The 105,235-nt window shown below is 36.7% G+C and carries 105 protein-coding genes and 12 tRNA genes (1 of these 117 only partly in view); 105 read left to right on the top strand and 12 right to left on the bottom strand.

Annotation, left to right across the window (positions count from 1 at the left end; genetic code table 11):
- Positions 1–65: 65 nt before the first annotated feature.
- From J3U50_RS03245 to J3U50_RS03185, 13 genes are all read left to right on the top strand, one after another.
- Positions 66–140: transfer RNA gene (locus J3U50_RS03245), tRNA-Asp, on the top strand.
- A 7-nt stretch (positions 141–147) separates the two neighbouring features.
- Positions 148–220: transfer RNA gene (locus tag J3U50_RS03240), tRNA-Phe, on the top strand.
- Between the two features lie 32 nt (positions 221–252).
- Positions 253–323, top strand: a tRNA-Gly gene (locus J3U50_RS03235).
- Between the two features lie 7 nt (positions 324–330).
- Positions 331–405 (top strand) — tRNA-Ile (locus tag J3U50_RS03230).
- 2 nt (positions 406–407) lie between these two features.
- Positions 408–495: transfer RNA gene (locus J3U50_RS03225), tRNA-Ser, on the top strand.
- Positions 496–508: 13 nt separating this feature from the next.
- A tRNA-Glu gene (locus tag J3U50_RS03220) sits at positions 509–581 on the top strand.
- Positions 582–603: 22 nt separating this feature from the next.
- Positions 604–680 (top strand) — tRNA-Ser (locus tag J3U50_RS03215).
- 12 nt (positions 681–692) lie between these two features.
- Positions 693–766 (top strand) — tRNA-Met (locus J3U50_RS03210).
- Positions 767–770: 4 nt separating this feature from the next.
- Positions 771–845: transfer RNA gene (locus J3U50_RS03205), tRNA-Asp, on the top strand.
- 55 nt (positions 846–900) lie between these two features.
- Positions 901–973, top strand: a tRNA-Glu gene (locus J3U50_RS03200).
- Between the two features lie 6 nt (positions 974–979).
- A tRNA-Ser gene (locus tag J3U50_RS03195) sits at positions 980–1,056 on the top strand.
- A gap of 93 nt (positions 1,057–1,149) precedes the next feature.
- Entirely contained in the window at positions 1,150–1,581 is a 432-nt protein-coding gene (locus J3U50_RS03190) for a CopY/TcrY family copper transport repressor (RefSeq protein WP_301945549.1), read from the top strand.
- A gap of 347 nt (positions 1,582–1,928) precedes the next feature.
- Complete coding sequence (locus tag J3U50_RS03185) at positions 1,929–4,025, top strand: heavy metal translocating P-type ATPase (protein WP_302467392.1); 2,097 nt, start codon at positions 1,929–1,931, stop codon at positions 4,023–4,025.
- A 40-nt stretch (positions 4,026–4,065) separates the two neighbouring features.
- Here J3U50_RS03185 and J3U50_RS03180 read toward each other — a convergent pair whose 3' ends face one another.
- On the bottom strand, positions 4,066–4,518 hold the full coding sequence (locus J3U50_RS03180; protein WP_054608279.1) for a hypothetical protein: 453 nt from the start codon (positions 4,516–4,518) through the stop codon (positions 4,066–4,068).
- Between the two features lie 92 nt (positions 4,519–4,610).
- Here J3U50_RS03180 and J3U50_RS03175 point away from each other — a divergent pair, with 92 nt between their 5' ends.
- The 4 genes from J3U50_RS03175 to pepF are packed head-to-tail and all read left to right on the top strand — an operon-like array spanning position 4,611 to position 9,482.
- Complete coding sequence (locus tag J3U50_RS03175) at positions 4,611–5,372, top strand: MBL fold metallo-hydrolase (protein ID WP_301945548.1); 762 nt, start codon at positions 4,611–4,613, stop codon at positions 5,370–5,372.
- A 60-nt stretch (positions 5,373–5,432) separates the two neighbouring features.
- Positions 5,433–6,497: an adaptor protein MecA gene (locus J3U50_RS03170; protein WP_301945547.1), complete on the top strand. Its 1,065-nt coding sequence runs from the start codon at positions 5,433–5,435 to the stop codon at positions 6,495–6,497.
- Positions 6,490–7,644, top strand: coding sequence for a competence protein CoiA (locus J3U50_RS03165; protein ID WP_301945546.1), 1,155 nt, complete (start codon positions 6,490–6,492; stop codon positions 7,642–7,644). The genes J3U50_RS03170 and J3U50_RS03165 overlap by 8 nt, the downstream gene beginning before the upstream one ends.
- Positions 7,645–7,682: 38 nt before the next feature.
- On the top strand, positions 7,683–9,482 hold the full coding sequence (pepF, locus tag J3U50_RS03160) for an oligoendopeptidase F (RefSeq protein ID WP_054608275.1): 1,800 nt from the start codon (positions 7,683–7,685) through the stop codon (positions 9,480–9,482).
- Positions 9,483–9,520: 38 nt separating this feature from the next.
- Here pepF and J3U50_RS03155 read toward each other — a convergent pair whose 3' ends face one another.
- Entirely contained in the window at positions 9,521–10,162 is a 642-nt protein-coding gene (locus J3U50_RS03155; RefSeq protein ID WP_051592213.1) for a DsbA family protein, read from the bottom strand.
- 179 nt (positions 10,163–10,341) lie between these two features.
- Between J3U50_RS03155 and J3U50_RS03150 the strand changes: the two genes are divergently transcribed.
- The 6 genes from J3U50_RS03150 to J3U50_RS03125 all read left to right on the top strand — a co-directional run bounded on the left by J3U50_RS03150 (position 10,342) and on the right by J3U50_RS03125 (position 16,532).
- On the top strand, positions 10,342–10,974 hold the full coding sequence (locus tag J3U50_RS03150) for a GTP pyrophosphokinase family protein (protein WP_053791884.1): 633 nt from the start codon (positions 10,342–10,344) through the stop codon (positions 10,972–10,974).
- A 2-nt stretch (positions 10,975–10,976) separates the two neighbouring features.
- Positions 10,977–11,786, top strand: coding sequence for an NAD kinase (locus J3U50_RS03145; RefSeq protein ID WP_054608274.1), 810 nt, complete (start codon positions 10,977–10,979; stop codon positions 11,784–11,786).
- Positions 11,779–12,666: an RluA family pseudouridine synthase gene (locus J3U50_RS03140; RefSeq protein WP_301945545.1), complete on the top strand. Its 888-nt coding sequence runs from the start codon at positions 11,779–11,781 to the stop codon at positions 12,664–12,666. The genes J3U50_RS03145 and J3U50_RS03140 overlap by 8 nt, the downstream gene beginning before the upstream one ends.
- 95 nt (positions 12,667–12,761) lie before the next feature.
- On the top strand, positions 12,762–13,613 hold the full coding sequence (locus J3U50_RS03135) for a methyltransferase domain-containing protein (RefSeq protein ID WP_301945544.1): 852 nt from the start codon (positions 12,762–12,764) through the stop codon (positions 13,611–13,613).
- 14 nt (positions 13,614–13,627) lie between these two features.
- Complete coding sequence (locus J3U50_RS03130) at positions 13,628–14,140, top strand: tRNA (cytidine(34)-2'-O)-methyltransferase (protein WP_054608271.1); 513 nt, start codon at positions 13,628–13,630, stop codon at positions 14,138–14,140.
- A 19-nt stretch (positions 14,141–14,159) separates the two neighbouring features.
- Positions 14,160–16,532: a DNA translocase FtsK gene (locus J3U50_RS03125; protein WP_301945543.1), complete on the top strand. Its 2,373-nt coding sequence runs from the start codon at positions 14,160–14,162 to the stop codon at positions 16,530–16,532.
- 39 nt (positions 16,533–16,571) lie between these two features.
- On the opposite strand, the gene J3U50_RS03120 is transcribed toward J3U50_RS03125, so the two are convergent.
- The gene (locus J3U50_RS03120) at positions 16,572–16,691 is read right to left on the bottom strand and encodes a DUF4044 domain-containing protein (protein ID WP_080695541.1); all 120 of its coding nucleotides are present in this window, start codon (positions 16,689–16,691) and stop codon (positions 16,572–16,574) included.
- A gap of 116 nt (positions 16,692–16,807) precedes the next feature.
- On the opposite strand from J3U50_RS03120, the gene J3U50_RS07330 reads away from it, so the two are divergent.
- From J3U50_RS07330 to arcD, 28 genes are all read left to right on the top strand, one after another.
- Positions 16,808–17,158, top strand: a complete 351-nt coding sequence (locus J3U50_RS07330) for a DUF3397 family protein (RefSeq protein ID WP_081006903.1) — start codon at positions 16,808–16,810, stop codon at positions 17,156–17,158.
- A gap of 172 nt (positions 17,159–17,330) precedes the next feature.
- Complete coding sequence (gene mraZ, locus J3U50_RS03115) at positions 17,331–17,756, top strand: division/cell wall cluster transcriptional repressor MraZ (RefSeq protein ID WP_034531808.1); 426 nt, start codon at positions 17,331–17,333, stop codon at positions 17,754–17,756.
- 18 nt (positions 17,757–17,774) lie between these two features.
- Positions 17,775–18,722 (top strand): 16S rRNA (cytosine(1402)-N(4))-methyltransferase RsmH, encoded by a 948-nt coding sequence (gene rsmH, locus J3U50_RS03110; RefSeq protein WP_301945542.1) that lies wholly within the window; start codon positions 17,775–17,777, stop codon positions 18,720–18,722.
- A 20-nt stretch (positions 18,723–18,742) separates the two neighbouring features.
- Complete coding sequence (locus tag J3U50_RS03105; protein WP_041152401.1) at positions 18,743–19,120, top strand: hypothetical protein; 378 nt, start codon at positions 18,743–18,745, stop codon at positions 19,118–19,120.
- Between the two features lie 98 nt (positions 19,121–19,218).
- Entirely contained in the window at positions 19,219–21,270 is a 2,052-nt protein-coding gene (locus tag J3U50_RS03100; RefSeq protein ID WP_237756984.1) for a penicillin-binding transpeptidase domain-containing protein, read from the top strand.
- A 21-nt stretch (positions 21,271–21,291) separates the two neighbouring features.
- Positions 21,292–22,248: a phospho-N-acetylmuramoyl-pentapeptide-transferase gene (mraY, locus tag J3U50_RS03095; RefSeq protein ID WP_054608290.1), complete on the top strand. Its 957-nt coding sequence runs from the start codon at positions 21,292–21,294 to the stop codon at positions 22,246–22,248.
- 23 nt (positions 22,249–22,271) lie between these two features.
- Positions 22,272–23,651 carry a UDP-N-acetylmuramoyl-L-alanine--D-glutamate ligase gene (murD, locus tag J3U50_RS03090; RefSeq protein ID WP_301945541.1) on the top strand — a complete coding sequence of 460 codons (1,380 nt, stop codon included), beginning with the start codon at positions 22,272–22,274 and terminating at the stop codon, positions 23,649–23,651.
- The gene (murG, locus tag J3U50_RS03085) at positions 23,651–24,742 is read left to right on the top strand and encodes an undecaprenyldiphospho-muramoylpentapeptide beta-N-acetylglucosaminyltransferase (RefSeq protein WP_054608266.1); all 1,092 of its coding nucleotides are present in this window, start codon (positions 23,651–23,653) and stop codon (positions 24,740–24,742) included. Before murD ends, murG begins: the two co-directional genes overlap by 1 nt.
- Positions 24,743–24,757: 15 nt before the next feature.
- A complete protein-coding gene (locus J3U50_RS03080; protein ID WP_301945540.1) occupies positions 24,758–25,645 on the top strand; it encodes a cell division protein FtsQ/DivIB in 888 nt (295 codons plus the stop codon).
- Positions 25,646–25,754: 109 nt separating this feature from the next.
- A complete protein-coding gene (gene ftsA / locus J3U50_RS03075) occupies positions 25,755–27,116 on the top strand; it encodes a cell division protein FtsA (protein WP_054608264.1) in 1,362 nt (453 codons plus the stop codon).
- A 29-nt stretch (positions 27,117–27,145) separates the two neighbouring features.
- Entirely contained in the window at positions 27,146–28,378 is a 1,233-nt protein-coding gene (gene ftsZ, locus J3U50_RS03070; protein ID WP_053791875.1) for a cell division protein FtsZ, read from the top strand.
- Between the two features lie 38 nt (positions 28,379–28,416).
- Positions 28,417–28,821: a cell division protein SepF gene (locus J3U50_RS03065; RefSeq protein WP_034534475.1), complete on the top strand. Its 405-nt coding sequence runs from the start codon at positions 28,417–28,419 to the stop codon at positions 28,819–28,821.
- Between the two features lies 1 nt (position 28,822).
- Positions 28,823–29,605, top strand: coding sequence for an RNA-binding protein (locus tag J3U50_RS03060; protein WP_054608263.1), 783 nt, complete (start codon positions 28,823–28,825; stop codon positions 29,603–29,605).
- A gap of 17 nt (positions 29,606–29,622) precedes the next feature.
- Positions 29,623–30,264: a DivIVA domain-containing protein gene (locus tag J3U50_RS03055; RefSeq protein ID WP_053791873.1), complete on the top strand. Its 642-nt coding sequence runs from the start codon at positions 29,623–29,625 to the stop codon at positions 30,262–30,264.
- A gap of 232 nt (positions 30,265–30,496) precedes the next feature.
- The gene (gene ileS / locus J3U50_RS03050; RefSeq protein WP_301945539.1) at positions 30,497–33,295 is read left to right on the top strand and encodes an isoleucine--tRNA ligase; all 2,799 of its coding nucleotides are present in this window, start codon (positions 30,497–30,499) and stop codon (positions 33,293–33,295) included.
- A gap of 51 nt (positions 33,296–33,346) precedes the next feature.
- Positions 33,347–33,550, top strand: a complete 204-nt coding sequence (locus tag J3U50_RS03045) for a cold-shock protein (RefSeq protein ID WP_034531780.1) — start codon at positions 33,347–33,349, stop codon at positions 33,548–33,550.
- A gap of 66 nt (positions 33,551–33,616) precedes the next feature.
- A complete protein-coding gene (locus J3U50_RS03040) occupies positions 33,617–34,171 on the top strand; it encodes an NUDIX hydrolase (protein ID WP_034534468.1) in 555 nt (184 codons plus the stop codon).
- A 22-nt stretch (positions 34,172–34,193) separates the two neighbouring features.
- The gene (locus tag J3U50_RS03035; RefSeq protein WP_054608261.1) at positions 34,194–34,445 is read left to right on the top strand and encodes a hypothetical protein; all 252 of its coding nucleotides are present in this window, start codon (positions 34,194–34,196) and stop codon (positions 34,443–34,445) included.
- A gap of 10 nt (positions 34,446–34,455) precedes the next feature.
- On the top strand, positions 34,456–35,148 hold the full coding sequence (locus J3U50_RS03030) for a 5'-methylthioadenosine/adenosylhomocysteine nucleosidase (RefSeq protein ID WP_041152394.1): 693 nt from the start codon (positions 34,456–34,458) through the stop codon (positions 35,146–35,148).
- 17 nt (positions 35,149–35,165) lie between these two features.
- On the top strand, positions 35,166–36,320 hold the full coding sequence (locus J3U50_RS03025; protein ID WP_301945538.1) for a cysteine desulfurase family protein: 1,155 nt from the start codon (positions 35,166–35,168) through the stop codon (positions 36,318–36,320).
- 1 nt (position 36,321) lies between these two features.
- Positions 36,322–36,660 carry a DUF1831 domain-containing protein gene (locus J3U50_RS03020; protein WP_053791868.1) on the top strand — a complete coding sequence of 113 codons (339 nt, stop codon included), beginning with the start codon at positions 36,322–36,324 and terminating at the stop codon, positions 36,658–36,660.
- Between the two features lie 140 nt (positions 36,661–36,800).
- Positions 36,801–37,928 (top strand): tRNA 2-thiouridine(34) synthase MnmA, encoded by a 1,128-nt coding sequence (gene mnmA / locus J3U50_RS03015; RefSeq protein WP_041152391.1) that lies wholly within the window; start codon positions 36,801–36,803, stop codon positions 37,926–37,928.
- 105 nt (positions 37,929–38,033) lie between these two features.
- Positions 38,034–38,690, top strand: a complete 657-nt coding sequence (locus J3U50_RS03010; protein ID WP_081006902.1) for a histidine phosphatase family protein — start codon at positions 38,034–38,036, stop codon at positions 38,688–38,690.
- Between the two features lie 16 nt (positions 38,691–38,706).
- Positions 38,707–39,420, top strand: a complete 714-nt coding sequence (locus J3U50_RS03005) for a lipopolysaccharide assembly protein LapB (RefSeq protein WP_301945537.1) — start codon at positions 38,707–38,709, stop codon at positions 39,418–39,420.
- A gap of 13 nt (positions 39,421–39,433) precedes the next feature.
- Positions 39,434–42,004 (top strand): ATP-dependent RecD-like DNA helicase, encoded by a 2,571-nt coding sequence (locus J3U50_RS03000; protein WP_301945536.1) that lies wholly within the window; start codon positions 39,434–39,436, stop codon positions 42,002–42,004.
- Between the two features lie 68 nt (positions 42,005–42,072).
- Positions 42,073–43,029 carry a ribose-phosphate pyrophosphokinase gene (locus tag J3U50_RS02995; RefSeq protein WP_301945535.1) on the top strand — a complete coding sequence of 319 codons (957 nt, stop codon included), beginning with the start codon at positions 42,073–42,075 and terminating at the stop codon, positions 43,027–43,029.
- A 109-nt stretch (positions 43,030–43,138) separates the two neighbouring features.
- Positions 43,139–44,125 carry an aldo/keto reductase gene (locus tag J3U50_RS02990; RefSeq protein WP_054608255.1) on the top strand — a complete coding sequence of 329 codons (987 nt, stop codon included), beginning with the start codon at positions 43,139–43,141 and terminating at the stop codon, positions 44,123–44,125.
- Positions 44,126–44,238: 113 nt separating this feature from the next.
- Positions 44,239–45,666, top strand: a complete 1,428-nt coding sequence (arcD, locus tag J3U50_RS02985; protein ID WP_301945534.1) for an arginine-ornithine antiporter — start codon at positions 44,239–44,241, stop codon at positions 45,664–45,666.
- 28 nt (positions 45,667–45,694) lie between these two features.
- Here arcD and J3U50_RS02980 read toward each other — a convergent pair whose 3' ends face one another.
- From J3U50_RS02980 to J3U50_RS02970, 3 genes are all read right to left on the bottom strand, one after another.
- Positions 45,695–46,603 (bottom strand): diacylglycerol kinase family protein, encoded by a 909-nt coding sequence (locus tag J3U50_RS02980; protein ID WP_301945533.1) that lies wholly within the window; start codon positions 46,601–46,603, stop codon positions 45,695–45,697.
- Between the two features lie 76 nt (positions 46,604–46,679).
- The gene (locus J3U50_RS02975) at positions 46,680–48,362 is read right to left on the bottom strand and encodes a ribonuclease J (protein ID WP_034531767.1); all 1,683 of its coding nucleotides are present in this window, start codon (positions 48,360–48,362) and stop codon (positions 46,680–46,682) included.
- A gap of 2 nt (positions 48,363–48,364) precedes the next feature.
- Entirely contained in the window at positions 48,365–48,580 is a 216-nt protein-coding gene (locus J3U50_RS02970; RefSeq protein ID WP_301945532.1) for a DNA-directed RNA polymerase subunit epsilon, read from the bottom strand.
- Between the two features lie 344 nt (positions 48,581–48,924).
- Here J3U50_RS02970 and J3U50_RS02965 point away from each other — a divergent pair, with 344 nt between their 5' ends.
- On the top strand, positions 48,925–49,188 hold the full coding sequence (locus tag J3U50_RS02965) for a hypothetical protein (RefSeq protein ID WP_301945531.1): 264 nt from the start codon (positions 48,925–48,927) through the stop codon (positions 49,186–49,188).
- Positions 49,189–49,219: 31 nt separating this feature from the next.
- Here the strand turns inward: J3U50_RS02965 and def are convergent, their stop codons facing one another.
- Positions 49,220–49,783, bottom strand: coding sequence for a peptide deformylase (def, locus tag J3U50_RS02960; protein ID WP_034531763.1), 564 nt, complete (start codon positions 49,781–49,783; stop codon positions 49,220–49,222).
- Positions 49,784–49,921: 138 nt separating this feature from the next.
- Here def and J3U50_RS02955 point away from each other — a divergent pair, with 138 nt between their 5' ends.
- The 13 genes from J3U50_RS02955 to holA all read left to right on the top strand — a co-directional run bounded on the left by J3U50_RS02955 (position 49,922) and on the right by holA (position 62,129).
- Positions 49,922–50,839, top strand: coding sequence for a hypothetical protein (locus J3U50_RS02955; protein ID WP_054608251.1), 918 nt, complete (start codon positions 49,922–49,924; stop codon positions 50,837–50,839).
- 8 nt (positions 50,840–50,847) lie between these two features.
- On the top strand, positions 50,848–51,123 hold the full coding sequence (locus J3U50_RS02950) for a UPF0223 family protein (protein WP_301945530.1): 276 nt from the start codon (positions 50,848–50,850) through the stop codon (positions 51,121–51,123).
- A gap of 21 nt (positions 51,124–51,144) precedes the next feature.
- A complete protein-coding gene (locus J3U50_RS02945; RefSeq protein ID WP_301945529.1) occupies positions 51,145–51,936 on the top strand; it encodes an inositol monophosphatase family protein in 792 nt (263 codons plus the stop codon).
- Positions 51,937–52,045: 109 nt separating this feature from the next.
- Positions 52,046–53,884, top strand: a complete 1,839-nt coding sequence (gene typA / locus J3U50_RS02940) for a translational GTPase TypA (RefSeq protein WP_034531758.1) — start codon at positions 52,046–52,048, stop codon at positions 53,882–53,884.
- A 192-nt stretch (positions 53,885–54,076) separates the two neighbouring features.
- Positions 54,077–55,231, top strand: a complete 1,155-nt coding sequence (locus J3U50_RS02935; RefSeq protein WP_301945528.1) for an FtsW/RodA/SpoVE family cell cycle protein — start codon at positions 54,077–54,079, stop codon at positions 55,229–55,231.
- Positions 55,232–55,246: 15 nt separating this feature from the next.
- Complete coding sequence (locus tag J3U50_RS02930; protein WP_034531756.1) at positions 55,247–55,525, top strand: YlbG family protein; 279 nt, start codon at positions 55,247–55,249, stop codon at positions 55,523–55,525.
- Between the two features lie 13 nt (positions 55,526–55,538).
- Entirely contained in the window at positions 55,539–56,096 is a 558-nt protein-coding gene (gene rsmD, locus J3U50_RS02925) for a 16S rRNA (guanine(966)-N(2))-methyltransferase RsmD (RefSeq protein ID WP_301945527.1), read from the top strand.
- A 2-nt stretch (positions 56,097–56,098) separates the two neighbouring features.
- A complete protein-coding gene (gene coaD, locus J3U50_RS02920; RefSeq protein WP_301945526.1) occupies positions 56,099–56,575 on the top strand; it encodes a pantetheine-phosphate adenylyltransferase in 477 nt (158 codons plus the stop codon).
- A complete protein-coding gene (locus J3U50_RS02915; RefSeq protein WP_301945525.1) occupies positions 56,575–57,624 on the top strand; it encodes a SepM family pheromone-processing serine protease in 1,050 nt (349 codons plus the stop codon). Before coaD ends, J3U50_RS02915 begins: the two co-directional genes overlap by 1 nt.
- Before the next feature lie 64 nt (positions 57,625–57,688).
- Positions 57,689–58,354, top strand: a complete 666-nt coding sequence (locus J3U50_RS02910; protein WP_301945524.1) for a ComEA family DNA-binding protein — start codon at positions 57,689–57,691, stop codon at positions 58,352–58,354.
- 47 nt (positions 58,355–58,401) lie between these two features.
- Positions 58,402–58,881 (top strand): ComE operon protein 2, encoded by a 480-nt coding sequence (locus tag J3U50_RS02905; RefSeq protein ID WP_301945523.1) that lies wholly within the window; start codon positions 58,402–58,404, stop codon positions 58,879–58,881.
- A gap of 171 nt (positions 58,882–59,052) precedes the next feature.
- Entirely contained in the window at positions 59,053–61,098 is a 2,046-nt protein-coding gene (locus J3U50_RS02900) for a DNA internalization-related competence protein ComEC/Rec2 (protein ID WP_301945522.1), read from the top strand.
- A gap of 2 nt (positions 61,099–61,100) precedes the next feature.
- Entirely contained in the window at positions 61,101–62,129 is a 1,029-nt protein-coding gene (gene holA, locus J3U50_RS02895; RefSeq protein WP_057198098.1) for a DNA polymerase III subunit delta, read from the top strand.
- A gap of 72 nt (positions 62,130–62,201) precedes the next feature.
- On the opposite strand, the gene rpsT is transcribed toward holA, so the two are convergent.
- Positions 62,202–62,450 carry a 30S ribosomal protein S20 gene (gene rpsT / locus J3U50_RS02890; RefSeq protein ID WP_034531745.1) on the bottom strand — a complete coding sequence of 83 codons (249 nt, stop codon included), beginning with the start codon at positions 62,448–62,450 and terminating at the stop codon, positions 62,202–62,204.
- Positions 62,451–62,725: 275 nt separating this feature from the next.
- On the opposite strand from rpsT, the gene rpsO reads away from it, so the two are divergent.
- The 8 genes from rpsO (at position 62,726) to J3U50_RS02850 (ending at position 71,043) form a co-directional block, all read left to right on the top strand.
- Positions 62,726–62,995, top strand: a complete 270-nt coding sequence (gene rpsO / locus J3U50_RS02885; RefSeq protein ID WP_034531743.1) for a 30S ribosomal protein S15 — start codon at positions 62,726–62,728, stop codon at positions 62,993–62,995.
- 181 nt (positions 62,996–63,176) lie between these two features.
- Positions 63,177–64,868, top strand: a complete 1,692-nt coding sequence (locus J3U50_RS02880) for a ribonuclease J (RefSeq protein ID WP_301945521.1) — start codon at positions 63,177–63,179, stop codon at positions 64,866–64,868.
- A gap of 28 nt (positions 64,869–64,896) precedes the next feature.
- Complete coding sequence (locus J3U50_RS02875; RefSeq protein WP_301945520.1) at positions 64,897–65,811, top strand: hypothetical protein; 915 nt, start codon at positions 64,897–64,899, stop codon at positions 65,809–65,811.
- Between the two features lie 188 nt (positions 65,812–65,999).
- Positions 66,000–67,187 carry an elongation factor Tu gene (tuf, locus tag J3U50_RS02870; RefSeq protein ID WP_053791852.1) on the top strand — a complete coding sequence of 396 codons (1,188 nt, stop codon included), beginning with the start codon at positions 66,000–66,002 and terminating at the stop codon, positions 67,185–67,187.
- Positions 67,188–67,354: 167 nt separating this feature from the next.
- The gene (gene tig, locus J3U50_RS02865; protein ID WP_034531735.1) at positions 67,355–68,659 is read left to right on the top strand and encodes a trigger factor; all 1,305 of its coding nucleotides are present in this window, start codon (positions 67,355–67,357) and stop codon (positions 68,657–68,659) included.
- A gap of 140 nt (positions 68,660–68,799) precedes the next feature.
- Positions 68,800–70,035, top strand: a complete 1,236-nt coding sequence (clpX, locus tag J3U50_RS02860) for an ATP-dependent Clp protease ATP-binding subunit ClpX (RefSeq protein WP_301945519.1) — start codon at positions 68,800–68,802, stop codon at positions 70,033–70,035.
- Between the two features lie 144 nt (positions 70,036–70,179).
- Entirely contained in the window at positions 70,180–70,770 is a 591-nt protein-coding gene (gene yihA, locus J3U50_RS02855) for a ribosome biogenesis GTP-binding protein YihA/YsxC (RefSeq protein WP_034531730.1), read from the top strand.
- Positions 70,771–71,043, top strand: a complete 273-nt coding sequence (locus J3U50_RS02850) for a nucleoside triphosphate pyrophosphohydrolase family protein (protein ID WP_034531728.1) — start codon at positions 70,771–70,773, stop codon at positions 71,041–71,043.
- Positions 71,044–71,083: 40 nt separating this feature from the next.
- Here J3U50_RS02850 and J3U50_RS02845 read toward each other — a convergent pair whose 3' ends face one another.
- Positions 71,084–71,224, bottom strand: a complete 141-nt coding sequence (locus J3U50_RS02845; RefSeq protein WP_167540463.1) for an SPJ_0845 family protein — start codon at positions 71,222–71,224, stop codon at positions 71,084–71,086.
- Positions 71,225–71,311: 87 nt separating this feature from the next.
- Here J3U50_RS02845 and uvrC point away from each other — a divergent pair, with 87 nt between their 5' ends.
- The 6 genes from uvrC (at position 71,312) to J3U50_RS02815 (ending at position 78,464) form a co-directional block, all read left to right on the top strand.
- A complete protein-coding gene (uvrC, locus tag J3U50_RS02840; protein ID WP_054608241.1) occupies positions 71,312–73,099 on the top strand; it encodes an excinuclease ABC subunit UvrC in 1,788 nt (595 codons plus the stop codon).
- 70 nt (positions 73,100–73,169) lie between these two features.
- The gene (gene obgE / locus J3U50_RS02835; RefSeq protein ID WP_041152372.1) at positions 73,170–74,462 is read left to right on the top strand and encodes a GTPase ObgE; all 1,293 of its coding nucleotides are present in this window, start codon (positions 73,170–73,172) and stop codon (positions 74,460–74,462) included.
- Positions 74,463–74,549: 87 nt separating this feature from the next.
- Positions 74,550–75,485, top strand: a complete 936-nt coding sequence (rnz, locus tag J3U50_RS02830) for a ribonuclease Z (RefSeq protein WP_054608240.1) — start codon at positions 74,550–74,552, stop codon at positions 75,483–75,485.
- An 18-nt stretch (positions 75,486–75,503) separates the two neighbouring features.
- Positions 75,504–77,807 carry a single-stranded-DNA-specific exonuclease RecJ gene (gene recJ / locus J3U50_RS02825; RefSeq protein ID WP_301945518.1) on the top strand — a complete coding sequence of 768 codons (2,304 nt, stop codon included), beginning with the start codon at positions 75,504–75,506 and terminating at the stop codon, positions 77,805–77,807.
- Between the two features lie 20 nt (positions 77,808–77,827).
- Positions 77,828–78,346, top strand: a complete 519-nt coding sequence (locus J3U50_RS02820) for an adenine phosphoribosyltransferase (RefSeq protein ID WP_034531719.1) — start codon at positions 77,828–77,830, stop codon at positions 78,344–78,346.
- Between the two features lie 31 nt (positions 78,347–78,377).
- Positions 78,378–78,464, top strand: a tRNA-Ser gene (locus J3U50_RS02815).
- 276 nt (positions 78,465–78,740) lie between these two features.
- Here the strand turns inward: J3U50_RS02815 and J3U50_RS02810 are convergent.
- Positions 78,741–79,097 (bottom strand): hypothetical protein, encoded by a 357-nt coding sequence (locus J3U50_RS02810; protein WP_054608238.1) that lies wholly within the window; start codon positions 79,095–79,097, stop codon positions 78,741–78,743.
- A 235-nt stretch (positions 79,098–79,332) separates the two neighbouring features.
- On the opposite strand from J3U50_RS02810, the gene J3U50_RS02805 reads away from it, so the two are divergent.
- The 3 genes from J3U50_RS02805 to J3U50_RS02795 all read left to right on the top strand — a co-directional run bounded on the left by J3U50_RS02805 (position 79,333) and on the right by J3U50_RS02795 (position 82,198).
- Positions 79,333–80,478, top strand: a complete 1,146-nt coding sequence (locus J3U50_RS02805) for a family 20 glycosylhydrolase (RefSeq protein ID WP_301945517.1) — start codon at positions 79,333–79,335, stop codon at positions 80,476–80,478.
- Positions 80,479–80,581: 103 nt separating this feature from the next.
- The gene (locus tag J3U50_RS02800) at positions 80,582–81,748 is read left to right on the top strand and encodes a hydroxymethylglutaryl-CoA synthase (RefSeq protein ID WP_054608236.1); all 1,167 of its coding nucleotides are present in this window, start codon (positions 80,582–80,584) and stop codon (positions 81,746–81,748) included.
- A 9-nt stretch (positions 81,749–81,757) separates the two neighbouring features.
- Complete coding sequence (locus J3U50_RS02795; RefSeq protein ID WP_041152366.1) at positions 81,758–82,198, top strand: nucleoside 2-deoxyribosyltransferase; 441 nt, start codon at positions 81,758–81,760, stop codon at positions 82,196–82,198.
- On the opposite strand, the gene lexA is transcribed toward J3U50_RS02795, so the two are convergent.
- Complete coding sequence (lexA, locus tag J3U50_RS02790) at positions 82,195–82,830, bottom strand: transcriptional repressor LexA (protein ID WP_290047316.1); 636 nt, start codon at positions 82,828–82,830, stop codon at positions 82,195–82,197. The genes J3U50_RS02795 and lexA overlap by 4 nt on opposite strands.
- An 86-nt stretch (positions 82,831–82,916) precedes the next feature.
- Here lexA and J3U50_RS02785 point away from each other — a divergent pair, with 86 nt between their 5' ends.
- Together J3U50_RS02785 and J3U50_RS02780 are read left to right on the top strand one after the other, a co-directional pair.
- The gene (locus J3U50_RS02785) at positions 82,917–83,174 is read left to right on the top strand and encodes a DUF896 domain-containing protein (RefSeq protein ID WP_034531709.1); all 258 of its coding nucleotides are present in this window, start codon (positions 82,917–82,919) and stop codon (positions 83,172–83,174) included.
- A 70-nt stretch (positions 83,175–83,244) separates the two neighbouring features.
- Complete coding sequence (locus J3U50_RS02780) at positions 83,245–83,463, top strand: YneF family protein (RefSeq protein WP_034531707.1); 219 nt, start codon at positions 83,245–83,247, stop codon at positions 83,461–83,463.
- A gap of 42 nt (positions 83,464–83,505) precedes the next feature.
- On the opposite strand, the gene J3U50_RS02775 is transcribed toward J3U50_RS02780, so the two are convergent.
- A complete protein-coding gene (locus J3U50_RS02775; RefSeq protein ID WP_034531706.1) occupies positions 83,506–84,129 on the bottom strand; it encodes a 1-acyl-sn-glycerol-3-phosphate acyltransferase in 624 nt (207 codons plus the stop codon).
- An 86-nt stretch (positions 84,130–84,215) separates the two neighbouring features.
- Here J3U50_RS02775 and J3U50_RS02770 point away from each other — a divergent pair, with 86 nt between their 5' ends.
- The 21 genes from J3U50_RS02770 to ribF form a co-directional block, all read left to right on the top strand.
- Positions 84,216–84,968 carry a tRNA1(Val) (adenine(37)-N6)-methyltransferase gene (locus tag J3U50_RS02770; RefSeq protein WP_301945516.1) on the top strand — a complete coding sequence of 251 codons (753 nt, stop codon included), beginning with the start codon at positions 84,216–84,218 and terminating at the stop codon, positions 84,966–84,968.
- On the top strand, positions 84,958–85,242 hold the full coding sequence (locus J3U50_RS02765; protein ID WP_034533997.1) for a GIY-YIG nuclease family protein: 285 nt from the start codon (positions 84,958–84,960) through the stop codon (positions 85,240–85,242). The genes J3U50_RS02770 and J3U50_RS02765 overlap by 11 nt, the downstream gene beginning before the upstream one ends.
- A gap of 59 nt (positions 85,243–85,301) precedes the next feature.
- Complete coding sequence (locus J3U50_RS02760; protein WP_041152363.1) at positions 85,302–86,300, top strand: D-2-hydroxyacid dehydrogenase; 999 nt, start codon at positions 85,302–85,304, stop codon at positions 86,298–86,300.
- Between the two features lie 159 nt (positions 86,301–86,459).
- On the top strand, positions 86,460–87,206 hold the full coding sequence (gene rpsB / locus J3U50_RS02755; RefSeq protein ID WP_034533994.1) for a 30S ribosomal protein S2: 747 nt from the start codon (positions 86,460–86,462) through the stop codon (positions 87,204–87,206).
- A gap of 113 nt (positions 87,207–87,319) precedes the next feature.
- Positions 87,320–88,195 carry a translation elongation factor Ts gene (gene tsf / locus J3U50_RS02750; protein WP_053791839.1) on the top strand — a complete coding sequence of 292 codons (876 nt, stop codon included), beginning with the start codon at positions 87,320–87,322 and terminating at the stop codon, positions 88,193–88,195.
- Positions 88,196–88,328: 133 nt separating this feature from the next.
- The gene (gene pyrH / locus J3U50_RS02745) at positions 88,329–89,051 is read left to right on the top strand and encodes a UMP kinase (protein ID WP_041152361.1); all 723 of its coding nucleotides are present in this window, start codon (positions 88,329–88,331) and stop codon (positions 89,049–89,051) included.
- Between the two features lie 3 nt (positions 89,052–89,054).
- On the top strand, positions 89,055–89,618 hold the full coding sequence (frr, locus tag J3U50_RS02740; RefSeq protein ID WP_041152360.1) for a ribosome recycling factor: 564 nt from the start codon (positions 89,055–89,057) through the stop codon (positions 89,616–89,618).
- Between the two features lie 22 nt (positions 89,619–89,640).
- Positions 89,641–90,039 (top strand): hypothetical protein, encoded by a 399-nt coding sequence (locus J3U50_RS02735; protein WP_034531688.1) that lies wholly within the window; start codon positions 89,641–89,643, stop codon positions 90,037–90,039.
- Between the two features lie 68 nt (positions 90,040–90,107).
- A complete protein-coding gene (locus tag J3U50_RS02730; RefSeq protein WP_301945515.1) occupies positions 90,108–90,866 on the top strand; it encodes an isoprenyl transferase in 759 nt (252 codons plus the stop codon).
- A 15-nt stretch (positions 90,867–90,881) separates the two neighbouring features.
- Positions 90,882–91,670 (top strand): phosphatidate cytidylyltransferase, encoded by a 789-nt coding sequence (locus tag J3U50_RS02725; protein WP_053791837.1) that lies wholly within the window; start codon positions 90,882–90,884, stop codon positions 91,668–91,670.
- A gap of 19 nt (positions 91,671–91,689) precedes the next feature.
- Positions 91,690–92,961: an RIP metalloprotease RseP gene (gene rseP, locus J3U50_RS02720; RefSeq protein ID WP_301945514.1), complete on the top strand. Its 1,272-nt coding sequence runs from the start codon at positions 91,690–91,692 to the stop codon at positions 92,959–92,961.
- Positions 92,962–92,983: 22 nt separating this feature from the next.
- The gene (locus tag J3U50_RS02715) at positions 92,984–94,693 is read left to right on the top strand and encodes a proline--tRNA ligase (protein WP_054608230.1); all 1,710 of its coding nucleotides are present in this window, start codon (positions 92,984–92,986) and stop codon (positions 94,691–94,693) included.
- A gap of 59 nt (positions 94,694–94,752) precedes the next feature.
- Positions 94,753–99,078, top strand: a complete 4,326-nt coding sequence (locus J3U50_RS02710; RefSeq protein WP_301945513.1) for a PolC-type DNA polymerase III — start codon at positions 94,753–94,755, stop codon at positions 99,076–99,078.
- A 115-nt stretch (positions 99,079–99,193) separates the two neighbouring features.
- A complete protein-coding gene (gene rimP / locus J3U50_RS02705; protein WP_034531677.1) occupies positions 99,194–99,667 on the top strand; it encodes a ribosome maturation factor RimP in 474 nt (157 codons plus the stop codon).
- 19 nt (positions 99,668–99,686) lie between these two features.
- A complete protein-coding gene (nusA, locus tag J3U50_RS02700; RefSeq protein ID WP_053792782.1) occupies positions 99,687–100,775 on the top strand; it encodes a transcription termination factor NusA in 1,089 nt (362 codons plus the stop codon).
- A 26-nt stretch (positions 100,776–100,801) separates the two neighbouring features.
- A complete protein-coding gene (locus J3U50_RS02695) occupies positions 100,802–101,101 on the top strand; it encodes a YlxR family protein (protein ID WP_034531674.1) in 300 nt (99 codons plus the stop codon).
- Positions 101,091–101,393, top strand: coding sequence for a ribosomal L7Ae/L30e/S12e/Gadd45 family protein (locus J3U50_RS02690; protein ID WP_034531672.1), 303 nt, complete (start codon positions 101,091–101,093; stop codon positions 101,391–101,393). The genes J3U50_RS02695 and J3U50_RS02690 overlap by 11 nt, the downstream gene beginning before the upstream one ends.
- A gap of 20 nt (positions 101,394–101,413) precedes the next feature.
- A complete protein-coding gene (gene infB, locus J3U50_RS02685; protein ID WP_034533983.1) occupies positions 101,414–103,654 on the top strand; it encodes a translation initiation factor IF-2 in 2,241 nt (746 codons plus the stop codon).
- A gap of 14 nt (positions 103,655–103,668) precedes the next feature.
- Complete coding sequence (gene rbfA / locus J3U50_RS02680; RefSeq protein WP_041152352.1) at positions 103,669–104,022, top strand: 30S ribosome-binding factor RbfA; 354 nt, start codon at positions 103,669–103,671, stop codon at positions 104,020–104,022.
- 115 nt (positions 104,023–104,137) lie between these two features.
- Entirely contained in the window at positions 104,138–105,049 is a 912-nt protein-coding gene (gene truB / locus J3U50_RS02675; protein WP_301945512.1) for a tRNA pseudouridine(55) synthase TruB, read from the top strand.
- Between the two features lie 17 nt (positions 105,050–105,066).
- Positions 105,067–105,235, top strand: partial view of a riboflavin biosynthesis protein RibF gene (ribF, locus tag J3U50_RS02670; protein ID WP_054608224.1) — the 5' portion only. The gene runs 770 nt beyond the window's last position; only the first 169 of its 939 coding nucleotides appear in the window; the start codon lies at positions 105,067–105,069; its stop codon lies beyond the right edge, outside the window.

Raw genomic sequence — 105,235 nt, 5'->3', positions numbered from 1 at the left:
AGTCTGGTAGCTCGTCGGGCTCATAACCCGGAGGTCGTTGGTTCAAATCCGGCTCCCGCAATTTTGGTTCGTTGGTCTAGTTGGTTTAGGACGCCTGCCTGTCACGCAGGAGGTCACGAGTTCGAGTCTCGTACGAACCGTTTATATGGCTCGGTAGCTCAGTTGGTAGAGCAACGGATTGAAGCTCCGTGTGTCGGCAGTTCGATTCTGTCCCGCGCCATTTAACTAAATATATGTTATACTTTATATTATGCGGGTATAGTTTAGTGGTAAAACCATAGCCTTCCAAGCTATTGTCGCGAGTTCGATTCTCGTTACCCGCTTTTATATGGGCCTATAGCTCAGTTGGTTTAGAGCGCACGCCTGATAAGCGTGAGGTCGGAGGTTCGAGTCCCCCTAGGCCCATTGGAGAAGTACTCAAGTGGCTGAAGAGGCGCCCCTGCTAAGGGTGTAGGTCGGGTTACCGGCGCGAGAGTTCGAATCTCTCCTTCTCCGTTAGTTTTTGACTGACCCGTTGGTCAAGTGGTTTAAGACACTGCCCTTTCACGGCAGTAACATGGGTTCGAATCCCGTACGGGTCATTAAAATATTTCTTTTATATANACCCAAGTGGCTGAAGGGGGCGGTCTTGAAAACCGCTAGGTGGGTCAAACCACGCGAGAGTTCGAATCTCTCATTCTCCTTTATATTATCGCGGGATAGAGCAGTCTGGTAGCTCGTCGGGCTCATAACCCGGAGGTCGTTGGTTCAAATCCGGCTCCCGCAATTTTGGTTCGTTGGTCTAGTCGGTTTAGGACGCCTGCCTGTCACGCAGGAGGTCACGAGTTCGAGTCTCGTACGAACCGTAAATGAGATCGTCCTTGATGGATAATCTTTTTTTATTGTCATAATATTTATTATGACCCGTTGGTCAAGTGGTTTAAGACACTGCCCTTTCACGGCAGTAACATGGGTTCGAATCCCGTACGGGTCATCATTNACCCAAGTGGCTGAAGGGGGCGGTCTTGAAAACCGCTAGGTGGGTCAAACCACGCGAGAGTTCGAATCTCTCATTCTCCTTAACGTAGGAAACAAAGGATTGCATTAAATTGCAATCCTTTTTATTTGACTTCTTTCGTCTACAATTGTAGACTATAAAATGTTAAATAAATGAGTGGGGTGATACAGCTTTTGGAAAAGACTGATATTACGAAATCTGAATGGGAAGTAATGAGAATTGTTTGGACACTAGGAGAGACAACTAGTAGTCAATTGATTGATATCCTATCCAAGAAAATGGACTGGAGTTCATCAACAATCAAAACATTATTATCCCGTTTATGTGATAAAGAATTCTTAGGGATTAAGAAGGATGGTAGGAAAAATATTTATTATTCTGCCATTAAGGAACAAGCAGCATATGATATGTCTGTTAAGAGAGTATTTGAGTCAATGTGTTGTATGCATTATGGAGAGACTCTTCATGACGTTATCGAAAGCATTGAGCTAAGTAAAAGTGATATCGATTCGATCATCGATGTCTTAAAGAAAAAGAGAGATACAGCACCCGAAGAGGTTCATTGTAAGTGCTTGGAAGAATAATCTATTTGGAGATGAGATAAATGTGCGGAAAAAAGCATGATATGAATGACGAAGAAAAACACAATGGAGAAATGGCTTGCTGCAAGCACCATGATCACAGCAACTCAGATCATAAGTGTGATTTGCATCATGATGACATGAAAATGGAGGGTCATTCCCATTCTGACCATGAAAACATGAGTTGTTGCAGCCATGGTGGGGAACATGACCATTCTCATGGAGACCATCATTGCGATATGCACCACATGAATCATGATATGGGTAACATGGACAATGAACACATGGGACATGACATGAATCACATGGACCACGAACATATGCACCATATGGATCACGATATGAGTCACATGAATCACGAACACATGGACCATGATATGAACCACATGGATCACAGCCACATGGGCCACGATATGGGTCACATGAGCATGAGTGGCATGGGCTGCGGTATGGACATGGGCCATGGTGGCATGGACCACGGTAGCATGGGTCACATGCATATGGGAAACCTAAAATTGAAGTTTTGGATTTCATTGATTCTAACAATTCCAATTATTATCATGTCACCAATGATGGGAATGAAGATGCCTTTCCAAGTGACATTTCCTGGCTCTGATTTTGTTGTTCTAGTATTAGGAACTATCTTATTCATCTATGGTGGATACCCATTTTTCACTTCATGTATCAGTGAAATGAAGAGTAAAAAGCCGGGTATGATGTCACTAATTACAATGGGGATTTCTGTTGCTTATGTATACAGTGTTTATGCAGTGATTGCTAACGACATTTTAAAGGTAACACCAATGGTAAATGATTTCTTCTGGGAATTATCAACATTGATTGTCATCATGTTATTAGGTCACTGGATTGAAATGAATTCCGTAATGAATGCTGGTTCTGCTTTAAACAAACTAGCTGAATTATTACCTGACAATGCTCATTTAGTTCAATCAGATGGTCAAACTAAAGACGTATCAGTTCATGAATTATCAGAAGGTCAAACCATCTTAATTAAATCAGGTGAAAAAGTGCCCGCTGATGGAACAATTGTTGATGGTAGTACTGCTTTAAACGAATCATTAATTACTGGTGAATCAAGAGACGTGCAAAAGGGTGTCGATGATTCTGTAATTGGTGGATCAATTAACGGTAGTGGAACTATCAAGGTTAAGATTACTGGTACCGGTGAAAGTGGTTACTTATCAAAGGTTATGAACATGGTAAGTGAAGCACAAGCATCAAAATCAGAAGCAGAAGATTTAGCTAACAAAGTTGCCGGATACCTATTTTACGCTGCATTGATTGTTGCTGTCATCGCGTTTGTAACTTGGAGCATCTTAGATGGTGTTGCATACGCAATTCCAATTACTGTCAGTGTATTAATCATTGCTTGTCCACACGCCTTAGGTCTAGCTATTCCTTTAATCATTTCAAGAATGACTTCAATTTCTGCCACTCATGGATTATTGATTAGAAACAAGACCGCACTAGAAGGTATTAAACAAATTAGATACGCTTTAATGGATAAAACAGGTACTTTAACTCAAGGTGATTTCAAGGTTAATGCCTACGATAGTTTAGATTCAAACATCGACAAGAAGGATGTAATTAAGATTGCTGCGGCGATCGAAGCATCATCAAGTCATCCACTTGCGCAAGGAATTGTTCAAGCATTCAAGGATTTAAACGAATCGCCACTTCAGGCTGAAAACGTTGAAGAAATTGCTGGTTCAGGGATTAAGGGAACCGTTGATGGTAAGGAATACCAAGTTGTTTCAAGTTCATACTTAGACAAGAATGGTATTGATTACGATCAAAAGACTGCTGACAAGTATCTACAACAAGGTAACTCATTGAGTTATGTCGTCGAAAATGGCAAAGTTGTTGGATACATTGCTGAAGGTGATTCAATCAAGCCTGGTGCAAAGGACATGATTGATTTCTTAAACAGTCAAAACATTATCCCAGTTATGCTAACCGGTGATAACCAACAAGCTGCTGATAAGGTAGCAAGCATTTTAGGAATTAAGGAAGTTAACGCTCAATTAGTTCCTGAAGACAAACAAAAACTAGTTACTAAGTACCAAGAACAAGGTAAAGTTATGTTTATCGGTGATGGTGTCAATGATGCCCCTAGTCTTACTAAGGCTGATTTAGGTGTTGCCATCGGTTCAGGTACTGACGTTGCCATCGAATCCGCTGACGTTGTCTTAGTAAACAGTGATCCAGCAGATGTGATTAACTTGGTTAAACTTGCAAAACACGCTCGTACCAAGATGATTCAAAACCTATGGTGGGGTGCTGGATACAACATCATCGCATTACCACTTGCAGCCGGAGCACTTTCTTCAATTGGTATTATCATTGGACCAATGTTAGGTGCCGTGATTATGTCACTAAGTACAGTGATTGTTGCAATTAATGCTATGACATTAAAAATTAAGTAAATAAAAAAAGCACTTGGATTAATTCCAAAGTGCTTTTTTATTATGCTCGTTTATAGTTTAATGACATTTCTGCTAGGTTCAAAAAGTCATTTCTCTTCTTCCAATTATTGAAGTCAAAGTAATTATGCCAAGTTGTCATTAAAACTGTTCTCTTACGGTTAACCGTTTCCTTTAAGATGACGAATGAAACCATGTTATCTAACTTCGAATCATTATCCATCTTTTCGATGCTGGCATCGAAGATTTTTTGGTCATCTTCTGATAGGTTGAAGTATGAATAATTTACGAACTCAAACTTTTCAGTAAAGTTATGATTCTTCAACACATCGAATGTAATTGGGTTTTTGAAAATATTATGATTCCCGGAAAAATCGACGATTTGATACTGATCGTCACCGTTTTTAAATAAACTTAATTTTACATTGGGATGTTGTTTTCTGATTTTGTTTAAAATTTGATTGCTACCAAATGTCATGCTGATTTGATTTTCCATTTTTACGCCTCCAAGATGATAAAAAAGATTTTACAAATCACATCTATATATTTACACTAAAGATAAATAAAAACAAGTAGAAGGTATGCAAAATGAAGGTTACTGTATTAGGATATTATGGTGGTTATCCAGATAATGGAATCGCCACAAGCGGATATTTAATTCAAACTGAAAAATTCAATCTATTATTGGACTGTGGAAGTGGGGTGCTATTGGAATTAGAAAAGCACTTAAACCCATACAACCTAGACGCGGTCTTATTATCTCACTACCACAGTGATCATATTGCGGACGTTGGGGTTTTACAACACTACTGGCAACTAGCACCTAATAAGCTAAAGGAAGGCCCTCTATCAATTTATGGCCACACTGAAGATGAAGAACATTTCGATGCTTTGAACTGGTTCGACGATACGGTTGCTAAACCATACCATGAAGATGATGTTTTAACCTTAGGTGACTTGGAAATTACATTTAAGAAAACACAACATCCTGTCGTTACATTTGCGATTAAGATTAAAGACAAGGCAACAAATCAAGTACTAGTTTACACAGGGGACACTAGATACTTTGAAGACTTAGCATCATTTTGTGAAGGTGCTGACTTATTAATGACCGACACTAATTTCTATGATGACAAGGAAGGTCAAAAATGGCACATGACTTCTGAAGAAACCGGTAAATTAGCATTGGATGCTAAGGTTAACAACGTTTTAATCAGTCATTTACCACAATATGGTGACTTGGATGATTTAAAGAAACAAACTGAGATGGCAACAAATAATTCAGTAAACGTAATCTTACCAAAAACAGGGATGGTAATTGATTTAAAAGACGTTAAATCATTGAACTAACCGTTGATAATAGGTTAAAATGTAGTTATTAAATAACGAACGTGAGAAGAGGTGTCGATAATGAGAATGGAAAAAATTAATTCTGGAACAATCAAAGTAACAATCACTAATCAAGAATTAGATGAACGCGGAATTGATTTATTATCACTTTTAGGTGATGAAGATGGCATTGAATCTTTCTTATACTCAATCTTGGACGAAATCGATGTAGATGATGAATTCAAGAGTACAGGGGCAGTATCTTTCCAAGTATTGCCAAACAGTACAGGGTTAGACATGTTTATTAAGAATAAGAATGTTTTTGATAACCAAAACCAAATCAATAATAATGATGATGAACAAGTAGAAGATGATAACGTCGACGATGAAATCGAAGACGACGAAAATGACAATGAAACCTATGATGGACCTGGCTCTGAAATGTTTACCGACACTGGTGAAGACAGAACCGACGAACAAAGAGCACAACTACCAAGTATGGGACACTTTAAGGACTATACTGATACCAAGAGTTTGTACTCATTGATTCGAGCCAAGGAAATGCTTGGTAAAATCCTAGACTTCAAGAGCGAAGATCACAAATATGATGACAAAACAAAAGAATTCATTGATAACATTCAATTGAATCTTTCAACTATGATTGATGCGCTTGAAAGAAGTGATGACTATGCTCATTACAAGCTAATGATGATTGCGACAATTAACCAAGCTAGAAGCGAACGTCAAGACTTGGATTCAACAAGCAAGCGTTCCAATAGTGACCCATTCAAGGATATGGTAAAAAATGCTAAGCAACCAAGCTTAGGCCACTTTAATCCACAACTTGAAAAATGGGAAATGATTCTAAAGGTTAGCGACTTCGACAATGTTGTTAAACTAGCCGATGCAATTCATGGCATTCAAGATGTTGATTCAACATTGTACAAGGTCGGTTCATTCTACGTGGTTCAATTAACTACCACTAGAACTGAGAACGAAGTCGACTTCAAGCACTTTACTAGTGCTGTGAGTGAAGCCGTTGAATATGGAAACCAAATCAACGCTGTAGATTTCAAGCACTACAACGACAAGAAAGTAATAATGGATCATCAAGCAATGACCCAAGTGAATAAATACTTTGGCTAATAAAAAGACTGGCAAATATGCCAGTCTTTTTTCGTATCTAATTTATTGGGTGATGAAAATGTTAATGGCATCTGATAAAGAAAAGTTAGTCAGTGCGAGTGCAGCTAAAGATAATCAAAAGTACTACTGTCCAATCTGCAAAGAAGAGTTAATTTTAAAACGCGGCAACATTAATGCGCCACACTTTGCGCACTTTAAGAATAGTCAGTGTGTGATTGCGATGGAAGACGGCGAGAGCAATGAACATTTAATGGGCAAAGAACAGCTCCTGAATTTTATTGATAAAAGAAATACACATGTGGAAAAGTATTTGCCCGAAATCAATCAACGTCCCGATTTGATGTATCAAAAACTAGCGTTTGAGTTTCAATGCAGCCCGATTTCACGGAAACGATTGGAAGAACGCATCATGGGATACCATAAACTACATATGAAATCACTATGGATATTGGGGAGTAATTACAGAAAACGGTTTGGCAGCGATAGTGTGAATAAGTTTTATTACTATATCGATTCAATTGGTTTTACCATCTTTTTCTGGTTGATAAACGAACGCAAAATCGAGGTACGTTACAACTGTCAGTATGTGTGTGGAAAACTACGATACCAAAGAGTCACGTTTGCTCGGTTGGATGAATTATTGAGGTTTATTCACAATCCCGGCATCATCGTTCAGTACAAAAGTAATATGCATGGCATGATTAGTCAGTTAACCAGGATTGAAAATCAACTCTTTTATCGGAATCAACAGATGCTAAAGTGGCAAAACGTTTGTTATAACCAGCATCATAATATTTCTGGATCGCCAATTATCTGTGATATTAAACAGGTGACCAGTCCAATCATGGGGAAGAACTTTTTGATATGGAAAATATTGATTGTTGCTGGCATCAAGGAACGCGCGAAATTAAGGGATGTGTTTGCGTTTGCAAATCAAATGGTCGGATTACAAACGAATTATCCACTTGTGCATAACGCCACTCAATATATTAAAGATGAGTTTAAATTGTTGATAATGCAGTTGATAACTAAACGAAAAATTCAAATTAAAAATGGTAGAGTCCACATAATCGACGAAATTAAGTGGTTTGACGATTACTATCAAAAATTAAATGAGCTAAGTACGCAAAATAACACTATTTTTTGATAAGATGGAGATAGCATATTTCAAAAGGCGGTGTTTTTATGAGTGAAGTAAAACAATTACCAAAGAGATCAGAAGTACCAGAAAAATTAACCTGGGACTTAACAACTATCTATAAGACAGATAATGACTTTGAAGCTGATTTCAAAGAATGCGTCAAAGAAGTCGAAGCTGTTGAAAAGTTAAAGATTGATCATTTTGATGCCAAAACACTTTTAAGTGATTTAAAAGCAATCGAAAAACTAGAACGTAAAGTTGAAAAATTATATGTGTACTCATCGTTGAAGAGTGATGCTGATACATCAAATTCAGAATACCAAAGCATGAATGCAAGATGTGCTGATTTAGCATCTAAAGCATCATCTGCACTAGCGTGGTTTGAACCGGCGGTTTTAAACATCAGTGAAGATGATCTAAAGAAGATGATAGCTGAAGAATCAGAACTAGCAGATTACACACACTACTTTGATGAACTATTCAGCCAAAAGGACCATATCTTAGATGCTGAACATGAAAAAATTCTATCAAGTTTAGGTAACATCTTTGATACCCCTTCAAACGTCTATGGTGTAATGACCAATTCCGACTTGAAGTTCCCAATTGTATCAGACGAAGACGGTAACAAGGTTGAACTATCAAACGGGGTCTACAGTAAGTTACTTGAATCCACAGACAGAAGTGTTCGTAAGGAAGCATTCCAACAGTTATACACAGTTTATAACCAATTCAAGAACACTTTAGCATCAACACTTTCTGGTGAAGTGAAGGTTCATAACTTTAGAGCTTCAATGCGTCACTTTAGCTCAGCTAAGGAAGCTGCATTGAGCAATAACCATATCGATGAAAAGGTATACCAACAACTAATTGATACTGTTAATAAGTACCTACCTTTATTACATCGCTACGTTAAACTAAGAAAGAAGCTACTTTCTTTAGATGAAATGCACATGTATGACTTATACACACCTTTATTTGGTAATTCACCAATCTCATACAACTTTGATGAAGCCAAGGAAGAATCAATTAAGGCATTATCAATCCTTGGGGATGATTACATTGATCATATCAAGGAAGAATTTAACAATCGTTGGATTGATGTAGTTGAAAACAAGGGGAAGAGAAGTGGGGCATACTCATCAGGAGTATACGACACTAACCCATACATCTTATTAAACTGGCAAGATAACCTTGATAACTTGTTTACACTTGTTCACGAATCAGGTCACAGTATGCACAGTTACTACACAACCCATAACCAACCATTCCAATATGGTGATTACTCAATCTTCTTAGCCGAAATCGCATCAACAACTAACGAAAATATCTTAACCGATTATCTTTTGAAGAATACCGATGATGTTGAAGTTAAAAAGTACGTATTAAATCACTTCCTAGATGGTTTCAAAGGAACTATATTCAGACAAACCCAATTTGCTGAATTTGAAGACTTTGCTCACCAACAAGAACAAGCGGGGAACCCACTAACAGCTAAGATGCTAAGTGATTTCTACTACAAGTTAAACCAACGCTATTATGGTGACGGAGTGGTATCTGATCCAGAAATCGCATACGAATGGGCCAGAATTCCGCACTTCTACATGAATTACTATGTATATCAATATGCTACTGGTTTTGCAGCCGCCATTGATTTATCAGATGGCATCTGTAAAAACGACCAAGAAGCAATTGATAAGTACATCGGTTACCTAAAATCAGGTAGTTCTGATTATCCATTAAACGTAATGAAAAAAGCTGGTATCGACATGACTAATGCTGATTACCTAGAAAATGCATTCAAGGTCTTTGAAGAAAGATTAAATGAATTAGAATCATTAATTTAATAACAAAAAAGCTTCCAACTTTTCGTTGGAAGCTTTTTTTATTTTAGAACACGAAGGTGTTTCATTTTAGTTTCTTTTAGACTGCTTTCGCTTAATGCATCCTTTAAGTATTCGGGAGTTAAGTTTTTATCACAGCAGGCATTGAATAATGTTGAATATTCAATGTCATCAGTTAAAATACCATCATCGTTTCCTTCACAGTTGAAGATAACAGCTGAAGCTGGTTTTTCAATCTTCATGTTTTGGACCAAATCTTGGTCTTTTTTGATTGATTTCTTAGCAAGGTTTGAACGACGATCTTCCTTAAACATTTCAACATCTAGACCGCATTTCTTAGCAATTTCAATTGCCATTTCGTCTGAGTAGATGTAACCTTCAGTCAATAGTTTATCCTGAATCGCTGTTAAGAACTTACGTCCTTTTTTCATACCTTGGAATAAGGCAGCCTTATAATCTAAGACAACGTTTCTGTATAAGGCAGAAAGTTCTTCAGAAGATAATCGCTTTTTAAGTTGATTATTTGAGTTGCAGAAGTCGGTTTGGACAACCTTTAGATTGTAAATCGGAATGAACTGCAACTTAAATTTTGAATCAACGTCTTCAGAAATCTGTAAAACGGTATTTTCTGAATTCCTGCATGCTTTACACAATGGATCTATAAACAGAAATAGTTCAAACACTTTTATCCCTCCATTAAGATTTTTGTTTCGTTCTATGAATTCCATTAAATAGAATACCAAATACACCGGTAAATACAACCATTTCGCTCATAAACGGTAAAAAATTGTTTGCTTTTTTACTTCTTGAATAGTGTGGTAAAATAATGTAGTAAATTAGGTTTAACAAGGAGGTTAGCCTAGTGATAAAAAACTGGAGTGACTTTTTATTTCCATACGAACAAGCCGTAGGTGAATTAAAGGTCAAATTAAGAGGAATTCGTAAAGAATTCATTCAATCGGATAAAAGAAGTCCGATTGAGTTTGTTACTGGTCGAGTCAAACCAATCGACAGTATTAAAGAAAAAATGAAACGCCGCTATGTATCAGAAGATCGTTTATCTCAAGATATGGAAGATATTGCGGGACTTAGAATTATGTGTCCATTTGTCGATGACATTTACGTTGTTGTCGATATTCTTAGAAGAAGAAGCGATATTAATATCTTGGAAGAACGTGATTATGTTAATCGTGAAAAAGCTAGTGGATATCGTTCATACCATATTGTTTTTGAGTATCCAATCGAATTAGTCGGTGGAGAAAAGAAAATTTTAGCCGAAATTCAGGTAAGAACACTTGCCATGAATTTCTGGGCAACAGTAGAACATTCCCTAAATTATAAGTACAATGGTGAATTCCCAGAAGAATTGAAGAAGCGTCTTCAACAATCTGCGGAAACAGCATTCAAGTTGGATGAAGGGATGTCTGAAATCAGAGATGAGTTAATTGAAACTCAAGAAGATGGAACCAAAAATGAACATAATAGGGATGAATAGTTATGAAGGTTGCAATTTATAGTAACGACGGATTTACATCCAAAGAGGTTGCTACACAATTAAAAGAAAAAATTGATGCGTCTGAAAAACTTGAATACGATGGATTAAATCCGCAAATTGTGATTTCCGTTGGGGGAGACGGAACACTTTTGTCAGCTTTTCATCATTATCGCGATGCAATTAGCAAGATTCGCTTTGTGGGAATCCATACTGGCCACCTTGGTTTTTACACCGACTGGCGTGACTATGAAGTAAAAGAACTAGTCGACAGTTTGGAAGATGATAATGGTCAAAGTGTTAGCTATCCATTGCTATCAATCAAGGTTCAATACACCGATGGTGGACCAGACGATAGTTTCGTTGCGCTAAATGAATCTACCTTAAAACGCATTAACGGAACAATGGTTACCGATATTTACATCAAGGGTGAATTTTTTGAAAAGTTTAGAGGGGATGGACTTTGTGTCTCCACACCAACCGGGTCTACCGCTTATAACAAGTCAGTTGGTGGGGCAATCATTAATCCTCAACTAAACGCCATTCAAGTATCTGAAATGGCATCAATCAATAACCGTGTCTTTAGAACATTGGGTTCACCTGTAATTGTGCCACCTGATGAAACAATCACAATTGTTCCTGATTCACCAAAGCACAACATTTTAACATGTGACCAGTTATTGATTTCTGATCGTCCAATTAAATCAATTTCATATTCCATCTGTAACGATAGAATTTACTTCGCTCAATATCGTCACACCCATTTCTGGAAACGTGTAAGCAATTCATTCATCGGAGTTCACGAGGATGACTAGTTTCACCTGGTCCAATCAACAGGACAGTCCCATCCGATTAAGAACGTTCTTACGCCAAAATGGTATTTCGCGTACACTATTGAAACAGATTAAATTCGAAGGCGGCAAAATTGTAGTCAACGGAACCGAAGAGAAGGTCAATTATATGTTGGCTCAAGGCGACGAGGTAACCATCACGTTACCACCCGAACCAGCTAACGATATTATTGCGGTATCAAATCTACCAATCAATATTTTGTATGAAGATGATCACTTCTTGGTTGTTGATAAACCAGCTCACGTGGCATGTCTACCATCTCATTTATATAAAAATGATACGATTGCTAATCGAGTGAAGGGATACTTTCTAAGACATGATTACGACAATCAAAAGATTCATATCGTGAATCGATTAGACATGGACACCAGCGGGATTATCATTTTCGCCAAGCATCACTTTGCGCATTCTGTATTAGATAAGCAAATGCAACACCATCAAATTGAAAAGATGTATGTTGCAATTGTGGAAAATCCATTGAATGATAAGCATCTAGAAATTAACCTACCGATTGATCGAAAACCCGGTTCGTTTATTAAAAGATGTGTGATGGATGGTGGAAAATCTTCCAAGACGGAGGCATGGGTGGTACAAAATACACCTAGTCATTCATTGGTGAATATTAAGCTACATTCGGGACGAACCCATCAAATCAGGGTTCATTTCGAGGCAATCGGCCACCCATTAATTGGGGATTGGCTTTACAATCCTGACAACCATGAATTGGATCGTCAGGCACTACATTGCTACAAAATGAAATTTTATAATCCGTTTACACAACAAGACGTAGTCTGTGAATCAAAAATTCCTACGGACATGTCGTCAATTATTCAAGGCTTCTAATATCTTGATATTAGGGTCTTTTTTTAGTTCCTGTAAATGAAGACTTTACGAATATGATATACTTATATATTGAATTGGATAAGGATGATTTAGATATGAAAAAAATCGAAATTGCAAAGCAATTTTTAAAACAAAATATCGATTTATTTAGATGCCAAGTATGTAAAGAATCATTTATTAAGCAAGTTGATAATTCAATCGTTTGTCCTAACAACCACTCATTGGATATTTCCAAAAAGGGAACTATTCAATTTATTAACCATAAGGTGAATACAGAATATGATGGGGATATGTTAGAATCAAGACGAAGAATTATGCAGGCTGGTTTCTTCGATGGCATTTTACACAAGATTAATGAACTAATCGATGCCGGGCATAAGAACATCGTTGACATCGGTAGTGGTGAAGGAACACCGCTAAGACGTTTGGAAGACTTAAGAAAGAACGTGGATAGTGCAATTGGTTTTGACATTTCTAAACCAGGGGTCAACCTATCAACCAGTGAATTAAGCGACCAAATGTTTTTCTGTGTTGCTGATTTGGCGAACCTTCCATTTAATGATCAAAGTATTGATATTATTATGGATTTATTTTCCCCATCAGCTTACAAGGAATTTAATCGAATTATTGCACCAAAGGGTCACTTGATTAAGATAGTGCCAAACTCACATTACCTATATGAATTAAGACAAAAACTTTATGGTAATGATAGCGAAAATAGTAGCTATGATAACCAAAAGGTTGTCGATTTATTTATGGAGCATTATCCAAATGCGAAGAAATACGATGTGAAATACACCGTTGAGTTACCAAAAGAGTTAACTCACGATTTAATGATTATGACACCACTTCATTGGGGCCATAATGCGAAAGATTTAACACAAGCAGAGGTTGAATCACTAACATCAATCACGGTTGATGTATCAATATTAGATAATCAGTTTTAAAGCGAGGAAAAATTATGACTAACCATATTGTTTTATTTGAACCATTAATGCCAGCTAACACTGGTAACATTGCAAGAACATGTGCCGGTACCGACACTGTTTTGGACTTAATTAAACCACTAGGATTCTCAGTTGATGATAAGCATCTAAAAAGAGCGGGATTAGACTACTGGGACAAGGTTGATATTAACTATCACGAAAGCCTACCAGCATTCATGAACACACTAGGCGAAAAGGACAAACTTTACTTAGTATCTAAGTTTGCTAACCACGACTACACAGATCGTGATTACACAAACGATGACTACAACTATTACTTCATGTTTGGTAAGGAAACCACCGGATTACCTGAAATGTTCATGCGTGATAATGAAGAAAAGGCAATCAGAATTCCACAAGACGATACTCACATTCGTGCGTTGAACCTATCAAACACATGTGCCATCGTTATTTACGAAGCATTAAGACAACAATCATTTCCGAACCTTGAAAGAACACACAAATACGAATACGACAAACTAAAATAAATGATAAGGGGTAATCAATTTGGCAAAGAGAAAAACAAGCGCGCGTAAAAAGAAAAAAACAACCACCAATGCCAAATTATTTAATATCGATAGCAAGTATCAAAATCATATTATTGGATTTATTATGATTTTGGTTAGTGCATTCAGTCTATTTAAATTGGGCTTTTTAGGAATCACTTTTGATAATATCGTTAGATTCTTTATCGGAGATAGTAGTCCATTTGGATTGTTGATTGCATTAGTTGTTGGTTTTATTTACCTAATTAAGGGGCCTAAGCTTGAATACAATAAGCGTTGGATAATTGGTGGAACCATCTTTTACCTTGGTTTAACACTGTTCTTATCAGCATTATTGTTTTCAAACAGTAGCGACAATGCCTTTATATCAAAGACACTATCTTTAATTAGCCAAGATTTCATTCATCTAACCGATGCTTCATCAGTTGGTGGTGGAATGATTGGGGCATGCTTATTAGTAGTATTTGATTTCTTGGTTTCAATTTTGGGCTCAGAAATTCTATCAATCATTATGATGATTGTCGGATTAATCGTATTCTTTAACGTTCCAATGAACAAAGTCATGGATAACGTTAGAAAGTACTCTGAAGAATCATCACAAAAGATTGGTTCTGCGATTGAAGAACGTAAGCAACGCCGTTTAGAAGAAAAAGAGGCTAACCAAGAAGACGATGAACCGAGTGAAGACGTTAATTCAATGTCTAGGGTTCAAAGAAGAAAGACCCCAGCTGCTTCCGAGGAAAAGCCTAAGATTAAGCTTTCAGGTTGGATGGATAACGAACCTGAAAAACCAGAGGTAAAGAGTAAGCCAGAAGCTAATCTGGATCGTTCCGACTTCAAGTCAGCAGATGACTACAATCAAGATACAAGAAATAAACCAAAGCTATCTGAAATTATCAACGGACACACCGAAAATGATAGTAAGGGAATCGATATTAAGGATATAGATGATTCAAACTATCAATTGCCACCAATTGGTTTATTATCCGATGTGGCTAGAAGTGACCAAAAAGATGAATTTAAAAATATCGACCACAATACAACCGTATTGAAGAAGACATTGAACAGTTTTGGTGTTGATGCCGAAATTAAGAATGTTAACTTGGGACCTTCAGTTACCGAATATGAATTACACCCATCAATTGGTGTTAAGGTTAGCAAGATTGTTAACCTAGCAGACGACTTGGCCTTGGCATTAGCAGCTAAGGATATTCGTATTGAAGCACCAATTCCTGGTAAATCATTAATCGGGATTGAAGTACCAAACAAGAAGGTCGCAATGGTGTCATTTAAGGATGTTGTCAAAACATCACAACAATCCAAGCATGGATTATTGACAGTGCCATTGGGAAGAAACGTTAGTGGGGAGGTTATTACAACCGACCTAACTAAGTTGCCTCATCTATTAATCGCTGGTTCAACCGGTAGTGGTAAGTCCGTTGCCATCAACGGAATCATTACTAGCATTTTAATGAATGCTAAACCAAGTGAAGTTAAGATGATGCTAATTGATCCTAAGAAGGTTGAATTAGGAATTTACAATGGGATTCCACACTTGTTATCACCAGTTGTTTCAGAACCTAAGAAGGCGGCAAGAGCCCTTAACAAGGTTGTTGCAGAAATGGAGCACAGATATGACTTGTTTGCTAAGCATAATCAAAGAAAGATTAGTACTTTTAATGAATATGTAAAAGGGATGACCGAAGAAGAACGTGGAGATTTAAAACCACTTCCATACATCGTAGTTGTTGTTGATGAATTGGCTGACTTGATGATGACTGTTTCAAATGACGTTGAAGGTGCCATCATTAGATTGGCTCAAATGGGACGTGCTGCTGGAATTCACATGATTTTGGCAACCCAACGTCCATCAGTTGACGTTATTACCGGTCTAATTAAGTCTAACGTGCCATCTAGAATTGCTTTTGCCGTTTCAAGTGGGATTGATTCTAGAACCATCCTAGATACTAATGGTGCCGAAAAACTATTAGGTCGTGGTGATATGTTATATCTACCAATCGATAAGAATAAGCCAAGCCGTGTGCAAGGTGCATTTATATCTGATCAAGATGTTGAAAATGTGGTAGATTATATTAAAGAACAACAACCTGCCGAATATGACGACGATATGATTGTTACGGATGAAGAAATCAAGGTCGACGAAGAAAACGAAGACCAAGACGACTTATTCGATGATGCATTAGCATTTGTTGTAAAAGAACAAAAGGCAAGTACATCATTATTACAACGTAACTTTAGAATTGGTTATAATCGTGCAGCTAGAATTATTGATGACTTAGAACAACGTGGTTACATTGGCCCTCAGGAAGGAAGTAAACCAAGAGAGGTTTATAAACAACCTGATAATGACTAAAAAAATGGAACCCATCATTTTGATAGGTTCCATTTTTTATTAGTTTTCAAATAGTTGGAAGGCAGCACCTAGTACTAAACCACCAACAGTTGAGATAATCATTAACCAAACAAAGATCATGGTAATGATTTGAAATCTAGATTTCTTTTTCTTAGCCATTATTAACACCACTTTCCGCAATTAATAATATATTTTAAAGTTTACAGTTCATCAGCGAATAATGCAAACTAATTCATATTGAGGTGATTGTTATTTCTCCGTTTGGATTTTTGACCATGGTATTAGTTCAGGTGGTATTCTTATTCCTATTTTCCTTACTGTTCAATATCGTCAAAAAAATTATTAGCAAACTTTATAAGATTTCGATTAGAGCGAGTGATTTCTTTCCAATTATCATGAGCTATTATATCTACCAATTATCATTGGATAAACACGATCAATCGTTCTTACCATATGTATGGTTAGGACTTGTTATCATTGGGATTACATACGCAATCTACTACTTGTTTACACGTAGTAATGCCAAAGTGGGGATTTTTTACAAATTCTTGTGGAGATTTTCAGTAATTTACTTTTTTGTGGTCTGGTCCTCCACCATTTTGATAATTGCAGCAAAAACGCTTTAAAACCTTGAGCTACCAACGTTGGTAGCTCTTTTTTCATTGTCTAAAATTAGTGGATTTTAATCTAAATGTGGTGAAAATTAGTACATATTGGAAGAAATTTAATAATAAGGTGGTACGAAGTGGTGGATAGTGGTAAAATCAAGGTAATATAAATTGGAAGGAGTGAAGAAGCGTGTTAATGGGTGAATATGAACATTCAATAGATTCAAAAGGGCGCTTGATCATTCCTTCCAAGATTAGATCAGAAATAGGTGCTAACTTCATCATCACACGTGGACTTGATGGATGTTTATTCGGATATCCTATGGATGAATGGAAAAAGGTTCAAGAAAAGATTAACCAACTTCCTGTAAGCAAGAAGTCAGCAAGATACTTTTCACGTTTTCTATTCTCAGCCGCCGACGAAAGTAAGGTTGATAGCCAAGGAAGAATTAACATTCCAGATACTTTGATTAACTACGCTGGTATCGAAAAGAAATGTGTGATTGTGGGGGTTTCCACAAGAATTGAAATCTGGAGCAAGGAAAAGTGGGACGAATTCTCAGCTACTGCTGGTGAAGAGTTTGACGACATTGCTGAAGACTTAATTGATTTTTAGAAAAGAAGGTGACTAATTATGACGGAATTTCATCATGAAACTGTACTACTTAAAGAAGCAGTTGACGGATTAAATATTAAACCCGATGGTATTTACATTGACTGTACCCTCGGTGGGGGAGGCCACAGTGCCCGAATTTTGTCACAATTAACATCTGGTCATCTTTATTCATTCGATCAAGATGAAGTGGCAATCGAATATAACAAAACTAACCTCAAGCAATACATAGATGAAGATAAGGTTACCTTTGTTAGAAGCAACTTTAGATACATTCAAGAAGAAATGAACAAATTAGGAATTCAATCTGTTGATGGAATTCTGTATGACTTAGGAGTTTCATCTCCACAGTTTGATGACGCAAGCAGAGGTTTTAGTTATCAACATGATGCACGATTAGATATGCGAATGGATCAGAGAAATCCATTAGACGCATGGAAAATCGTCAATGAATGGCCATACGAAAAATTAGTGAAGATTTTCTTCCGTTATGGAGAAGAAAAATTTTCTAAGCAAGTTGCAAGAGCGATTGAAAGGAACCGAGAAAACCATTCAATCGACACAACCGAACAACTTGTTGATGTCATTAAGGAAGGTATTCCAGCCGCGGCAAGACGTCACGGTGGTCATCCTGCCAAGAAAGTCTTTCAGGCATTGAGAATTGCCGTGAACGACGAACTGGGTGCTTTGGAAGAATCATTGGAAAAGGCAATCGATTTAATTGATGTAAACGGAAGAGTGAGCGTCATTACTTTCCAATCATTAGAAGATCGATTAGTTAAGACGATGTTTAAGGAAAAGACCACGATTGAAGATTTACCAAGTGGTTTACCAATCATTCCAGATAACATGAAACCAGACTACAAACTAATTAATAGAAAACCAATACTACCGAGTGATGACGAATTGAGAGATAATCATCGTTCGCATAGTGCAAAATTGAGAGTTATTGAGAGAATTAATAAATAATAGAGAGAAGAGTTAATCTGATGGCACAAAATAATCTAGCTAATAGCGTATACGCTACCCCTGGTTATTACTCCGCAGGGGAACAACAAAAACAACAAAATCCAGAAGTAAAATCAAATGTAAGACTTGGATTGTCAAAATTTGAAAAAACTGTTGTAATATTAGGATGTTCACTTGTATTCTTTTTAATGGTTGGTCTAGTTGGTGAAAAGATTGCACTAGGTAACCACGCCACAGAACTTCAAGTAACAACTAATTTATTAGGCAAGGTTAAAGATGATAACAGTACACTAAAGCAAGAAGTAAGTGAACTTCAAAGCGGAAATCGTCTACAAAAAATTGCTAAACAAGCCGATTTATCTTTGTCCAATAAAAACGTAAGGAATGTTAGCAAATGAATAAATTAAATAATCGGAACAAACAAAAAAAACGCCGAGAAAACCGTAGCCGCTATGGACAATTTTTACTATTGCTATGTCTAGGCGTTTTTTTGTGTATGGTATTGAGATTTACATATGTATCAGTATTTAAAAACGTTGGTGGATACAACTTAAGCGAAATGGCGAAGAGTTTGTACACTCAAAGCAACGTGATTTCTGCTAAACGTGGAACTATTTACGATGCGAACGGTCAACCGCTTGCTGAAGATACTAACGTTTATACAATGTATGCCATCTTGAATAAGAAACAAGTTGGTTTGGATAACAAGCCAATGTACATCACTGATAAGGAAAAAGCTGCCAAAGCAATTTCTTCAGTGTTACCAATTTCTTATAAGCAAGCATTAAAGGATCTAAATCCTAGTACCAATGCATTTCAAGTTGAATTTGGTTCAGCCGGTACTAATATTTCATTAACTCAAAAGCAAAAACTAGATTCATACCACATCTCAGGTTTGAACTTCTTACAACAACCATCAAGACTATATCCAAACGGTGTCTTTGCTTCTCACATCATTGGATATGCGTCTGCTAACTCAAACTCTAGCGATAGTAAAGTTTCACTAACTGGTCAAATGGGAATCGAAAAGGTATATAACGAATTATTGACTGGGAAGAACGGATACAAGACCACTCAACTAAACAACGCAGGTGTTGAAGTTGATAATGGTGAAAGTGTTAATAAGCCAGCTAAGAATGGTGACGACGTCTACACTACTTTAGACTATCGTCTTCAATCATTACTAGAAACTGAAATGACCAGTGTTTACAACCAAGTTCATCCAAAGACAATGAATGCCGTCTTGATGAACGCCAAAACTGGTGACATTTTAGCTGCTACTCAACGTCCTACATTTAACGCTACTACTAAGCAGGGACTAAGTAGCATCTGGCGTAACACATTGATTCAAGATTCATACGAACCTGGTTCAACAATGAAGATTTTCACTGTTGCATCCTCAATTAACAGTGGTCACTATAACGGAAATGCCACATATCATTCTGGTAAATACCTAGTTGATGGTAAGGTTGTTCCTGACTGGAATACTAGCGGTTGGGGTGACATTACCTATAACAAAGGTTTCGCATTATCAAGTAACGTTGCCATGGCCCACCTTGAACAACAAATGGGTGCCAAGACTTGGCGAAACTACATGAACCGTTTCCAATTCTTTACTTCAACTAACTTAGGTTTCCCTGGCGAAGAAACTGGAAGCGTTCAATTTAACTACCCAATCGAACAAGCTAATACAGCGTTTGGACAAGGTATCCAAGTTAATGCAATGCAAATGATGAGGGCATTAACTTCAATCGCTAACGGTGGTACAATGTTACAACCAAGACTTGTTACAAAGATTGTGGATCCAAAGACCAAGAAGGTTATTAAATCATATCCAAAGAAGGTAGTTGGTCATCCAATTACCGCAAGTACAGCAAAACAAGTTATTCAACATATGGAAGATGTTGTTTATAAATCATACGGTATTGGTGGAGCATACAAGATTCCAGGATACAAGATTGCCGCAAAGACTGGTACTGCCCAAGTCAGTGATGGTAAGTCTGGATACGAATCTGGTGACGACAGTTACCTATACTCAGTTGCCGGAATTGCACCAGCAAATAATCCAAAATACATCTTATATATAACAATGAAACAACCTCATTTAACTGGAACTAAGACAGCTTCACAATTAATGGCCGAAATCTTTAACCCAGTAATGAGATTAGCATTGGAAGAAAACGTAAATGCTGAAAATGAAAATAGTCTAAAGGTTCCAAGCATTACTGGAAAATCAACCAGTGAAGCTAAGGCAGAACTAAAAGCTGCCGGTTTGAAATACTCAATTATTGGTGACGGGGATAAAGTATTAGATCAATCAATTGATGCCAACGAAAAAGTTTCAAAGAATCGATTGGTAATCGTTCAAACCAATGGTAGTAAGACTATGGCTAACCTAAAGGGCTGGTCTAGATATGATGTTGCGACATACTGTCGAATGGCTGGTATTGGTGCCGAACTTGACGGTGACGGTTATGCCTATAAGCAATCCGTCAAACCAGGGGCAAGTCTAGACGGTGGAACCAAGGTAACCATAAAATTTAAATAGGGGATTGAAATCAGGATGTTTATGAATATTGTTTTACCAATCATAATTAGTTTTTTAATTACATTAATCTTTATGCCATCTCTAATTGGCTACTTCAGAAGAAAGCATGAAGGCCAAATGATTAGAGAAGAAGGACCAAAGTGGCATGAAAAGAAATCAGGAACACCTACAATGGGTGGTCTTCTTTTCATCATCGCAATCATTATTGCTTCACTAATTAGTGGTGGGGTTGCTCACATGATGAACCCAACACTACTAATCCTATTGTTCATCCTAGTATTGTATGGATTATTAGGAATGTGGGACGATAGTATCAAGCTATTTAGACGTCAAAATGAAGGTCTAAAAGCATGGCAAAAACTAGCGGGTCAAATTGTGGGTGGACTAATCTTCACTTTTGTTTATGCACACCACTTCCCACTAGCATTAAAGATTCCATTTATGGGTGATTTACACCTTGGTTGGTTCTACGCAATTTTCATCATCTTCTACCTAACTGGTTTCTCAAACGCAGTTAACTTAACTGATGGTTTAGATGGTTTAGTTAGTGGATTATCAATCATTGCCTTCTTAGCTTATGCAGTTGTTGCGTTAGTTCAACACCAAATGGATGTTGCAATCTTTTGTTTAGCTGTAGTTGGTGCATTATGTGCATTTATGGTATTCAACCACAAGCCAGCTAAGATTTTCATGGGAGACATGGGATCATTAGCACTTGGAGGTTCGTTAGCTGCCGTATCAATTCTGGTTCATCATGAACTTTCATTAATTTGGATTGGTTTCATGTTTGTATTGGAAACATTGAGTGTAATGATTCAAGTTACATCATTCAAACTTACTGGTAAGAGAGTGTTCTTAATGTCACCAATCCATCACCATTTTGAAATGTTAGGTTGGTCAGAATGGAAGATTGATATTGTCTTCTGGGCTGCAGGTGCTATTTTGGCAATTACCGGAGTTTTATCAATTATTTTATAATAATATTTTTGGGAGCATGAATTATGAAAAATATTGACGATTATCAAAATAAAAACATACTAGTTTTAGGTGCGGGAATGAGTGGAATCAATGCATCTAAGCTATTAAAGCAATTAAACGCTAACGTTTGGTTAAATGACGCTAATCCTTTGAAATCGGACGCAAAAGAAGAGTTAGAAAAAATTGGCGTTGAGGTAATTGATGCTAAACAAAGTCCAAAGATTTTAGATGATTACAATTTTGATTTAATTGTCAAGAACCCTGGAATATTTTACGATAATGAATTAATTAAAGAAGCAATTAAAAGAAATATTCCAATCACAGTTGAAGTTGAAATTGCCAGTCAAGTCAGTGAAGCACCAATTGTTGGTGTAACTGGTAGTAATGGTAAAACAACCGTTTCAACTATGATTAATGACATCCTAAACGAAGAAAGAACTACTGGATATTCATACGTAGCCGGAAACATTGGTGTTCCAGCAAGTACTATTACCACAAAGGCAACTAAGGATGATGACATTGTCTTAGAATTATCTAGTTTTATGCTAGTTGGCATTAAGACATTGCATCCACATATTGCCGTTTTAAACAACGTTTTCTCAAATCATCTTGACTACCATAAGACTAGAGAAAACTACGTTAACGCTAAAATGCGCATTACCGAAAATCAAGATGAAAATGACTTTTTCGTTGTGAACTTTGATAATGAAGAATGGCGTGAATTAAGCAAACGTAGTAAGGCTAAGGTGGTTCCTTTCTCATACGAAGCAGTAAGCACAGACGGTGCATACGTGAAAGACGAACAAATCTTCTTTAAAGATGAATTCGTTATGAACGTTGATGAAATTAGAGTTCCTGGTCAACAAAACGTGCAAAACGCTTTAGCAGCAATTGCTGTTGCCAAGATTATGGGCAAGAGTAACTCCGCAATCAAGAAGGCACTAAGTACATTTGGTGGTGTCAGACACCGTGTCCAATACGTATTAACTGCCGATGGTAGAAAGTTCTACAATGACTCAAAGGCTACAGACATTGAAGCAACTCAAGTGGCTTTGAGAAGTTTTAAAGATAACGTTGTTCTAATTGCCGGTGGATTAGATCGTGGTTACACTTTCGAAAAACTGGAAAATGATTTCGCCGACCATGTTAAGGCAATTACCTTATTTGGTGAAACTAAGGACTTGTTAGCAGACACTGCTAAGAAGGCCGGTGTTAAAAACATCAAGATTGTTAATAACATGAAGGAAGCTGTGGATGAAGCATGGGCAATGAGTGAAGAAGGCGACATTGTTCTATTGTCTCCAGCTAATGCTAGTTGGGATCAATATGATACCTTTGAACAAAGAGGGGACGAATTCATCCAACTAGTAGAACAAAAAACAGGTAGAAAGGAAGAAAACTAATGAGACTAATGATTTCAGGTGGAGGAACTGGTGGCCACATCTATCCTGCACTAGCATTAATTGAAGAACTTCGCAGAGTTGATCCTGATGCTGAAGTTTTATACGTTGGATCAACTAGAGGCTTGGAAAAGGATATCGTTCCAAAGCACAACATCGCTTTCGAAGAATTAGAAATCCAAGGCTTCAAACGTTCTCTTTCTTTATACAACGTAAAAACTGTTAGTTTGTTTTTAAAGAGTCTACATAAATCAAAAAAGTTAATTAAAAAATTTAAACCGGATATCGTGATTGGAACTGGTGGATACGTTTCTGGAGCCGTTGTTTACGCTGCTTCACAAATGAATATTCCAACAATGATTCACGAACAAAACAGTGTGGTTGGTTTAACTAACCGTTTCCTAAGCAAACACGTTGATAAGATTGCAGTTGGATTCGAAGATGCCATCAGCCAATTTCCAAAGGAAAAGACTGTTTATACTGGTAACCCACGTGCCCAACAAGTGGCAAACTTAAAATCTGATTTTTCTTGGGAACAATACGGATTAAAAAACGATGTTCCAACCCTTTTAATCTTTGGTGGTAGCCAAGGTGCATTGAAGATTAACAAAGTTGTTTGCGAAAGCATTCGTCAATACAACGAAAAGAATTACCAAGTTGTGTTCGTTACCGGTAAGAAGCGTTACGATGACGTTATGGAACAACTAAAAGGACAAACAATTAACGATAATGTGGTAATTAAGGATTACATTGCTGATATGCCAAACGTTTTACCGAAGGTTGATGCAATCGTTGGTAGAGCAGGGGCTACTAGTTTAGCCGAAATTACAGCTCTTGGAATCCCATCAGTATTAATTCCAAGTCCATACGTTACTGCTGATCATCAAACCAAGAATGCATTGAGTTTGGTGAAGAACGATGCCGCTTTAATCATTACTGAAAATGATTTAAATGCGAAGACATTAATTGAAAATTCTGACTTTATCATGAACGATAAGGAAAAGAGAAATGAAATGGCTGAAAACTCAAGAAAAATGGGTTGTCGTGATGCCGCAAGTCGTCTGTTGGAAGTTGCAAAATCAATTTGCCGTTAATGGAGGAACTTTACTATGAAGTCTAAATTATTTTCCTCAAAAAAATCCTCGAATAGGGCTTCAAGAATATCCGATGATTTTGTTGAATTGCATAAGCAAAAGATAAAAAATAAAATGAAATCTTCCTCATATATCATCATTCCGTTAGTTGTATTATTACTAATCTTGATTTACTTGGTTTCGCCAATGAGTCGAATTAGTAGTATTAGCGTTAATGGAAATGGATATATCTCTCAAAAAGATATTAAGAGAGAACTTCAGTTAGATGAAGGGGACAGTATTTTTAAAGTTATTGGTCATAAAAATAAAATTAACCAAAGGGTTATTAATGATGATCATCGCGTTAAATCGTTAGATTTTAAATTTACGGGATTTAATCATCTTTCTGTTTCAGTTTCACCATATAAAGAAATTGGTTATGAAACTCGTGGCAACAAGCAGTATCTAATATTAGAAAACGGAAAGGTTACTAATATTGCTGTAAAGAATCCTAATGATTCTAAGATGCCTTATATAGTGAAATTTAATAATCAGTCATTATTGAAATCAATGATTGAAAAGTATGTAAGGCTACCTAAGGACATCAGAGACAACATTCGTGTCATTTCATACTCACCAACCAAGGTGTACCCAGATGAATTACACGTTTATATGCGAGATGGTAATCGCGTTATTATCTTGATGCACGATTTTAATGATAAGATGGGCTTCTATCGCTCAATCGCCACTCAATTAAAAACAAAAAGTGTTATTAATTTAGAGGTTGGTGCTTACTCATTTCCAATCAATGATGATAAGAAAAGTAGCAATACAACCACTAAAGCATCTACAAAAACTAAGCTAAAAGAAACGCTGAATAAGGATGCTAAGAAAACAACAACTACAACTAAAAAAAGAAACTAATAATGGTTCTTTAGAGTTGTCTACTCTTGTGTTAAAATTAACTTATAACTAACTTAAATATAAACTAGAGTATCTAAGAATAATTATGCTTAATTGGAGGTTCCCTTAGATAATGAATTCAGAAATGTATGTTGGATTGGATATTGGAACTACGTCAATTAAGGTGATTGTTGCCGAAAAAGTAAAAGGCCAAATGAACGTTTTAGGTTTAGGAAACGAACGCTCTGAAGGTGTTAGCCGAGGCATCATCGTCGATATTGACAAGGCTTCTGAATCAATTAGAAGAGCTGTTAACCAGGCAGAAGAAAAAGCTGGTATTCAAATTCATGATGTGATTGTTGGTATTCCTGCCAACCAATTAAAGATTGAACCATGCAGCGGTATGGTGGCTATCTCAGATCAATCAAGAGAAATTTCAGATGAAGACGTTAAAAACGTTACTGTATCTGCAATGATTAAAAACCTACCACCAGAAAGAGAAATTATGGATACCTTAGCTGATGAATTCATCGTTGATGGATTTGACGGCATAAAGGACCCAAGAGGTATGGTCGGTGTAAGACTTGAAATGAAGGGTCGTATCATCACTGGACCAAAGACTATTATCCATAATATTAGAAAAGCGGTTCAAAGAGCTGGATTAAATCCATCTTCAATCATCAATATGCCATTAGCACAAGGCATGACTATTTTAGATGATGGAGAACAAGACTTTGGAACTGTTCTAATCGATTTAGGTGGTGGCCAAACAACTGCTTCTGTTGTTCATGATCATCAACTAAAATTCACTACTGTAGATAGTGAAGGTGGAGAATACATCACTAAAGACATTTCTGTTGTGCTTAACACTTCATTAGAAAGTGCCGAAAAAGTTAAACGCGATTACGGTTACGCTGATGAAATTGAAGCATCAGAAAGCAATGAATTTCCAATTGAAGTTGTTGGTCAAAGCCAACCAGTCAGAATTTCTGAAAAATACCTAGCAGAAATCATTCAAGCTAGAGTAGACCAAATCTTTACTAGAATGTACAAGAGTTTAAGCAGTATCTCTGCTTTAAACCTACCTGGAGGTATTGTTCTAACTGGTGGAGTTGCAGCATTGCCTGGAATCTCAGAATTAGCAGCCGATAGATTTGATACTAACGTTAGAGTCTACATTCCAGATCAAATGGGATTAAGACACCCATCATTTTCACTTCCATTGTCACTAGTAACGTATCGTGCTAACATGAGTGAAATTCAAGTGTTAGTAAGATCATCACTAGAAGGCAAAACTGTAGTGAACAACACTCAATCCAATGATGATTTCATTGGTAACGATTATGGCGATGATGTAATCGATAACTCATCTGAATACATTCAACAAGATAATCGACCACAACAACCAAGTAAACCTAAAAAGTCTGGTTCAAAACTAGCTAAAAGCACTAAGGGAAGACTTAAACGCTTTTACCAAGACTTTTTCGAATAAAATAACAGAAGTACACGGAGGAAGTTAAAATGGAATTTTCATTAGATTCTACTGAAAACCAAGGCGCAAAAATTAAAGTTATTGGTGTAGGTGGCGGTGGTAGTAACGCCGTTAACCGTATGATTGCTGAAGATGTTAAAGGTGTTGAATTTATTGTTGCAAATACCGATGTTCAAGCATTAAACACATCAAAAGCTGAAACAAAAATCCAATTAGGACCTAAATTAACTAGAGGTTTAGGTGCAGGTTCAGATCCAGAAGTAGGAACTAAGGCCGCTGAAGAAAGTGAAGAAGCTATCTCAGAAGCACTTCAAGGTGCAGATATGGTATTCGTAACTGCCGGAATGGGTGGTGGTACTGGTAACGGTGCTGCTCCAATCGTTGCCAAGATTGCTAAGGACTCAGGTGCTTTAACTGTTGGTGTTGTTACTAGACCATTTACTTTTGAAGGACCAAGAAGATCTAAATATGCTGCAGAAGGTGTTTCAGCATTAAAGGAAAACGTTGATACTTTAATCGTAATTGCCAACAACCGTCTATTAGAAATGGTTGATAAGAAGACACCTATGATGGAAGCTTTCCAAGAAGCTGACAACGTATTAAGACAAGGTGTTCAAGGTATTTCTGACTTAATTACTAGTCCTGGATACGTTAACTTGGACTTTGCTGATGTTAAGACTGTTATGCAAAACACTGGTTCAGCACTTATGGGTGTTGGTACTGCTACAGGTGAAAACAGAACTGCAGAAGCAACCAAGAAGGCTATTTCTTCACCATTGTTAGAAGTTTCAATCGATGGTGCAAAACAAGTATTATTAAACATCACTGGTGGCCCAGACATGTCACTATTTGAAGCTCAAGATGCTTCAGACATCGTTGCACAAGCTGCAACTAGCGATGTAAACATTATCTTTGGTACTTCAATTGATGAAGACCTAGGCGACGAAATCAAGGTTACTGTTATTGCTACAGGAATCGAAACTAGTCCAGAAGAACTACTAAACGGCCAAGCACGTCCATCAAGAGTTTCAGAAACTCCTGGTAAGGTAGTTAGCCCAAGACATCACAAGGAAGACCAAGGTAACGTTAGAACTAACGACGAAAACACAGATAGCGACAAGCCATCTGACACACGTTTTGAAAACGTACAAAAGAAAGAATTTGATCCATTTGATGCTAACAACTCAAGTGACAATCAAAAGGAAGATAAATCAAGTGATGACGATTTACCTCCATTCTTTAAATTCCGTCGTAAGAACTAATCACTTTTTCTAGATTTCTTTGAAGGGAATGAATTGAAATGACAGCTAAGTTTAGTTTTAGTAAATTCTTCGGAACTGATTACGATCAAGACGAAGACTTTTACGAAGAAGATAACTCCCAAGTGGAGAACAATGATAAGGTAGTTTCAATTAGCAAAAACTCAAGTCAAAGTCGCAACAGCAAAATTTCCGTCTTTGAACCTAAGATTTATGCTGATGTAAAAACAATTGCGCAAAAATTAATTGATAACAATGCTGTAATCATTAATTTTGATGCTGCTAGCGATGAAGCAACTAGAAGAATTATTGATTTCTTAAACGGAGTTGTTTTCACTATTGATGGAAATATTGAGAGAATTTCTGAATTAGTCTTTCTTTTCACTCCACACAACTACTATGTAGACGGGGAAATCAGAAAAGAAATGAATGAACGTTTAAGATAAAATGGATAAAAATATTGAACAGCATTTTAGAAAAGAAGAAGTTCCGTTCATCGATTCTTGTGCAGATTTAATTGATGAGTCAATTAATCAATATCGTCCAATCCTAACTAAGTTTTTAAATCCTAGACAGGTTTATATTTTAACGACTTTAGTTAACCGCCAGAGTGACTTATCGGTCGCCTTTTTCGGGGGATATCCAAACTCAGAAATGAAACGTGGCTTGATATATCCAGAATACTTCGAACCATCTGAAGATGATTATCAAGTTAAGTTGTTTGAAATTAGATATCCAGTAAAGTTCTCAAAATTACGTCACAGTAAGATATTGGGAACTTTATTAGGTTCGGGTGTTGAGAGATCAACGATTGGCGATATTTTAACCGACGGAACAAGATGGCAATTCCTATGCACAAGAGAAATTGCTGACTTCTTAAAAATGCAAATTAGCTCAATTGGTAAAACCAAGGTTTCACTGATTGAAACAGAATTTTCTGACGTCATTACGCCGGAAAATGAATGGAGAGATGAGTCAACAACTCTATCATCATTTAGAATGGATAATTTAATTTCGGAAGGATTTAACATATCCAGAAATGATGCCAAAGAGTTAGTTAGTCATCAAAAGGTTCACCTTAACTGGGCGGTAAACAGTCGACCGGATTACGAAATTACAACACACGATGTTGTATCAGTTAGAAGATTCGGTCGCATTCGTTTAAAGCGTCAGGAAGGTCAAACCAAAAAAGGTAAATATAGAGCCATTATTTCTGTATTAAAAAAATAGGTTGGAGGAGAGATACAATGGTACTTAGCCCACAAGATATTCATAATAAAGAGTTTTCTGTAAAAATGAGAGGTTACAATATTGACGAGGTAAATGAATTCTTAGATCGTATTATCAAGGATTACCAATTAACTTTATCCGAAAATATCGATATGAAGAACCGTTTGAAACAAACTGAAGATGAACTAAAATACTTTAATGGTATGAAGGATTCATTGAATCAATCAATTATCATTGCACAAAATGCTGCTGATAAGGTTAAAGTTGAAGCTCAAAACGAAGCCAACAACGTAACTGAACAATCAAGAAAACAAGCTGATGAAATTTTGAATGATGCTAGCGTTAAGGCTAAAGACATCGTTGAAAATATCTCAAACCAATCTAAAGCACTACTTATTGCAAATGATGATTTAAGAAAGACAACTGAATCATTCAGAGAAAAAATCAGAACTTTACTTGAAAGCCAAATGCAATTTGTTAACAGCCCAGAATGGGATCAAATGATTTCCGGAATTGACGGTAACTTCGACAAGGTTAACGAACAAATTAATAACCTTGACAATTTTAAGGAAACAGTTGTACAATCTGAAGGTAAAGAAATGCCAGCAGATGCAACTATTAAGATTTATCCTGATGGCTCATTCAAAGCAATTGAATAACTTGAGATAGAGAATAGAAAGCTTAGAATTCGATACAATATAGCGAGCTGACAAATGGTGGAAGGTCAGTTGTAAATCATTCTATGCAGATCACCTCTGGCTAATCTCTTTTAATGTAGTAAATAAAGATGGGATATTATTTTTAATATTCTAATTTGGGTGGTACCGCGGAAGACTTCGTCCCTTGTGATGAAGTCTTCTTTTTTTATAATTAGAAAAGGGAGTGTGTGTTATGCGTGTAAAAGATACTTTGAACCTAGGTAAGACCAAGTTTAAGATGCGTGGAAATTTACCTGTTAAAGAAGTTGAAAGACAAAAAGCATGGGAAGACAATCACGTCTACCAAATGAGACAAAAACTAAACGAAGGAAAACCATCATTTGTTCTTCATGATGGACCTCCATATGCTAATGGTGACATTCATATGGGACACGCTTTAAACAAGATTTCAAAGGACTTTATCGTAAGATACAAGTCAATGAACGGATTTAGAGCACCTTACGTTCCAGGTTGGGATACTCATGGTTTACCAATCGAACAAAAGCTTACTCAAGCTGGATATGACAGAAAGAAAATGGATACTAACGAATTCAGAAAACTTTGTCATGAATATGCTTTGAAGCAAGTTGATCGTCAAAGAGAAGGTTTCAAACGTCTAGGTGTTACTGGTGAATGGGACAACCCATACCTAACTCTAAAGCCTGAATTTGAAGCTGCTGAAATTCGTGTATTCGGTAAGATGGCTGAAAAGGGTCTAATCTACCGTGGTAAGAAACCAGTTATCTGGTCATGGTCTTCAGAATCAGCTCTAGCTGAAGCCGAAGTGGAATACCACGATATCGAATCACCTTCAGCTTTCTACGCTGAAAAGGTTGTCGATGGTAAAGGTGTTTTAGACGAAGATAACACATACATGGTTGTATGGACTACTACTCCATGGACCATTCCTGCTTCAATGGGTATCACAATTGATGCAGGTTTCGACTACGCAGTTGTTAAACCAGCTAACGATGATCGTAAGTTTGTTTTAGCTGCAGAATTAGTTGAAAAAGATGCCGAATTATTCGGTTGGGAAGACTACGAAATCGTAAAGACTGTAAGAGGTCAAGAACTAGAAGGTGTATTAGCTCAACATCCATTTATGGACAGACAACTATTAACCATGCTAGGTGATTTCGTTACTATCGATACTGGTACTGGTTTGGTTCATACTGCTCCTGGATTTGGGGAAGATGACTACTACGTAGGTAAATCATATGGCTTAGATATCTTTGTTGATGTTGATGCACAAGGTTACCTAACTAAGGAAGCTGGTCCAGATTTCGAAGGTGTCTTCTACGATGATGCAAATGAAATTTCATTAAACAAGTTAAAAGAAAAGAACTTATTATTGAAGTACCAACCAATCACTCATAGTTACCCATTTGACTGGAGAACTAAGAAGCCGGTTATTTACCGTGCTACTGATCAATGGTTTGCTTCTGTTGATAAGATTAGAGATGACATTCTAAATGCCATTGAAGACGTTCAATTCAAACCTGAATGGGGTAAGAAACGTCTATACAACATGATTAAAGATCGTGGTGACTGGGTAATCTCAAGACAACGTGTTTGGGGTGTTCCACTACCAATCTTCTACGGTGAAGATGGTACTCCAATCATCACCAAAGAAACTACTGACCACGTTGCAGACTTATTTGCAAAACATGGTTCAGACATTTGGTTCGAAAAAGAAGCTAAGGACCTATTACCAGAAGGCTTCACTAGTGAACATTCACCAAATGGTAAGTTTACTAAGGAAAACGACATCATGGATGTATGGTTTGATTCAGGTTCATCACACCAAGGTGTTTGTGCCGAACGTGATTACCTAACATACCCTGCAGACCTATACCTAGAAGGTTCTGACCAATACCGTGGATGGTTCAACTCAAGTTTAATTACTAGTGTTGCATTTAGCGGTAAGGCTCCATACAAGCAATTATTATCACAAGGATTCACTCTTGATGGTGAAGGCCACAAGATGAGTAAATCACTTGGTAACACAATTGCTCCTGATGAAGTTATTAAGAAGATGGGTGCAGAAATCGTTCGTCTATGGGTAACTTCCGTAGATACTTCTGCCGATGTTCGTGTATCAATGGAAAACTTTGTTAAGATTTCTGATTCATATAAGAAGATTAGAAATACCATGAGATATATGCTTGCCAACACTTCTGACTTTGATCCTAAGGAAAATGGTGTTGATTTTGCAGACATGAAGTCAGCTGACCAATACATGATGGTTAAGTTAAACAACTTTGTCAAAGACATTAAGGAAGACTACGATAACTTTGACTTCCTAAGTCTAAACCGTCGTCTACTTTCATTCATCAATGCTGATCTTTCAGCTTTCTACCTAGACTTCGCTAAGGATATCCTATACATCTACGCCGAAGATAGTGCAGAAAGAAGATCAATGCAAACAGTTCTATACAATGCAGCTGTTGCAATTACTAAATTAATTACACCAATTCTTCCTCACACTGCTGAAGAAATCTGGCCATTCCTATCTGAAAAAGAAGAATTCGTTCAACTATCAGAAATGCCAGAACCAATGGACTTACCAGGTGCAGATGAACTTTCATCAAACTGGCACAAGTTCATGGAAGTCAGAGATGACGTATTGAAGGCATTGGAAGAAGCTAGAAATAACAAGCTAATTGGTAAGGCTTCAGAAGCTAAACTATCATTATTTGTAAATGATGAAGTTAAATCATTACTAGATAGCCTACACACAAATGTTGGTCAAATCTTGATGGTTTCACAACTAGAAGTTAAAGATTTAGCTGATGCTCCAAGTGATGCACAAAGCTTTAACAACGGTGTTTCAATCGTTGTTGAACATGCTGAAGGTGACACTTGTGAACGTTGCCGTCTAATCTCTACAGATGTTGGTTCTGATGCAGATTATCCACAATTCTGTGCACGTTGTGCTAAGATTGTTCGTGATAACTTCCCAGAAACAGCTACTGAAGGATTCGAAGAATAATCGATAAAAAACTGGGACTATCCCAGTTTTTTATTTTTAAGGAGAAATAATATGATTAAAGGTAAAGTAAATAATTTTAACCCGGATCACGATTTTGGTTTTCTAAAGGGTGAAGACAAGAACAAGGTCTTCTTCCATGGTTCAGCGGTCGAAAACAAGACTAGAAATGAAATTGAAATTGGTCAACAAGTGGAATACCAAATTGCACAAGGCATGAAGGGACCACAAGCTGTCAAAATTCGTGTAATTGATTAGTCAGTCCATTGAAAAAATAATTAAATATATATAGAATGAATATATAACTAAAAAAGGGCTGATATTATGGATTTAGAGGAAAAGGTACTAGGTGTTGAGCCTAAGTACGATGGCGCAATTATCAATGTTGAAAAACAAACAGTTGAATTGCCAAATGGTGAAACATCAACTAGAGATGTTGTTCATCATTCCAATGCCGTTGGTATTTTAGTCTTAACTAAGAACAACAAGATGTTATTAGAAACCCAATGGAGAGCTCCTGTTGCTAAAGAAACAATCGAGATTCCTGCCGGTAAAGTTGATAGTAGAGACCATGGAACTGCCTTGGATACTGTGGTTCGTGAGTTGAACGAAGAAACTAGATACAAGGCTAATAACATCAAACGAATCACCGGATTTTATTCAAGTGTCGGTTTTTGTGACGAATACATGGACCTATACTTGGCAACTGATTTAGAACCAGTTGAAGATGAATTACCAAGAGATCAAGGTGAATACTTGAGAATTAAGGAATACTCACTTGATGAAGCCATGGCAATGATTGAAAGTGGCGAAATCGAGGATGCTAAGACAATTACTGCTATTTATTATTGGAAGTTACATGATAAGATTGGTCTTTAATTAATAAAGGAGCAAGTCCAATATGATAACTAGAAAAGAGTATCAAGATAGTCAAAAAAGAAATTCTATTGACGATGATTTTATAAAAAGAGACGAACCAGTTGAGCAACCTTCATTGAAGAGAATTAGACCCGAAGAAAAAAAGGGCAAGGCTCATGCAATGACAACCGAACAAAAGACAAAACGTTTAGGTAGAAGACTTAACTGGGCTATTGCATTTTTAATTCTTGCAATCATTGTCGTTTACTTAATACTAATCTACGTTAATCCTTAAGGAGATATTTATGAAATTTGGAATTTTATGTGCAATGGACGAAGAAATCAAATCATTGCTAGATAATTTAGACAACACTAAGAAAGTAGACATCAAAGAAATGACTTTCTACGAAGGTAACATTTCTGGACAAGAAGTTGTTCTTGTTCGTTCAGGAATTGGTAAAGTTGAAGCAGGTTTAACAACTGCTCAATTAATTACTAGCTTTGATGTTGATATCGTTATCAACTCAGGTTCTGCTGGTGGAATTGGCCAAGGCCTAGCTGTCGGTGATGTTGTTGTTTCAACTGAAACTGCATACCACGACGTTGATGCTAGAGCTGCTGGATACGAATACGGCCAATTACCAGGTCAACCAGCAAGATTCAAAGCTTCAGAAAAATGGGTAAAAGAAATTACTGAAGCTTCTAAGGAAGTTGGTTTAAACGTTCAAAAGGGATTAATCGTTACAGGTGATCAATTCGTTGCCGACCAAGCAGTAATTGATAACATTCTAAAGAACTTCCCAGACGCACTTTCATGTGAAATGGAAGGGGCAGCTGTGGGACAAGTTGCTAACCAATTTGATATCCCATACGTTGTAGTTAGAGCCATGTCAGATAACGCCAATGGTGACGCTGATCGTAGCTTTGACGAATTCATCATTGATGCAGGTAAGAAATCTGCTCAAATGTTATTAGACTTATTCGCAAATCAAAAATAGAAGGGGTTTAGGTATACTTGACTGAAATCTACTTAGATAATGCCGCTACCACTCCAATGGATAAAAACGTTTTGGATGACATGTACGATAAGATGCAAAACGTTTACGGTAACGCTTCTACCTTGTACAGCATCGGTAGAAAGGCTCATACCGTATTGGAAGATAGTAGAGACATTATCGCCAACAGTATTAATGCGAAGCCAGACGAAATTATTTTTACAAGTGGTGGTAGTGAAAGTGATAATACCGCAATTCTTCAAACTGCTGAAGCAAGAAAGAATTTAGGAAACCATATTATTACAACTGCCATTGAACACGAAGCAGTGTTAAAGCCACTTGCTTATCTTGAAGAACAAGGTTTTAGAGTAACTTATCTACCAGTCGATGAAACTGGGATAATTAGTTTAGACGACTTCAAGGATGCATTAGACGATGATACCATCTTGGTAACCATCATGACTGCTAACAATGAGGTTGGTTCTCACATGCCAATTCACGAAATTGGTGAAATTTTAAAGGACCATCAGGCATGGTTCCACACCGATGCCGTCCAAGCTTATGGATTGTTAGATATTGATGTAAATGAGGACCACATTGATTTACTATCAACATCTGCTCATAAGATTAATGGTCCTAAGATGACTGGTTTCTTATACAGACGAACTGGGGTAGATTTTCCAAGTTTTGTAAAAGGTGGAGACCAAGAAAAGAAGCGTCGTGCCGGAACAGAAAACATTCCTGCAATCTCCGGATTTGCGACCGCGGTTTCTCAAATTACACCTGAATTAAAGCACGAACTACACGATCGTTATTATGGATTCAAACACCAAATCATTGATGCTTTAAATGATAATGATATTGATTTCGTTGTTAACGGAACTGTCGAAGACAACCCGGTCCAACATGTATTTAACATTTGGATTAAGGGCATTGCTTCAGACATCATTTTGGCTAATTTGGACTTGGAAGGAATTGCGATTTCAGCTGGTTCAGCATGTACAGCTGGAAACATTGAACCATCACACGTTTTGATGGCAATGTTTGGTAATGATACCAATCGTTCATCTCAATCAATTCGAATTAGTTTCGGTAAATTCACAACAGATTCAGAAATCGACGCCTTTACCACTGCATTAGTAAAGGTAATTAAGAGAATAAAGAAGGTTGACTAATATGGCTTTTGAAACAGCAAATCAATTACAAGGTGATTCTAAAACATACGCAGTTAGTCCTGAAATCAAAAAATTCACACTATCTGACATGGGTTTTGTAAAGACTAATGCTGGTAACTTTCAATTTGAAAGAACATTAGATCCTGAAGATCCTTACAATGGTATCAAGCTAAAGATTGTTTTTAAGAGTGATTTAAAAACATTCAAGATGAGCACCATCACCGCAAATGGTTTAAATAAGGTTAATATTTTTACCAACAAAAATGCTGATGCATTAGTTGAACAATTCAATTTCTTGATGGATAACTTTGTGGAAAGAAAAGTTTTCGTGAGAAAATAATTAAAAAGAGGGCTATTAAGCCCTCTTTTTTGCATCTTCATTGCAATTGGTGCATTAAATGGGTTATTATACTTTTTATGGAATATACGACCTTCAAATCGTAGATTCTAAGAATCTAAAAGAAATGATGGTGATTTTAAATGGCAGACAATAGTAATACCCGTGTTGTTGTTGGAATGTCAGGTGGGGTGGATTCATCCGTTACCGCCTACCTTTTGAAGCAACAAGGATATGACGTTGTAGGTGTATTTATGAAGAACTGGGACGATACTGACGAAAACGGTGTTTGTACCGCAACAGAAGACTACAAGGACGTAGCCAAAGTTGCCTCAGAAATCGGAATACCTTACTACTCTGTTAATTTTGAAAAAGAATATTGGGATCGCGTTTTCACTTATTTCTTGAATGAATACAAAAAAGGTAGAACTCCAGATCCCGATGTTATTTGTAACAAGGAAATTAAGTTCAGAGCGTTCTTAGACTACGCCTTAGATTTAGGTGCAGACTACATCGCTACTGGTCACTATGCTCGTTTGCAACGTGATGCAGATGGTCACAACCACTTGCTTCGTGGAAGCGACGACAACAAGGACCAAACTTATTTCTTAAGTCAATTATCCGCAGAACAATTAGACCGCGTTATGTTCCCGCTAGGTGACATGCCAAAGCCTAAAGTTCGTGAAATTGCAAAAGAAGCTGGTCTAGCCACTGCTGAAAAGAAGGATTCAATGGGAATCTGTTTCATCGGTGAAAAGAACTTCAAGTCATTCTTAAGTAACTACTTACCAGCAACTCCTGGTAAGATGATGACTTTTGATGGTGAAGTAAAGGGTAACCATGATGGCCTAATGTATTACACAATTGGTCAACGTAAGGGATTAGGAATCGGTGGAGACGGTAAAGATAACCGCCCATGGTTCGTAGTTGGAAAAGACCTTTCAAAGAACATCTTGTATGTTGGTAAGGGCTATGAAAACAAGCACCTATACGCAGATTACCTAGAAGCTTCAGATATTTTCTGGATTAATGACATTGCTGATCGTGGCAACGACTTCCGTTGTACAGCTCAATTCAGATATCGTCAAAAAGACGTTGGCGTAACTGTTCATCTAAACGATGATGGTAAGTCATTACGTGTTGATTTTGATGATCCTGCAAGAGCTGTTACACCGGGACAAGCCGTTGTGTTCTACGATGGTGATGAATGTCTAGGTTCAGCAATTATCGATGCAGCATACCAAGACGATAAAGAATTACAATACATTTAAAACCAAAAGATGCTTGTTTAATAAGCATCTTTTTTTATATAAACTTTGAATTTATCCGCATAAATTGAGATAATATATATAAATCAAAATGAACGAGGGATAAAAGTGAAACTTTACTTTGTAAGACATGGAAAAACTGAATGGAATCTAGAAAGTAGATATCAAGGTGCCGGAGGAGACTCCGAATTGTTGCCGGAAAGCTATAAACAAATGGATCAATTAGGTGAGTACCTAAAAGATGTTAAGTTTAGTCATGCTTATTCCAGTCCAATTAAGCGTGCGCGCATTACCGCTTACCGCGTTATCCAACACTTCCATCGCAAACCTCAATTGAGCCTATGGAACCGATTTGAAGAGTTTCATTTAGGTAAGATGGAAGGCCAAAAGTTTGACGATGTTAAAAAACAATTTCCGCAAAGTTTTGACAATTTCAGAAATCATCCAGAAAAATACGATGCCGACGAAATTGGTGGAGAGAGTTTTAATGACGTAATTAGCAGAATGCAGTATGCTATTAAACGTGTTGTAAATGAAAACGATAATGAAGATAACGTGATTATTTTCAGCCACGGTGCTGCCTTAAACGCACTAATCAATTCACTTTTGGGTGTTGAGATTAAGGATTTAAGAAAACGTGGTGGACTAGCTAACACTAGTACAACCATTCTAGAAACAACCGATGGCGGAAAGTCATTTGAACTAGTAAGTTGGAATAATACTGAATATCTTACAAAGAAAACTGATAAAACTGACGTAATTTAATATGTAGGTGATTAAAATGGATCAAAAGTCTGAAGAAATTAAAGAAAAGCAACAAGCTGTTGAAAAGAAACGCGAAGAACAACAAAAAAAAGCCGATGAAACTCTTCATAAATTAGTTGAAGATATCGATAATCATCCAGATGATTACCGTACCTACTACGACTTAGGAAGTTTTTTAGTTCAATTACATAACTACACCCAAGCCGAAGAACTAATGATGAAAGCCTTAGGTTTATTCGCTGACAGAAGTAAGAAGGCCAAAGAAACTTTGGTATACGGACTAGGTAATGTTTACTATGCAGCCGGAGAATACGATAAGGCGATTGAACAATTTAACAACCTATCTGACGGTGATATGAAGACTGATGCTTACATCATGTTGGCACAAAGCTACATGGCTAAGGAAGATTACAAAAAAGCGGTCGTATTCGCGCTAACCGCACAAGGTTTTAGAAGACAAGACCCAGAAATAAACTACCTATTAGCAAGTAGTTTATTGGCGTTGGGAAACTTTAGTGAAGCTGCAGAATTCTACGATAAGGTCCTACAAGCTAAACCAAAGGATGGTAAGGCTAATTTTGACCGTGGAATCGTCGCAATGGTATTGGAAGAAGATTTTAACCAATACTTTGAAATCGCTAAACGAGAAGATCCTAAGTACTTTGATAAGGGTCAAAAACGTCTAGCAGATATCGAAAAGTTTATTCAAGTAAAAAATGGTAAAAAATAAGGGGAGATAAGCCGTGGCAGAATCAATGAATTTGTTCTCAGTAGACGACAATGACGAACATATTGAAGACAATCAAGAGCTATTTATAAAAGGTAAAGTTGCGGCTACTTTCTTTGAAAGTCCCGATAGCTTCTTTAAGGTGCTATTGGTAAAAATTTCTGAAACAAATATTTCAGATTGGCATGAAGATGAAATTGTAATTACTGGTAATTTTGCGGATATCGCTGAAGAAAGCGAATATCAATTTTATGGTGAATTAGTCGACCATCCCAAGTATGGAAAGCAATTCAAATCAGATAACTATCAGAGCACTGTTCCAACTTCAAAAGAGGGACTAGTGGAATACTTATCTGGTGACAATTTTCCGGGAGTTGGTAAGCAAACCGCAAAAAGAATGGTGGATGCTTTGGGCACCAATCTAATTTCAGACGTGTTGGAGAACAACTCATTATTGGATCGAGCTGGATTATCCGACAAACAAAAATCAACTGTGCTAGAAACATTAAACAAGAACAATGGGATGGAACAGGTGATTATTGGATTAAACAGTTATGGGTTCGGAAGCAGTCTATCTTCTGCAATCTATAACAAGTACAAGGGTGACACCTTAAAGATAATCCAGGAAAACCCATACAAGTTGGTTGAAGATATCGACGGTGTTGGTTTTAAAAAGGCCGACGATATTGCCAAACAAATGGGGATGTCTGCAAACAATCCTGGAAGAATTCGTGCGGGGCTAATTTCAGCCCTTAAGACGCTTTCTTTACGTAATGGGGATACTTACACTCAAACTGGTCCAATCCTCGAAGAAACGCTAAAATTATTGAATAACGGTAATGCTGAACCAGTTAGTGGTGAAGACTTATCCGCTCAATTTTTAGAGCTAGCAAAGAACCAAAAGATTGTTGGTGAAGAAGACCGTGTTTACTTAAAGGAATTATATGATGATGAATGGCGCATTGCCGAACACATCAGTCGAATTATCAAGAATCCGGTCGTTAAGAAATTTGATGACGAGACAATTGATAAGAAGATTCGTTTAATCGAAAAGAAACTAAATATTAGCTATGACGAATCACAAACCAATGCGTTAAAACAAGCCATCAAGTCACAAATGTTCCTATTAACTGGTGGTCCCGGAACTGGGAAGACCACTATCATCAAGGGAATCATTTACTTGTACGCTTATTTAAATGACTTATCCTTGGATATTAACAAGTACAAGGAACGTGAATTTCCAATTCTTTTAGCAGCACCAACCGGTCGAGCTGCGAAGAGAATGCAGGAAACCACAGGAATTCCCGCCAGTACTATTCACCGTTTACTTGGATTAAACGGTTATGAAGATAGTGATGAAGGTACCCAAGACATCGAGGGTGGCTTGTTAATCGTTGATGAAATGTCGATGGTTGATACCTTCTTATTCAGAGCGTTAGTACGCGCTATTCCAAACCAAATGAAGGTTGTCTTTGTTGGTGATAAGGACCAATTGCCATCAGTTGGACCAGGTCAGGTCTTCACTGATTTATTGAATTCAAAGAGAATTGATAGCATGCAATTGACCACCATTTACCGTCAAGATAGCAACTCAACCATCATTCCGTTAGCTCACAGTATTCAACAAGGAAAACTACCTGATGACTTTAATGATAAGCAATCAGACCGTAGTTTTATTCCTTGTAATGCTAATCAAATGAGTTCGGTAATTGAACAAATTGTTAAACGTGCTAAACAAAAGGGATTCAGTGCAACAGACATTCAGGTCTTATCACCAATGTATCGTGGTAACGCAGGAGTTAATCATTTAAACGAAGTTATTCAACAAATCATGAATCCTAACAACACCGATAACCAGGTCGAATATCGTGGCATTCATTACCGTTTGGGCGACAAGATTTTACAACTGGTAAATAGTCCAGAGGATAATGTTTTCAATGGTGATATTGGTCAAATTATTGATATTGAAAAGGGTAGTAAGCAAAGCCAAGATAAGATTACGGTCGCCTTTGATCAAAGCGAAGTAACTTATCAACGTAAAGATTGGATTCAAATCACATTGGCCTACTGTACAACCATCCATAAGGCTCAAGGTAGCGAATTTAAGATGGTCATCTTGCCAATTGTTCCTCAATTTACCAAGATGTTGAAGAAGAACTTGTTGTACACAGCGATTACCCGTGCCAGTGATACCTTGATTATGATTGGGGATTACAATTCATTCCTATCATGTGCTCAAAGTGAATCTGACAACAGAAATACTAGTTTGATGCAACGCATTCAATCATTGTTGGATGGTGAAGTCAAACCAGTGACAACATCTGTCAACGACCAAAGCAGCATCGTTAAAGAAGTTGCTGAAGAAAAGAAGGCAGAAACACCTGTTGATAATAAACCGGTGGAAGCACCTAAAGATGATGCAGTTTCAGATACTACGCAAAACAATGTGGCAACTGATGAAGATGAGGAATCACCTTTTGACGAGGCAACATTCGATGATAAACCAAAATCATATCGCTTAACTAAGGACATGATTTTATTGAACCAGGTTGATCCGATGATTGGGATGCACGGAATCAAACCATAATTGTTATATCAATTTACAGTTTTTGTGGTAAAATTTAAGCATTAAAAGAACTCGAGAGGAGCACTTTCATGGTGGAGTCAATGGATAATAAAAATATGAAAATCTTTTCCTTAAGTTCTAACAGACCGTTAGCAGAAAAGATTGCCCAAACTTGTGGACTTAAGCTTGGTGAAGCAACAATTAATCGTTTTAGTGATGGCGAAATTCAAATCAAAATTGATGAAAGTATCCGTGGGGATGCCGTATACATCATTCAATCACTAAGTGAACCAATTAACGCGAATATCATGGAATTATTCATCATGATTGATGCTGTTAGAAGAACTAGTGCAAAATCTATTAATGTGATTATTCCATATTATGGTTATGCTAGACACTCTGCTAAGAAGCGTGAAAGAAAGGCAATCATTGCCAAGTTAATCGCACGTGTATTAGAAAGAGCTGGAATTGACCGTGTGTTAACTCTTGATTTACATGCCGCTCAAATCCAAGGTTTCTTCAACAAACCAGTTGATAATCTAAAGGCTGATAAGTTAATGGCTAAGCACATGTTAGAAAACTACGATTTAGATAACGCCGTTGTCGTTTCACCGGATCATGGTGGAGTGGGAAGAGCCAGAGGTTTTGCAGGATTAATCGATGCACCAATTGCAATTATTGATAACAGAGATCCTGAAAATGATGCGCACATTCCAACATTCATCATTGGTGATGTTAAGGACAAGGTGGCCATTGTGGCTGATGACATGATTGATACTGCTTCACGTGCGGTAAAAGCAGCAAACGTTTTAGCCAAGAATGGTGCTTCAGCAGTATATCTTGTTACTACACACGGTATCTTTGCTGGGGATGCAATTAGACGTATCGAAGAATCACCAATTAAAAAGGTGATTGTATCCGATTCAGTTTACATCAGTGACGAAAAGAAAATTGATAAATTAGACATCGTGTCTGTAGCAGATTTAATGGGTAAGGCAATTTTACGTATTCATAACAACAAATCTGTTGGTAAATTATTTAGATAGAAAGTTCACCCGTGATTGGGTGGGCTTTTTTGTTTACTTGTTTTCTTGCTTTGAAGGACAATAATATTTAAAATATAGATGTAGTATTATGAAAATTGAGGTGTTTAAAATGTATAAAGCTTCAGATGAACGATACGATAATATGAAAATCAGAAGAGCCGGAAACTCCGGTTTACAATTACCCGCATTATCATTTGGAATGTGGCATAGCTTCGGTGACGACGCCAACTTTAAGGACAGTCGCGAAGTAATGCTAAATGCTTTTGATAAAGGAATCTTTAGTTATGATTTAGCAAATAACTACGGACCTGGTTCAGGAGCAGCTGAAAGAATGTTTGGTCAAGTCTACAAGAATGACTTGAAGCCATATCGTGATGAACTAGTGATTACTACTAAGGCTGGTTACCACATGTGGCCTGGACCATACGGTTCATTCTCAGCTAGAAAGACTTTGATTGCCGCATTGGACAGATCACTAGAAAGAATGGGTCTAGACTACGTAGATATTTACTACAGTCACCGTTTTGACCCAAACACTAGTCTAGAAGAAACTGCCGAAGCATTGGACAGTACTGTTAGATCTGGTAAAGCGTTATATGTTGGTATCTCTAACTACAATGGTGAACAAACCCGCGAAATCATTAAGTACTTCAAGGAATTACACACACCATTCGTTGTTAACCAAGCATCATACAACATGTTAAACCGTTCTGCTGAAACAGACGGCACTATCGATGCGTTAAAAGAAAATAACGACGGTTTAGTTGCTTACGGTCCATTGGCTGAAGGAATCCTAACTGATAAGTATCTAAATGGATTACCTGATGACTTGAAACTTCACTTTACTAACAGTTTCATGATGGAAAATAAGGATGAAGTTGTAAACCGTTTAAACCAATTAAATGAGTTGGCTAAGAACAGAGACCAAACACTAGCTCAAATGAGTTTAGCTTGGTTATTACACGACCCAGTGGTAACAAGTGTTGTTACTGGTGCATCTGATCCTAAGCATTTAGATTCAAACCTAAAGGCTTTAGATAACCTAGACTTCACCGAAGATGAATTAACACGTATCAACGAAATTTTGAAAAAATAAATTAAAAAAAGAGGAGCAGTCGTAAAAGACTGCTCCTTTTTTATATGACAAACATGGTTTAAATGCGTTATAATAGTAAATTGTTTTCAATCGTTTAAAAAAGGAGAGATAGAATGAAGGATTCCGCTAAAAAGCTGAATTTAACGGAACTAATTGGTTTAGTTATTGGTTCAATCATTGGTGGAGGAATCTTCAACCTTATGCACGACATGGCATCACAAGCTGGTGTTGGGTCAGTGATAGTTGGTTGGATTATCACAGCCATTGGGATGCTTTGTTTAGCATTCACATTTCAAAATTTAACTAACAAACGACCAGATTTACAAGCTGGAATTTACAGTTTCGCAGATGCTGGATTTGGTCACTATATCGGTTTTAACTCTGCATGGGGATACTGGTTATCAGTTTGGTTAGGAAACATTAGTTACGCAACTCTATTGATGAGTTCACTAACTTACTTCTTCCCAATCTTTGATAACGGCCATAATTTAGTATCATTTATTGCTGCTACCATTATTCTATGGGGTGGCCACTTCCTTGTGTTAAGGGGAATTCATTCAGCATCATTTATTAACACAATTATTACTATTATCAAGTTGATTCCAATCTTCTTGTTTATCGTTATTATGATTACTGCATTCAAACTAAATGTATTTACTAGCGACTTCTGGTTAATGCATGGTAAACCATTTAACTTCTCAGATATGTTGGGACAAGTTAAGAGTACAATGCTAGTTACTGTCTTCGTATTCTCAGGTATCGAAGGGGCGGTAATCTTCTCAGGATACGCTAAGAAACGAAAAGACATTGGTAGAGCAACAGTTCTTGGAATTGTTGCCGTAACCATGATTTACATGTTGGTAACATTACTTTCATTTGGTGTTATGCACCAAGCTCAATTATCACAATTGGGTCAACCAGCCATGGCAGATTTATTACAACACGTCATGGGTAAGTGGGGTGCCATCATCGTAAACATTGGATTAATCATTGCCGTATTGGGTGCATGGTTATCATGGACAATGTTTGCTGCGGAAGTTCCATACGAAGCTGCAAAGGTTGGATCATTTCCAAAATTCTTTGCTAAGGAAAACAAGAACGGAACCCCAGTTAATTCACTAATCTTTACTAACGTATTGGTTGAATTATTCATGGTTTCATTCTTCCTAGCATCAAGTGCTTACAACTTGTTCCTATCAATTTCAAGTTCAGCGGTATTAATTCCTTATGCGTTCTCAGCATTATACCAAGTTAAGTATTCTTACCTTGATAAGGGTGCTAGCGACCGTAGACGCAATTTAATTCTTGGAATTATCGCCAGCGCATATTCCATTTGGTTGATTTATGCAGCTGGATTAAACTACATTCTATTGACCACTATCTTGTTTGCGGCAGGGCTACCAGCTTATTGCTACCTACAAAAGGTCGATAATAAAAAAGAGCGTATTTTTACCAAATTAGAAAAATTATTAGCGATTGCATTGGTTATTTTAGCCATCATCGCTATTTACGAACTAGTTACTGGTGGAATTACCATATAAAAAAAGAGTGATTAATATCACTCTTTTTTTAGTATATAAATGGATATTTTGTTTTACGGTATTCGATATCGTAAAAGCGGCTTCCCAATGTTTCACCATCGGCATGAGCGTATTCCAAAGATGGAATTTCAACATGAATGTTATCGCTTCTAATTCTAAAAGCAGACTTAACTTTTAATTCACGTTTGAATAACACACGCATGATTACGTAGCATAGTTGGAAAATGTTTTTTCTAGTTAAGACTAGTAATTCAATGTCATTATCATTGTCATGATTTAAAGCAGTCACCATGAATGCCTTTTTAATCTTATGTTTTTCACCGTTAGCCTTAATATCTACAGGGAATGTGCTTAAGTTGTAGATAGTAGGGAAGATTGAAAGGTAGTATTCGATTCTGGTCTTTAAGTTGATCTTATGTGAAATGAAATTGTTTTTTAGATTGAAGACGTTGGCATCTAAACCAATTCCCAAATTGTTTAAGAAGATACCACGTTGTTTTTTAATGTGTTCATCGAACAAACAAATTTCATGATTTTCAACATGATGATTTTTGATTTGTTCAATGAAGTTATTATTCATGTTATGTTGTTGCTTCATGTGGGTGTAGAAGTTATTGTTAGCTCCGGTTGGAATAATCAATACGGGTACGTTTGGAATTGATTCATTCTTTGATTGAGCAGCATGAATGCCTTCGATGGTTTCATGAACTGTTCCATCTCCACCAATCACAATAATGGCCTTAGGTAATGAGTCACTTCTAAATGATGTAACTAAATAATGCGAAATAATGGATACGCAGTGAAGAGGGCGTCTAGTAATTTTTAGACGGTACTTAATATCGTTTGCGTCCAATTGCTTTTTAATTTCGGGCCATTGATGTTTAGCTCTTCTTTTATTAGCCACTGGATTGAAGATGACTAAATAATCAGTGTTCAACTTAAATACTCCTTTCTATGTAAAAATAAAAACGAATTCAATTAAGAATTCGTTTTTAATAAGCATCAATTTGAAATTATTTTTTATTCATAATTAACATTGGTAAAATCAAAGGATGTCTTTCGGTCTTATTATATAAGAATTCTTGTAAATCATCGATGATAGCGTTTCTGATGCTTGATTCGTTGGCATTCTTGTTACGCATAGCACGACGAATAGTTCTAAATACTAATCGTCTTCCTTCGTCTAGTAATTGACCAGACTCTCTCATATATACGAAACCTCTGGATAGTAAGTCAGGACCAGATTGAATTTCTTGATCTTTTAGGTTAATTGTAGCGACTACCACAACTAGTCCTTCTTCAGATAATAGTTGACGGTCACGTAAAACAACGTTTCCGATATCACCAATTCCGTTACCATCAATGTAAACATCTCCGGCAGCGAAGTGACCAGCAATTCTAGCTGAATCCTTAGTTAGTGCTAAGACATCACCATTCTTCATAATGAAACTGTTTTCCATTGGAACACCACATTGTTCCGCTAGTTCAGTATGAATTTTTAACATTCTGAATTCACCGTGAATAGGCATGAAGTATTTTGGTTTCATTAAACTAAGCATAAGCTTTTGTTCTTCTTGTCCACCGTGACCAGATGTATGGATCTTGTTAATCTTACCATGAATAACTTTAGCACCAGCTTCTTCCAATTCGTTGATAACACGGTTAACACTAACCTTGTTACCAGGAATTGGGTTACTTGAGAATACTACAGTATCATTTGGTTGGATTGCGATTTGTCTATGAGTACCATTAGCAATTCTGGAAAGGGCAGCCATAGTTTCACCTTGAGAACCTGTACATAAGATAAGGGTCTTTTCGGCTGGAAGAGATTGTAATTCTGAAGCGTCAACGAATGTACCATCAGGAACGTTTAAGTATCCTAATTCTTGTCCATTAACAATTGCAGCTTCCATACTTCTTCCGAAAACAGCAATCTTTCTACCATGTCTTAGAGCAGCGTCACAAGCTGTCTTAATTCTTGAAATATTTGATGCGAAAGTCGCAAAGATGATTCTTCCAGTTTCTTCATCAAAGATGTGTTCAACTGCAGAACCAATCCAACTTTCTGACTTAGTCCAAACAGGTCGTTCAGCGTTTGTGCTATCCGACATTAGACATAGGACACCTTCGCGTCCCAATCTTGCCATTTCTTGTAAATCAGGCGGCTGTCTCGTAACAGGGGTCAAATCAAACTTGTAATCCCCGGTTTCGACAATCACTCCAGAAGGGGTATGAACCGCGATTCCCAAAGTGTCAGGAATTGAGTGGGTTGTACGGAAGAATGAAACTTTTGTCTTGTTAAACTTTAAGACGGTTTGTGGATTAATTTCATGAATTTCAGTACTTCTCAATAATCCATGTTCTTCTAACTTGTTCTTGATTAATGCTGACGCCAATGGACCAGCGTAAATGGGAACATTTAAATCGCGGATTAGGTATGGAACACCACCGATATGATCTTCATGTCCGTGGGTGATAACTAATGCTTTGATTTTGTCCTTGTTTTTTACTAGGTATTGATAATCAGGGATAACGTAGTCGACCCCTAATAAATCATCCTCTGGGAATTTAATCCCTGCATCGATTAAGATGATTTCATCTTGAAATTGAACACCGTAAGTGTTTTTTCCAATTTCACCAAGTCCACCAACGCCATAAATAGCTGTTTCGTTATTTTTGACGTTTAGTTTGTTCATAATTATTTAAACTCCGTAATTTTAAAATCTGGGCTCTTTTGTTCGTAAGCCAAGTGATTACCTTCAAGAGGTTCAATAAATTCAATGTTGTGATCAGTGTTCTTGTCAACAAGTTCTCTTGCTTCAATTTCTGTATCACAGTCTAGATAAAGTGATTTTGTGAATTCTCTCTTAGGATTAGCCTTAGTATCTTCTTGGTATAAAACTTTAAATATCATAAAAATTAAAATCTCCTTCTATGTTTTTTTTACCGATCGATTGTGTAATACACATCTAATTGTTTTTAATTTTATCATATTAATAATGATAAGTATAGTAACCAATAATTTGATAAAATGATAGAATAAAATCAGATAATATTTACAAGGAGGCGATGATTTTGCCACTTTTTGTAGAAATTGTAATTGGCTTTATTGTCGCTGTTATAGCGTACAATTTGATCCATTATTTCTTCATTACACGACCAATTGACAAAGGTCACAATCAAACATTAAAAATATTAAATGGATTAGTTAATAACCTCTTAGAAAAGGGAAAAAATGAAATTATAGAAGTTCATGATTTGTCCAATATTTGGGGAAGAAACATCTACGCGTTCGAATATGTGATTTCTAAGTGCCAAACTGACGAATTAAACGATGAACTAATCAATCAAATTAAAGAATCAATTAACGAAGCAAATCAATCGAAAAGGTTTAACCATGAAGTGGTGTTAACCGATTCGTTTGTGAGGGACAATCAAGTCCACGTCGATTTAGCATACCTATTAAATGCAGCGACGTATGAGTACGTGTTAGATATGCGCCAATTAAATAAGGTAAATTAAAAGACCTAACAGAATGTTAGGTCTTTTTTGATTATTCGATGAACAAGTCATTGTCCACTTTTGAGAATGGGTTTTCTTTATCAACGTGATCGTAGAATAGAGTTCCGTGTAAGTGATCAATTTCGTGTTGGCAAACAATCGCAGGATAGTTTTTAAGTCTAACTGTGTGTTCAGTACCTTCAACGTCTTGATACTTAAGGGTAATTCTAGCAGCACGGTGAATGAAGCCGGGGACGTCTTCGTCAACTGATAGACAGCCTTCACCTTCAGTGATAGCACATCTTTGAACTGAGCTTGATAGGATGACAGGGTTGATAATGACATCCTTAAAGATTGGTTCGCCTTCACCTTCAAAGTCGTTTGGCACTAGTACAGCAGCCATCATTTCTGATACACCAACTTGAGGTGCAGCTAGACCAACTCCAGCTCTTAATTTATATTTGGCACAAAGTTCAGGATCTTGACTTACTTCAAGATATTCCATCATGTCTTCAGCTAATTTTTTATCTTCCGCGCTAAGTGGGAATTTAACTTGTTTAGCTTGTTGTCTTAATACTTTATTTCCATCGCGAACGATGTCTTTCATTAGTATCACTTAAATGACCTCCCAAAAAGTTTATTATTGTATTATAACATAATAACGGAAATTATATGATACTAATATGATACATAAGAGTTGCTTATTTTTAGAAAATGGTATAATTACAGATACTAAATTAAACGGAGGCTCATTATGAAAACTAATTTGGTAGTTGATGGAGAGCAGCGAAGAATTGAATCACTAATCGAATTCATGATTTTAGTGGATTATCCAGTTAACCTAACTATCGCAAATTTAAAGATGAATGATTTTATCAATCAACTTCAATCCAATTTGCTATGTGAACATTTTGAAGTCAAATTAGCGGATGACAAAATGGATTATCATGACTTTGACGGGTACATGTACCTATATGATTTTCCAAAGGAAACAGTTGAAGAAAAAAGCGAAGTTACTTCATTCTTATCACCTTACTTAGATCACTTTAGAAAGTCACTAAATCAAGTTATTAAGGAAGGGTTTAGCGGAAAGATTATTGTTAATGGTTTTCATGATGAAGTCTTCGCATACTTTGCAACCAAGTTTTCCGGTAAAGAAAATAACAAGGTTGTATCAACAGGGATGCTAGCAAAGACATTACTATTAAAACACGCACTACGTCGTTACTTTGATATCAGTTTATCCGATATTAACGTCAGTGTATTAGGTAGTGAATCCAAGAACTTAATCTCATGGAGTCGGGCATACATTGGTCAATCCCCAATCTTGGCCTACCTAGCCAACCCTAACAATATGTTTAGTACTGAAATTTTCGCCAAAGCAGAAGAGATTATTAATAAATCCGACACACCTTGTGACGAAGTAATCCAAGCAAAGGCAATTGGAGTAATCTTGGATGCCTTTTACATGGGTAACTCATGTTTAGCAAGTGTCGGACACGTTAGTCAAATAGATGGTAAAATAGCAGTGACAAGTGAACCAATCATGTTGAACCAAACCGGATTGGTTCCAACTGTAGAATTAGTATTATCTGACAAAGAAAAACAAGCTTTCGATGATGCCAAACAATATACTAATGAAATAATTGATGAAATTTTAGAAAGTAAGTAGGAATGATTATGAATAACTATTCTTATCCAATTTTTCCTGATTGGTCCAAAGAAGAATTAATGGACATGATGGCCTTATATAATGCTGTGGAAAGTGCATACGAAGACGCCAATGGTGTTAATGCTGAAAAGGTAGTCAAGCTATACAACCGTTTTAGAGAGATTAATCCAGCTAAGATTGAACAAAAGCAAATCGACCGTGATTTTCAAAGCATCTCCGATTACAGCATTTATAGGACCTTTCAAGCAGCCACTAAGGCTAAGACTAAAAACATAAGAATGTAATTTGTTTTAAGGAAGATATGTATGAATGATTTATGGTTAAAAAACGCAGACGAGGCAATTCAGTCTTGGTTTAAAGAAATTCGTGAATTTACCGTTAGTTCACTTAATCAGATTCATGATGTTTCCACTAAGTCTAGTCGAACTGATTTGGTTACCGATGTCGATAAATCAAACGAACAGTTCTTTATCAAAAAGATTAGGGAATTTGATCCAGAGGCTCACATCCTAGGTGAAGAGGGCTTTGGGGATGATGTTACCAATCTAGATGGCCACGTATGGATAGTTGATCCCATCGATGGAACAATGAACTTTGTAAAGCAACACAATCATTTTGCGATAATGTTGGCTTTATACATCGATGGCAAAGAAGAACTCGGCTATATTTTAGATGTTATGAATGACAAACTTTATCACAATTGGGATGGTAAAGTTTATGAAAATGATACCGAAATTAATCCACCAGAAGATATTTCATTATCAGAAGGATTAATGGGATTGAGCGGACCATTATTAATAAACAATGAGAAAAACATGCAAGCAATCTCTAAAGCTAGTGAAGGTGCCAGAATATATGGTAGTGCCGGCATCCAGATTATTGCCGTCTTGAAGGGAGAACTAGTGGGATATATTTCCACTTTAAAGCCATGGGACATAGCAGCTGGAAAAGTGCTTTGTGATACGCTTGGTATTAAGGTGTCTGATATTGACGGAAATATAATTGATGTGGTATCATCAGACATTGTATTGGTAGCGACGAAGATTGCACAAAAGGACATACTTAATATTGTTAAGTACAGTTCTGACTGTGACTGATGTCACAGTTTTTTTATGCAAATTTAATTATTTAATGTAATAAACTTGGTCCGAGTTGCTAAGTATTAAAGAAACAAATATTTATGCTTCGAAGGGAAGGAAACTAATAATGAAGACAAGAGACGATATTAGAAATATTGCTATTATTGCCCACGTTGACCACGGTAAGACAACTTTGGTTAACGAATTACTAAAGCAATCAGATACTTTAGACGAACACGTTCAAATTGATGATCGTGCCATGGATACTAACGATATTGAAAAGGAACGTGGTATCACAATCCTTTCAAAGAATACTGCCGTTAGATACCAAGACAAACAAATTAACATCTTGGATACACCAGGACATGCCGACTTCGGTGGAGAAGTTGAACGTATCATGCGAATGGTTGATGGTGTTCTACTAGTTGTTGATGCTTTTGAAGGAACTATGCCACAAACTCGTTTCGTTTTAAAGAAAGCTTTAGACCAACACCTAACTCCAGTTGTTGTTATTAACAAGGTTGACCGTCCAGGTTCACGTCCTAGTGAAGTAGTTGATGAAGTATTAGACCTATTCATCGAATTAGGTGCTGATGATGAACAACTAGACTTCCCTGTTATCTACACTTCAGCTATGAACGGTACTTCAAGTTACGATGAAGACCTATCAACTCAAGAACACACTATGAAGCCTGTATTTGACACTATCATCAAGGCTATTCCTGCTCCTATCGACAACTCAGACGAACCATTACAATTCCAAGTTGCTATGCTTGATTATGATGACTTCGTTGGTCGTATCGGTATTGGTCGTGTATTTAGAGGTACTATCAAGGTTGGGGATAACGTTACTGTTATGAAGCTTGATGGTTCAACTCAAAACTTCCGTGTTACAAAGCTTATGGGATTCTTTGGTCTAAAGAAATTAGATATCAACGAAGCTAAAGCTGGTGACTTAATCGCCGTTTCAGGTATGGAAGAAATCAACGTTGGTGAATCTGTTGTAGATCCATCAAACCAAGAAGCTCTACCAATCCTAAGAATTGACGAACCAACTCTACAAATGACTTTCGGTACAAACACTTCACCATTTGCTGGTAAAGAAGGTAAGTTTGTTACTGCTCGTCAACTACAAGACCGTCTAGAAAGAGAATTACACACTGATGTTTCTCTACGTGTTGAAGAAACTGACCAACCAGGTTCATGGACTGTATCTGGTCGTGGTGAACTTCACTTATCAATCTTAATTGAAAACTTAAGACGTGAAGGTTACGAACTACAAGTTTCTCGTCCACAAGTTATTATTAGAGAAGTGGATGGTCAACAATGTGAACCATTCGAATCAGTTCAAATCGATACTCCTGACGAATACTCAGGTACTATCATCCAAACATTATCTGAAAGAAAAGGTAACATGCAAAACATGGAAAGTGTTGGAAACGGCCAAACTCGTTTGACATTCCTTGCACCTTCTCGTGGTTTAATCGGTTACTCAACTGAATTCCTATCAATCACTCGTGGTTACGGTATCATGAACCACACATTCGATAGTTACCAACCAGTTATCAAGAACTGGAACCCAGGTAGAAGAAACGGTGCCTTAGTTTCAATTAACGAAGGTAAGACTACTACTTACGCTACTATGGGTATTGAAGACCGTGGTACTATCTTCGTAGATCCAGGTACTGAAGTATACGAAGGTATGATCGTTGGTAAGAACAGTCGTGACAACGATATCTCAGTTAACATCACTAAGGGTAAGCAAATGACTAACGTTCGTGCTTCTGCTAAGGATGAAACTGCTAAGATTAAGGAACCACAACACTTAACTCTAGAAGAATCACTAGAATTCTTGAACGAAGATGAACTTTGTGAAGTAACTCCAGAAAACGTTCGTCTAAGAAAAGAAATTCTAAACACTAACGAACGTGAAAAGCAAGCTAAGCGCAAGCGTCACAACAGCTAATACTTTAGTGTTTAATAAAAAGGATGGACATTTTGTCCATCCTTTTTTGTTGTCTTTAAAATACTAAAGCAAATAGTGTAGATATGCTATAATGTTAGTTATATTAAAAGGTTACGTTGGAGATGTAAAAATATGATACGCAAAATCGCCGAGTATTGGCACAAGTGGCATATATCAGAGCACTGGAAAAGAATGAAATTTAATATTAATGCAATGGACTACTACATATTCGTTCCATTTCTACTACTATCTGTAATTGGAATAATTATGGTCTATTCAGCAAGTTCAAACGTTGCAACGCAAATTGGTGGGACACCTACTGGATACTTAATCAAACAAAGTATGTTTGTGGTAGTCAGTTTAGTGATTATTATGATTTGTTTGGCGGGGAATAATCAATTCGTCAGAAAAGCTAAGTTTTTAGGAATCTTCTTTGTCGTATTGTTTATTGCCTTGATCTTGTTAAAGGCATTTGGACATTCAGTTAACGGTTCTGCCGGATGGATTCCAATCGGTCCTTTACATGTGCAACCAGCCGAAGTTGCCAAGGTATATATTATCTTGAGAATGGCTCAATTTTTGTCTTCTCGAGAAGAAGGAATCATTAACGGTGAAAAATCAAGAACACATGTCCAAGTTTTTTCGATTTTTGTTATGTTGTTCTTAGTTTTTATCCAGCCCGACTTGGGTGGTACCGTTATTAACTTAGCAATTATGTTTGCAATCCTATTTGGATCCGGAGTTAATTGGCGAGGTGCAACATTACTTACATCTGCTGGATTATTATTCGGATGGATATCACTAAAAATCTTATCCTTTGTATTTAAAGACGGAACAAGTATTTACCAAATCCAACGTATCACCGCTTACAGTAATCCGTTTAAATACGCCAACGGAATTGGACAACAATTGGTTAATTCTTACTACGCATTAAGTAATGGTGGAATCTTTGGTGTTGGTTTAGGAAACAGTATTCAAAAGACTGGGTACCTACCTGAACCAAATACCGACTTTATCATGGCGATTATCGCCGAAGAATTAGGACTAATTGGGGTATTGTTCATCCTATTCCTATTACTTACAATTATTGTTAGAGCATTCCAACTAGGTATTCGTTCCAACGATACATACGATACTTTAATTTGTTATGGTGTTGGAACATACATGTTAGTTCAAGCATACTTCAACGTCGGTGGGGTAATTGGTTTACTACCAATCACCGGGGTTACTTTCCCATTCATTAGTTATGGGGGATCTAGTATGTTAACCTTAGCATTGTGTATTGGAATGATTTTGGTAATTAGTGCAAAACAAAAAACTCAAAAAACTAGAAGAATCCGTTATTAAAGTGGAGGGAATTTTTTGACAGATACAATCGAAAACAGAAAAAGCCTAATTGTTTATGTTTATTCAACTAAACAAGTCAGACAATTGAAAAAATATGGCTTAATATATTATGTCTCACAAAAAATGCACTACGTGGTTATGTATGTAAATGCTGATAACTACGATTGGATTAAAGAAAAAATTAGTAGTTTAAAAATTGTGAAGAAAATTGAAGAAACACCTTACGAACAACTTTCCAGTGAACTATCACTTGAAGGGGACTTCGAAGATGTTGACGATGATGAAGATTATTAAGGAGTTTGGATAAATGAGAGTTGTTTCAGGTAAATTTGGTAGTCGAAGCCTTAAACCTGTGCCAGGTAGTAAGACAAGACCAACAACCGATAAAGTGAAAGAATCCTTATTCAATATGATTGGCCCATTTTTCAATGGTGGGTCATTTTTAGATTTATACGCAGGTTCTGGTTCGGTCGCAATCGAGGCTGTATCTAGAGGGATTGATAGTGCGGTATTGGTAGACCACCAATATCTAGCCATCAAGACAATCAAAGAAAACGTTATGATGACCAAGGAAATGGATGCCTTTAGAATTTACAAGATGGATTCAGACATGGCATTAAATCGTTTTGCTGATCAAAATGATAAGTTTGACTACATTTTCTTGGATCCACCATACAAAGACCAAAAGATGGTCGACCAACTACATATCATTAAGGAAAAAGAATTGCTTAATGAGGATGGAATTGTCATTTGCGAAACCGATGATAACGTTGTTTTAAAAGACGATGTAGAAGGTTATGACATGGTCAAACAAAAGAAGTATGGAATTACCATTATTTCTATTTACAGAATAAAGAGGGGATAGTTATGACAAAAGCAATCTTCCCGGGAAGCTTCGACCCGTTGACTAAGGGACATCTGGACTTAATTAAGCGCGCAAGTAAGATGTTTGATGAGGTCGTCGTTACTGTGGCCAAGAATACCAGTAAAAATGGTGTCTTTAGTTATGATGAAAGAATGAGTTTAATTAAACCCAACATTGAAGGAATTGAAAATGTCTCAGTTACTTCTGCTGACGGATTAACAGTTGATCTTGCCAAACAGGTAGGCGCAATCGTAATTGTCAGGGGACTTCGTAACTCCAGTGACTTTAATGCCGAAAGCTCAATTGCTTCAATGAACTACAACTTGGATAACACAATCGAATCAGTCTTTTTGATTACACGTCCTGAGTTTCAATCTGTTTCATCTAGTTTAATTAAGGAAATTGCTCATTTTGGCGGAGATATTACTCCCTATGTACCACAAAACGTTGCTACGGCATTGAAAGAGAAGTTAAGTTAATGTTTAAAAATAACAGACGGAATAAATTAATCGCACTCTTTGTGGCAATTGCTGCACTTGCGATTTTTGTTAATATTCCATTTCTACCAAAGTATATTGAAAGTCCCGGAACAGCCCCTAATTTAAAACCAGTTGTTTCAATCAAGGGACACAGTGATAAGTTCAAAGGTAAATTCATGTTTACCACGGTGAGTGAATCACAAGCATCAATTGCATCATACGTTGTTGCTAAGTTCAATCCACACCAAACAATTGAAAGCATTAGCGATGTAACTGGTAACCAAGATCAACAAAGTTACATCAATCTGCAAAATGTTTACATGGAAAGTGCAATCAATAACGCAATTTATAATGCCTTTCACTACGCCAAAAAAGATGTTTATTTGAAATATCGTGGTATCTACGTGCTGGCAGTTGATAGTAAGTCTAACTTCTACAATCAAATTAAAGCTGGTGACTCCATTGTTTCTTTGAACGGGCATAAGTTTAAGAGCTCTGCGCAGTTTAGAGACTATGTAAAATCCAAGAAGATTGGTTCAAAGATGACCTTAACGATTTACCGTAATAAGAAGAAAATTCAAATTACCAGAAAACTGTATAAGCTAGCTGGTACCAACCAAGCTGGAATTGGGATTATTTTATCTGATGACAATCAGGTTTCTACCAAGATTCCAATTGATGTTAACCCAGGTGAAGTTGGTGGCCCATCTGCCGGATTGATGTTCTCACTTCAAATCTATGGGCAACTAACTCAACAAAACATTAGACACTCGCAAAATATTGCGGGGACTGGAACCATTGATGAAAATGGGAACGTTGGTGAAATTGGCGGAATCGATAAGAAGATTATCGCGGCCAGAGATGCTGGCGCTAAGTATTTCTTAGCACCATACGTTAAACCAACCAAAGAAGTGCTTAAGTATGAAGATCAACATATGACCAATTACCAACTTGCTGTTAAAACAGCGAAGAAGTATGCACCAAACATGAAAGTTATTCCGGTAACTTCATTCAGTGATGCTTTAAATGCATTGAAGAAAATAAAATAAAAGGAATGTAATTGAATAAATTACATTCCTTTTTTCGTATTTAAGTTTTAGAAAGGAGGAAACGGTGAATAAGATATTAGATTTTTCAACGCAGATAAAAGAAATAATTGATGAACATGCATATAAAATTTTGATTGGTCTATTACTAATCGCTTTTAGTTTAGGGTTAGTTATTATTTTAATCATGAATCAAAACAGCAATGACGCTAACAACGTAGCGACTGATTATTCGGAACAAAGTAGCGTCGGGGCTTCATCCTCGTCTTCTCAAAGCCAAAGTAGTGCTTCGGAAGAACTATATATTGATGTTAAGGGTGAGGTTAAGCATCCGGGCGTCTACCAAATCCCATCCAACAGCCGTGTTACCGACGTCATCAAGGAAGCGGGCGGCTTTAAGGCGGATGCCGATGAACAAAACGTTAACCTAGCCAAGGTATTAAACGACCAAGATGTCGTCGTTGTTAATAAAAAGAGTGCGGCTGGTAGTTCATCGTTTGCTAGTTCGAATAATACGACCACCAGCAGTTCTGCAAATAACGTCAAAGTTAATTTGAATACTGCAGATTTAAATGAACTTCAAAAACTCGATCGCGTGGGTGAAAAGAAAGCGCAAAAGATAATTGATTATCGAAACCAACACAATGGTTTTCACTCAATCGACGAAATCAAACAGGTCAGTGGATTCGGGGATAAGACATTTGAAAGATTAAAAGATTCTTTAGAAGTGTAATCTTTGCTATACTATGAATAGTAGTAAAAGAGGGAGAGTAATTAATTATGACTAAACACAGAATTCCATGGGATCAATATTTCATGCTACAAGCTGTTTTACTTTCAACACGTGGCACCTGTAACCGCCTTTCTGTTGGAGCAACCATCGTAAGAGATAAACGTATTATTGCCGGTGGTTATAACGGATCAGTTACAGGGGATGAACACTGTATTGATGTTGGGTGTTACATGCGAGACGGCCATTGCTTAAGAACAATTCATGCAGAAATGAACGCCATTTCTCAATGTGCCAAATTCGGTGAATCAACCGATGGTTCAGAAATCTATGTAACTGATTTCCCATGTCTTTCTTGTACCAAAGTATTATTACAAGCGGGAATCAAAAAGATTAACTACCTAAGAAACTACCACAATGATGAATATGCATTGTCATTAATTAAACAAAACAACGTCGAATTGAACCAAGTAATCTTGGATGAAGAAACAATCAAACAAATCGAATTTAGCTCTTATTTACCAAAATAAATTAATAATTTATATATTTTTCCATCGATTTCGATTGGAATATTAAGCATTATTTTCTTTGGTGATTTAAAGCTCGGTCTACTGCTTTTTTGTCTATGGATGATTCGGATCATTCGATTAAAAAACGCATTAGTAATAAAAATAACCACCGTCATGGTGGTTATTTTTTGTTTGGCTTGCTGGTATAGATATAAACAAAATCAAGCTAATCAAATTCAAGGACAACAAACGGTAACGCAAAGCGTTTTAATTTATCCAGATAATATTAAGTACAGTGACGACTCGTTTTATAGTATCGGCACTATTACTGATACCGGTAAACAGATAATGGTCTACGGTAATGACGCAAAGAGGGTAAAGCAATATTTAAGGCCAATTGCCATGAATGTGTCTGGAGTCGTCCAGCCATTTGATGAGGCTAGAAACTTTAACCAGTTTGGTGCCAAAGAATACTACGAGAGTATGGGTATCTACAGTCGATTGACCGTTAAGCAGTTAAATAGTGTAGAAGAACAACATCGGTTTTCAATCATTGATATTCTTCATTATTTACGGATGAAGATGTTGAAATACACGAACCAATTACCGCATCCATTGAACCTCTATGCCAGCAGTCTGCTTCTAGGCGTCATGGACAATTCATTCAACGATGAACTATCAGGCGTAAAGACATTGGGGCTCATTCACTTATTTAGTATTTCCGGGTTGCATGTCTTTTACATCGTGAACCTTTTGAAAATGATACTGGGACTATTCCGTGTGACCAGGGAGAAGGTTCGGTGGGTGACCTTGATATTTCTGCCAACGTACTTCGTCATTGCTGGATCATCGATTGGATTGATGCGGTCAATATTAACGGTTGAAATTGGCATTATTGCATTAATGATAAAGAAGCGATTGACCGGTTTGGATGTCTTTTCGATTACCTTGATGGTCAATTTAATAATTGAGCCGGAGATGTTGTTACAGTTTGGTTCACAACTAAGTTACGCTCTGGCATTCGGCTTGATTTATACGAATAAAATGAAGCCGCTCAAGCAAACGGTGATGATGAACTTAGTCAGTTTACCCTTTATTATCTACAAGCTATTTCAGTGGCACGCACTGACGATGCTAGCCAATTATCTGGTGATACCAATATTTTCGGCGTTAATTATGCCAATGATATTAATCGCGGTCATTACGTACCCAATTTCTGGATGGTTTAGTTCAGTGGTGGCGTTGATATTGAATAGCTTTGATAATGCAGTCAATTGGCTGGGGGCTTTACCAGGGCAGATTAATTTTGGTAAACCCAATCTGTATGTGGCAACGCTTCTTCTAATAATGACACTGTTGGTAATCGACAGGGTCAGTTTTAAAAGAGTGTCGATGCTACTATGTATGTATCTAATCACGTTTATGTATATCCACTATCCACTGCAGGGTGAGGTATCCTTTTTCGATGTTGGCCAGGGTGACAGTATCCTAATTCGTGAGCCGTTTAACCGTTCAATCACTATGATTGATACAGGTGGTAAGTTACAATTTGGTCGCAGGCAAAACAATAAGGTAAATTATCAAGCAGAAAAAACGTCGATTAATTATTTGAAAAGTATCGGTATCAGCCATCTTGATAATCTAGTATTGAGTCATCAGGATGCTGATCACACGGGGGATGTTCCCGCAATCTTAGCGGATTTAAAGGTCGACCGGATTATTGTCGGGGATGGCTTGCAGAATAATCCATCGATAATGAGAAAAATCCGTCCTTATTTGAATAAAACAAAGTTAGTGTTAATTAAAGCTAACCAAAAGTTACCTGATTTTCCGTTTAACATTTATCATCCCTTTGTAAGTGGCCTCGGTAAAAACGAGGACTCGGTCGTCTTGGGCACAATCCAAGGAAATCGCAGTTGGTTGTTTATGGGTGATCTACCATCAAGTGGTGAGAGTGACCTTATGCAAAAATATCCGATGCTAAAAGCGGATTATTTAAAATTAGGGCATCATGGTAGTGATACCTCCAGCAGTGATGCTTTTTTAAAATTCATTCATCCCAAAATTTCAATTATCTCCGCCGGTAGGAACAACCGTTATCACCATCCAAGTGTTGCAACGCTTGAAAGATTAAAGGATAATAATTTAGCATACGTGAACACACAAAAACAGGGTATGATATCATATAAATATGGATTATTAGGAAATCACTGGATATTTAAATTGCAAGGGGAATAGTAATGAAAGTAAACGAACTATTAACACAAATTAAAAACAACAATATTAACCCAATATATCTAGTGTTAGGTAAAGAAGACTATTTAATTAATGAAATTAAAAAACACTTCGTGGAATTAATTCCGGAAGAAGAAAGAACCATGAACTTCGCTAGCTATGACATGGAAAGTCAAAACATTGCCACTGCCGTGGGTGATGCTGAAAGTTTGCCATTCTTTGGTGAAAAGAGATTGGTTGTTGTAAACAATCCGTACTTTTTAACCGGTGAACGTAGCAAGTCGACCTTAGATCATGACATCGATAGCTTTATTGAATACGTTAACCACCCAGTTGATAGTACGGTCATGGTCATCATGGCACCATACGGCAAGCTAGATTCTAGAAAAAAGGTTACTAAGCAATTAAAAAACAACGCAGAGGTAATCGATTTAACTAAACTAGATGATCGTGCCATCCAATCATACGTTGCTAACAACATTAAGAGTAATGGTTACACGGTAGAAGGGGATGCCCTTCAAGAATTACTAGGAAGAGTATCTAACGATTTATCATCCGCAATGAACGAACTTCCTAAGTTATTCCTATACTGTCAAAAGGATAAGGTCATTACTAAAAACAGTATCGATAGTTTGGTTGCCAAGTCATTGGACCAAAACGTTTTTGACTTAATTGACTACGTAATGAAAAAGGATTCCAAAAACGCCATCGATTTATACCGTAACCTAATCGTAGAGGATCAAGAACCATTACAAATTAATGCAGTCTTGTTATCACAGTTTCGACTATTACTACAGGTGAATGTGTTAAGTCGTAAGGGATACAGTCAGGGAAACATTGCAGAAAAGCTAAAGGTGCATCCATTTAGAGTAAAACTGGCAATGCAAAATGTGCGTAAGTATCAATTTAGTAGTTTGAGGGATGCTTATTTAGGATTAGTTGATGTTGAAGAAAAACTCAAATCAACACCTGAATCACCAGAACTACTATTTCAAATGTTCACTTTAAAATTTGTCGATAATCAAATTGGATAAACAAAAAAGGACATCTCAAACGAGATGTCCTTTTTTAGGAATAAAAAAAGCTCAGTTAAAACTGAGTTCTTTTTACTTGTTTAACTTAGCTAGACGTGATTTGTTACGTGCAGCAGTGTTAGCTTTGATTAAGCCCTTTGACTTAGCATGGTCTAATGCACTAACAGCGTTGTTGAATAGTTCTTCACGGTTGTCAGCGTTAGCATCAGCTTTTTCAAACTTCTTAACAGCAGTTCTCATCTTGCTTAGTTGAGATGCGTTACGTTTGTTTGCTTTTTCATTAGTTTTTACACGTTCGATAGCAGATTTAATAACAGGCATGAAATTCACCTCCAAAAAAGTCGAATTTTATTTAAAATCCTTAAATTTCAACGACTTTTATTATACAAAAGACAACTTAAAAAAGCAATAGAATTATATAATTCGGATTTCTCCGATCACATTAATAAGGATATTACCTTGCTATTTTCAGGTAATCATAGTAGTATGATTAACGTAGTTTAAAACTACAGTACCGATACTTAGTTTTGTCGCTGCTCTCATCTGGCGCTTTACTCAGTATCTGGTATATTTACTTTTGAAAGGTGGGAAACACAATGGCTCTAACACAAGCTGAAAAGAACGACATCATCAAGAAGTATGCTAGACATGATGGTGACACTGGTTCTGCTGAAGTACAAATTGCTGTACTAACTGCTGACATTAACGAAATTAATGGTCACATGAAAGAACACAAGAAGGATTTCCATTCACAACGTGGTTTGTTGAAGAAAATCGGTCACCGTCGTAACTTACTAAGATACTTACGTAACACAGATGTTCAACGTTACCGTGATTTAATCAAGAGTTTAGGTCTACGTCGTTAATATTTTTAAAATGGAACTGCTCTATGAGTGGTTCCATTTTTTTATACATACATATATGCACTTATCAGTTATTATTCAATTTAAAAGTATGATACACTATAGATAGTTAAATGAGATCGTATTGAAAATAATTATTTTATTTCATAATAAAAAATATACATAAAATTATATGAGGTGAATCATGAAAAATAGTGTAAAAATTATTCCCTTAGGAGGAGTAAGGGAGAGTGGCAAGAACCTATATGCCGTTGAGATTAACAATGGGATTTATGTTTTAGATTGTGGTCTAAAATATCCTGAAAATGACATGTTAGGAATTGATGTAGTTATTCCTGATTTCACATACTTACGTGAAAACAAGGAAAAGATTATCGGAGTTTTCCTATCTAATAGTGATATGGATTCAATTGGCGCACTACCATATTTCGTCAGTGAATTCGATGTCCCGGTATTCGGATCAAAACTAACCATTGAAATGGCTAAGTACGAAGTTAAGAATAATGAAAGATCAAAGAAGTTTAACAACTTCAACGTAATCAACGAAAAGAGTGAAATTCTTTTTGATGACGTCACAGTTACTTTCTTTAAGACTAGTCACTCAATTCCTGACTCAATGGGAATTTCATTGGCTGTTGAAGAAGGCCAAATCGTATACACTGGTGACTTTAAGTTTGATCCAGCATTACGTAACGGCTTTGCAACTGATTACAGTTCAATCGCCAAGGTTGGTAACAAGAAGGTTATCGCTTTACTAGCAGACTCACAAAATGCAGACAATCCATTCCCAATGGCAAACGAAATTCAAGCTAGCCAATACATCTTTGATACCTTTGAAGATAGTAAGAGTCGTGTGATTGTTGCAGCTAACTCTGCTAACCTATTAAGAATTCAACAAGTATTTGACGCAGCTGCAAAGTCTGAAAGAAAAGTATTTGTTGGTAAGCACCTAGATGCCAAAGTTAAGTTAGCAATTGATTCTGGATACATTAATGTAGCAGAAGACTTATTAATTGAAGACATTGAAGAACTAAAGAAGCTTGAAAGCGACGAAATTGTTGTATTGGAAACTAATCCAGTTAGTGAACCAATCAAGCTAGTTCAAAGAATGGCTGCTCAACAACAAAAGGATATCAACATCGAACCCGGTGACGTTGTACTAATCGTTACGTCACCATCTCCAGCAATGGATAACAGTATGGCTAAGACTGATGACATGGTATACCAAGCTGACGGTACAGTTAAGGTTATTTCAAACGACCTAAATGTTTCTGATCACGCAAGTGCTGAAGATATCCAAATGTTAATTAGTTTGTTGAAACCACAATACTTCATTCCAGTTAGTGGTGAATATATGATGATGAACGAAAGCAAACGTGCTGCTACTAACATGGGTGTCGACGAAGATAAGATTCTAATCCTAAGCAAGGGTGAAACTATCGAATATGATGGTGCTAAATTCCACCATGGTAATGCCGTTGAAGCAGGTAACACTATGATTGATGGTATCGGTGTCGGAGATATTGGTAACATCGTTTTACGTGACCGTAAGGTATTATCAGAAGATGGTATCTTCATCGTTGTTGTTACAATCGATAGAAAGAAAAAGATTATCATTTCTCGTCCTAAGATAACTTCAAGAGGATTCATTTACGTTAAGTCAAACAAGGACCTAATGAATGAAGCAGCTGAAATTGTTTCTAAGACCATTCAATTAAACCTTGATAACAAGGAATTTGATTGGAGTCACTTGAAGCAATCAGTAAGAGAAAAAATCAGTCACTTCTTATTTGATAAGACAAAACGTCGTCCGGTAATTCTTCCAGTTATTATGGAAGTAAACCAACATCATAAAAAGAAGCGTCCACAAAAATAAATAAGGTTAATTATTCGGAGTGATTTTAATGGATGAACATAGTTCACAAATAGCTAAGGATATTGCATCAAACATTGATGACAAACAATATCAATTAGCCATCAACAAAGCCAAAAATTACTTAGAAGATCAGCCAAGCGATGAGATTGAAGTATTATTAGTTCAATCTCTTTTTAGCTTAAAGCAATATGTTGAAGCAAGAAAAGAAGTCATGGAAAATCCAAATGCGTTTACCACAAATGAGCAGGACTTTTTATTGATGATTAATGTGTTATTGAAAAACAATGAATACATTAAATCTAGAGAAATTGTTGAAACATTTAAAGTCAACGATAGCTATTACAATGATGGCTTAAAGCTAATTGAAGAAAGCGAAGCTTCTTTTAGAAGTAATTCAAGTGAAGAAATTCATCAACTTGCACAAAAGTTCTACCATATAAGTAGTAAACAAACGATGTATTGGCAAAAGGAATCGTTCTTAAATGGACAACATTTACCATACGATGAATTTTTAAAATACAGTCGCTTTGTTTTGATGGACCCATTTGTCCAATCTGTGATTAAGGCAGAGGTAATCGACACGTTAAGAAAAGTCGGTTCAAATGAGGTCGTCGACATGATGTGGATTGATGGAAAGACAAAGAAAGTTAAGATGGGTGAAATTAAATCACTTCAAGATATGAACTCATATCAACTTATCTTTAATCGCTTAACTGACGAGTATATGATGGATCCAGAAAAGTTCATGTTATTGAGTAGTTACTTCCAACATCAATCAATTTTGATGTACCCATTCAATGATGAAATAATTCTGGATGCAAACAGGTGGTATGACCTGTCAATACAGGCATATCTAAGCGCAAAAGAGTACACTGTAGATGATAATGATGATTATGTAAAATTAATCGAAATTATAAAGCGACAATTTAATTCAATTAAATAGAATAAAATTGTTAAATATGCTTTTTTTGTGTTTACAAATAAAAATACAGTAGCTATAATATTAAAGGAATTCTTCTTGAGACTGATATGTGATTTTGTCTTTTTGAGAAGATGTAGTATAATAAATCATAAAGATGAGTTTGCATTTGCTAACTCAAATCTTTCGAAATTTATAGGAGGTTTTCATAAATGGCAAAAGAACATTATGAAAGAACAAAACCCCATGTAAATATTGGTACTATTGGCCATATTGATCATGGTAAGACTACTTTAACTGCAGCTATCACTAAAGTGCTTTCAGAAAAGGGTCTAGCAGACGCTTCTGATTACGCTCAAATCGATGCTGCTCCAGAAGAACGTGAACGTGGTATCACAATCAACACTGCTCACGTTGAATACTCAACTGAAAAGCGTCACTACGCTCATATTGATGCCCCAGGACATGCTGACTACGTTAAGAACATGATCACTGGTGCCGCTCAAATGGATGGTGCCATCCTAGTTGTTGCCGCAACTGATGGTCCTATGCCACAAACTCGTGAACACATTCTTCTAGCTCGCCAAGTTGGTGTTGAATACATCGTTGTATTCTTAAACAAGACTGACTTAGTTGACGATGATGAATTAGTTGACTTAGTTGAAATGGAAGTACGTGAATTACTTTCAGAATACGATTACCCTGGTGATGATATTCCAGTTGTTCGTGGTTCAGCTCTAAAGGCTCTACAAGACGACCAAGAACAAAAAGACGTAATCCTACACTTAATGGATGTTGTTGACGAATACATCCCAACTCCAGAACGTGATGCTTCAAAACCATTACTAATGCCTGTTGAAGATGTATTTACTATCACTGGTCGTGGTACTGTTGCTTCAGGACGTATCGACCGTGGTGTTGTTAAGATTGGTGACGAAGTTGAAATCATCGGTCTTGTTGAAGACATCTTAAAGACTACTGTTACTGGTCTAGAAATGTTCCGTAAGACTCTTGACGAAGGTGAAGCCGGAGATAACGTTGGTATGTTACTTCGTGGTGTAAACCGTGAACAAGTTGTACGTGGTCAAGTTATCGCTGCTCCTGGTTCAATCAAGACTCATACTGAATTCAAGGCTCAAGTATATGCTTTGAGTAAAGAAGAAGGTGGACGTCATACTCCATTCTTCTCAAACTACCGTCCACAATTCTACTTCCACACCACTGACGTTACTGGTGTTATCGAACTAGAAGACGGTGTTGAAATGGTTATGCCTGGTGATAACGTTGAATTCAACGTTAAGCTAACTAAGCCAGTTGCCATCGAAAAGGGAACTAAGTTCACTGTTCGTGAAGGTGGTCACACTGTTGGTGCCGGTGTTGTTTCAGACATCGAAGAATAATCAATTCTAAAAAAGAGATTCAGATTTTTATCTGGATCTTTTTTTGTACATAAAAATAAGCGAAAGACCTATAATTATTTACTTTTTACTTGTGTTACGTTAAAATATAGAGGTGCGCAATTAGAAGAAAATTGTAAAAATTATATTTTCATGTCGGAGGGAAAATAATGTCAGCTAAATGGGAAAAAAAAGGCACTAATGACGGTGAACTAACATTCGAAATTAGTGTTGACAAAGTAAAAGAAGGTTTAGATCAAGCCTTCAACAAGAACAAGAAAAACATCACTGTTCCTGGTTTCCGTAAGGGAAAAGTTTCACGCCAAGTATTTAACGAAATGTACGGTGAAGAAGCTCTATACCAAGACGCTTTAAACATTCTTTTACCAGAAGCATACAGTGAAGCTATCAAGGAAACTGGCATTGAACCAGTTGCTCAACCAGAAGTTAACATTGATAGTCTAGAAAAGGATCAACCATGGGTTCTAAAAGCTAACGTTACTGTTAAGCCTGATGTAGAACTAGGTGATTACAAAGGAATCGTTGTTGAAAAACCAAACACTCGTGTTTACCAAAAAGATGTAGACGCTAAGATTGAAGACATGCGTAAGAACCAAGCAGAACTTGTTCTAAAAGAAGACAAGGCTGCTGAAAATGGTGACACTGTTGTTATCGATTTTGATGGTTACGTTGACGGCAAACAATTTGATGGTGGCCAAGCAACTAACTACTCACTAGAATTAGGTTCAAAATCATTTATCCCAGGATTTGAAGACCAACTAGTTGGCCACAAAGCTGGTGAAGATGTTGATGTTAAGGTAACTTTCCCAGAAGATTACCAAGCTAAAGAATTAGCATCAAAAGAAGCTACTTTCAAAACTAAGATTCACGAAGTTAAAGAAAAGCAAATGCCTGAACTAGATGACGAATTTGCTAAGGACGTTGACGAAGATGTTGACAGTCTAGAAGAACTAAAGGCTAAGATTAAGGACCAACTAAAGGACCAAAAGAAGGCCGAAGGTGAAACTCAAGTTGAAGACGAAGCTATTAAGGGTGCTGTAGCAAACGCTACTGTTAAAGAAATTCCTCAAGCAATGATCGACGAAGACGTTCAACGTCAAATGGATCAATACCTTGCAAGCATGCAACAACAAGGTATCAATGCTGAAATGTACTTCCAACTAACTGGTACTAAGCCAGAAGACTTGAAGAAACAATTTGCTCAAGGTGCTGACGAACGTGTTAAGACTAACCTTGTATTAGAAGCAATTGTTAAGGATGCTAACATCGTTCCTTCACAAGAAGAAATCGATCAACAAGTTAAGGACTTAGCTGCTCAATACGGTATGAAAGAAGAAGCCGTACGTGGTGCTTTAACTGAAGACATGTTGAAACATGATATTTCAATCCAAAACGCTGTTAAGTTAATCACTGACAACGCAAAACAAGAACCAAAGTCAAAAATTAACAAATAATTTCGACTTTTGTTAATATTAAAGGTCCAGTTAACAATTCGTTAATTGGACCTTTTTTAAACTAAAGCATTATGATGTTATCAACATTAATAATGTGGTATTATTTAAAATAATATCGGAATTATATAGGGGTGAAGTTTTTGTTTGAAGATAATGAAGGAAAAGGCCCCATTACTTGTTCTTTTTGTGGTAAATCACAAGATCAAGTAAAGAAAATCGTCGCGGGACCTGGCGTATACATTTGTAATGAATGTATCGATTTATGTAAAGATATCGTCGACGAAGAATTAGCACAAGAAAATGCAGATACAACAATCAAATCATTAAGTCCAAAGGAAATCGTTGATAAGTTAAACGATTACGTAATTGGTCAAGATGAAGCTAAGAAGACCTTAGCGGTTGCTGTATACAACCATTACAAGCGTGTTAATAACTTAGATGATGAAGACGATACTGAACTACAAAAGAGTAATATTTCAATCATTGGACCTACTGGTTCAGGTAAAACATACCTTGCTCAATCACTAGCTCGTATTTTAAACGTCCCATTTGCAATCGCAGATGCTACAACCCTTACCGAAGCTGGTTATGTGGGGGAAGACGTTGAAAACATCTTATTAAAGCTACTTCAAAATGCTGACTTTGATGTTGAAAGAGCTGAAAAGGGAATCATCTACGTTGATGAAATTGATAAGATTGCTAAGAAATCTGAAAATGTTTCAATCACACGTGATGTTTCCGGTGAAGGTGTTCAACAAGCGCTATTGAAAATCTTAGAAGGTACTGTTGCTAGTGTTCCACCTAATGGTGGTAGAAAGCATCCACAACAAGAAATGATTCAAATTGATACTAAGAACATTTTATTCATTGTTGGTGGTGCCTTTGACGGTATTCAAGACATCGTAAAACACCGTTTAGGAGACAAGACCATTGGATTCGGTACTGATTCCAGTGAAGCAGCTAAAGTTAACGATGATAACATCATGCAACACGTTATCCCAAGTGACTTGCTACAATTCGGTCTAATCCCTGAATTTATTGGTCGTTTACCAATTCTTACTGCCTTAAACAAGTTAAGCGAAGAAGACTTGGTTAGAATTTTAACTGAACCTAAGAACGCATTGGTTAAACAATACGTTAAACTAATGTCAATCGATGGTGTCGAACTAGAATTTGAAGACGATGCGCTAAAGGAAATGGCTCATACAGCCATCGAAAGAAAGACCGGTGCTCGTGGATTGAGATCAATCATGGAAGATACCATGAGAGACATCATGTATGAAGTACCAAGCGATAAGGACGTTAAGAAAGTTATCGTTACCGCTGACTCTGTTTTGAAAAAATCAGAACCAAAGATTGTAAAAGAAGCTCAATAATAAAAAGCCTTACAGTGTTTAACACTGTAGGGCCTTTTGTTTTTTTAAAATAATTAAAAGGTATTTTTGTGGTAAATGCATTTATGAAGGTGCCTTTTTTATGGTAAAATTAATATATAAAATTACAGAAACGAGTGAATTAAGATGGATGTACACAACGTCAATATCGATATCAGTGCGGTGGAACCAAAACAATACCCAAGTAATGGATATCCAGAAATTGCATTGGTTGGTCGCTCCAATGTGGGAAAATCTTCTTTAACCAATGTGTTAATTAACCGTAACGGTTATGCTAGAACCTCTAACAAACCAGGAAAGACTCAAACATTGAACTTCTACAACTTAGATGAAAAACTCTTCTTTGTTGATATTCCTGGTTATGGTTATGCGAAAATTTCAAAGGCACAACGTGCTAAATGGGGAGAAATGATTGAAACATATCTAACCACTAGAAGACAACTAAAAGGGGTTGTTTTATTAATTGACGGTAGACGTGCACCAAGTCAAGATGACTTGCAAATGTACGAGTTTCTAAAATACTATGACATTCCAACTTTAGTCTTGGCTACTAAGATGGATAAGACTCCTAAGAGCAAGTGGAATAAAGAAGTAAGTATTTTAAACAAGACTGTTGACTTAAACGACGGTGATGAAATACAATTATTTTCTGCTTTAAGTAAGTACGGAAAAGAAGAAGTTTGGAAATGGATCGAAAGTAAAACGGGGGTAAAATAAGTGGAATTTAACGATTACCAAAAAGCTGCAAACAAAACATTACACGGAAATGAACAAGTCTTAACTAACTGTGCACTAGGTTTAGCTAGTGAAACCGGTCAAGTTGTTGACCTAGTTAAGAAGTACACTTTCCATGGCGATTCACTAGATCGTGAAAAGCTTGTTAAGGAAATGGGTGACGTACTTTGGTACCTATCTCAAGTTGCAGAATGGAACAATATTGATTTTGAAGAAATTGCTGAATTCAATATTAACCGCCTAAATAAACAATAAAAAATAGGCATCACAATTTAATTGTGATGCCTAAATTATATTATTTTTCTTTCTTTTTATCGGTTGATTTTTTATCTTTACGTTTTAAAAATTTATCGCGATCTTCGTTCTTAGTGTCCAGTTTGGCAAACTTATCGAACATAGCATTTAAGTCGTTGTTACGTTGAATATTTAAACCCATAATTATGCATCTCCTTATTTATGGTATATGATAGCAAATTAAATCGAATTTGTCATATTGAAGTGTTTTTTCAAACGAGGTGATAAAATGGCAACTTCACACATTGAGCATAAACTTAGATTATTACCAGATTTACCTGGATGTTATTTGATGAAGAATAAACTAGGTAAAATCATTTACGTTGGTAAAGCAAAGAATCTAAAAAATCGTGTTAGATCATACTTTAAGAGTAGCCATGAGGGAAAGACAGCCAAGTTGGTTTCACAAATTAGGGACTTTGAAACCATTATTACGACTAATGACAAAGAAGCATTCCTACTAGAAATCACATTGATTCAAAAGCATCGACCTTACTATAATATTCAGTTAAAACAAGGTAATGGTGGATACCCATACATCAAGATTACAAACGAACGTGATCCACAACTAAAGATTGTTAACACCATTAAAAAAGACGGTGGATACTACTTTGGACCATATCCAAATGTATATGCTGCTGATGAAACTTTGCACTTCTTACAAAAGGTTTATCCATTGAGAAGATGTAATGGTTATCAACACAGACCTTGTCTTTACTATCACATGGGACAATGTTTGGGAGCATGTTTTAAAAAGGTTCCTAAGTCTGAATACCAAAACCAAATTCGCCACATTAAGTCGTTTTTAAATGGTGATGTGGGAATTGCCAAGAAGATGTTGACCGAAAAGATGAAGATTGCGGCGGACTCATTACAATATGAACGCGCTGCTGAAATTAGGGACCAATTGAAGTACATCGAAATCACTGTGGAAAAGCAAAAGATTATTTCAAATGACACCACACCTCGCGACATTTTCAATTACTACGTGAACCATGGATGGATTTCAATTCAAATCTTCTTTATCAGACAAGCTCGTTTGTTGAAACGAGTTAAGCGTAGTTTCCCAATTGTGGATGACCCAGTTGAAACAATGGAAGACTTTATCGGTCAGTTCTATTCTGAAGAAAATCATCAAACACCAAAGGAAGTTTTAATTCCAGAAACATTGGATGCTGATTTGATTTCAGAAGCAATTGGGACACCGGTGAGGGTTCCACAAAGGGGACAAAAGAAGGACTTAATCGATATGGCACAAAAGAATGCCAAGCTAGTCTTGGATGAAAAGTTCCGTTTGATGGAACTAGATAACATCAAGACTAAGGGAGCTGCTGATGAATTAGCGGTGGCCTTGAACATTGCTTCAGCCAAAACGATTGAAGCCTTTGACCACTCACATATTCAAGGGGCTGACATTGTTTCAGCCATGATTCAGTTTGTGGATGGGAAACCAAATAAGAACGCTTATCGTAAATACAAACTCCAAAACGAAGATCATGCTGATGAAGCAGCAAGTACCAGAGAAGTTATTAGAAGAAGATATACAAGACTTTTGAAGGAACATGCTGATTTACCGGACCTAATTCTAATGGATGGTGGAGAAATCCAATTGAATGCCGTTAAAGATGTCTTGGAAAATGAGTTAGGCTTGGAAATTCCGGTTGCCGGAATGGTTAAAAACGATAAGCATAAGACTGCTGACTTATTGTTTGGACAATTGGATGAACATATTTCGTTGAATCCAAAGAGTCAGGCATTCTATCTTGTTCAAAGAATTCAAGACGAAGTTCATAGATTTGCGATTAACTTCCATCGCCAAGTTCACACTAAGCATTCACTTAGCTCGGAACTTGATACAATCGAGGGAGTTGGACCAAAGACTAGAAGTAAGTTATTGAACAAGTTTAAGACAATGAAGAAAATCGCCAACGCACCAATTAATGAAATTGAGGCGTTAGGGATTAATACCAAAACAGCAAAGAACATCAAATACTCATTAAATAATATTGAAAAATGATGTGGACTGTTTACGGTCTTTAAAAATAAAGTTATACTATGTATAAAATAAAAAGTAGAGCGGAGATAACATGTTTGTTGATCAAGTAAAAATTAATGTAAAGTCAGGAAAAGGTGGTAACGGAATCGTTGCCTTTAGAAGAGAAAAATACGTTCCAAACGGTGGACCTGCCGGTGGTGATGGTGGCCGCGGAGGAAGCGTTATTTTTGCTGTGGACACAGGGATGAACACCTTGATGGACTTCAGATATAAGCGTAAGTTTGCCGCTAAAAACGGGGCAGACGGTGGAAATAAACGAATGACCGGTAAGAGTGCCGATGATTTATATATTTATCTTCCAGAAGGAACATCAGTATATAACGATGATACCAACCAATTGTTATTTGACTTGGTAAATCCGGATGATGAATATGTTGCATTGAAAGGTGGACGTGGTGGACGTGGAAACACCCACTTCGCATCTGCCAAGAACTCAGCGCCAGAAATTGCCGAAAACGGTGAACCTGGTGAAGAATTAAACATTCGTTTAGAACTTAAAGTATTAGCTGATGTTGGATTAGTTGGATTCCCATCAGTTGGTAAATCAACACTACTATCTACAATCACTAGTTCAAAACCTAAGGTTGCTGAATACCACTTTACAACATTGGTACCTAACCTAGGGATGGTTAGACTAGATGACGGTAGAGACTTCGTAATTGCAGATTTACCTGGATTAATTGAAGGAGCATCATCTGGAATTGGTTTAGGTTTCCAATTCCTACGTCACGTTGAAAGAACACGTGTCATCTTGCACTTAGTTGATATGAGTGGTCAAGAAGGAAGAGATCCTTATGTTGACTACAAGAAGATTAACGACGAATTAGCTAAGTACGATGAAAATCTGCTAAAACGACCACAAATCGTGGTAGCAACCAAGATGGATATGCCTGATGCTGCTGAAAATCTAGAAACATTTAAAGAACAAATCAAAGATGACGAATTAGCTCACGAAGTGTTGGCTATTTCTTCAATCACCCATGAAGGTCTAAAAGAATTAATCTCTAAGACTTCAGACCTATTGGAAACTACTCCTAAGTTCCCAATCACTGATGTTGAAGACGTTGATGAAGAAGTTGAATACAATGCTGATGATGAAGAAGCACCATTCAACATCAGACGTGATGAAGACGGTGTCTGGGTTCTATACGGTAAGAAGATTGAACGTCTATTCCAAATGACAGATACAACTCACGACCAAAGTATGCTACGTTTCGCAAGACAGCTTAAGGGAATGGGTGTAGATGACGCACTAAGAGAACATGGCGCAAAAGACGGCGACATGGTTTCAATTCTAGACTTCACATTCTCATTTGTGGACTAATAAAAGTAGATGGGACTAATCCCATCTTTTTTTATGTGCTACAATTTATATATCGAATATTACGAATAGAAAAGGAAAAATGAATTTATGCAATTAGAATTTTTAGGAACTGGATCAGGGGTTCCAGGTAAATTTAGAAATGTGGCTGCAACAGCATTAAAACTATTGGATGAATGCAACTCAGTATGGTTGTTTGATTGTGGTGAAGGTACTCAACAACAAATCTTGAGATCTAACTTAAAGCCTCGTAAAATCAATAAAATTTTCATTACCCACTTACATGGTGACCATATTTTTGGCTTACCAGGTTTATTAAGTTCACGTTCATTCCAAGGTGGCGACACTCCATTAACAATTTATGGACCAAAGGGAATTGCCGACTTTGTTCGTGTGAGTTTATCAGTATCTCAAACTAAACTTGCTTACAAGATTAATTTTGAAGAATTATCACAACCGGGTGTTGTCTTCGAAGATGATAAATTTAAGGTAACCATGGGTGAATTAGATCATCAAATTACTTGTTATGGTTTTAGAATCGAAGAAAAGGACCACCAAGGTGAACTACTTGTCGATAAGCTAAAGGAAGCAAACATTCCATCTGGTCCGGTCTACGGAAAGATTAAGAATGGTGAAACCGTTACTTTAGATGACGGTAGAGAAATTAATGGCCAAGACTTCATTGGACCAGCTCAAAAGGGTAGAACAGTTACTATCATTGGTGATACTAGAAGCAACCCAACCAGCTACAACTTGGCACAAAATGCCGATGTATTGGTTCATGAAAGTACATTTGGTAAGGGCGAAAGCAGATTAGCCCACAACTACTACCATTCAACTAACATGCAAGCTGCTAAGTTAGCAACTAAGGCTAATGTTGGCCGCCTATTACTTACTCACGTTTCAGCTAGATACACTGGTAAGATGGCTTACGAATTACAAAATCAAGCCAAGACTGTCTTTAATAACACCAAGGTTGTTAAGGACTTTGATATAGTCGATATACCGTTTGAAAAAAATAATTAAAACAAAAGGATTGATTAGATGATCTCCGCTAATTTTGATTGGAAACATACGAATACGAAACTCTCAAACGATGCTACGACAATTGGGAAATCATTATCGATTAGCCCTAGAATTGTCGAATCATTGATTGAGAAGGGATACGACAGTGAAGACAAGATAAATGGTTTCTTAAACCCTCAGTTGAGTGATCTAAGAGATCCTTTTTTGTTGCACGATATGGAAAAGGCATGCAAACGAATTTTTAGTGCTATCGAAAACGATGAAAAAATCACCGTTTATGGTGATTACGATGCTGATGGAATCACAAGTACATCGGTGATGTATGAAACGCTAGAAAATTTGGGTGCCAACGTTGAATACTTTGTTCCTAATCGTTTCACTGACGGTTATGGTCCAAATCCTGAAGTATACAAGCGTTTAATTAATGATGGGACCAAGTTAGTGGTGACCGTTGATAACGGTGTCTCCGGTAAAGAATCTGTCGATGTCGCAAATGAAATGGGATGCGATGTTATCATTACCGATCACCATCAAATGCCGGACGAACTACCTGATGCCTATGCGATTGTGCATGCTAGATATCCTGGCCACGAATACCCATTTGGTGAATTCTCAGGTGTAGGAATCGCTTTTAAAGTAGCAACTGCGCTATTGGGTGAACTACCAGAAGAATTCTTGGATTTAGCCGCAATTGGAACCGTTGCCGATTTGGTTTCCTTAACTGATGAAAACAGGGTGATTGTAAAGTACGGTCTACAAATGATTGCTAACACTGAACGCCCAGGTTTATACAGCTTATCTAAGCTAGCCGGGATTAAAGAAGTTGTCAACGAACAAAGCATTGGTTTTGGATTAGCACCACGTTTGAACGCATTGGGTCGAATGGGTAGTGCCAGTTCCGGAGTTGAACTATTAACAACCTTTGATGATATCAAGGCCGAAGAATTAGCCAAGGACACTGAAGACCAAAATAAAAAGCGTCGTAAGTTTGTCGAAGACATCAGTACCGAAGCAATCATTCAAGCGCAAACTCAACCAGAAAGTGCAGTGTTGGTCGTATACGGTCAAAACTGGCACGAAGGCGTTGTTGGAATTGTTGCCAGTCGTTTGGTAGAACAATTCCATAAACCAAGTATCGTCATGAACTTGGATACTAATACCAGAATCCTAAAGGGGTCAGGTAGAAGTGTCGAAGGATTTAATTTATTCGATGCAATTAATGGCATGAGAGATCAAATGGTTTCATTTGGTGGCCACGAAATGGCTGTTGGACTAAGCATCAAAGAAGATGACGTCACAGCCTTAACTGAGCATTTAGATAAATACGCTAAAGAACATGAATTATCAGACCAAGTCAAAGCACCGTTAAACATTTTTGCTGATTTAAGTTGCAGTGATGTAAATGAAGACTTGTTTAACCAAGTTCAATTATTGGCACCATTTGGTACTGATAATGAATTCCCAGTCTTCGAATTTACACCACAAAACGTTACTAACGTGCAAACAATGGGTAAAGATAATAGTCACCTAAAATTCCAAATGGTTGATCATGGTAGTAAGGTTAATGTACTAGCGTTTAAGAATGGTGCACTTGCCGATGACCTATTGACCAATAGTGATGCAATGAAGGTTGCTGGTCACTTGGAAAAGAATACTTGGAAGGGTCGCACAACCATTCAAATCATGTTGGATGATATGTACAGCAGTGGTGTTGAAATTGTTGATAAAAGAACACAAGTTGTTGCAAAAGAAATGTTTGAACCAGCTGCTGCATACTTGTTCTTTAACGAAAAACTATACAATAAGTTGCGTCCATTTGTAGGCTCTGACTCCACTGTTGGCCTATATCCTGATTTGTCTTCATTTGATAAATTTGATAATATAATAATTGTTGATTGTCCTAGTGATATTTCACATTTGCAGGATGCTTTAAGTGAAATTAGTTTTAATAGCGTGACATTTTACCTTTTCAAAAATCATTATATTTTTAAAAAGGGGATGCCAAACCGTGCTCAATATGCTAAACTATTTAAGTTCATTAAGACGCATAACAACATTCAGATACATGATAAAGTAGATGAAATTAGTCGCTATTTAGGCATTGACCGTGATATATTTATCTTCATGGTAGATGTATTTAATGAATTAAATTTCGTTTATATTAATGATGGAATTATGAATTATAATCCTGATCTGGTTAACAGTGATTTATCAAACAGTCACGCATACCAGAATAGAGAGAAACAAATCGAAGCTGAAAAACAACTTTTGACAATTAGTAAAGAGAAGTTTAAACAAGCTATTCGCATTTGTTTGGGTTAATGAAAGGAAGTTATTGGCTAATGGCACTTGATTTGCATGACTACATTGCAAGTTACGAAGATTTTCCAGAACCAGGTGTTTTATTTAGAGATATCTCACCATTAATGGAAGATGGACAAGCATATCACCAAGCTACCGATGAGATAGTAAAATATGCTAAAGAAAAGAAAGTCGACTTAATCGTTGGCCCCGAAGCGCGTGGCTTCATTGTTGGTTGTCCAGTCGCTTATGATTTAGGCATTGGATTCGTACCAGCTAGAAAGAAAGGTAAATTACCAGGTAAGACAGTTAGTGCTTCTTACGGATTAGAATACGGGAAGTCATCACTTTACCTACATTCTGATGCTGTAAAGCCTGGCCAAAGAGTTCTTATTACTGATGATTTACTTGCAACTGGTGGAACAATTGAAGCAACAATCAAGCTTGTTGAACAACTAGGCGGAATTGTTGTTGGAGCTGCTTTCATTGTTGAAATTGAAGCATTAAAGGGTAGAGAAAAGATTAAGGATTACGATATTCTTAGCTTACTAAAATACTAAATTTATTGGATGCTTAGTGCATCCTTTTTATGGAGAGTTGGCAGAGCGGTAATGCATCGGACTCGAAATCCGACGACCCGGTAACACCGGCGGGCAGGTTCGACTCCTGTACTCTCCTTTAGCCACAATGTCATACCGTTCAATTACTGTTAATGGTCGTTAACGTGACGGTGTTTATAAGCATTTGTGGTGTACATATCAGTCATTTATAGTTAGTTATTATTAACTATAAACTACGTCAAAACTACGTCATTTTTTAACTGCATTTTTATTTTCTTTTTAATACGCCTCCTATACATGTACTCTCCTTTTGATACATTCATGATCATAAATGTAAAATAAAAAGCACCTCACTATACAGATAGTAGGGTGCTTTTTGTTTAGTCATTTTAATTTAAGCCAAATATTTTTTGTCAATTATCATTAAAATAAGGATAAGTAAAATACATACAAGAAATTGAATTGTAGATTCATGTAGTATGTAAAGAATCATGGCCAATATAAATAGTGTTGCAGAAATGATTATTTCTTTCTTTAAATCGATTTTATTGATGTAGAAAGATATGATTTGAATTAATGCTAACAATACAAATATAATTTGAATGAAAATTAGAAAATCTATTTTCAAACTATTTGAGTAAGTTGAAGCTGATTCCCAGTTGAAACCAATCCCTAACACTGTAGCTAACATTAAAGAAAATTCTAACAAAGTGTATACTGATTTAGTAAAAATTGATGATGCTTTTTTCATAAATAAACAAATACTCCAATCTAATGTTACTATTAAACCTATATAATGATATCATATTCGACCATATCATTATAGGCGACAATGAAACAAACATTTAAATTAGATTTAAGATTAAAGCACTATTATTAACATGTAACTATTTCATAATGATTACAAAATATGAAAATAGATAGATTTATGACATTTTAATGCTATACTAAAAAATATAATAATCGCAAAGAAAAGAGTGGTGATTATGCCGAAAAAAAGATATTTAATCGTGGGAGCAGTTCTTGCCCTAATTTTGATTTTTGTTCAAATGGGTTCACTTTCTAAAAAGACCTTAGCAGCGACTAATAACAATACTAAACGAATCGGTTTGTCATTAGATTGTTCAAGAACATACTACGCGCCATCAACAATTAAGAAGTACATTGATTTACTTAAAAAAGATCATGGTACATATCTTCAACTTCACTTAAATGATAATGAGAGATATGGTGTGGAAAGTTCTACTTTAGGTCAAACCGTTAAAAACTCATATGAAAAAAATGGTGTTTACTACAACAAAAAGACCAAGAAAGCATTTTTAACTAAGGATCAATTATTGGACATCATTCAATATGGTTATATGAACGGAATTGAAGTTATCCCAGAAATTGACCTTCCAGGTCATGACCAATCAATCATCAAACTTCTTTCATACACATCTGCTGGGAAGAAGTTAGCTAAACAATTGGATAACAAAGATGGTTATAACGAAATGTACTACCACAAGAAGGCAACTCTAGATTTTTCTAAGAAACTTTTGAGTGAATACGTTGGATTATTACCAAAGGGATACCACATTATTGTTGGTGCTGATGAAATCACCATTAATAATCGAAGTGACCAAAATGCGGCTGTTAAATACATCAATGCAATTGATGATTACGTTAAGCAACATAATTTAAAACTGGAAATGTGGAATGATAGTTTCCATAAAGCTGTTTTAAATAAGTATCACAAGGATATTTTGATTAATTACTGGAGTTTAACTGGTGAGGTTAGTTCAAGTAAGGACCGTAAAGATAACATCAGAATGCGTGCCACTTTGCCTGAACTAAACAAGGCCGGCTTTAAGACAATCAACTACAATAATTACTATCTTTACATGATTACAGATCCTACTTCATTCACAAAAGAATCCAAGAAGATTTGGACTAGTGAATTTAAAAAATGGAAGATGAGCATGTGGAATGACCAATCAAAGAAGAATCTTGCTAAGAGCAAGAACAATATTGGAGCGGCATTCTCAATCTGGGGTGAATATCCTAACCAATACACAGGTGAACAAACCTATCAAAAAACTTACTACTATGCTGATGCATTCTTAAAGGCAAAGAAGCAATTTGAAAAATAAAAAGACGCACTTAACGGTGCGCCTTTTTGTTATTTCTTTTGTGAAGAATGTTGTTTCATAGTACAATTAGAATAATATTTATATGAAAGTGTGGATTATCATTATGAATGTTGGAATTGACAAGATGAGTTTTTACTCATCAGATATGTATTTAGATATGGTCGATCTAGCTAACGCTAGAAACGAAGACCCAAACAAGTATTTGATTGGAATTGGCCAAAAGAAACAAGCTGTAATTCCCAATACCCAAGATGTTGTCACAATGGCAGCAAATGCTTGTACCAAGATTATTGATGATGATAATCGTAAAAAAATTGATTTAATTATTTTTGGAACAGAAACAGGGGTAGATAACTCCAAATCTGCTGCTATTTACTTACAAAACATGTTAGGCTTAAGCCGTCGAGCTCGTGCTTTTGAAATAAAGCAAGCTTGTTATGGTGCTACCGCTGGTCTTCAAATGGCCAAAGAATATGTGCAAAACCATCCTGAAAGACAAGCCCTAGTAATTGGTGCCGATATTGCTAGATACGGTATTAAGACACCTGGTGAAGTTACTCAAGGAGGGGGTGCCGTTGCCATGGTAATTTCTGCCAATCCTTCAATTGCCGAATTCGATGGCCCAAGTACATTCTATTCTGATGATGTAATGGATTTCTGGAGACCATTGTACAGAACAGAAGCCGTTGTTGATGGTCACTATTCAAACGATGTTTACGTTGATTTCTTTAAGAAGACATGGGATGAATACAAGGAAATCACTGGTCAAACCATTGCTGATTTCAAAGCAATGACATTCCATTTACCTTATCCAAAGATGGGAATTAAGGCACTAAGATCAATCATTGATGAAGCCGATGAAGGACAACAAGCTAACTTGAAGAAAGAATTCGAACAAGGTCGTATCTACAACGAAAACGTTGGTAACCTATACACCGGTTCATTGTATTTGAACTTCCTATCATTAATTAATAACTCAGATGATTTACAATCTGGTGATCGTATTGCGTTATTCAGTTATGGCTCAGGTGCACAGGGTGAATTCTTCCCAATGAAACTAAAGGATAACTTCAGAAACGATGAATTAGCAAAATCATTAGATGATGCTTTGAAGTCAAGAAAACAAGTTTCTGTTGAAGAATACGAAGAAATCTTTACTAACTGGATTCCAATCGCTGATGGTGATATCAAGTTGGATACTAGTAATGATAAGGCGGAATTTTTCCTTGAAGGGGTAAAAGACCACCAAAGAATTTATGGAAGAAAGTAGGAGACTGACATGAAATTATATTTAGCAGGACCATTTTTTGATGATGAACAAATTGACCGTATTCAAAGAATCGAAAAGGCATTGGATAACAATCCTTCAGTTTCAGGATACTTTAGCCCAAGAAACTCAAATGTAAACGACGGGGCAGAAATTGGTAGTAGCCAATGGTCTAAAGATGTTTTCCAACTTGATGTTGATGAAATAAAAAAAGCTGATGCCGTTATCGCGATTATCGACTTTGTAGACGACAATGTTGACAGCGGTACAGCTTTCGAAATTGGGTATGCTTATGCAATTGATAAACCAGTTGTTTTATTCCATGAAAAAGATGCGATTGTTAACTTGATGTTATCAAACGGATCAAAATCATATCTAACAAAGGTATCCGATGTTGAAAAGTTTGATTTCAAAGAAATGCCTGAATATCACTACGAAGGTGAAGTATTTTAAAAAATACTGTCACGGTATAATCCAACAACCTTACCAACGATTGATACTTGATTCAAGATGATTGGAGCCAAGTTATCGTTTTCAGGTTGTAGGCGATAGTGGTCAGATTCCTTGAAGAATCGTTTGCAAGTGACTTCGTTTTCATCGGTCATTGCAATAACGATATCACCATTTTCAGCAGTTGATTGCTTTTTAACGATGACCTTATCACCGTTTAAAATACCGATGTTGATCATACTTTCACCTTGAATGACTAACATGAAAACATCATCTGAGTTTTCGTATTGGTCAGGCATTGAGAAGTATTCTGATGTATCTTCAACCGCTAGGATTGGTTCACCAGCAGCAACGGTACCTAAAACAGGGATTTCACCAGGGTGTGTATTAACCCCAATTTTCTTAAGACCATCTTCGGTGATTTCAAGTGCTCTTGGTTTAGCGGGGTTTTTAACGATAAAACCCTTCTTTTCAAGGCGACTTAAATGACCGTGGACGGTTGATGTGGATGAAAGATTAACGGCTTCACCTATTTCTCTTACTGTAGGAGGATAGCCTTGGCTATTGATTCTTTTCCAGATAAATTCTAAAATAGCTAATTGTTTAGAAGTCTTTTCTTCTTTTGAAAAAGTCACATAAATACCCCGTTTCTTGTAATATAATAGCTTTAATATAGCATAACGGGAAAATAAAAACAAATGTTCGCAAAGGAGATAATGAAATGTCAGAAGCAGAAGATCCAATTTTAAAGAAACTTATCCCACGTATTAATGAATTAGCCCACAAAGCTAAGGAAAGTGGATTGACTAAGGAAGAAGAAGCTGAAAGAGCTGACCTTAGAAAACAATACCTAAAACGCTTTAAAGAAAACATGAGAAGCCAAATTGAAATGGTTCAAGTTTTCAATAAAGAAGGTAAAGAAGTTACACCAGAAAAGGTTAAGGAAGTTCAACGTAAAAAAGGTTTACGTGACGATTAAAACTTTTTTTGAATTTAATAATTAAGTTGTGTAAAATTAATAATAGTAACTAACGGGAGGAGGAAGAATTATGTCAACATTCTTATGGATTATCCTAATTCTTTTAGCTTTAATCGTAGGTTTGATCGGTGGATTCTTCATGGCACGTAAGTACATGGAAAAATATCTTAAAGATAATCCCCCAATTAACAAGGATCAATTAAGAGCAATGATGCTACAAATGGGTCAAAAACCTTCAGCTAAGAAGTTAAATCAAATGATGAACAGTATGAAGGCTAACGCCAAATAAATAAAAAAGACTTAATTCAAAGATTAAGTCTTTTTTTATTGCTTATTTTTCTGATGATGGGTCAACGTACTTAAAGTCAGGATTAATTTCTTTATCTAACTTATCGAAAGCATCTTGCATTTGTTGTTCGACTGCTTTTTGACCTTCTTCGTTTAGCTTGATTGATTTGTCCAAGTAGATAGGGTCACCAAAGTTGATGACAGCTTTCTTACGTGAGAACAAACTCTTAAATGTAAGTGGACCTTGGTAAACAGCTGGAAGTAAAGGTGCTTTAGAAAGCTTGGCGATTAAAGTAGCGCCACCTTTTAGTGCTTGAGAATGTCTAGTTCCTGAAGGGAAAATGATTAGTGACTTGTCAGAGTTTTGAAGAATCTTAACAGGTTCCTTAATTACTGATGGGCCAGGATTTTCACGATCAACACTTAATACGTTTGCATGTCTTAATACGTATGCTAAAAGTGGGTTTTTGAATAGTTCCTTTTTAGCGATGAAAGCAAATTCTTTAGGACTTGCTGCTAGGGCAAAGTACAATGGGTCAAACCATGTACGGTGCGGTGCAACTAATATGTAATTGCCTTCCGGAATTCTTTGTTTGTTTTCAAACTTAGGCATTCCGTTAATTGGATATAAAATGATTCTACATAAGAACTTTAAAAAAGAATACATTAAATAAACTCCTCTCGTACTTTATTATTTAATAGTATTCTATTATTATTGATTTATGCAAGAAAAAAATAAGGTGGAATATTCAAGTGGACGATGTTTTAAAGGAAAACGAAAGAATAGATCAACTATATAGTAATGATATAAAGATAATTCAAAATCCCGAAGTGTTCTCATTCTCATTGGATGCGGTACTTTTGGCAGACTTTGCTAGGTTGCCCAAGAAGAGTACTTCAAAGACTGTCGATTTGTGTGCCGGCAATGGTGCAGTTGGGTTATTTATGTCACATAAAACCAATGGGCATATTTACGAAATTGAACTACAAGACAAACTGGCTGACATGGCAAAACGCAGTGTTAGTTTAAATAACTTAGACGACAAGTTGACCGTGATAAACGATGACCTTGATAATACATTTGATTATGTGGACAAGGATTCTGTTGACGTGATAACTTGTAACCCACCTTATTTTCCCGATTTAGAGGACAGTAAGAAGAATCCAAATCCATACCTAGCAATTGCTAGACATGAAATCACAACTAATTTAGACAAAATCCTAACCGTGTGTGAGGGACTTTTAAAGACAAATGCTAAAGCGTTCTTTGTTTACCGTCCTGATCGCATGCTAGAACTATTTGATGCCATGCAATCTCACAACGTAATGCCAAAAAGGATTCAATACATTTATCCACGTGAGGGAAAAGAATCAAACATGATTCTAGTTGAAGGAATCAAAGCGGGGAAGAATGGTGGAACCAAGGTACTACCACCAATTTTTGTTTATAGAGATAATTCAAACGAATATACAGATTTTGTAAGGAAGATTTTATATGGAGAATAAGTTTTATATGTATGTTTTAAAGTGCGGGGATGATTCACTATATGGTGGATACACGACTGATTTGAAACATCGATTAGAACAACACCAAAGTGGAAAGGGCGCCAAGTACACCCGCAATCATTTGCCAGTCGAAATGATATATTCCGAAAGTTTTGACAATAAACATGATGCTTTGAGTGCCGAGTATCATTTTAAACATCAGAGCAGAACTAAGAAGTTAGAATACCTAAATGAAAATGGGGTAAATTTATCTAAATACGGTCTAAGCCTTTAAGACACGGTGTTAAGTGTTATAATTCTAACTGTAACGATGAATATTTGGAGGTTTTTGTATTGAAAATTATTGCTTATGGAATCAGAAATGATGAAATGCCATATTTAAAAGAATGGGAACAAAAAAATCCGGAAGTAGAAGTAAAGGTTGAAACCAAATTACTTGATTCATCAACTGTTGAAGAAGCTAATGGATTTGATGGTGTGGTTGCTTACCAACAAAAACCATACACTAAAGAAATTTTAGATAAATTAGGTAGTTTTAACATCAAGTACCTATCACTAAGAAACGTTGGGGTAGATAACGTTGATGCTGATGCTGCAAAAGCAAATGGAATTACTGTAACAAACGTTCCAGCATATTCTCCAAATGCAATTGCTGAACTAGCAATTACTGAAATTATGAGATTACTAAGAAATACAAAACGTTTTGAAGACAAGCAACGTTCAGGTGACTTAAGATGGGCTCCTGAAATTGGTCAAGAATTAAACTCAAAGACCGTTGGTGTTTTCGGAACAGGTCGTATTGGTCACGTATTAGTTGATATCTGTCGTGGATTCGGCGCAAAGGTGATTGCATATGATCCATTCAGAAACCCTGAACTAGAAAAACAAGGTATCTACGTTGATACTCCAGACGATTTATACAAACAAGCTGATATCATTTCACTACACGCACCAGCCGTTAAGGAAAATGAACACATGGTAAATGAAAAGACTTTATCAGAAATGAAAGATGGTTCATACATTATTAACGCTGCGCGTGGATCACTAATTGATACTGACGCGTTAATCAAGGCTTTAGATTCAGGTAAACTAGCAGGTGCTGCTTTGGATACTTATGAATCAGAAGTAGGTGTTTTCAATGTTAACTTTGATAGTTTCGATGATATCTCAGATGATCGTCTAAAGAACCTAATGAGCAGAGACAATGTTTTGATTACCCCACACATTGCTTTCTACACTGAAACAGCGGTTAGAAACATGGTTACTCTATCATTGGACGCTAACAGAGACCTTATCAACACAGGTAAATCAGATAAGATTGTTAAATTGTAATATTTAGCTTGATAAATGTTGGAGTTTAATATACAATAATATTCGGTATTTATTACCAATTCACACCTGTCATGACAACTCAGATAGTGCTATTTCTTGATAGTTTCTGAATTGATAGATTGACGGGGAGGAAAAAACTATTTTTGGAGGGCTATTAACATGGCTGTTATTTCTATGAAACAATTACTAGAAGCTGGTGTCCACTTCGGTCACCAAACTCGTCGTTGGAACCCTAAGATGAAGAAATACATCTTTACCCAACGTAACGGAATCTACATCATCGACTTACAAAAGACTGTTAAGATGATTGATTCAGCATACAACTTTATGAAGGATGAAGCTGCTAAGGGCGCTACTGTACTATTTGTTGGTACTAAGAAGCAAGCTCAAGACTCAATCCAAGAAGAAGCTGTACGTGCAGGTCAATACTACGTTAATCACCGTTGGTTAGGTGGAACTTTAACTAACTGGGACACTATCCAAAGCCGTATCAAGTACCTAAAGGATCTTAAGAAGATGGCTGAAGATGGTACTTTCGAAAGACTACCTAAGAAAGAAGTTGCTCTTCTAAAGAAGAAGACTGACAAGCTTGAAAAATTCCTTGGTGGTATCGAAGACATGCCTAAGATTCCAGATGTTATGTTCATCGTTGACCCTCGTAAAGAACAAATCGCTGTTCACGAAGCTCACAAGTTAAACATTCCTATCGTTGCTATGGTTGATACTAACACTGACCCAGATGACGTTGATGTTATTATCCCATCAAACGATGACGCTATTCGTGCCGTTCGTCTAATTACTGCTAAGATGGCTGACGCTATCATTGAAGGTAACCAAGGTGAAGAAAATGTTAGCGAAAGCACATTCGAAGACACTAAAGATGAAAATGAAAGTGAAGACAAGTAATATTTTTTAAATATTGATTTTGTTTGAACACTTAGGCTGACTCATGTTTTTGGACCGATAAGGCCTGGGATGAGTCGGCCTTTTTTAATATAAAACTTAAGGAGGCCATAACAATGGCAAAGATTACTGCTGCTCAAGTAAAAGAATTACGTGAAAAGACAAGTGTAGGTATGATGGATGCTAAGAAAGCTTTAGTTGCTTCAGATGGTGACGAAAAGAAAGCTCTAGAATACTTACGTGAAAAGGGTATCGCAAAAGCTGAAAAGAAGAGTGACCGTGTTGCCGCTGCTGGTTTAACTCGTGTTGTTACTCACGGTAACGATGCTGCTATCGTTGAAGTTAACGCTGAAACTGACTTCGTTTCAGGTAACGATGACTTCAAGAACCTAATTGATTTAATCGCAGCTAAGATTGTTGAAGCTAAGCCAGCTGATGTTGAAGCTGCTTTAGCACTTGACGTTGATGGTGAAACTGTTAACGACAAGATCATCAACACTACTCAAATTACTGGTGAAAAGATCACTCTACGTCGTTTCGTTGTTTTAACTAAGAACGATGACGAAAGCTTTGGTCACTACCTACACAACCAAGGTCTAATTGGTGCCTTAGTTCAAATTCAAGGTGTTGACGAAACTGTTGCTAAGCACGTTGCAATGCACATTGCTGCTACTAAGCCAGAATACCTAGACAGAAACGATGTTCCTCAAGACAGATTAGAAGCTGAAAGAGAAGAACTAAAGAAGGAAGCCCTACAAGAAGGCAAGCCTGAAAACATCGTTGAAAAGATGGTTGAAGGTCGTCTAAACAAGTTCCTTGCTGAAATTAGTTTAGCTGACCAAGAATTCGTTATGGACTCAGACAAGACTGTTGCTGAATACGTTAAGGAAAACGGCGGTCAACTAAAGGCCTTTGTTCGTTACGAAGTCGGTGAAGGTATCGAAAAAGAAGAAACTAACTTTGTTGACGAAGTTAACTCACAAATCAAATAATCAATGAAAAAGGATGCGGATACGTATCCTTTTTTTATACATATTTATAATTAAATAATTGCGGTTATAAACTGTTTTTAAATTTCATATTATGCTAAAATTAAATTAACGATCATGTAATGGAGGAAATTCGATGTCTGACTTAAAATATAAGCGTATTGTTTTAAAGCTAAGTGGTGAAGCACTTGCTGGTGATGAAGGTCACGGTATTAACCCACCTGTAATCAAGAAAATTGCGCAAGAAGTAAAAAATGTTTACGAACTAGGAATTCAAATTGCTATTGTTGTCGGTGGCGGTAACATGTGGCGTGGAGTAGCTGGTTCAAAAATGGGCATGGAAAGAACACAAGCTGATTACATTGGAATGTTAGCAACTGTTATGAATGGTTTAGCATTACAAGAAAACTTAGAATCACTTGGTGTTCCAACAAGAGTTCAAACCTCAATCGAAATGAGACAAATTGCTGAACCATATATTCGTAGAAAGGCAGTTCGTCATCTTGAAAAGAATCGTGTCGTTATCTTCTCTGGTGGTACAGGTAACCCATTCTTCTCAACAGATACAACTGCTGCTTTACGTGCTGCTGAAGTACATGCAGATGCTATTTTAATGGCTAAAAACGGAGTTGATGGTATTTACTCAGCTGATCCTAACAAGGATCCAAATGCTGTTAAATTTGATGAATTAACTCAAATGGATATCATTAACAAGAACCTACAAGTAATGGATACTACAGCAAGTTCATTATCAATGGACAACGATATTCCATTAGTAGTGTTTAACTTAAATGAATCCGGCAACATTGAAAAAGTTGTTAAGGGTGAAAAAATCGGAACTACAGTTAAGGGGAAATAAAGTATGGCAACTCAAAATGAAATTTTAGATACAGCAAAAGACAAGATGCAAAAGTCAATTGCATCATTAAGACAAGAATTAGCAAGTATTAGAGCAGGTCGTGCTAACGCCAGTCTATTAAACGGTGTTACTGCTGAATACTATGGTGCACCAACACCATTAAACCAAATTGCTTCAATCACTGTTCCTGAAGCTAGAGTTATTATGGTTACTCCATATGACAAATCAGCTCTAGATGATATTGAAAAGGGAATCCTTGAAGCTGATATTGGTATTAACCCAGCTAACGATGGTGATAACATTCGTTTAGTTGTTCCACAACTAACTGAAGAACGTAGAAAAGAAATTTCTAAGAAGGTTAAGGCTGCCGGTGAACAAGGTAAAGTCGCTATTAGAAATGTACGTCGTGAAGCTATGGACGCTGTAAAGAAGGGTAACAAGAACGATGACTTTACAGATGATGAAACTCACGCACTAGAAGATAAGGTTCAAAAGTTGACAGATTCACAAATCAAAGATTTAGATGACGTTATTGCTGCCAAAGAAAAGGAAGTACTAAACGGATAAACTAATAAAAGGGGATGTCACCATGCAAGAACAAGAAGTTACACCAGGTACAGAGGAATTCAATAAGATGGTTTTCAAACTATCTGAAAGTATGAACGATGATACCAAGCAAGCATTGTCTTACAATGGTAATCAACTTGAAGAAATTCAAGATGGAATCTATGTTATGCCGGTATATGTTACTGACGATTTCAACATCTTTTTTGTGGTTTCACAATTAATTGAAGATGATTGGATTGTTGCGTTTACTGAAGCAACAATTGAAAATGAAACTGAAATTACAGATTTAAGTGATCCAATTCCTACGGGTGAAGGATTAAATCTTTTAGGTGAACATAGTCCAAACGACGCTAACCAATTATTAAAATATTTCGAAACTTTAGTAGAAGCTAAACGTGGCGAATGGAGATTAATCCAATAAAATAACTTTACAAATGTGGGATGAGGATTGTTTCTCATCCTTTATTTGTACTAATAGGCGAGGTATATATGTTTAAGTTTAAGAAAAAAACTACCACAGAACTTGACTACAATAATATTCCCAAACATATTGCCATTATCATGGATGGAAATGGAAGATGGGCCCAACAAAGACATTTGCCAAGAATTGCTGGACATAAAAAGGGAATGAACGTTGTAAAGGACATTACAAAAGCAGCTAGTGATTTAGGTGTGAAGGCATTAACTTTATACGCCTTTTCTACCGAAAACTGGAAACGTCCGGATCAAGAAGTTAACTACTTGATGGATTTACCAGAGAAATTTTTCTCTACTTTTGTACCAGATTTAGTAAAGAATAACGTTAGAGTTAACGTTATGGGATATGTAGATCAATTACCTAAGTCTACACAAAAGGCCATCAATGATGCTGTTGAGGACACTAAGAAATGCGATGGAATGATTTTGAACTTTGCTTTAAACTATGGAAGCCAGGACGAAATCGTTACAGCAGTTCAAAAGATTGCTCAAAAGGTATCTGACGGAAGTTTAAATGTCGATGACATTAATAAGGACGTCGTTAGTGAAAATTTAATGACTTCATCACTTGGAGAATTTGCTAACCCAGATTTATTGATTAGAACAAGTGGGGAAGAAAGATTATCTAACTTCTTATTATGGCAAGTTGCATACAGTGAATTCGTATTTGATGACACTAAATGGCCTGACTACACTAAAGAAGATTTAATGAAATGTATTGCCAAGTTCCAAGGACGTCATCGTCGTTTTGGGGGATTAAAAAACAAGTAACATTAGGAGATTATTATGAAAACAAGAGTATTAACGGCAATTATTGCCTTATTATTATTTGTGCCAATAGTTTTATTGGGTGGCATTTTTATTCAAATTGGAGCAATTGCTTTAGGAATTGTTGCGATGTCTGAAGTACTAATCATGAAGAAAAAGTTAGTAATTTCACCAGAAGCAATCCTATCATTTATTGGTGTAACTTTATTAATTGCACCAAGTAACTGGTTCAATGGTCTACCATCATTTCTATCAGTTAACTTTTTGTTCTATTTAGTAGTAATGCTATTGATGTTAAGAAATGTTGTTACTAAGAACATTTTTTCATTTGATGATGCTGGTGTGATTACACTTGCAATGCTATACATTGGAATGGGCTTCCATTACTTTATTGCTGCTAGACATGTTGGTATTGCGGTATTATTCTACGCACTATTTATCGTTTGGTTAACTGACTCAGGTGCTTACATTTTCGGTAAGCAATTCGGTAAACACAAGTTAGCTCCACATGTAAGTCCTAATAAGACATGGGAAGGTTCAATCTGTGGATCATTATTAGCAACTATCATTGCTACTGCATGGATGTATTACTTCTCAGTTGGTCATACATCACTACTTGTTGCTGTTATCGTAACTCTTGTATTATCAATTGCTGGTCAATTTGGTGATTTAGTTGAATCAGCTCTTAAGAGATACTACCAAGTTAAAGATTCTGGAAAGATTTTACCTGGACACGGTGGAATTTTAGACAGATTTGATAGTTTACTATTTGTTTTGCCACTTCTTCACCTATTTGGCATTATTTAGATGTAAAGGAGTGATTTAATTGATTATCACAATACTAGCTTTCGTTATTGTTTTTGGAATTTTAGTGTTTGTTCATGAATTTGGCCACTTTATCGTTGCCAAAAGATCAGGAATAATGGTTAGAGAATTTTCTATTGGAATGGGTCCGAAGATTTTCTTTTATCGTCACAATCAAACCACGTATACAATTCGTATTCTTCCTTTAGGTGGATATGTTCGAATGGCTGGGATTGCCGATAACGATTCACAGGAACTAGATCCTGGTACTCCAGTTACACTTAAATTTAATGAACAAAATGAAGTTATTTTAATTAATACCAGCCAAAAACAAAAGACTTTAGACGGTCTACCTCTTGAAGTTTCAAATGTTGATCTTGAACACGAGTTATTTATCGAAGGTTACCAAGATAACAATGAAGATGTTAAGAGATTTAAAGTGAATCATGATGCGTTAATGGTGGAACACGACGGAACAAAGGTCCAAATTGCTCCTGAAGACGTTCAATTCCAAAACGCACCAGTATTCAAAAAGTTAATAACCAATGCTGCTGGAATTGTTAATAACGTGATTCTAGCAATTGTTGCATTTACAATTTTGACATTCATGCAAGGTGGAGTAGCTTCAAATCAAAACACAGTTACCCCAATTCAAGGACATTCTGTTGCAAGGGATGCCGGAATTAAGAGTGGTGACAGAATTGTTCAAGTTGATAATCAAAAGACCAACAATTGGAATGAAATAAGCTCAGCAATTCAAGCTAGACCAGATCAAAAGTTAACCTTAGTTATTAAAAGAGATGGTCAAGTTAAAATAATTAAATTAACCAGTGAATCACAAAAGAACAATGGAAAAAAATATGGATTGATTGGAGTTAAAAACACTGTCGATTCTAGTTTTACAACCAAGTTGTTCTCTGGTTTTACCAGAACATGGAACATGACTAAGCAACTTGTGTCTGAATTAGCTTACATGGTAACTGGTCATTTTAGCTTAAACGACTTAGGTGGACCGGTTGCAATTTACGCTTCTACATCACAAGCTACTAAGTTAGGACTACAAGGAGTTGTTTACTTTATCGCATTCTTATCAATTAACTTAGCGATTATGAATTTAATTCCAATTCCGGTCCTAGATGGTGGTAAAATATTAATGAACATAATTGAGGCCGTTAGAAGAAAACCAACTTCTGAAAAAGTTGAAACAATTGTTACACTTATTGGTTTTGCATTCTTAGTTGTATTAATGCTACTGGTAACAATTAACGACATTCAAAGATACTTTATCCATTAAGAACATATTTAAGGAGATTTTTATGAAGCAATCAAAAATGTTAATCCCAACGCTAAAAGAAGCGCCAAAGGGTGCTGAAGCTCTTAGTCATAAGTTAATGTTAAGAGCTGGATACATTAAGCAAATTTCAGCAGGGATGTACGCATACTTGCCTTTGGCATACAAAGTAATTTCAAAAATTGAAAACATCATTCGTAAGGAAATGGACGAAATCGACGCGAATGAAACTCTTATGCCGGCAGTATTACCTGCAGAGCTTTGGGAAAAATCAGGAAGATTACAAACTTACGGTCCAGCTTTATTTAAGCTAAAGAACAGACATGACACTGATTTCATTCTAGGACCAACTCACGAAGAAACTTACACAGAAATCATTCGTGACTCAGTTAAGTCATATAAAAAACTTCCTTTAGTGTTATACCAAATTCAACCAAAATATAGAGATGAAGAACGTCCAAGAAACGGTTTACTACGTGGACGTGAATTTATCATGAAAGATGGTTACTCATTCTCAATTGATGATGCGGACCTAGATCGTATCTACAACCAAATGGAAGATGCTTACCGTAAGATTTTCGACCAAGTTGGTTTAGATTACCGTACTATCATTGGTGATGGTGGTGCCATGGGTGGTTCAGATTCAATCGAATTCTCTGCACCAGCTGCTGTTGGTGAAGATACCATCGTTTACTCAGACGATAGCGAATATGCTGCTAACCTTGAAATGGCTAAGAGCATGTACGTTCCTGAAAAGTCTAACGAAACTCAAAAAGACTTAGAAAAGATTAGTACTCCAAACGTGAAATCAATCGAAGATGACGTGGAACTATTAGACACAGATGCTTCAAACGTTATTAAGAGTGTTCTATTCATTGCTGACGAAAAACCAGTGATGGTTTTAGTTAGAGGTGATCACGAAGTTAACGACGTTAAGGTTAAGGGTCAACTTGGTGCTTCATTCTTTGACTTGGCAAATGATGAACAAATCAAAGAATTTACTAACACATCAAGAGGATACGTTGGTCCATTTAACCTAGATGAATCTGTAACTGTATTAGCAGATAACTACGTTAAAGACATGACTAATGCATTTGCTGGTGCCAACGAAGATGGTTACCACTTTGCTAACGTTAACCCTGAACGTGACTTTGAAAACGTTACTTACGGTGACTTTAGAGAAGTTGAAGAAGGTGAAATCTCACCAGACGGTTCAGGTGTATTGAAGTTCACTCGTGGTATTGAAATTGCTCATATCTTCAAGCTAGGAACTAGATACTCAAAGGACTTAGATGCAAACGTCTTGGATGAAAATGGTCGTCAAAAACCAGTTGTAATGGGTTGTTACGGTATCGGTATTAGTAGATTACTAACTGCAATTGCTGAACAACAAGCTGATGACAATGGTTTAATTTGGCCTAAGTCAATTTCACCATTCGACATTCACTTGATTCCTGTTAACACAAAGGATGAAACTCAAGTTAGTGTTGCTGATGGTATTGAAAAAGAACTTAAGGATGAAGGCTTTGATGTTTTAACTGATGACAGAAAAGAAAGAGCCGGAGTTAAGTTTGCCGATTCAGATCTAATTGGATTACCAATCAGAGTTACTGTTGGTAAGAAGGCTAGTGAAGGAATCGTAGAAATAAAGATTAGAAAAACTGGCGAAACTGTTGAAGTTAAGCAAGAAGAAGTTGTTAACACTGTAAAAATCTTACTTAAAGATTTGAAATAAAAAAAGGGTCAGTTGAAGAGACTGACCTTTTTTAGCTGACTTAGGATGGAGGTATTAGATTGTCTAACCAAGAAGAATTATTTACAAAATTATTGAATCAATTACAGTTAAAAGACCAAATTGATTCCGATAATTTTAAAGGCGGTCAGATTGAGAAGATTGATATCCACAAACGTTCCAAAATTTGGGAATTCCACCTTACACTTCCACGAATTTTAGATTACGAAGTCTTCTTGGATTTTTATAGTCGTATGCAAGCGACTTTTGATGAAATCGCTACTACTAAAATTAATATCAAAGCAAACGACAATCAATTTGATAACAAGCAATTAGGCAATTATTGGGAATGGATTGTTAAACATGCTGATATCACTGATGCTATTAAAAATGAACTATTAAGACGTGATGCACCAAAGATCGTTGATCATAAAATCGAACTTAGTGCTGATAACGAAATTGTTAAGAACTTTCTTGTGGACAAAGCAGTTAGTCCAATTGAAGATTTGTATGAACGATTAGGTTTTCCACACTTTACCATCTCTGTTTTTGTTGATGAAACTGCTTCTCAAGAAAAAATCAAAGATTTTAAAGCTGAAAAGGAAAAGAAGGATGCTGAGTTAGCTCAAAAGGCGATGCAAGCAATCCAAGAATCATCTGCTAAACGTCAAAAGAACTCAAAAAATGCAGTTCCAAAGGGTAAAGTACAAATCGGTAAGAAGATTAAGGATGACCTAGAAGTTACTAAACTAGTTGATATCGTTCAAGAAGAAAAACTAGTGATTGTAAATGGTCACATCTTTAGTAAGGAAATTCGTTCACTTAGATCAGGTCGTCAATTGATGATCTTAAAGATTACCGATTATTCATCATCAATCGAAGTTAAGAAGTTCTCTAATAACGAAAACGATGAAGCTAACTTTGCCGCATTGCAAGAAGGCGATTGGATTAAGGTTCGTGGTGGTATACAAGAAGATAACTACAGTCACGAATTAACATTGAATGCTTATGACATTAATCCATTACATCATGAAGGTCGTCACGATGACGCAGAAGAAAAACGTGTTGAATTACATCTACACACTAAGATGAGTCAAATGGATGCAACTAACAGTATTGAAGAATACGTGGCTAGAGCTAAAGAATGGGGTCACCCGGCATTAGCGATTACCGACCACGCTGCTGTTCAAGGTTTTCCATTTGCCTATACTGCTGCACAAAAGAATGACATTAAGATGCTATATGGTGTTGAAGCAAACGTTGTAGATGACGGTGTTCCAATTACATTTAACGAAGATGACCGTGATTTAGCAGATGCTACTTACGTTGTTTTCGATATTGAAACAACTGGTCTTTCTGCAATTTACGATAAGGTAATCGAAGTTTCAGCCGTTAGAATGCAACATAATAACGTCTTGGACCAATTTGAAGAATTTATTGATCCTGGTTTCCACTTATCAGATTTTACGACTGAACTTACATCTATCACTGATGATATGGTTAAAGGTTCTAAGTCTGAAGAAGAAGTCTTTAAGTTGTTTAGAGAATTCTGTGGCGACTCAATCGTTGTAGGGCACAACGTTACTTTTGACGTTGGCTTTATGAACGTTGGTTATCAAAGATATGGGATGGAAGAAATTCAAAACCCAATCATTGATACATTGCCATTGGCTCGTTTCTTATATCCAAACTACAAGAGCTATCGTTTGAACACATTGGCTAAGAAGTTTGACGTTGCTTTGGAACACCATCACCGTGCCGTATATGATGCAGAAACAACAGGTCATTTGAATTACTTGTTCATCAAGGATGCCGAAGAACGTTACAACATTACTAAGGTAAATCAACTAAATGAACACATGTCCGATAATGATGCATATAAACATGCGCGTCCATTCCACGCTATCTTGATGGCTCAAACACAGGCTGGATTAAAGAACATGTTTAAGTTGGTTTCATTATCCAATGTTGAATACTTCTATAGAGTGCCAAGAATTCCACGAAGTGTGCTTGAAAAGTACCGTGAAGGAATATTAGTTGGTTCTGCTTGTGCAAACGGTGAAGTATTCACCGCAATGCTACAAAAAGGTAAAGAAGAAGCCGAAAAGAAGGCTGAATTCTATGATTATCTAGAAGTTCAACCAAGTGCAGCTTATCAACCAATGATTGATTCAGAATTAATCCATGGTAAGAAGCACCTACAAGAATTAGTACAAAACATGGTTGATATGGGTCATGAAATGAATAAACCGGTTGTTGCAACTGGGGATGTTCATTACATGGATCCACAAGACTATATTTACCGTAAGATTTTGATTCATTCACAAGGTGGGGCTAACCCATTAAATAGACAAGAATTACCTAAGGTACCATTCTTAACCACAGACGAAATGTTGAGTGATTTTGAATACTTAGGTGAAGATGTCAGCAAGGAAATCGTTGTTGATAATACCCAAAAGATTGCCAACATGGTTGATGATGGAATTCATCCGGTCTTAGATCGACTATACACACCTCACATGAAGGGTGCCGAAGATGAAATCAGAAACTCAACAATGGATATGGCCCATAAACTATACGGTGATCCACTACCTGAATTAATTCAGGCACGTTTGGACCGTGAGTTGAAGAGTATTATTGGTAACGGATTCTCAGTTATTTACTTAATCGCTAAGCGTCTTGTAGCAAAGAGTAACAAGGATGGATATCTGGTAGGTTCCCGTGGTTCCGTTGGTTCCAGTTTGGTAGCCACAATGGCGGGGATTACTGAAGTTAATCCATTGCCACCACACTATCGTTGTCCGAACTGTAAATACTCTAAGTTCTTTACTAAGGGTGAATATGGTTCAGGATACGATTTACCACATGAAAACTGTCCAGAATGTGGAACGTTAATGATTGGTGACGGTCATAATATTCCGTTCGAAACATTCCTTGGATTTAGTGGGAACAAGGTTCCAGATATTGATTTGAACTTCTCTGGTGACTATCAACCAATCGCCCATAACTACCTAAAGGTGTTGTTCGGTGAAAATAACGTATACCGTGCCGGAACCATCGGTACTGTTGCGGATAAGACCGCTTATGGATACGTAAAGGCATACGAAAGAGATACTCAACAAACTATTCGTTCTGCCGAAATTGATCGTCTATCAAAGGGTGATACTGGTGTTAAGAGAACGACCGGACAACATCCGGCCGGAATTATTATCGTTCCTGACGATATGGATATCTTTGATTTCACACCAATCCAATATCCTGCCGATGATCAAAACGCGGCTTGGGAAACTACCCACTTTGATTTCCATTCTATCCATGACAACATCTTGAAGATGGATGTGCTGGGACATGATGACCCAACTATGATCAGAATGCTTCAAGATTTATCAGGAATTGATCCTCAATCAATCCCAATGGATGACCCGGGAGTTATGGGACTATTTTCCGGTACAGATACAATTGGTGTAACTCAAGATCAAATCCAATCAAAGACAGGGACACTAGGAATTCCTGAGTTTGGTACCAAGTTCGTTAGAGGGATGCTAGAACAAACTAATCCGGCAAACTTCTCACAACTACTACAAATTTCAGGTCTATCCCATGGTACCGACGTTTGGTTAGGAAACGCCGACGAATTAATCAAGGAAGGTAAAGCAACCATCGCCAACGTTATTGGTTGTCGTGATAACATCATGACGGACTTGATTAACTGGGGACTAGATTCAGAAACATCATTCCAAATCATGGAATATGTTCGTAAGGGTCGTGGAATTAAGGACGAATGGCAAAAGAAAATGCACGAAGCCAACATTCCACAATGGTACATTGATTCATGTCTAAAGATTAAGTACATGTTCCCACGTGCCCATGCGGCAGCCTATGTTTTAATGGCGTTACGTGTGGCTTACTTTAAGGTGTACTTCCCATTGGTATACTACTGTGCATACTTCTCAGTTAGAGCCGATGACTTTGATATCGTTTCAATGTGTCATGGTAAGGAAGCTGTTAAGGCCAAGATGAAAGAAATTAACGATCTTGGAAACGATGCATCTGCCAAGGATAAGAACCTATTAACTGTTCTTGAATTAGCCAACGAAATGATTGAAAGAGGTTTCGAATTCGAAATGGTTGATTTAAACCGTTCCGATGCCGAACAATGGTTAATTGATGGTAACAAGTTAATTGCACCATTTAGAGCCATTCCTGGTCTTGGCTTAAACGTTGCTAAACAAATCGTTGCAGCGCGTGAAGATAAAGAATTTATCTCTAAAGAAGACTTATCCAAACGTGGAAAGGTTTCTAAGAAGTTAATCGAATTTATGACAGAAAATCATATCATCGATAACTTACCTGATGAAAACCAATTAAGTTTATTTGATATGATGTAGTATGTATTGAACAATCTCAGATAGTATGGTATGATACATTATGATTTATATCTGAGAGAAAGGAGTGAGCAGAAATGCTCGCTCTTTTTATTGGATTTTTTTAGGAGGCGTATCATTGAGCGAAGTTACAGAAGTGGTAAAAGAAGTAGTAACTCCAATTCTAGATAGTCATGACTTTTATTTATATGACATCGAATTTGTAAAAGAAAGCAAGAATTGGTATTTAAGGGTTTATGTCGATAAGGACGGCGGTATCAATATTGAAGACTGTGCGTTAGTATCTGACGAACTAAGTGAAAAATTAGATTCAATGGATCCGGATCCAATTCCACAAGCTTACTTTCTAGAAGTCTCATCTCCAGGAGCTGAAAGACCTCTAAAGAAACCAGAAGATTATGAAAAAGCTGTTAATGAATACATTCATGTTTCATTGTATGCACCAATTAACGGTGAAAAAGTCTATGAAGGGACTTTAAAAGAATTAAGCGAAGATGAATTAGTTTTGACTGTTAATTTAAAAGGTCGAATTAAGGATCTAACAATACCAAGAAAATCAATTGCCAAAGCAAGATTAGCAATTAAATTTTAGCTAAGGGAGACAATCAAAAATGAGTAAAGAACTTTTAGGTGCACTAGATGCCCTAGAAAACGACAAAGGGATTTCTAAAGAAACTGTTATTGATGCTTTAGAAGCTGCATTAACTTCAGCATACAAGAGAAACTACAACCAAGCACAAAACGTTGAAGTTGCTTTTGACGACAAGAAGGGTAACATCCATGTTTACGCCGTTAAGACAGTTGTTGAAGATGTAGTTGACCCAAGACTAGAATGCAGTCTATCAGATGCATTACAATTAAACCGTGGTTACGAATTAGGTGACGAAATTAAGTTTGAAGTTACTCCTAAGAACTTTGGTAGAATCGCTGCTCAAACTGCAAAACAAGTTATTATGCAAAGAGTTAGAGAAGCTGAAAGAACAATTGTTTACAACAAGTACAGCAAGTACCAAGACGAACTAATCACTGGTGAAATCGAACGCCAAGACGATCGTTTTGTATATGTTGATTTAGGTAAGGTTGAAGCAGTTATGCCTAAGAACGACCAAATGCCAAATGAAACATACAGACCACAAGACAGAATCAAGGTTTACGTTAACCGTGTTGAAGACGCTACTAAGGGTCCTCAAATCTTCGTTAGTCGTACCGCTCCTGGTTTATTAAAACGACTATTTGAAGAAGAAGTTCCTGAAATTTACGACGGAACTGTTGAAGTTGTATCAATAGCAAGAGAAGCCGGAGACCGTGCTAAGGTAGCCGTTAGATCTAACAACGATGATATCGACCCAGTTGGTACAACTGTTGGACCAAGAGGTCAACGTGTTCAAACTATCGTTAATGAATTAGGTGGCGAAAACATGGACATCGTTCAATGGACTGAAGATCCTGCCGAATTCATTGCTAATTCATTAAACCCATCAGAAGTAGTTGATGTTATCTTTGATGAAGAAAATGAACGTGCATGTACAGTTATCGTACCTGACTACCAACTATCATTAGCAATTGGTAAGCGTGGACAAAACGCACGTCTAGCTGCTAAGTTGACTGGTTACAAGATTGATATCAAGTCTGAATCAGAAGCTGATGGTCTAACTGAAGACGTCCAAGAAGATAGTGACGACGCAATCGATAACGAATAATAACAAGTTTAAGGAGTGTTAATTCAATGAGAACAAGAAAAATTCCAATGAGAAAAGATATTGTTACTGGTGAAATGGCTCCCAAGAAAGATTTAGTTAGAATCGTTAAGGACAAAGAAAATAACGTTACTATCGATGAAACTGGAAAAAAATCAGGTAGAGGGGCATACGTTTCAATTGACGTAAAAGTCGCACAAAAAGCCAAGGATGAAAAGAAACTAAACGAAGTATTTTCAGTTGACTTAAGTGATGAATTTTACGATGATTTAATTGCTTACGTAGACCACAAACAAGCCAGAAAAGAACTTTTCGAAAATGACAAATAAAGAACAAATATTAAACTTTATTGGTTTAGCAAAGCGAGCCGGAAAGATAACTACTGGTGAAGACATATTGCTCAACGCAATCAAGAAGAATAAAATTAAATTTCTGATTATCGCTACTGACTCTGGAAAAGCCAGCTTGAAGAAATTTACAGATAAGGCAAATTCATATAACATTCCTACCAATCAAATGTTTACTAAAGTAGAGATAAGTGATGCAATTGGGATGCCGCGGACCATTATTGGGATCGCAGACAATGGATTTGCCAAACGTTTGAAAGAAATGACAAATTAATTGTAAAGGAACGTGATGGTATGGGTAAGAAAAGAATTTATGAGTTATCTAAAGAGATAAATGTAGCTAGTAAGACAATTATTGATGAAGCAAAGAAAAAGGGATATGACGTTAAAAATCATATGTCAGGTCTAGATGCTAACGAAGAAAAGGCTATCAGAGACCACTTTGCTCCAAAGAAAAAGCCGGTTAATGCAACCAAACCAGCTAACAATAATTCTAAGAAACCTGCCGAAAAGCCACACAAGACTTTAAACAAAAATTCTAACAATAAGGCAAAGCAATCTATGAACAATAACAACAGTAATAACAGTAACAACACAAACAAACCAAATAACAATGGTTCTTCAAACTTCAAAAAGGGTGGTAAGAAGAACAAGAAGAAATTCAACAAGAAAAACAACCGTGGTAACAACAAGTTTGCTGGTATGTACACTAAGAACCAACGTATCAGACAGAACCACAAGAACAACAAAGCGCCAGAAAGAAAAGAACGTCCATTGCCAGAAACATTGGTATACACAGTTGGTATGAACGCTCAAGAAATCGGTAAGATTATCCATAGAGAACCAGCTGAAATCGTTAAGAAGTTATTCCTATTAGGAGTAATGGTTAACCAAAACGTTTCATTGGATAAGGATACAATCGAACTTCTAGCTGCTGACTACGGTATTAAGGCTGAAGAAAAGGTTGAAGTAAACGTTTCTGATATCGATAAGATCTTCGAAGAAGAAGCAGAAAACACTGACTACCTAGAAGACCGTGCACCAGTTGTTACTATCATGGGACACGTTGACCATGGTAAGACAACATTATTGGATTACTTGAGAAACTCACACATCACTGCTGGTGAAGCTGGTGGAATTACTCAAGCAATCGGTGCCTACCAACTTGAAAGAAACGGTAAGGTTATCACATTCTTGGATACTCCAGGACATGCTGCCTTTACTGCTATGCGTGCTCGTGGTGCTGATATCACTGATATCACAATCCTAGTTGTTGCCGCAGATGATGGTGTTATGCCACAAACAATTGAAGCTATCGACCATGCTAAGGCCGCTAAGACTCCAATTATCGTTGCAATTAACAAGATTGATAAACCAGGTGCAAACCCTAACCACGTTATCGAACAACTAGCAAGTTACGAATTGATCCCAGAAGACTGGGGTGGTGACACTATCTTTGTTGAACTATCAGCTAAGATGGGTACCAACGTTGATGAATTACTAGACATGATTCTTCTACAATCAGACGTGATGGAATTAAAGGCTAACCCTAAGCAACATGCTGCCGGTTCAGTTATTGAAGCTCGTCTAGATCGTGGTAGAGGTCCAGTTGCAACATTACTTGTTCAACAAGGTACTATGCATGTCGGTGATCCAATCGTAGTTGGTGACACATTCGGTCGTGTTAGAACTATGACTAACGAAAAGGGTAAGGACTTAGATGGTGCTAAACCATCAACTCCTATCGAAATTACTGGTTTAAACGATGTTCCAGAAGCTGGGGACCGTTTCGTAGTATTCGATGATGAAAAAACTGCCCGTGCAGCCGGTGAAGAAAGAGCTAAGGAAGCTCAAATGGAAGAACGTAAGAAGAACAACAGTGTTACTTTGGATAACTTATTCGAATCTCTAAAAGAAGGAGAAATGAAGGAAGTTGCCGTAATTATTAAGGCTGACGTTCAAGGTTCTGTTGAAGCACTTGCATCAAGTCTACAAAAGATTGATGTTGAAGGTGTTAAGGTTAACATCGTCCACAGTTCTGTTGGTGCAATTAACGAAAGTGATATTGCATTGGCTGAAGCAAGTAACGCTATCATCGTTGGATTTAACGTTCGTGCTACTCCACAAGCTAAGGCTCAAGCTGAAACTGATAACGTTGACATTCGTCTACACCAAGTTATCTACGATGCTATTGATGAAGTAGAATCAGCAATGAAGGGTATGCTAGCACCTAAGTACAAAGAAGAAGTTACTGGTGAAGTTGAAGTAAGACAACTTTACAAAGCTTCTAAGATTGGTACAATTGCAGGTGGAATGGTTACCGATGGTGTAATTAAACGTGACAGTAAGATTCGTTTAATCCGTGATAACGTTGTTATCTACAACGGTGAACTAAATAGTTTGAAGCGTTTCAAAGATGATGCTAAGGAAGTTAAGCAAGGATTTGAATGTGGACTTACTATTGAAAACTACAACGACATCAAGGAAGGTGACGTTGTAGAAGCCTACGAAATGAAAGAAGTTCCTGCTAAGTAAAGGAGTGAATTGATATGGCTCAATACAGAGTTGGAAGACTAGAACAAGAAATTCAAAAAGAAGTTAATGACATCTTATTAAAACGTGTGAGAGATCCACGAGTTCAAGGTGTAACCATTACTGGTGTTGACGTAACTGGTGACTTACAACAAGCTACTATTTACTACAGCATCTTATCTGATAACGATAATGATGAAGAAACTACCCAAAAAGGTTTGGATAAGGCAACATCATTAATCAGAGGTGAATTAGGTTCTCGTTTGAGTATCTACCGTACACCTGAATTAACATTCAAATTGGATGAATCAATTCAATATGGAAGTAAGATTGATCAATTAATCAACAAATTAAAACGAGAAGATCGTTAATAAAAAAAGAACCCGTAACTGATGTTATGGGTTCTTTTTGTTTGCTCTGATTTAGTGAAAAAAGGCGTCTATGATATAATTTAAGATATAAATAACATCTGAGGAGTCGTGTAATATGGACGGAATTATCCCATTATATAAAGAAAAGGGTATGACCAGTTTTGCCTGCGTTAGTCAATTACGAGGCATTTTAAAAATGAAACGAATTGGTCACAGTGGAACACTAGATCCAAACGTAGAAGGAGTTTTACCAATTTGTTTAGGGAAGGGTACCAAACTAGTCGAATACCTAATGAACTCAGGAAAGGTATATCAAGGCAGCATTACCTTAGGTTTTGATACCACAACCGAAGATTTAGACGGTGAAGTGGTCAGTACTAAACCACTAGAAAAGCCACTAACAGACGATGAAATTAATGAACTACTTAACAGTTTTGTTTCTGAAGATTTAATTCAAATTCCACCAATGTATTCAGCCGTGAAGGTTAATGGAAAAAGACTTTATGAATACGCCAGAAATGGTGAGGAAGTAGAACGTCCAGAAAGACATGTTCAAATTCATTACTTTAAACAAATCAAAGACAGCATTTATGATAAAGACAAAAAACAACAAACTATCTTCTTTGAAGTTGGTTGTGGTAAGGGAACCTATGTAAGAACGCTTTCTGTTGACTTTGGTAAAAAGATTGATATGCCAGCTGTGATGTCTAGTTTAACTAGAATTAAGAGTGGTGGTTTTACAATTGAAGATACTTTTAAGATTAGCGAAGTAAAATCAGCCGTAGAAAATGGCACTATCGATGACATCGTTAAATCAATTGATTACGCATTGACCGACTTTAAGCATGTTGAACTAAACGAAAGCCAATGGAAGATCGTCCAAAATGGTGGTTTCTTGGATTTAGGTGTTTTAGGTATAAATGACGATAAATGTGTGTTAACGTTTAACAACGAAGTTAAGGCTTTGTACTTCTATGATCAAAACAAACAAATTTACAAACCAGAAAAAATGTTTAGCAATCAATAATCGAAAGGCATGAAATTATGGAAATAATCAAATTACATCATCCATTGAGTTCCGATTTTCATCAATCAGAAAAGCTAGTTTTAGCAATGGGCTATTTCGATGGAATTCACTTAGGCCATCAAAAGGTATTGGAAAAAGCGCGCGATATTGCCATGCAAAAGAACCTACCTTTGGCAGTATTAACTT

The organism is Lactobacillus sp. B3795 (assembly GCF_026535805.1).
Classification (GTDB): domain Bacteria; phylum Bacillota; class Bacilli; order Lactobacillales; family Lactobacillaceae; genus Apilactobacillus; species Apilactobacillus kunkeei_C.
Note: the sequence above shows the minus strand (reverse complement) of the source record. Positions and strands in the feature narration are given on the sequence as shown.

Bases quoted from the DNA above. Each gene is read 5' to 3' on its own strand.
- J3U50_RS03190 (WP_301945549.1), top strand. From the start codon at position 1,150: ATGAGTGGGGTGATACAGCTTTTGGAAAAGACTGATATTACGAAATCT.
- J3U50_RS03185 (WP_302467392.1), top strand. From the start codon at position 1,929: ATGAATCACGAACACATGGACCATGATATGAACCACATGGATCACAGC.
- J3U50_RS03180 (WP_054608279.1), bottom strand. From the start codon at position 4,518: ATGGAAAATCAAATCAGCATGACATTTGGTAGCAATCAAATTTTAAAC.
- J3U50_RS03175 (WP_301945548.1), top strand. From the start codon at position 4,611: ATGAAGGTTACTGTATTAGGATATTATGGTGGTTATCCAGATAATGGA.
- J3U50_RS03170 (WP_301945547.1), top strand. From the start codon at position 5,433: ATGAGAATGGAAAAAATTAATTCTGGAACAATCAAAGTAACAATCACT.
- pepF (WP_054608275.1), top strand. From the start codon at position 7,683: ATGAGTGAAGTAAAACAATTACCAAAGAGATCAGAAGTACCAGAAAAA.
- J3U50_RS03145 (WP_054608274.1), top strand. From the start codon at position 10,977: ATGAAGGTTGCAATTTATAGTAACGACGGATTTACATCCAAAGAGGTT.
- J3U50_RS03140 (WP_301945545.1), top strand. From the start codon at position 11,779: ATGACTAGTTTCACCTGGTCCAATCAACAGGACAGTCCCATCCGATTA.
- J3U50_RS03135 (WP_301945544.1), top strand. From the start codon at position 12,762: ATGAAAAAAATCGAAATTGCAAAGCAATTTTTAAAACAAAATATCGAT.
- J3U50_RS03130 (WP_054608271.1), top strand. From the start codon at position 13,628: ATGACTAACCATATTGTTTTATTTGAACCATTAATGCCAGCTAACACT.
- J3U50_RS03120 (WP_080695541.1), bottom strand. From the start codon at position 16,691: ATGGCTAAGAAAAAGAAATCTAGATTTCAAATCATTACCATGATCTTT.
- J3U50_RS07330 (WP_081006903.1), top strand. From the start codon at position 16,808: ATGGTATTAGTTCAGGTGGTATTCTTATTCCTATTTTCCTTACTGTTC.
- rsmH (WP_301945542.1), top strand. From the start codon at position 17,775: ATGACGGAATTTCATCATGAAACTGTACTACTTAAAGAAGCAGTTGAC.
- J3U50_RS03105 (WP_041152401.1), top strand. From the start codon at position 18,743: ATGGCACAAAATAATCTAGCTAATAGCGTATACGCTACCCCTGGTTAT.
- J3U50_RS03100 (WP_237756984.1), top strand. From the start codon at position 19,219: ATGGTATTGAGATTTACATATGTATCAGTATTTAAAAACGTTGGTGGA.
- mraY (WP_054608290.1), top strand. From the start codon at position 21,292: ATGAATATTGTTTTACCAATCATAATTAGTTTTTTAATTACATTAATC.
- murD (WP_301945541.1), top strand. From the start codon at position 22,272: ATGAAAAATATTGACGATTATCAAAATAAAAACATACTAGTTTTAGGT.
- murG (WP_054608266.1), top strand. From the start codon at position 23,651: ATGAGACTAATGATTTCAGGTGGAGGAACTGGTGGCCACATCTATCCT.
- J3U50_RS03080 (WP_301945540.1), top strand. From the start codon at position 24,758: ATGAAGTCTAAATTATTTTCCTCAAAAAAATCCTCGAATAGGGCTTCA.
- ftsZ (WP_053791875.1), top strand. From the start codon at position 27,146: ATGGAATTTTCATTAGATTCTACTGAAAACCAAGGCGCAAAAATTAAA.
- J3U50_RS03065 (WP_034534475.1), top strand. From the start codon at position 28,417: ATGACAGCTAAGTTTAGTTTTAGTAAATTCTTCGGAACTGATTACGAT.
- J3U50_RS03060 (WP_054608263.1), top strand. From the start codon at position 28,823: ATGGATAAAAATATTGAACAGCATTTTAGAAAAGAAGAAGTTCCGTTC.
- J3U50_RS03055 (WP_053791873.1), top strand. From the start codon at position 29,623: ATGGTACTTAGCCCACAAGATATTCATAATAAAGAGTTTTCTGTAAAA.
- ileS (WP_301945539.1), top strand. From the start codon at position 30,497: ATGCGTGTAAAAGATACTTTGAACCTAGGTAAGACCAAGTTTAAGATG.
- J3U50_RS03045 (WP_034531780.1), top strand. From the start codon at position 33,347: ATGATTAAAGGTAAAGTAAATAATTTTAACCCGGATCACGATTTTGGT.
- J3U50_RS03040 (WP_034534468.1), top strand. From the start codon at position 33,617: ATGGATTTAGAGGAAAAGGTACTAGGTGTTGAGCCTAAGTACGATGGC.
- J3U50_RS03035 (WP_054608261.1), top strand. From the start codon at position 34,194: ATGATAACTAGAAAAGAGTATCAAGATAGTCAAAAAAGAAATTCTATT.
- J3U50_RS03030 (WP_041152394.1), top strand. From the start codon at position 34,456: ATGAAATTTGGAATTTTATGTGCAATGGACGAAGAAATCAAATCATTG.
- J3U50_RS03020 (WP_053791868.1), top strand. From the start codon at position 36,322: ATGGCTTTTGAAACAGCAAATCAATTACAAGGTGATTCTAAAACATAC.
- mnmA (WP_041152391.1), top strand. From the start codon at position 36,801: ATGGCAGACAATAGTAATACCCGTGTTGTTGTTGGAATGTCAGGTGGG.
- J3U50_RS03005 (WP_301945537.1), top strand. From the start codon at position 38,707: ATGGATCAAAAGTCTGAAGAAATTAAAGAAAAGCAACAAGCTGTTGAA.
- J3U50_RS02995 (WP_301945535.1), top strand. From the start codon at position 42,073: ATGGTGGAGTCAATGGATAATAAAAATATGAAAATCTTTTCCTTAAGT.
- J3U50_RS02990 (WP_054608255.1), top strand. From the start codon at position 43,139: ATGTATAAAGCTTCAGATGAACGATACGATAATATGAAAATCAGAAGA.
- arcD (WP_301945534.1), top strand. From the start codon at position 44,239: ATGAAGGATTCCGCTAAAAAGCTGAATTTAACGGAACTAATTGGTTTA.
- J3U50_RS02975 (WP_034531767.1), bottom strand. From the start codon at position 48,362: ATGAACAAACTAAACGTCAAAAATAACGAAACAGCTATTTATGGCGTT.
- J3U50_RS02970 (WP_301945532.1), bottom strand. From the start codon at position 48,580: ATGATATTTAAAGTTTTATACCAAGAAGATACTAAGGCTAATCCTAAG.
- J3U50_RS02955 (WP_054608251.1), top strand. From the start codon at position 49,922: ATGAAAACTAATTTGGTAGTTGATGGAGAGCAGCGAAGAATTGAATCA.
- J3U50_RS02950 (WP_301945530.1), top strand. From the start codon at position 50,848: ATGAATAACTATTCTTATCCAATTTTTCCTGATTGGTCCAAAGAAGAA.
- J3U50_RS02945 (WP_301945529.1), top strand. From the start codon at position 51,145: ATGAATGATTTATGGTTAAAAAACGCAGACGAGGCAATTCAGTCTTGG.
- typA (WP_034531758.1), top strand. From the start codon at position 52,046: ATGAAGACAAGAGACGATATTAGAAATATTGCTATTATTGCCCACGTT.
- J3U50_RS02935 (WP_301945528.1), top strand. From the start codon at position 54,077: ATGAAATTTAATATTAATGCAATGGACTACTACATATTCGTTCCATTT.
- rsmD (WP_301945527.1), top strand. From the start codon at position 55,539: ATGAGAGTTGTTTCAGGTAAATTTGGTAGTCGAAGCCTTAAACCTGTG.
- coaD (WP_301945526.1), top strand. From the start codon at position 56,099: ATGACAAAAGCAATCTTCCCGGGAAGCTTCGACCCGTTGACTAAGGGA.
- J3U50_RS02915 (WP_301945525.1), top strand. From the start codon at position 56,575: ATGTTTAAAAATAACAGACGGAATAAATTAATCGCACTCTTTGTGGCA.
- J3U50_RS02905 (WP_301945523.1), top strand. From the start codon at position 58,402: ATGACTAAACACAGAATTCCATGGGATCAATATTTCATGCTACAAGCT.
- holA (WP_057198098.1), top strand. From the start codon at position 61,101: ATGAAAGTAAACGAACTATTAACACAAATTAAAAACAACAATATTAAC.
- rpsT (WP_034531745.1), bottom strand. From the start codon at position 62,450: ATGCCTGTTATTAAATCTGCTATCGAACGTGTAAAAACTAATGAAAAA.
- rpsO (WP_034531743.1), top strand. From the start codon at position 62,726: ATGGCTCTAACACAAGCTGAAAAGAACGACATCATCAAGAAGTATGCT.
- J3U50_RS02880 (WP_301945521.1), top strand. From the start codon at position 63,177: ATGAAAAATAGTGTAAAAATTATTCCCTTAGGAGGAGTAAGGGAGAGT.
- J3U50_RS02875 (WP_301945520.1), top strand. From the start codon at position 64,897: ATGGATGAACATAGTTCACAAATAGCTAAGGATATTGCATCAAACATT.
- tuf (WP_053791852.1), top strand. From the start codon at position 66,000: ATGGCAAAAGAACATTATGAAAGAACAAAACCCCATGTAAATATTGGT.
- tig (WP_034531735.1), top strand. From the start codon at position 67,355: ATGTCAGCTAAATGGGAAAAAAAAGGCACTAATGACGGTGAACTAACA.
- yihA (WP_034531730.1), top strand. From the start codon at position 70,180: ATGGATGTACACAACGTCAATATCGATATCAGTGCGGTGGAACCAAAA.
- J3U50_RS02845 (WP_167540463.1), bottom strand. From the start codon at position 71,224: ATGGGTTTAAATATTCAACGTAACAACGACTTAAATGCTATGTTCGAT.
- uvrC (WP_054608241.1), top strand. From the start codon at position 71,312: ATGGCAACTTCACACATTGAGCATAAACTTAGATTATTACCAGATTTA.
- obgE (WP_041152372.1), top strand. From the start codon at position 73,170: ATGTTTGTTGATCAAGTAAAAATTAATGTAAAGTCAGGAAAAGGTGGT.
- rnz (WP_054608240.1), top strand. From the start codon at position 74,550: ATGCAATTAGAATTTTTAGGAACTGGATCAGGGGTTCCAGGTAAATTT.
- recJ (WP_301945518.1), top strand. From the start codon at position 75,504: ATGATCTCCGCTAATTTTGATTGGAAACATACGAATACGAAACTCTCA.
- J3U50_RS02820 (WP_034531719.1), top strand. From the start codon at position 77,828: ATGGCACTTGATTTGCATGACTACATTGCAAGTTACGAAGATTTTCCA.
- J3U50_RS02810 (WP_054608238.1), bottom strand. From the start codon at position 79,097: ATGAAAAAAGCATCATCAATTTTTACTAAATCAGTATACACTTTGTTA.
- J3U50_RS02805 (WP_301945517.1), top strand. From the start codon at position 79,333: ATGCCGAAAAAAAGATATTTAATCGTGGGAGCAGTTCTTGCCCTAATT.
- J3U50_RS02800 (WP_054608236.1), top strand. From the start codon at position 80,582: ATGAATGTTGGAATTGACAAGATGAGTTTTTACTCATCAGATATGTAT.
- J3U50_RS02795 (WP_041152366.1), top strand. From the start codon at position 81,758: ATGAAATTATATTTAGCAGGACCATTTTTTGATGATGAACAAATTGAC.
- J3U50_RS02785 (WP_034531709.1), top strand. From the start codon at position 82,917: ATGTCAGAAGCAGAAGATCCAATTTTAAAGAAACTTATCCCACGTATT.
- J3U50_RS02780 (WP_034531707.1), top strand. From the start codon at position 83,245: ATGTCAACATTCTTATGGATTATCCTAATTCTTTTAGCTTTAATCGTA.
- J3U50_RS02775 (WP_034531706.1), bottom strand. From the start codon at position 84,129: ATGTATTCTTTTTTAAAGTTCTTATGTAGAATCATTTTATATCCAATT.
- J3U50_RS02765 (WP_034533997.1), top strand. From the start codon at position 84,958: ATGGAGAATAAGTTTTATATGTATGTTTTAAAGTGCGGGGATGATTCA.
- rpsB (WP_034533994.1), top strand. From the start codon at position 86,460: ATGGCTGTTATTTCTATGAAACAATTACTAGAAGCTGGTGTCCACTTC.
- tsf (WP_053791839.1), top strand. From the start codon at position 87,320: ATGGCAAAGATTACTGCTGCTCAAGTAAAAGAATTACGTGAAAAGACA.
- pyrH (WP_041152361.1), top strand. From the start codon at position 88,329: ATGTCTGACTTAAAATATAAGCGTATTGTTTTAAAGCTAAGTGGTGAA.
- frr (WP_041152360.1), top strand. From the start codon at position 89,055: ATGGCAACTCAAAATGAAATTTTAGATACAGCAAAAGACAAGATGCAA.
- J3U50_RS02735 (WP_034531688.1), top strand. From the start codon at position 89,641: ATGCAAGAACAAGAAGTTACACCAGGTACAGAGGAATTCAATAAGATG.
- J3U50_RS02730 (WP_301945515.1), top strand. From the start codon at position 90,108: ATGTTTAAGTTTAAGAAAAAAACTACCACAGAACTTGACTACAATAAT.
- J3U50_RS02725 (WP_053791837.1), top strand. From the start codon at position 90,882: ATGAAAACAAGAGTATTAACGGCAATTATTGCCTTATTATTATTTGTG.
- J3U50_RS02715 (WP_054608230.1), top strand. From the start codon at position 92,984: ATGAAGCAATCAAAAATGTTAATCCCAACGCTAAAAGAAGCGCCAAAG.
- nusA (WP_053792782.1), top strand. From the start codon at position 99,687: ATGAGTAAAGAACTTTTAGGTGCACTAGATGCCCTAGAAAACGACAAA.
- J3U50_RS02695 (WP_034531674.1), top strand. From the start codon at position 100,802: ATGAGAACAAGAAAAATTCCAATGAGAAAAGATATTGTTACTGGTGAA.
- J3U50_RS02690 (WP_034531672.1), top strand. From the start codon at position 101,091: ATGACAAATAAAGAACAAATATTAAACTTTATTGGTTTAGCAAAGCGA.
- infB (WP_034533983.1), top strand. From the start codon at position 101,414: ATGGGTAAGAAAAGAATTTATGAGTTATCTAAAGAGATAAATGTAGCT.
- rbfA (WP_041152352.1), top strand. From the start codon at position 103,669: ATGGCTCAATACAGAGTTGGAAGACTAGAACAAGAAATTCAAAAAGAA.
- truB (WP_301945512.1), top strand. From the start codon at position 104,138: ATGGACGGAATTATCCCATTATATAAAGAAAAGGGTATGACCAGTTTT.